106 protein-coding genes and 2 pseudogenes (2 of these 108 running past the window's edge) are annotated in these 114124 nt (G+C 59.9%); 49 read left to right on the top strand and 59 right to left on the bottom strand.

Annotated features, from left to right (window positions below):
- The 3 genes from clpB to rluD form a co-directional block, all read right to left on the bottom strand.
- On the bottom strand, nt 1–1958 hold the 5' portion of the coding sequence (gene clpB / locus AC07OG_RS15405) for an ATP-dependent chaperone ClpB (protein ID WP_060543356.1). It extends 607 nt beyond the left edge of the window; 1958 of the gene's 2565 nt are visible here — the first part of the coding sequence; it begins with the start codon at nt 1956–1958; its stop codon lies beyond the left edge, outside the window.
- 130 nt (nt 1959–2088) lie between these two features.
- Nucleotides 2089–2814: a peptidoglycan editing factor PgeF gene (pgeF, locus tag AC07OG_RS15400; protein WP_495067402.1), complete on the bottom strand. Its 726-nt coding sequence runs from the start codon at nt 2812–2814 to the stop codon at nt 2089–2091.
- Nucleotides 2811–3773 (bottom strand): 23S rRNA pseudouridine(1911/1915/1917) synthase RluD, encoded by a 963-nt coding sequence (rluD, locus tag AC07OG_RS15395; protein ID WP_007990414.1) that lies wholly within the window; start codon nt 3771–3773, stop codon nt 2811–2813. The genes pgeF and rluD overlap by 4 nt, the downstream gene beginning before the upstream one ends.
- A gap of 151 nt (nt 3774–3924) precedes the next feature.
- On the opposite strand from rluD, the gene AC07OG_RS15390 reads away from it, so the two are divergent.
- The 4 genes and pseudogenes from AC07OG_RS15390 to AC07OG_RS15375 all read left to right on the top strand — a co-directional run bounded on the left by AC07OG_RS15390 (nt 3925) and on the right by AC07OG_RS15375 (nt 7023).
- Nucleotides 3925–4947 carry an outer membrane protein assembly factor BamD gene (locus AC07OG_RS15390; RefSeq protein WP_060543354.1) on the top strand — a complete coding sequence of 341 codons (1023 nt, stop codon included), beginning with the start codon at nt 3925–3927 and terminating at the stop codon, nt 4945–4947.
- Between the two features lie 268 nt (nt 4948–5215).
- Nucleotides 5216–5449, top strand: a complete 234-nt coding sequence (locus AC07OG_RS15385; RefSeq protein WP_060543353.1) for a PP0621 family protein — start codon at nt 5216–5218, stop codon at nt 5447–5449.
- Nucleotides 5450–5454: 5 nt separating this feature from the next.
- Nucleotides 5455–5584 (top strand): annotated as a pseudogene (locus tag AC07OG_RS15380) (histidine kinase dimerization/phospho-acceptor domain-containing protein); the annotation flags it as partial.
- 107 nt (nt 5585–5691) lie between these two features.
- Nucleotides 5692–7023 (top strand): sigma-54-dependent transcriptional regulator, encoded by a 1332-nt coding sequence (locus tag AC07OG_RS15375; RefSeq protein ID WP_495067401.1) that lies wholly within the window; start codon nt 5692–5694, stop codon nt 7021–7023.
- An 83-nt stretch (nt 7024–7106) separates the two neighbouring features.
- On the opposite strand, the gene thiO is transcribed toward AC07OG_RS15375, so the two are convergent.
- From thiO to AC07OG_RS15340, 7 genes are read right to left on the bottom strand one after another with little or no spacing between them, the layout of a single operon-like run.
- Complete coding sequence (thiO, locus tag AC07OG_RS15370; protein ID WP_495067400.1) at nt 7107–8207, bottom strand: glycine oxidase ThiO; 1101 nt, start codon at nt 8205–8207, stop codon at nt 7107–7109.
- Between the two features lie 54 nt (nt 8208–8261).
- The gene (locus AC07OG_RS15365) at nt 8262–8663 is read right to left on the bottom strand and encodes a type IV pilin protein (RefSeq protein WP_060543351.1); all 402 of its coding nucleotides are present in this window, start codon (nt 8661–8663) and stop codon (nt 8262–8264) included.
- Nucleotides 8664–8677: 14 nt separating this feature from the next.
- A complete protein-coding gene (locus AC07OG_RS15360; RefSeq protein WP_256352824.1) occupies nt 8678–9049 on the bottom strand; it encodes a hypothetical protein in 372 nt (123 codons plus the stop codon).
- A gap of 34 nt (nt 9050–9083) precedes the next feature.
- Complete coding sequence (locus AC07OG_RS15355; protein ID WP_218425727.1) at nt 9084–9548, bottom strand: pilus assembly PilX family protein; 465 nt, start codon at nt 9546–9548, stop codon at nt 9084–9086.
- A gap of 10 nt (nt 9549–9558) precedes the next feature.
- Complete coding sequence (locus tag AC07OG_RS15350) at nt 9559–10266, bottom strand: prepilin-type N-terminal cleavage/methylation domain-containing protein (RefSeq protein WP_495067399.1); 708 nt, start codon at nt 10264–10266, stop codon at nt 9559–9561.
- Nucleotides 10263–10712, bottom strand: coding sequence for a type IV pilus modification protein PilV (gene pilV / locus AC07OG_RS15345; protein WP_060543347.1), 450 nt, complete (start codon nt 10710–10712; stop codon nt 10263–10265). Before pilV ends, AC07OG_RS15350 begins: the two co-directional genes overlap by 4 nt.
- Entirely contained in the window at nt 10709–11182 is a 474-nt protein-coding gene (locus tag AC07OG_RS15340) for a GspH/FimT family pseudopilin (RefSeq protein ID WP_495067398.1), read from the bottom strand. Before AC07OG_RS15340 ends, pilV begins: the two co-directional genes overlap by 4 nt.
- A 128-nt stretch (nt 11183–11310) precedes the next feature.
- Between AC07OG_RS15340 and AC07OG_RS15335 the strand changes: the two are divergent.
- Nucleotides 11311–11869, top strand: a pseudogene (locus AC07OG_RS15335) (GspH/FimT family pseudopilin).
- On the opposite strand, the gene ispH reads toward AC07OG_RS15335, so the two are convergent.
- The 6 genes from ispH to murJ all read right to left on the bottom strand — a co-directional run bounded on the left by ispH (nt 11838) and on the right by murJ (nt 19427).
- Nucleotides 11838–12785 carry a 4-hydroxy-3-methylbut-2-enyl diphosphate reductase gene (ispH, locus tag AC07OG_RS15330; RefSeq protein ID WP_060543344.1) on the bottom strand — a complete coding sequence of 316 codons (948 nt, stop codon included), beginning with the start codon at nt 12783–12785 and terminating at the stop codon, nt 11838–11840. The pseudogene AC07OG_RS15335 and the gene ispH overlap by 32 nt on opposite strands.
- A gap of 240 nt (nt 12786–13025) precedes the next feature.
- A complete protein-coding gene (gene fkpB / locus AC07OG_RS15325) occupies nt 13026–13463 on the bottom strand; it encodes an FKBP-type peptidyl-prolyl cis-trans isomerase (RefSeq protein WP_177336994.1) in 438 nt (145 codons plus the stop codon).
- 7 nt (nt 13464–13470) lie between these two features.
- Nucleotides 13471–13983: a signal peptidase II gene (lspA, locus tag AC07OG_RS15320; RefSeq protein WP_218425732.1), complete on the bottom strand. Its 513-nt coding sequence runs from the start codon at nt 13981–13983 to the stop codon at nt 13471–13473.
- Nucleotides 13976–16807, bottom strand: a complete 2832-nt coding sequence (gene ileS, locus AC07OG_RS15315) for an isoleucine--tRNA ligase (protein ID WP_060543341.1) — start codon at nt 16805–16807, stop codon at nt 13976–13978. Before ileS ends, lspA begins: the two co-directional genes overlap by 8 nt.
- A gap of 13 nt (nt 16808–16820) precedes the next feature.
- A complete protein-coding gene (gene ribF, locus AC07OG_RS15310; RefSeq protein WP_060543340.1) occupies nt 16821–17759 on the bottom strand; it encodes a bifunctional riboflavin kinase/FAD synthetase in 939 nt (312 codons plus the stop codon).
- A 129-nt stretch (nt 17760–17888) separates the two neighbouring features.
- Nucleotides 17889–19427 (bottom strand): murein biosynthesis integral membrane protein MurJ, encoded by a 1539-nt coding sequence (murJ, locus tag AC07OG_RS15305; protein ID WP_060543339.1) that lies wholly within the window; start codon nt 19425–19427, stop codon nt 17889–17891.
- A 388-nt stretch (nt 19428–19815) separates the two neighbouring features.
- Between murJ and rpsT the strand changes: the two genes are divergently transcribed.
- A complete protein-coding gene (rpsT, locus tag AC07OG_RS15300) occupies nt 19816–20094 on the top strand; it encodes a 30S ribosomal protein S20 (RefSeq protein ID WP_060543338.1) in 279 nt (92 codons plus the stop codon).
- A gap of 239 nt (nt 20095–20333) precedes the next feature.
- On the opposite strand, the gene AC07OG_RS15295 is transcribed toward rpsT, so the two are convergent.
- The 5 genes from AC07OG_RS15295 to rplU form a co-directional block, all read right to left on the bottom strand.
- Nucleotides 20334–20798: a CreA family protein gene (locus tag AC07OG_RS15295; protein ID WP_008022496.1), complete on the bottom strand. Its 465-nt coding sequence runs from the start codon at nt 20796–20798 to the stop codon at nt 20334–20336.
- A gap of 12 nt (nt 20799–20810) precedes the next feature.
- Nucleotides 20811–21929 carry a glutamate 5-kinase gene (proB, locus tag AC07OG_RS15290; RefSeq protein WP_060543337.1) on the bottom strand — a complete coding sequence of 373 codons (1119 nt, stop codon included), beginning with the start codon at nt 21927–21929 and terminating at the stop codon, nt 20811–20813.
- 137 nt (nt 21930–22066) lie between these two features.
- Nucleotides 22067–23290, bottom strand: coding sequence for an Obg family GTPase CgtA (gene cgtA, locus AC07OG_RS15285; protein WP_060543336.1), 1224 nt, complete (start codon nt 23288–23290; stop codon nt 22067–22069).
- A 195-nt stretch (nt 23291–23485) separates the two neighbouring features.
- A complete protein-coding gene (gene rpmA / locus AC07OG_RS15280) occupies nt 23486–23743 on the bottom strand; it encodes a 50S ribosomal protein L27 (RefSeq protein ID WP_003281574.1) in 258 nt (85 codons plus the stop codon).
- A gap of 35 nt (nt 23744–23778) precedes the next feature.
- Entirely contained in the window at nt 23779–24093 is a 315-nt protein-coding gene (gene rplU, locus AC07OG_RS15275; RefSeq protein ID WP_007950961.1) for a 50S ribosomal protein L21, read from the bottom strand.
- 239 nt (nt 24094–24332) lie between these two features.
- Between rplU and AC07OG_RS15270 the strand changes: the two genes are divergently transcribed.
- From AC07OG_RS15270 to AC07OG_RS15260, 3 genes are all read left to right on the top strand, one after another.
- Complete coding sequence (locus AC07OG_RS15270) at nt 24333–25301, top strand: polyprenyl synthetase family protein (RefSeq protein ID WP_060543335.1); 969 nt, start codon at nt 24333–24335, stop codon at nt 25299–25301.
- Nucleotides 25302–25482: 181 nt separating this feature from the next.
- On the top strand, nt 25483–25824 hold the full coding sequence (locus tag AC07OG_RS15265) for a zinc ribbon domain-containing protein YjdM (RefSeq protein ID WP_495067397.1): 342 nt from the start codon (nt 25483–25485) through the stop codon (nt 25822–25824).
- 204 nt (nt 25825–26028) lie between these two features.
- Nucleotides 26029–26286, top strand: coding sequence for a PA4570 family protein (locus tag AC07OG_RS15260; protein ID WP_060543333.1), 258 nt, complete (start codon nt 26029–26031; stop codon nt 26284–26286).
- 134 nt (nt 26287–26420) lie between these two features.
- Here the strand turns inward: AC07OG_RS15260 and bamJ are convergent, their stop codons facing one another.
- The 3 genes from bamJ to AC07OG_RS15245 form a co-directional block, all read right to left on the bottom strand.
- Nucleotides 26421–27038: a BamJ family beta-barrel-assembly machinery protein gene (bamJ, locus tag AC07OG_RS15255; RefSeq protein WP_060543332.1), complete on the bottom strand. Its 618-nt coding sequence runs from the start codon at nt 27036–27038 to the stop codon at nt 26421–26423.
- A gap of 120 nt (nt 27039–27158) precedes the next feature.
- Nucleotides 27159–27449, bottom strand: coding sequence for a DUF6482 family protein (locus AC07OG_RS15250; protein ID WP_060543331.1), 291 nt, complete (start codon nt 27447–27449; stop codon nt 27159–27161).
- A 133-nt stretch (nt 27450–27582) separates the two neighbouring features.
- Nucleotides 27583–28071: a TIGR00645 family protein gene (locus AC07OG_RS15245; RefSeq protein ID WP_060543330.1), complete on the bottom strand. Its 489-nt coding sequence runs from the start codon at nt 28069–28071 to the stop codon at nt 27583–27585.
- 159 nt (nt 28072–28230) lie between these two features.
- Between AC07OG_RS15245 and AC07OG_RS15240 the strand changes: the two genes are divergently transcribed.
- The gene (locus AC07OG_RS15240) at nt 28231–30060 is read left to right on the top strand and encodes a hypothetical protein (RefSeq protein ID WP_495067396.1); all 1830 of its coding nucleotides are present in this window, start codon (nt 28231–28233) and stop codon (nt 30058–30060) included.
- 6 nt (nt 30061–30066) lie between these two features.
- Here AC07OG_RS15240 and AC07OG_RS15235 read toward each other — a convergent pair whose 3' ends face one another.
- Together AC07OG_RS15235 and AC07OG_RS15230 are read right to left on the bottom strand one after the other, a co-directional pair.
- Nucleotides 30067–30408 carry a PA4575 family protein gene (locus AC07OG_RS15235; protein WP_060543328.1) on the bottom strand — a complete coding sequence of 114 codons (342 nt, stop codon included), beginning with the start codon at nt 30406–30408 and terminating at the stop codon, nt 30067–30069.
- A gap of 343 nt (nt 30409–30751) precedes the next feature.
- Nucleotides 30752–33190, bottom strand: coding sequence for a Lon protease family protein (locus tag AC07OG_RS15230; RefSeq protein ID WP_495067395.1), 2439 nt, complete (start codon nt 33188–33190; stop codon nt 30752–30754).
- Nucleotides 33191–33470: 280 nt separating this feature from the next.
- Here AC07OG_RS15230 and AC07OG_RS15225 point away from each other — a divergent pair, with 280 nt between their 5' ends.
- From AC07OG_RS15225 to AC07OG_RS15215, 3 genes are all read left to right on the top strand, one after another.
- A complete protein-coding gene (locus AC07OG_RS15225) occupies nt 33471–33959 on the top strand; it encodes a DUF3015 domain-containing protein (RefSeq protein ID WP_495067394.1) in 489 nt (162 codons plus the stop codon).
- A gap of 216 nt (nt 33960–34175) precedes the next feature.
- Nucleotides 34176–36029 (top strand): Lnb N-terminal periplasmic domain-containing protein, encoded by a 1854-nt coding sequence (locus tag AC07OG_RS15220; RefSeq protein WP_495067393.1) that lies wholly within the window; start codon nt 34176–34178, stop codon nt 36027–36029.
- Between the two features lie 107 nt (nt 36030–36136).
- Entirely contained in the window at nt 36137–36631 is a 495-nt protein-coding gene (locus AC07OG_RS15215) for a GreA/GreB family elongation factor (protein ID WP_060543324.1), read from the top strand.
- On the opposite strand, the gene gdhA is transcribed toward AC07OG_RS15215, so the two are convergent.
- Complete coding sequence (gdhA, locus tag AC07OG_RS15210; RefSeq protein ID WP_060543323.1) at nt 36628–37965, bottom strand: NADP-specific glutamate dehydrogenase; 1338 nt, start codon at nt 37963–37965, stop codon at nt 36628–36630. The two genes, AC07OG_RS15215 and gdhA, sit on opposite strands and share 4 nt — an antisense overlap.
- Before the next feature lie 373 nt (nt 37966–38338).
- Nucleotides 38339–40003, bottom strand: a complete 1665-nt coding sequence (gene ettA / locus AC07OG_RS15205) for an energy-dependent translational throttle protein EttA (protein WP_060543322.1) — start codon at nt 40001–40003, stop codon at nt 38339–38341.
- Nucleotides 40004–40292: 289 nt separating this feature from the next.
- On the opposite strand from ettA, the gene AC07OG_RS15200 reads away from it, so the two are divergent.
- Nucleotides 40293–44141 (top strand): bifunctional diguanylate cyclase/phosphodiesterase, encoded by a 3849-nt coding sequence (locus tag AC07OG_RS15200; RefSeq protein WP_495067392.1) that lies wholly within the window; start codon nt 40293–40295, stop codon nt 44139–44141.
- A gap of 332 nt (nt 44142–44473) precedes the next feature.
- Nucleotides 44474–45727 carry a serine hydroxymethyltransferase gene (gene glyA, locus AC07OG_RS15195; protein ID WP_060543320.1) on the top strand — a complete coding sequence of 418 codons (1254 nt, stop codon included), beginning with the start codon at nt 44474–44476 and terminating at the stop codon, nt 45725–45727.
- A 69-nt stretch (nt 45728–45796) separates the two neighbouring features.
- On the opposite strand, the gene yjiA is transcribed toward glyA, so the two are convergent.
- From yjiA to AC07OG_RS15180, 3 genes are all read right to left on the bottom strand, one after another.
- Complete coding sequence (gene yjiA, locus AC07OG_RS15190) at nt 45797–46768, bottom strand: GTPase (RefSeq protein ID WP_495067391.1); 972 nt, start codon at nt 46766–46768, stop codon at nt 45797–45799.
- A gap of 164 nt (nt 46769–46932) precedes the next feature.
- Nucleotides 46933–47130: a YbdD/YjiX family protein gene (locus tag AC07OG_RS15185; RefSeq protein ID WP_008052036.1), complete on the bottom strand. Its 198-nt coding sequence runs from the start codon at nt 47128–47130 to the stop codon at nt 46933–46935.
- Between the two features lie 14 nt (nt 47131–47144).
- Nucleotides 47145–49211: a carbon starvation CstA family protein gene (locus AC07OG_RS15180; RefSeq protein ID WP_495067390.1), complete on the bottom strand. Its 2067-nt coding sequence runs from the start codon at nt 49209–49211 to the stop codon at nt 47145–47147.
- A gap of 158 nt (nt 49212–49369) precedes the next feature.
- On the opposite strand from AC07OG_RS15180, the gene AC07OG_RS15175 reads away from it, so the two are divergent.
- Nucleotides 49370–49738: a PilZ domain-containing protein gene (locus AC07OG_RS15175; RefSeq protein WP_495067389.1), complete on the top strand. Its 369-nt coding sequence runs from the start codon at nt 49370–49372 to the stop codon at nt 49736–49738.
- Between the two features lie 39 nt (nt 49739–49777).
- Here AC07OG_RS15175 and radA read toward each other — a convergent pair whose 3' ends face one another.
- Nucleotides 49778–51145 carry a DNA repair protein RadA gene (gene radA, locus AC07OG_RS15170; protein ID WP_060543316.1) on the bottom strand — a complete coding sequence of 456 codons (1368 nt, stop codon included), beginning with the start codon at nt 51143–51145 and terminating at the stop codon, nt 49778–49780.
- Between the two features lie 622 nt (nt 51146–51767).
- On the opposite strand from radA, the gene mscL reads away from it, so the two are divergent.
- Nucleotides 51768–52181: a large-conductance mechanosensitive channel protein MscL gene (gene mscL, locus AC07OG_RS15165; protein WP_060543315.1), complete on the top strand. Its 414-nt coding sequence runs from the start codon at nt 51768–51770 to the stop codon at nt 52179–52181.
- 46 nt (nt 52182–52227) lie between these two features.
- Here mscL and AC07OG_RS15160 read toward each other — a convergent pair whose 3' ends face one another.
- Nucleotides 52228–53004, bottom strand: coding sequence for a ferredoxin--NADP reductase (locus AC07OG_RS15160; RefSeq protein ID WP_060543314.1), 777 nt, complete (start codon nt 53002–53004; stop codon nt 52228–52230).
- A gap of 300 nt (nt 53005–53304) precedes the next feature.
- On the opposite strand from AC07OG_RS15160, the gene AC07OG_RS15155 reads away from it, so the two are divergent.
- Nucleotides 53305–54009 carry a helix-turn-helix transcriptional regulator gene (locus AC07OG_RS15155; protein WP_218425734.1) on the top strand — a complete coding sequence of 235 codons (705 nt, stop codon included), beginning with the start codon at nt 53305–53307 and terminating at the stop codon, nt 54007–54009.
- Nucleotides 54010–54184: 175 nt separating this feature from the next.
- Entirely contained in the window at nt 54185–55309 is a 1125-nt protein-coding gene (locus tag AC07OG_RS15150) for a methyltransferase (protein ID WP_495067388.1), read from the top strand.
- Nucleotides 55310–55361: 52 nt separating this feature from the next.
- On the opposite strand, the gene AC07OG_RS15145 is transcribed toward AC07OG_RS15150, so the two are convergent.
- From AC07OG_RS15145 to AC07OG_RS15135, 3 genes are all read right to left on the bottom strand, one after another.
- Nucleotides 55362–55529, bottom strand: coding sequence for a DUF2474 domain-containing protein (locus AC07OG_RS15145; protein WP_218425736.1), 168 nt, complete (start codon nt 55527–55529; stop codon nt 55362–55364).
- A 62-nt stretch (nt 55530–55591) separates the two neighbouring features.
- Nucleotides 55592–56599 (bottom strand): cytochrome d ubiquinol oxidase subunit II, encoded by a 1008-nt coding sequence (gene cydB / locus AC07OG_RS15140; RefSeq protein WP_060543311.1) that lies wholly within the window; start codon nt 56597–56599, stop codon nt 55592–55594.
- Nucleotides 56600–56602: 3 nt separating this feature from the next.
- The gene (locus AC07OG_RS15135) at nt 56603–58039 is read right to left on the bottom strand and encodes a cytochrome ubiquinol oxidase subunit I (protein ID WP_495067387.1); all 1437 of its coding nucleotides are present in this window, start codon (nt 58037–58039) and stop codon (nt 56603–56605) included.
- 480 nt (nt 58040–58519) lie between these two features.
- On the opposite strand from AC07OG_RS15135, the gene AC07OG_RS15130 reads away from it, so the two are divergent.
- Nucleotides 58520–59758 (top strand): MFS transporter, encoded by a 1239-nt coding sequence (locus AC07OG_RS15130; protein ID WP_060543309.1) that lies wholly within the window; start codon nt 58520–58522, stop codon nt 59756–59758.
- A gap of 3 nt (nt 59759–59761) precedes the next feature.
- Here the strand turns inward: AC07OG_RS15130 and AC07OG_RS15125 are convergent, their stop codons facing one another.
- Nucleotides 59762–60316, bottom strand: coding sequence for a DJ-1 family glyoxalase III (locus AC07OG_RS15125; RefSeq protein ID WP_495067386.1), 555 nt, complete (start codon nt 60314–60316; stop codon nt 59762–59764).
- A gap of 68 nt (nt 60317–60384) precedes the next feature.
- A complete protein-coding gene (locus AC07OG_RS15120; RefSeq protein WP_495067385.1) occupies nt 60385–60831 on the bottom strand; it encodes a DUF4879 domain-containing protein in 447 nt (148 codons plus the stop codon).
- Nucleotides 60832–61054: 223 nt separating this feature from the next.
- Here AC07OG_RS15120 and AC07OG_RS15115 point away from each other — a divergent pair, with 223 nt between their 5' ends.
- The 3 genes from AC07OG_RS15115 (at nt 61055) to AC07OG_RS15105 (ending at nt 64447) form a co-directional block, all read left to right on the top strand.
- On the top strand, nt 61055–62350 hold the full coding sequence (locus tag AC07OG_RS15115; RefSeq protein ID WP_060543306.1) for an NCS2 family permease: 1296 nt from the start codon (nt 61055–61057) through the stop codon (nt 62348–62350).
- Complete coding sequence (gene trmA / locus AC07OG_RS15110; RefSeq protein WP_495067384.1) at nt 62347–63426, top strand: tRNA (uridine(54)-C5)-methyltransferase TrmA; 1080 nt, start codon at nt 62347–62349, stop codon at nt 63424–63426. The genes AC07OG_RS15115 and trmA overlap by 4 nt, the downstream gene beginning before the upstream one ends.
- Nucleotides 63427–63535: 109 nt before the next feature.
- Complete coding sequence (locus AC07OG_RS15105) at nt 63536–64447, top strand: LysR family transcriptional regulator (RefSeq protein ID WP_060543304.1); 912 nt, start codon at nt 63536–63538, stop codon at nt 64445–64447.
- A 167-nt stretch (nt 64448–64614) separates the two neighbouring features.
- Here the strand turns inward: AC07OG_RS15105 and AC07OG_RS15100 are convergent, their stop codons facing one another.
- The 3 genes from AC07OG_RS15100 to AC07OG_RS15090 all read right to left on the bottom strand — a co-directional run bounded on the left by AC07OG_RS15100 (nt 64615) and on the right by AC07OG_RS15090 (nt 67273).
- Nucleotides 64615–65289, bottom strand: coding sequence for a TetR/AcrR family transcriptional regulator (locus AC07OG_RS15100; RefSeq protein ID WP_495067383.1), 675 nt, complete (start codon nt 65287–65289; stop codon nt 64615–64617).
- A gap of 199 nt (nt 65290–65488) precedes the next feature.
- Nucleotides 65489–66316: a DMT family transporter gene (locus tag AC07OG_RS15095; RefSeq protein WP_060543403.1), complete on the bottom strand. Its 828-nt coding sequence runs from the start codon at nt 66314–66316 to the stop codon at nt 65489–65491.
- Nucleotides 66317–66496: 180 nt separating this feature from the next.
- Nucleotides 66497–67273, bottom strand: a complete 777-nt coding sequence (locus tag AC07OG_RS15090) for an IclR family transcriptional regulator (protein ID WP_495067382.1) — start codon at nt 67271–67273, stop codon at nt 66497–66499.
- 176 nt (nt 67274–67449) lie between these two features.
- Here AC07OG_RS15090 and ypfJ (AC07OG_RS15085) point away from each other — a divergent pair, with 176 nt between their 5' ends.
- From ypfJ (AC07OG_RS15085) to AC07OG_RS15075, 3 genes are all read left to right on the top strand, one after another.
- Nucleotides 67450–68289 (top strand): KPN_02809 family neutral zinc metallopeptidase, encoded by an 840-nt coding sequence (ypfJ, locus tag AC07OG_RS15085; protein WP_060543402.1) that lies wholly within the window; start codon nt 67450–67452, stop codon nt 68287–68289.
- Nucleotides 68290–68424: 135 nt separating this feature from the next.
- Nucleotides 68425–69318: a KPN_02809 family neutral zinc metallopeptidase gene (gene ypfJ / locus AC07OG_RS15080; RefSeq protein WP_495067381.1), complete on the top strand. Its 894-nt coding sequence runs from the start codon at nt 68425–68427 to the stop codon at nt 69316–69318.
- The gene (locus AC07OG_RS15075) at nt 69319–70278 is read left to right on the top strand and encodes an alpha/beta fold hydrolase (RefSeq protein WP_495067380.1); all 960 of its coding nucleotides are present in this window, start codon (nt 69319–69321) and stop codon (nt 70276–70278) included.
- A gap of 115 nt (nt 70279–70393) precedes the next feature.
- On the opposite strand, the gene AC07OG_RS15070 is transcribed toward AC07OG_RS15075, so the two are convergent.
- From AC07OG_RS15070 to AC07OG_RS15060, 3 genes are all read right to left on the bottom strand, one after another.
- On the bottom strand, nt 70394–70987 hold the full coding sequence (locus AC07OG_RS15070) for an HAD family hydrolase (RefSeq protein ID WP_060543299.1): 594 nt from the start codon (nt 70985–70987) through the stop codon (nt 70394–70396).
- Nucleotides 70984–71853, bottom strand: coding sequence for an acyl-CoA thioesterase II (gene tesB, locus AC07OG_RS15065; protein WP_060543298.1), 870 nt, complete (start codon nt 71851–71853; stop codon nt 70984–70986). Before tesB ends, AC07OG_RS15070 begins: the two co-directional genes overlap by 4 nt.
- Nucleotides 71854–71956: 103 nt before the next feature.
- Nucleotides 71957–72526 carry a GNAT family N-acetyltransferase gene (locus AC07OG_RS15060; RefSeq protein WP_060543297.1) on the bottom strand — a complete coding sequence of 190 codons (570 nt, stop codon included), beginning with the start codon at nt 72524–72526 and terminating at the stop codon, nt 71957–71959.
- 74 nt (nt 72527–72600) lie between these two features.
- On the opposite strand from AC07OG_RS15060, the gene AC07OG_RS15055 reads away from it, so the two are divergent.
- Nucleotides 72601–73521, top strand: coding sequence for a histone deacetylase family protein (locus AC07OG_RS15055; RefSeq protein WP_060543296.1), 921 nt, complete (start codon nt 72601–72603; stop codon nt 73519–73521).
- Nucleotides 73522–73753: 232 nt separating this feature from the next.
- Complete coding sequence (locus AC07OG_RS15050) at nt 73754–75031, top strand: TIGR03862 family flavoprotein (RefSeq protein WP_495067379.1); 1278 nt, start codon at nt 73754–73756, stop codon at nt 75029–75031.
- A gap of 187 nt (nt 75032–75218) precedes the next feature.
- Here the strand turns inward: AC07OG_RS15050 and rhlE1 are convergent, their stop codons facing one another.
- Both rhlE1 and yedA read right to left on the bottom strand, forming a co-directional pair.
- Nucleotides 75219–76556 carry an RNA helicase RhlE1 gene (rhlE1, locus tag AC07OG_RS15045; RefSeq protein WP_060543400.1) on the bottom strand — a complete coding sequence of 446 codons (1338 nt, stop codon included), beginning with the start codon at nt 76554–76556 and terminating at the stop codon, nt 75219–75221.
- A 65-nt stretch (nt 76557–76621) separates the two neighbouring features.
- The gene (gene yedA / locus AC07OG_RS15040; RefSeq protein WP_218425748.1) at nt 76622–77548 is read right to left on the bottom strand and encodes a drug/metabolite exporter YedA; all 927 of its coding nucleotides are present in this window, start codon (nt 77546–77548) and stop codon (nt 76622–76624) included.
- A 165-nt stretch (nt 77549–77713) separates the two neighbouring features.
- On the opposite strand from yedA, the gene AC07OG_RS15035 reads away from it, so the two are divergent.
- On the top strand, nt 77714–78166 hold the full coding sequence (locus tag AC07OG_RS15035; protein WP_060543294.1) for an Lrp/AsnC family transcriptional regulator: 453 nt from the start codon (nt 77714–77716) through the stop codon (nt 78164–78166).
- Nucleotides 78167–78296: 130 nt separating this feature from the next.
- Here the strand turns inward: AC07OG_RS15035 and AC07OG_RS15030 are convergent, their stop codons facing one another.
- From AC07OG_RS15030 to AC07OG_RS15020, 3 genes are all read right to left on the bottom strand, one after another.
- Nucleotides 78297–78908, bottom strand: coding sequence for a 3'-5' exonuclease (locus AC07OG_RS15030; RefSeq protein WP_060543293.1), 612 nt, complete (start codon nt 78906–78908; stop codon nt 78297–78299).
- Nucleotides 78909–78930: 22 nt separating this feature from the next.
- Nucleotides 78931–79410, bottom strand: coding sequence for a LabA-like NYN domain-containing protein (locus AC07OG_RS15025; protein WP_007946629.1), 480 nt, complete (start codon nt 79408–79410; stop codon nt 78931–78933).
- 120 nt (nt 79411–79530) lie between these two features.
- Entirely contained in the window at nt 79531–80304 is a 774-nt protein-coding gene (locus AC07OG_RS15020) for a DUF2076 domain-containing protein (RefSeq protein WP_495067378.1), read from the bottom strand.
- Between the two features lie 177 nt (nt 80305–80481).
- On the opposite strand from AC07OG_RS15020, the gene AC07OG_RS15015 reads away from it, so the two are divergent.
- Both AC07OG_RS15015 and AC07OG_RS15010 read left to right on the top strand, forming a co-directional pair.
- A complete protein-coding gene (locus tag AC07OG_RS15015; protein WP_060543398.1) occupies nt 80482–81156 on the top strand; it encodes a YciC family protein in 675 nt (224 codons plus the stop codon).
- Between the two features lie 75 nt (nt 81157–81231).
- On the top strand, nt 81232–82311 hold the full coding sequence (locus AC07OG_RS15010) for an endonuclease/exonuclease/phosphatase family protein (protein WP_495067377.1): 1080 nt from the start codon (nt 81232–81234) through the stop codon (nt 82309–82311).
- 115 nt (nt 82312–82426) lie between these two features.
- On the opposite strand, the gene hrpB is transcribed toward AC07OG_RS15010, so the two are convergent.
- Nucleotides 82427–84943, bottom strand: coding sequence for an ATP-dependent helicase HrpB (gene hrpB, locus AC07OG_RS15005; protein ID WP_495067376.1), 2517 nt, complete (start codon nt 84941–84943; stop codon nt 82427–82429).
- A 352-nt stretch (nt 84944–85295) separates the two neighbouring features.
- Between hrpB and pmcY the strand changes: the two genes are divergently transcribed.
- The gene (gene pmcY / locus AC07OG_RS15000) at nt 85296–85715 is read left to right on the top strand and encodes a periplasmic Zn2+ metallochaperone PmcY (protein ID WP_218425408.1); all 420 of its coding nucleotides are present in this window, start codon (nt 85296–85298) and stop codon (nt 85713–85715) included.
- Between the two features lie 28 nt (nt 85716–85743).
- Nucleotides 85744–86649: a cation diffusion facilitator family transporter gene (locus AC07OG_RS14995; RefSeq protein WP_218425409.1), complete on the top strand. Its 906-nt coding sequence runs from the start codon at nt 85744–85746 to the stop codon at nt 86647–86649.
- Here AC07OG_RS14995 and AC07OG_RS14990 read toward each other — a convergent pair.
- Nucleotides 86634–87713 carry a DUF6515 family protein gene (locus tag AC07OG_RS14990; RefSeq protein WP_495067375.1) on the bottom strand — a complete coding sequence of 360 codons (1080 nt, stop codon included), beginning with the start codon at nt 87711–87713 and terminating at the stop codon, nt 86634–86636. The genes AC07OG_RS14995 and AC07OG_RS14990 overlap by 16 nt on opposite strands.
- Nucleotides 87714–88137: 424 nt before the next feature.
- On the opposite strand from AC07OG_RS14990, the gene AC07OG_RS14985 reads away from it, so the two are divergent.
- Nucleotides 88138–88617, top strand: coding sequence for an Lrp/AsnC family transcriptional regulator (locus tag AC07OG_RS14985; RefSeq protein WP_007937367.1), 480 nt, complete (start codon nt 88138–88140; stop codon nt 88615–88617).
- Between the two features lie 210 nt (nt 88618–88827).
- Entirely contained in the window at nt 88828–89037 is a 210-nt protein-coding gene (locus tag AC07OG_RS14980; protein WP_039594082.1) for a DUF2788 domain-containing protein, read from the top strand.
- Here AC07OG_RS14980 and AC07OG_RS14975 read toward each other — a convergent pair.
- From AC07OG_RS14975 to AC07OG_RS14960, 4 genes are all read right to left on the bottom strand, one after another.
- The gene (locus AC07OG_RS14975) at nt 89032–89667 is read right to left on the bottom strand and encodes a pseudouridine synthase (protein WP_060543285.1); all 636 of its coding nucleotides are present in this window, start codon (nt 89665–89667) and stop codon (nt 89032–89034) included. The genes AC07OG_RS14980 and AC07OG_RS14975 overlap by 6 nt on opposite strands.
- A 72-nt stretch (nt 89668–89739) precedes the next feature.
- Entirely contained in the window at nt 89740–91239 is a 1500-nt protein-coding gene (gene amn / locus AC07OG_RS14970; protein WP_218425411.1) for an AMP nucleosidase, read from the bottom strand.
- Between the two features lie 176 nt (nt 91240–91415).
- Nucleotides 91416–93062 (bottom strand): acyl-CoA dehydrogenase family protein, encoded by a 1647-nt coding sequence (locus AC07OG_RS14965; RefSeq protein WP_495067374.1) that lies wholly within the window; start codon nt 93060–93062, stop codon nt 91416–91418.
- Between the two features lie 74 nt (nt 93063–93136).
- Nucleotides 93137–95521: a 7TM diverse intracellular signaling domain-containing protein gene (locus tag AC07OG_RS14960; protein ID WP_495067373.1), complete on the bottom strand. Its 2385-nt coding sequence runs from the start codon at nt 95519–95521 to the stop codon at nt 93137–93139.
- A gap of 280 nt (nt 95522–95801) precedes the next feature.
- Between AC07OG_RS14960 and AC07OG_RS14955 the strand changes: the two genes are divergently transcribed.
- From AC07OG_RS14955 to AC07OG_RS14940, 4 genes are all read left to right on the top strand, one after another.
- Nucleotides 95802–96599 carry a hydroxymethylpyrimidine/phosphomethylpyrimidine kinase gene (locus AC07OG_RS14955; protein ID WP_060543396.1) on the top strand — a complete coding sequence of 266 codons (798 nt, stop codon included), beginning with the start codon at nt 95802–95804 and terminating at the stop codon, nt 96597–96599.
- Between the two features lie 18 nt (nt 96600–96617).
- On the top strand, nt 96618–97241 hold the full coding sequence (thiE, locus tag AC07OG_RS14950) for a thiamine phosphate synthase (protein WP_060543282.1): 624 nt from the start codon (nt 96618–96620) through the stop codon (nt 97239–97241).
- Between the two features lie 31 nt (nt 97242–97272).
- Complete coding sequence (hemL, locus tag AC07OG_RS14945) at nt 97273–98556, top strand: glutamate-1-semialdehyde 2,1-aminomutase (RefSeq protein WP_495067372.1); 1284 nt, start codon at nt 97273–97275, stop codon at nt 98554–98556.
- A gap of 227 nt (nt 98557–98783) precedes the next feature.
- Nucleotides 98784–99338 (top strand): tetratricopeptide repeat protein, encoded by a 555-nt coding sequence (locus AC07OG_RS14940; RefSeq protein WP_218425415.1) that lies wholly within the window; start codon nt 98784–98786, stop codon nt 99336–99338.
- Between the two features lie 102 nt (nt 99339–99440).
- On the opposite strand, the gene AC07OG_RS14935 is transcribed toward AC07OG_RS14940, so the two are convergent.
- The gene (locus AC07OG_RS14935) at nt 99441–99770 is read right to left on the bottom strand and encodes a DUF1820 family protein (protein WP_007894425.1); all 330 of its coding nucleotides are present in this window, start codon (nt 99768–99770) and stop codon (nt 99441–99443) included.
- A 136-nt stretch (nt 99771–99906) separates the two neighbouring features.
- Between AC07OG_RS14935 and miaB the strand changes: the two genes are divergently transcribed.
- From miaB to lnt, 5 genes are all read left to right on the top strand, one after another.
- On the top strand, nt 99907–101235 hold the full coding sequence (gene miaB, locus AC07OG_RS14930) for a tRNA (N6-isopentenyl adenosine(37)-C2)-methylthiotransferase MiaB (RefSeq protein ID WP_495067371.1): 1329 nt from the start codon (nt 99907–99909) through the stop codon (nt 101233–101235).
- A gap of 218 nt (nt 101236–101453) precedes the next feature.
- Nucleotides 101454–102461: a PhoH family protein gene (locus AC07OG_RS14925; RefSeq protein ID WP_060543278.1), complete on the top strand. Its 1008-nt coding sequence runs from the start codon at nt 101454–101456 to the stop codon at nt 102459–102461.
- Nucleotides 102454–102948: an rRNA maturation RNase YbeY gene (ybeY, locus tag AC07OG_RS14920; RefSeq protein WP_060543277.1), complete on the top strand. Its 495-nt coding sequence runs from the start codon at nt 102454–102456 to the stop codon at nt 102946–102948. The genes AC07OG_RS14925 and ybeY overlap by 8 nt, the downstream gene beginning before the upstream one ends.
- Before the next feature lie 5 nt (nt 102949–102953).
- A complete protein-coding gene (locus AC07OG_RS14915) occupies nt 102954–103793 on the top strand; it encodes a CorC family transporter (RefSeq protein ID WP_060543276.1) in 840 nt (279 codons plus the stop codon).
- A gap of 8 nt (nt 103794–103801) precedes the next feature.
- Entirely contained in the window at nt 103802–105325 is a 1524-nt protein-coding gene (gene lnt, locus AC07OG_RS14910; RefSeq protein WP_060543275.1) for an apolipoprotein N-acyltransferase, read from the top strand.
- A 50-nt stretch (nt 105326–105375) separates the two neighbouring features.
- On the opposite strand, the gene AC07OG_RS14905 is transcribed toward lnt, so the two are convergent.
- Nucleotides 105376–106137 (bottom strand): YdcF family protein, encoded by a 762-nt coding sequence (locus AC07OG_RS14905; RefSeq protein ID WP_495067370.1) that lies wholly within the window; start codon nt 106135–106137, stop codon nt 105376–105378.
- 103 nt (nt 106138–106240) lie between these two features.
- Nucleotides 106241–106561, bottom strand: coding sequence for a hypothetical protein (locus AC07OG_RS14900; protein ID WP_060543273.1), 321 nt, complete (start codon nt 106559–106561; stop codon nt 106241–106243).
- A gap of 281 nt (nt 106562–106842) precedes the next feature.
- Here AC07OG_RS14900 and leuS point away from each other — a divergent pair, with 281 nt between their 5' ends.
- The 5 genes from leuS to AC07OG_RS14875 all read left to right on the top strand — a co-directional run bounded on the left by leuS (nt 106843) and on the right by AC07OG_RS14875 (nt 113045).
- Complete coding sequence (leuS, locus tag AC07OG_RS14895; RefSeq protein ID WP_060543272.1) at nt 106843–109449, top strand: leucine--tRNA ligase; 2607 nt, start codon at nt 106843–106845, stop codon at nt 109447–109449.
- Between the two features lie 87 nt (nt 109450–109536).
- A complete protein-coding gene (locus AC07OG_RS14890; RefSeq protein WP_495067369.1) occupies nt 109537–110142 on the top strand; it encodes an LPS-assembly lipoprotein LptE in 606 nt (201 codons plus the stop codon).
- Between the two features lie 39 nt (nt 110143–110181).
- On the top strand, nt 110182–111219 hold the full coding sequence (gene holA / locus AC07OG_RS14885; RefSeq protein WP_060543270.1) for a DNA polymerase III subunit delta: 1038 nt from the start codon (nt 110182–110184) through the stop codon (nt 111217–111219).
- A gap of 277 nt (nt 111220–111496) precedes the next feature.
- On the top strand, nt 111497–111661 hold the full coding sequence (gene arfA, locus AC07OG_RS14880) for an alternative ribosome rescue factor ArfA (RefSeq protein ID WP_060543269.1): 165 nt from the start codon (nt 111497–111499) through the stop codon (nt 111659–111661).
- Nucleotides 111662–111722: 61 nt separating this feature from the next.
- Nucleotides 111723–113045, top strand: a complete 1323-nt coding sequence (locus AC07OG_RS14875) for a lytic murein transglycosylase (RefSeq protein WP_495067368.1) — start codon at nt 111723–111725, stop codon at nt 113043–113045.
- Nucleotides 113046–113174: 129 nt separating this feature from the next.
- Here AC07OG_RS14875 and AC07OG_RS14870 read toward each other — a convergent pair whose 3' ends face one another.
- Nucleotides 113175–114124 carry the 3' portion of a S66 peptidase family protein gene (locus AC07OG_RS14870; RefSeq protein WP_495067367.1) on the bottom strand. 1 nt of this gene lie beyond the right edge of the window, so only the last 950 of its 951 coding nucleotides appear in the window; the start codon is cut by the window's right edge — 2 of its three bases fall inside, at nt 114123–114124; its stop codon occupies nt 113175–113177.

Below are 114124 nucleotides of genomic sequence, written 5' to 3'. Positions count from 1 at the left end.
TACCCCGGTGGCGCACCAATCAAGCGGGCCACGGAGTGTTTCTCCATGAACTCGGACATGTCGATGCGAACCATCGCCTCTTCAGTATCGAACAGGAACTCGGCCAACGCCTTGCACAGCTCGGTTTTACCCACACCGGTCGGGCCGAGGAACATGAACGAGCCGCTCGGGCGATTAGGGTCGGACAACCCGGCACGAGAGCGTCGCACCGCGTTGGAAACCGCAACCACCGCCTCTTCCTGGCCTATTACACGCTGGTGCAACAGGCTTTCCATCTTCATCAGTTTGTCGCGCTCGCCTTCGAGCATTTTCGACACCGGAATACCGGTCCACTTCGACACGACTTCGGCGATCTCTTCTTCAGTCACCTTGCTACGCAGCAGCTGGTTTTCGGGCTTGCCATGCTGGTCGACCATTTGCAGGCTGCGTTCCAGGTCCGGGATCACCCCGTACTGCAACTCCGCCATGCGATTCAGGTCGCCTTTGCGGCGGGCCGCTTCCAGCTCCTGACGGGACTGCTCGATTTTCTGCTGGATCTGCGCAGAACCCTGTACTTCGGCTTTTTCCGAGTTCCAGATTTCTTCGAGATCCGAGTACTCACGCTCTAGACGTGCGATTTCTTCCTGCAATTTTTCCAGGCGCTTCTTCGCCGCATCGTCACTTTCTTTCTTCAGCGCCTGGGATTCCACCTTCAGTTGAATCAGGCGGCGCTCCAGACGATCCAGCACTTCCGGCTTGGAATCGATTTCCATACGGATGCGGCTGGCGGCCTCGTCGATCAAGTCGATGGCCTTGTCCGGCAACTGCCGGTCAGTGATATAGCGATGACTGAGCTTGGCCGCCGCGATGATTGCGCCGTCGGTGATCGCCACCTTGTGGTGAACTTCGTAGCGCTCTTTGAGCCCACGCAGAATGGCGATGGTGTCTTCTTCGCTCGGCTCGTCCACCAGCACTTTCTGGAAGCGACGCTCAAGGGCGGCATCCTTCTCTATATATTGGCGGTACTCGTTGAGCGTAGTGGCACCGACGCAGTGCAGCTCACCGCGGGCCAATGCCGGCTTGAGCATGTTGCCCGCATCCATCGAGCCTTCACCTTTACCGGCGCCGACCATGGTGTGCAGTTCGTCGATGAACAGGATGATCTGCCCTTCCTGCTTCGACAGCTCATTGAGCAGGGATTTGAGGCGCTCCTCGAACTCACCGCGATACTTGGCACCGGCAATCAATGCCCCCATGTCCAGGGACAACAGGCGCTTGCCCTTGAGGCCGTCCGGCACTTCACCATTAATGATGCGCTGTGCCAGGCCTTCGGCAATGGCAGTTTTACCGACGCCCGGTTCCCCGATCAGCACCGGGTTGTTCTTGGTGCGGCGTTGCAGCACTTGGATGGTCCGGCGAATTTCGTCGTCGCGACCGATCACCGGATCGAGCTTGCCATCTTCGGCGCGCTTGGTCAGGTCGACGGTGTACTTATCCAGGGCCTGCCGGGACTCTTCGTGGTTGGGGTCATTGACGGCCTCGCCACCACGCAGGTTGTTGATCGCGTTTTCCAGGGCTTTCTTGCTCACGCCCTGGCCGAGCAACAGCTTGCCAAGCTTGCTGTTCTCGTCCATAGCGGCGAGCAGCACCAACTCACTGGAGATGAACTGGTCGCCCTTTTGCTGAGCCAGGCGATCGGCCTGGTTGAGCAGGCGCGCCAGATCCTGCGACATGTTGACGTCGCCGGTCGGATTCTGGATTTTCGGTAGCTGGTCGAGCTCTTTGGTCAGCTCTTTACGCAGGCTGTTGACGTCGAAGCCCACCTGCATCAGCAGGGGCTTGATCGAGCCGCCCTGTTGCTCGAGCAGGGCTTGCATCAAGTGCGCCGGCTCTATGGCCGGGTGATCGAGACCGACGGCCAGAGATTGGGCATCGGACAACGCTAACTGCAATTTGCTGGTTAAACGGTCTATACGCATGGGTCACCTTCCTTTTGAGCAGGCCGGACCTATAAAACGTCCTGAATGGAGAAACCTGCCAGATACCACAATAGATGCGGTCGATTCCGGGAGTTTCAAGCGTCGTGACGTTGATGTAGATCAACTGAGTCTAGCGTTCGAGCCAGATCAAGGAGGCGAATCGGCCAGTGCGAGGGGCGCGGCGATAGGAAAAGAAGCGAGGATCGGTCACGGTGCAGAAACCGCCACCGTAAACAGCGGTTACACCGCGAGCCGCCAGGCGCAGACGCGCGAGCATATAGATGTCAGCCATGAACTTGCCGGCGTTGGGACTGGGCACAAAAGCTTCAGCAGCCTGCGGTAACTGCTCGACGAAGGTCTCGCGCACCTCCGGGCCGACTTCAAAGGCTTGCGGTCCAATGGCCGGGCCGAGCCAGACCATTACTTCGGCAGGAGGCACGGCCAGGCTGTCGAGGGTGGCTTCCAGCACCCCTGCAGCCAGCCCGCGCCAACCGGCATGAGCTGCCGCGACGCGAGTACCGGCACGGTCGCAGAACAGCGCAGGCAGGCAATCGGCGGTCATGGCCGCACAGGCGATGCCTGGCGTTGCGGTCCAACTGGCGTCGGCCGCAACCACTCGGCCTGGATCGGCATGGGCCACGACAATGCCGTGGACCTGCTGCAGCCAGGCCGGTTGAATGGCGAAATGATCGGTCAGACGACGGCGATTCTCGGCCACAGCTTCAGGGCTGTCGTCGACATGATCGCCTAGATTGAGGCTGTCGAACGGCGCCAGACTGACGCCGCCCGCCCGGGTGGTGACACAGGCTTTTACCCCGGCCGGCGCGGGCCAGTCGGGAATCAGCCAGTCACTCATCCGATGAACGCCTCACGATCTTGCTTGAGCAGGGTCAGCAACCAGACGAAATCTTCCGGCAACGGTGATTCCCAGCTCATGCGCTTGCCGGTGGTCGGATGATCCAGTTCCAGGAAACGCGCATGCAGCGCCTGACGCGGGAAATTTTTCAGCGACTCGACCATGGTTGGGTTGGCTGCCGGCGGGATACGGAAACGACCGCCGTAGGCAGGATCTCCGACCAACGGGTAGTTGATGTGCGCCATGTGCACGCGAATCTGGTGGGTACGACCGGTTTCCAGCTTCACCCGCACGTGAGTGTGGGAGCGGAAACGTTCGAGCACGCGGTAGTGGCTGACGGCTTGCTTGCCGCCTTCCATGACTGCCATGCGCTGACGTTGCTGGCCGTGACGACCGATTGGCGCGTTGATCTTGCCGCCAGCGGTGACCACACCAATCACTATGCACTCGTAGATCCGGCTGACACTACGGCTCTGCAATTGAGTGACAAGCTGCGTCTGCGCCTGAATGGTCTTGGCCACCACCATCAGACCGGTGGTGTCCTTGTCCAGGCGATGCACGATACCGGCGCGGGGCACGTTGATGATGTCCGGCACGTGGTGCAGCAGGGCATTGAGCAAGGTGCCATCGGCGTGACCGGCAGCCGGATGCACCACCAGGCCCGCGGGCTTGTTGATCACCAGGATGTCGTCGTCTTCGTAGACGATGTCCAGGGCAATATCTTGAGCGACCCATTCGCCCTGAGCTTCCTGCTCGGCAGTCAACTCAAGGATGGCACCACCGTGAACGATGTCTCGCGGGCGGATAACCGCCCCATCCACAGTCAGGCGGCCGTCTTTGATCCAGGCGGAAAGGCGCGAGCGCGAGTGCTCAGCGAATAATTGTGCGGCGACTTGATCGAGGCGTTGGCCGCCCAATTCGGACGGCACCTCTGCGCGAAGTTCAATTTTATCGGACATGCTCAGACTAGGCGTCGGCACAGCCTTTGGTTTCGGCTGCGCGCTTGTGGTTAAATACGGCGTCTTTTGCCCCGAGGCTATTCAACGGGGCGCTCATCATAACAGGACGGCCTCGCCCAAGACAGCGGCCGTCATAGGGACGCAAGCCGCCATGCAAGTGAAACACCTGCTGCTGATCGCCATCCTCGCATTGACCGCTGCTTGCTCATCGAAGGAAGTCGTAGACGAAAACCTCAGTGAAGTCGAGCTGTACCAACAGGCTCAAGCCGACCTGGACAATAGTAGCTACACCAGTGCCATCACCAAGCTGAAGGCTCTGGAGTCGCGCTATCCGTTCGGTCGTTATGCTGACCAGGCTCAACTCGAACTGATCTACGCCAACTACAAGAACACTGAGCCAGAGGCTGCCAAGTCCGCTGCGGAGCGTTTCATTCGCCTGCACCCACAGCATCCGAACGTGGATTACGCGTACTACCTCAAGGGTCTGACGTCTTTCGACCAGGACGTCGGCCTGCTGGCGCGTTTCCTGCCGCTGGACATGACCAAGCGTGACCCGGGCGCCGCCCGCGACTCCTACAACGAGTTCGCCCAGCTGACCAGCCGCTTCCCGAACAGCCGCTACGCGCCGGACGCCAAGCAGCGCATGATCTACCTGCGCAACCTGCTGGCCGCCTACGAAATTCACGTTGCCGACTACTACCTGACCCGTCAGGCCTATGTCGCCGCGGCGAACCGTGGTCGTTATGTCGTGGAAAACTTCCAGGAAACCCCATCGGTCGGTGACGGCCTGGCGGTCATGACCGAGGCTTACCAGCGTCTGCACCTGGATGACCTGGCCGCGACCAGCCTGGAAACCCTGAAGCTCAACTACCCGGATCACCCAAGCCTGGAGGACGGCCAGTTCGTTCCGTCGGTGGCCGAAGCCGACAACCGTTCATGGATGAGCAAGGCGACCCTGGGCCTGATCGAATCCCGTCCGCCGCTGCCACCGGGAGAAACCCGCGCCAACCAGGACGTGCAGAGGCAGTACCAGGACGCCAAGGACGCGATCCCGAGCGAACTCAAGCCTAAAGACAGCAATGGCGAAGTGATCGAGGAAGAAAATCAGGAAGCCGAAGGCAACAACGAGGACCGTTCGTGGTTCAGCTACATGACCTTTGGCGTGTTCGACTGATATTTCGAAACGTATCCTGTAGGAGCGAGCCTTTGTGGTGAGGGGGCTTGCCCCCGCTGGACTTCGCAGCAGTCCTGTTTTTTCGGGCCGCTTCGCGACCCAGCAGGGGCAAGCCCCCTCGCCACAAAAGTTCACTCCCTCAAGTATTGCTCCTACCTGCTCGGCATTCCCCCCTGCCCCTCCCTTTTTATTTCAGCATCTTATTAGGCTGTGCGCCCGGCACGTCCTTGGCTAAACTGCCGCATCATCATTCAAAAAGCAGCTCACCATGCTTCGTTTATTGTTCTGGATCGCCCTGATTGCCGCTGCGGTATGGTTCTGGCGCAAGTTCAAGGGTCAGAATTCGGCCCCCAGGTCCCCAGCCGAGCGGGACGCGGCCCCCATGGTCCGTTGCGCCCATTGCGGAGTGCATCTGCCCCGGGATCGCGCATTGAGTCTCGAACAACAGTGGTACTGCAGCCAGGCGCATCTGGAACAGGGCCCAGGCTCCAGCAACCGCTGATCCCCACGACTATCAGTCACTGCGCACAGCTATTGCGCGAGGGGGAGGAACTGAAGGCGCAGATCGACGTCTGACGCAGATTATTCAAGACCACCTCAGCGCATGAATCGGGTAATCGAAGACATCCTGCAACTGCTCCATGAGCCTTGCGCAAGCAACCGGTCTCCCCCAGCCTTCGAACCGCGCCAGGATGGCGCCTGTTTTCTCATCACCTTTGCCCACGGATGGAACCAAAGTTGAACATGAGCGCCCGACAAAAGGTTCTGGTCGTCGACGACGAGCCGGACATTCGCGAACTCCTGGAAATAACCCTGGGACGGATGAAACTCGAGACATTCAGCGCCCGCAACCTGACCGAGGCGCTGAGTCTTCTGAGACGGGTGAATTTCGACCTGTGCCTGACCGACATGCACCTGCCGGATGGCACCGGCCTTGCGCTGGTGCAACATATTCAGCAACGCCACCCACAATTACCGGTGGCCATGATCACCGCTTACGGCAGCCTCGATACCGCAATCAACGCACTCAAGGCCGGTGCTTTCGATTTCCTGACCAAACCGGTAGACCTCACTCGCCTGCGAGAACTCATCAGCGCTACTCTCTTGCTTCCCAATCCTCCCACAGCCATCAATCGGCGCCTGCTGGGCGACTCGGCGCCCATGCGCACTCTGCGCAAGCACATCGCCAAGCTGGCTCGCAGCCAGGCACCGGTGTACATCAGCGGCGAATCCGGTAGCGGCAAGGAGTTGGTGGCGCGCCTGATTCATGATCAAGGCCTGCGCGCCAAACAACCGTTCATTGCGATCAATTGCGGGGCCATTCCGGCGGATTTGATGGAAAGCGAGTTTTTCGGCCATCGCAAAGGCAGTTTCAGCGGCGCCATCGAGGACAAGCCCGGCCTGTTCCAGGCGGCTCATGGCGGCACCCTGCTTCTCGACGAGGTGGCCGACTTGCCGCTGGCGATGCAGGTCAAACTGCTGCGCGCCATTGCGGAAAAATCGGTGCGCAGCGTCGGCGGGCAACAGGAAACCGTGGTCGATGTACGCATCCTTTGCGCCACCCATAAAGACCTCGACGCCGAGGTCGCCGCCGGCCGCTTTCGACAAGATCTCTACTACCGCCTGAACGTGATTGAGCTACGGGTCCCGCCTTTGCGCGAGCGCCGCGATGACATTGAAGCGCTGGCAAGCTGCATGCTCAAACGCCTGGCCACCACGACCGCGCAGCCCGCCGCCAAACTCCACCCGCAAGCCCTCGCCGCGCTGAAAAGCTATCGCTTTCCGGGCAATGTGCGGGAACTGGAAAACATGCTCGAACGGGCCCATACGCTGTGCGAGAACCAGCTGATAGAAGCCGGCGACTTGCGTCTCGCCGAAGGTAACTGCACAGCCGAGGGTGGCATCCCGGACCTGACGCAGATCGACAATCTGCAGACCTATCTGGAAAACGTCGAACGCCAACTCCTCCTCCAGGCACTGGAGGAGACCCGCTGGAACCGTACGGCGGCTGCGCAGCGATTGAGTGTGTCGTTTCGGTCGATGCGTTACAGGTTGAAGAAACTGGGACTGGATTGACCCCAAAAAAGATCACAGCCTGCGCCCCCTTTCAGGAACTGCCGCAGGCTCGGGCCGCGCTCGGACAATCTTTTGATCCGGCTTCAGATCCGCCCGGCCGGCGCATACGCCGCCGGATCAATGATCGGCGCCCTGCCCAGCATCACGTCGGCAAACAATTGGCACGAGGCCGGTGCCAGCACCAGACCGTTGCGATAATGCCCGCAATTGAGCCAGAGCCCGTCAAACCCTGGCACCCTGCCGATGTAAGGAATGCCTTCTGGTGATCCTGGCCGCAACCCGGCCCAATGCCCGACCACTTCGGCGTCGGCCAGTGCCGGTATCAACTCCACCGCAGAAGCCTTGAGGCTTTCCAGGGCGGACTCGGTCGGCGTCTTGTCGAAGCCTTCATGCTCCAGGGTACTGCCGATCAGGATGTGTCCGTCGCGACGAGGGATCGCATAACGGCCCTTTGCCAGGACCATGCTGGGCAGGAAGTCCGCCGCACACTTGTAGAGAATCATCTGCCCCTTGACCGGCTCGACCGGCAATGAGAGATCGAGAGTTTTGAGCAAATCGCCGCTCCAGGCACCCGCGGTCAACACGACTTGATCACCGCGGATAACGCCTGCCGTTGTCTGCACGCCAACGACGGTATCGCCATCACGAATGAACCCGCTGACTTCGCACTGCTCATGAATCGTCACGTTGGGCAACGCGAGCAATGCCGCCTTGAGGGATTTCACCAGGCGCGGATTGCGCACGTTGGCCACATCGGCCATATGGATCGCCCGGGAAAAACCACTGCCCAGCACCGGCACGGCGTCATGCACCGCCGACAGATCCACGGTCCGCAATGGACGGTTTTCCCGAAGCGCCCAGGCCAGCGCCTCGGCCTCGTCGTCCAGATCCAGCCAGTACAGACCCGTGGTATGCACTTCGGGATCAACCCCGGTCGCGGCGAACAGCCGCTCACCCAGCTGTGGATAAAAGTCCTGGGACCAGTGCGCCAGTGCGGTGACCGCCGGGCTGTAGCGCCACGGGTAAAGCGGCGAGACGATGCCGCCACCGGCCCATGAAGACTCCTGACCGACGTTCGAACGATCCAGCAGCACAACGCTCTTCACTTCGGACGCGAGATTGTATGCCGTGAGCAAACCGATCACCCCGCCGCCGACAATCACCACTTGCTGTTGCCTGGTCATATTCTGATCCAACCGTTAAGTAGACAGAGGGCGCAAATGGCGCCCGAAAAAAATTCAGCGCCCCCAGCAGTCCTTGGTGGTCAGGCCATCCTTTGCGTTGACCATGCCACGGACTCCCGTGTTGGCCAGGGTGAAATCACCGCACTTGTCTTCGGCCATGCCAGTGCCCGGCTTGCGCACGGCTGTGAGCAGGAACGTCTGGTCGGTCAACGTCTGGGTAATCGTGTAATAGTCGTTGCCGGCGCTGAGACCTGGGGTATCGGTGTAGACATTCTTGCTCGAGTAGTTGCGCTCGAGGATCTGCGCCTGTTCCGAAAGCAGGCCGGCTACTTCTGTCCGGCGGCCCTTGTTCAGGTACTCGGTGAAGCTCGGGGCGGCTATGGTCATGACAATCCCGATGATCGCAATCACGATCATGATTTCGATCAGGGTAAAACCGCGGTTGAATCTATGCATGCCTCAACTCTCACTTACTGTATTTGTCGCCACATGATGCGACGGCTGCCGCCGGAATCATCCCCCGATGGCGGAATATCGCCATCAGCCTCGTGTCCGACTGCTGGCATACCATCGTCGGTGTCGCTGCGGGGCGGATTATCGCCGATGTAGACCACCCCGCTGGAAATCGCGTCGATGTTATCGACAACCCCATCTCCATTGCTGTCGAGTATCTTACCGCTGATAGCAGCAGGCAGCTTCAGGCAGATGGGCGTCAGCAATGATTTGTCCCGATAGAAGCCGTACCAGTAACCACCCGCCAGGCAGCGATTGCGGTCCAGGGCGGGCTCTTCTGGCGGCGCAAGCGCATAGGCCGCAGGCGACAGGCATAGCCCCAGAACCATTGCGCACAATCCTGACAAGCCCCCGGCCCGGCGTTCAATACTTCGCATATATACTCTCTACCACGCTGCGCGAATTGCCCGCGATGCCCACCGCCGTGACGCGGTACAAGGTTGCCGGGGTGTTGATCGGCACATTCACCGCAGTCCGGGTGGCACCCAGGTTTTGCACTGCGTAAAAGCCTGTTCCGGTAGCGACCCAGGTCACCCCCGAGCCAGGATTGTGGCCGCCAGCGGTGATAGTCGCCGACTCCGCGGGCGGCGCGCAGTGACTGGCGCCACTGCAAACAGGTAACGAATAGCTGTCCCGTTGCACCGTACTTTCGCCTACCCGCAATGCCGCTTCAGCGCCCTGAAATGAATGGTTGCGCAGAGCCACGCTGCCGGCCATTTTTTCCTGCAGGGTAGCGTTCTGCATGGATGAGATACCGATAAGCGTCAACATCAGCAGAAATACCAGGCTGACCAGAAGGGCCATGCCCCGCTGGGGATTCCTTGTCATGCATCTCCCCTCATGGCAACCGGTTGCGCAACGCGGCAACCACGTTGAAGGTTTGGCTGCTCACCCGTTGGTTCGGATCGAAAAGCGTCAGCGCAAGGCGAACGCTGCGTATTCGCGCGGGATCCGACGGATTTTCGCTGTAACTGGATGCGGCCAGGTCAGTATTGGAACTGGCGACACCGAAGCTCACGCTCAAAGCACTGACGTTGTTCACCAATACCTGCGGCGATTCCGTCCCGATACCCATCATCAATTGATTGTTGCTGAAACTGTAAACCAGCCGCCGGACCGGAAACGCCAGCTGTCCCGATCCAGGTGCCCGCGCGTTACTGTAGGCCGTCGCACTGTTCAAACAGTCGGATATAACGGTCCAGGTCGGCTTCCCGCCCTGGTTGCCAACATCCGCGGTCACCAGGGTCAGCGTCTGGCTGGCGTTATCCCACCTGATCGGCGTCGCCTGGCTGGCATTGAAGTTACCTTCCTCGCTAGCATCGGTAATCGCCCCCAGGCAGCCGAACATGCCGACCATGCGGATCTCCTGAATCATTTTGCTCAGCACAAAACGCGCGTCTTCCTGCATCTCGGCGGCAGCGTTCTGGCTGAGATAAGTGTTTTTGGCCGCAATAAACACCTGCACAACGCCCAGCACCACGACCAGGCTCAGTGCCAGGGCAATCAGCAACTCGATGAGGCCGAAGCCTTGGTTGTGACGGTTCATGGCGCCGCCACCGGGTCAACGGCAGTGCGGCTGGACAAGACATAACTGCGTCGCGAATCGGCCGCATTGGCTGCCCGCGAGTCGTCCCACTCAATGGTGATGGTGTACACCCGCTGGCTGAGGGTGATGCTGCCCGTGGCACTGGGGCCGCCGAAATTCACGATATTGGAATTGAAGTCGTACAGATCCTGGTCCCGGGCCACACCCGGATTGCCCGAGCTGGGTGGATTAACCGTGTAGTCAGCGGTGGAGTTGGCACGAATGCGGTCCAGCATGTCGTAGGCGATAAAACTGGCCTGGCTGGTCATGCGCGAGCTGTCGGTGTATTTCAACGCATTGAGCTGAAACGCCGCCGCACCCAGCAACCCGACTCCCAGGATCACCAACGCAACCAGTACTTCAATCAGCGTCATTCCTTCCTGTGTACGCTTGCTCCATGCTTTCATCCGCAACTTCCAGCCAATTCGATTCGTCCGTTCAAACACACACTCAACGTCCTGCTTTGTGTCCCCAATACATAGCTGATCACCACCGCCCTGGACGATGAAGACAGCCCGCCCAGATTGTTGAAATCGATCTCGGTCACTCCTGAGGTTAGCGTCAGCGTTGCACCGCTGCTCATCACCGGAACAACCCGCAACACATTGACCAAGGTGCCGCTAGCTTCATAAATCGTCAGCTCGCCGCTCCAGACGCCGCGACTGAACGTCGGACGAACCCGCGTCGTGGTGCCGCGATTGATCGCCTCGATACGGGCGAAATTCAGGCCTCGTTGCAGATCGCCGATTTCGGTATCCGCTCGGGCGATCTGCGCTGATCGACTGAACGCCGGGGCTGCCAGGGTGATCATGATCGACAGGATCGCGAGCGCGATCAGCAACTCGATCAGTGTGAAACCCTTTGTACGAAGATCCATCGTTGCCCTCGGTTACCTTCGGCTATACCTGCAGTTGCTCGCCAAAATAATGGGCGGGTGGAAGTCGGGTTTTCTCATTGCTTGCGCAAGGATCGCGCAGGCCAAGGCACGCCAGGGAGGCAGATGTCATGCATCAACGAGGATTCAGCCTGATCGAACTGCTCATGGGACTGACAATTGTCGGAATTGTTCTGCTTCTGGTCAGCCCGGCATACGCCACCCTCACGGCGTCGAGCTACCGGGAACAGGCTGCGCAGTCCCTGTTCAGTGGCATACGCACCGCCAGAACCGAAGCGGTTGTGCGCAACCAGGCAGTTGTGATTCACGCTATCAACGACGACTGGGGCCAAGGTTGGCGGATGATTCTGGATATTAGCGGCAAGGGGCATACGGACCGCGACAATCCGCTGCTGAGCGAACGCCAGAGTGCGGCACAAGTCCCCATTGCCGGCAACAGGCCGGTCAAAAGTTACGTACGGTTCAACGGGGCGGGCGTGCCGCGGTTTACCGGCGGCGGTTTTCAAGCGGGGACTTTGCACATTTGCGCTGCACGCGAACCGCTGAGTCAGTATCAGGTAGTACTGGCCCCAAGCGGCCGCGTCAGCCTGCGCAACGACAAGGCAGAACAGCCGTTATGCGCGGGAGGGACAAAGCCTTAGAGCAGCGTACGAACGCGTAACTCTTTAGGCATGGAAAAGGTGATGTTCTCCTCGCGCCCAGCCAGTTCGTCGGCACCGGTAGCGCCCCAGGCCTGCAACTGCTGGATCACCCCGCGCACCAGAACCTCCGGCGCTGATGCGCCAGCGGTGATGCCGATGCGCTCGACTCCGTCGAACCAGCTCTGCTGCAGGTCCTCCGCACCGTCGATCAGGTAGGCAGGCGTAGCCATGCGTTCGGCCAGTTCGCGCAGGCGATTGGAGTTGGAACTGTTCGGGCTGCCGACCACCAACACCACATCACACTCGTCCGCCAGTTGCTTGACCGCGTCCTGACGGTTCTGCGTGGCGTAGCAAATGTCGTCCTTGCGCGGACCACCAATGGCCGGGAAACGCGTACGCAGTGCGTCAATGACGCGGCTGGTATCGTCCATGGACAAGGTGGTCTGGGTCACGAATGCAAGTTTCTCCGGGTTGTTTACCTGCAGGTTGGCGACATCCTTCTCGTCTTCGACCAGATAGATTGCACCACCATTGCTGGCGTCATACTGCCCCATGGTGCCTTCGACTTCCGGGTGACCGGCGTGGCCGATCAGAATGCATTCACGGCCGTCACGGCTGTAGCGCGCAACCTCGATATGCACCTTGGTCACCAGCGGACACGTTGCGTCGAACACCTTCAGGCCACGGCCGGCTGCTTCGCTGCGCACCGCCTGGGAAACACCGTGGGCACTGAAGATCACGATGACGTCGTCCGGCACCTGATCCAGCTCCTCGACGAAGATCGCGCCACGGGAGCGCAGGTCTTCTACGACGAACTTGTTATGGACCACTTCGTGACGCACATAGATCGGCGGTCCGAAGACCTCCAGGGCGCGGTTGACGATTTCGATCGCACGGTCCACACCGGCGCAGAAGCCACGGGGGTTGGCGAGTTTGATTTGCATGCTGTGCCTCGTGTCTTGCGCGCGAAAAAAATAAAAACCACTGTGGGAGCGAGCTTGTTGTGGCGAGGGGGCTTGTCGGAATGCCGCACCACCTCGCTCGATTGCGCAGCAATCGTAAACCGAGTACTAAATTTTCACTCGATACTGTGGCACCCGGTATTTAGGGGCGCTTCGCACCCCAGCGGGGGCAAGCCCCCTCGCCACACAAGCCCGCTCCCACATTTGACCGTATTCGATCAGTTACAGCGCTTTGACGGAGATGATTTCCACGTCAAAGGTCAGTGTTTTGCCCGAAAGCGGATGGTTGAAGTCGACAGTCACTTGCGCGTCATCGAACTCTTTTACCACGCCCGGCAATTCAGTATTGGCCGCATCGTTGAAGATCACCAGCAGGCCTGGCGACAATTCCATGTCCTGGAACTGCGAACGTGGAATGATCTGTACGTTTTGCGGGTTAGGCTGGCCGAAGGCATTCTCCGGCTCGATGTTCAGCGTGCGCTTGTCACCGGCCTTGAAACCGAACAGCGCCACTTCGAAACCTGGCAACAGGCTGCCATCGCCGACCTTGAAGGTCGCCGGGGCTTTGTCGAAGGTGCTGTCCACCGTGTCGCCGTTTTCCAGGCGCAATGCGAAATGCAAGGTGACTTCCGTGTTCTGGCCAATACGTTGTTCAGCCAATACCTGTTCAGTCATGAACGGTTTCTCCGGTCTTTTTACTTTTGAACATATCCAGTGCCAGCATGACGGCACCTACAGTGATTGCACTGTCGGCAAAGTTGAACGCGGGGAAATACCAGCGATTCTGCCAATGCACCAGAATGAAATCGATCACATGGCCCAAGGCAATGCGGTCATACAGATTGCCCAGCGCGCCACCCAGCACCAGTGCCAGCGCTACCGCCAGCCAGGTCTCGTTGCGCCCCAGACGCTTGAGCCATACCACCAGCACTGCGCTCACGCCTATGGCGATCAGTGCAAACAGCCAGCGCTGCCAGCCGGAGCTGTCGGCCAGGAAGCTGAATGCTGCGCCGGTGTTGTAGGCCAGGGTCCAGCTGAAGTAATCAGGGATGATCACGATCTGCTGGAACATTTCGAGCCTGTCTTCGAAGTAGAACTTGCTGGCCTGGTCGATGACCAGTACCAGCAAACTCAACCAGAGCCAGCTCAGCCGTCCAAAACGGCCAACGGCATTAGGCATAGTGACGAACCTCGCCGGCGCCGCTGATGTTGTCGACGCAACGGCCGCAGATTTCCGGATGCTCCGGATTCACGCCGACGTCTTCACGGCAGTGCCAGCAACGGGCGCACTTGGCGAAGGCCGATTTGACGATCTGCAGCTTGAGGCCACTGACTTCGGTGGCCACCGCTTCGGCCGGCGCTTGCACCAATGGTGCAACGCTGGCGGTCGAGGTGATCAGAACGAAGCGCAACTCGTTGCTCAGCTTGGCCAGGTCGGCGCTCAGATCGTCTTCGGCGAACAGCGTCACTTCGGCTTGCAGGTTGCCACCGACGGCCTTGGCCGCGCGCTGGATTTCCATTTCTTTGTTGACTGCAACCTTCACTTCCATGATCCGGTCCCAGTAGGCGCGACCCAGCTCGAAGCCTTCCGGCAGCTCGGTCAGGCCTTCGTACCAGGTGTTGAGCATGACCGACTCGTTACGCTCGCCCGGCAGGTACTGCCACAGCTCGTCGGCGGTGAACGCCAGGATCGGCGCGATCCAGCGCACCAGCGCTTCGCTGATGTGGAACAGCGCGGTCTGGCACGAACGACGGGCCTTGCTGTCGGCGCCGGTGGTGTACTGGCGATCCTTGATGATGTCCAGGTAGAAACCACCCAGCTCCTGCACGCAGAAGTTGTGGATCTTCGAGTAGACGTTCCAGAAACGGTATTCGCCGTAGTGCTCCTGCAACTCGCGTTGCAGCAACAGGGTGCGATCCACCGCCCAACGGTCCAGCGCGAGCATTTCTTCAGCTGGCAGCAGGTCGGTGGCCGGGTTGAAACCGGTCAGGTTGGAGAGCAGGAAACGCGCGGTGTTACGGATACGCCGGTAGGCGTCCGCACTGCGTTGCAGGATCTGCTCGGAAACCGCAATCTCACCCGAATAGTCGGTGGAAGCGACCCACAGGCGCATGATGTCGGCGCCCAGGGTGTCGTTGACTTTCTGCGGTGCGATCACGTTGCCCAGGGATTTGGACATCTTGCGGCCGGACTCGTCGACGGTAAAACCGTGGGTCAGCAGCTCGCGATACGGCGCGTGGTTGTCGATGGCGCAACCGGTCAGCAGGGACGAATGGAACCAGCCACGGTGCTGGTCCGAACCTTCCAGGTACAGGTCGGCGCGTGGACCGCTTTCGTGGCCCATCGGGTGCGAACCGCGCAGGACGTGCCAGTGGGTGGTACCCGAGTCGAACCAGACGTCGAGGGTATCGCTGATCTTGTCGTACTGTGGCGCTTCATCGCCCAGCAGCTCGGTGGCGTCCAGCTTGAACCAGGCCTCGATGCCTTCGACTTCGACACGCTTGGCAACTTCTTCCATCAACTCGACGGTACGTGGGTGCAGCTCGCCGCTTTCCTTGTTCAGGAAGAACGGGATCGGCACACCCCAGTTGCGCTGACGGGAGATACACCAGTCAGGACGGTTGGCGATCATCGAGTGCAAGCGCGCCTGGCCCCAGGCCGGAACGAACTGGGTTTCTTCGATAGCCTTGAGCGAGCGTTGACGCAGGGTATCGCCCGTGGTTGGCTGCTTGTCCATGCCGATGAACCACTGCGCGGTGGCGCGGTAGATCAGCGGGGTCTTGTGGCGCCAGCAGTGCATGTAGCTGTGTTCGATGATGGTGGTGTGCAGCAGCGCACCCACTTCAGTCAGCTTGTCGACGATGGCCGGGTTGGCCTTCCAGATGAACTGGCCGCCGAAGAACTCCAGCGAGGTCGCGTACACGCCGTTGCTTTGTACCGGATTGAGGATGTCATCGTTGACCATGCCGTATTTCTTGCAGGTCACGAAGTCGTCCACGCCGTAGGCCGGAGCGGAGTGAACCACGCCAGTGCCTGCGCCCAGTTCAACGTAATCGGCCAGGTAAACTGGCGACAGACGGTCGTAGAACGGGTGACGGAAATTGATCAGTTCCAGGTCCGAACCGGTAGCGGTAGCGATCACCGAGCCTTCCAGCGAATAACGCGCCAGGCACGACTCGACCAGCTCTTCGGCCAGCACCAGCAGTTTGTCGCCAACGTCGACCAGGGCGTAGTTGAACTCCGGGTGAACGTTCAGCGCCTGGTTGGCCGGGATGGTCCACGGGGTGGTGGTCCAGATCACGATCGAAGCAGGCTTGCCCAGGGTCGGCAGACCAAAGGCGGCAGCCAGTTTGGCTTCGTCGGCAATCGGGAACGCCACGTCGATGGTCGAGGACTTCTTGTTCTCGTACTCGACTTCCGCTTCAGCCAGGGCCGAACCGCAGTCAAAGCACCAGTTCACCGGCTTGAGGCCCTTGAACACGAAACCGCCCTTGACGATCTCGGCCAGGGCACGGATTTCACCGGCCTCGTTCTTGAAGTCCATGGTCTTGTACGGGTTGGCGAAGTCACCCAGCACGCCCAGACGGATGAATTCGGATTTCTGCCCTTCGATCTGCTCGGTGGCGTACGCCCGGCACAGCTCGCGGGTCTTGTCCGCGCCCAGGTTCTTGCCGTGGGTCACTTCGACTTTGTGCTCGATCGGCAGACCGTGGCAGTCCCAGCCCGGAACATACGGCGCGTCGAAGCCCGACAGGGTCTTCGAGCGGATGATCATGTCCTTGAGAATCTTGTTCAGTGCGTGACCGATGTGGATCGTGCCGTTGGCGTACGGAGGGCCGTCGTGCAGGACGAACTTCGGACGATCCTTGCCAATCTCGCGCAACTTTCCGTACAGGCCAATACTGTCCCAGCGCTGCAGAATCTGCGGTTCGCGCTGTGGCAGGCCGGCCTTCATTGGGAAGGCGGTGTCCGGAAGGTTTAGCGTGGCTTTATAGTCGGTCATTTAAGGCTCTTCATTAGCGATGGGCGCTAGGTGCGGCTAGTGCACGGGCGGCGGCGACATCCGCGTTGATCGCCGTTTTCAGCGCCTCCAGAGAGGCGAAACGCTGCTCTTCACGCAGCTTGTGGTGGAAAACCACCGTTAAACGCCGGTCGTACAGATCGCCGGCAAAATCTAAAAGATGCACTTCGAGGTGGGCTTTGCCATCACCTTGGACCGTGGGCCGCACGCCAATATTGGCGACGCCGGGCCAGGTCCTACCGTCGATCTCGACGTCGACCAGGTACACCCCGGTGAACGGCACGCGACGGCGCTTGAGTTGTATGTTGGCGGTGGGCGTACCCAACTGCCGTGCGAGCTTCTGCCCATGCAACACCCGCCCGGCGATCCGGTACGGCCGCCCCAGCAGGCGTTCGGCCAGGGCGAAATCAGCGGCGGCCAGGGCATTGCGGACCTGGGTGCTGCTGACGCGAATACCGTCGAGCTCGACGGTTTGCGCCGCTTCGACGGTAAACCCCTGAAGTACGCCGGCCTGTTGCAGGAAATCGAAATCCCCCACGCGATCACAGCCGAAACGGAAGTCGTCACCGACCTCCAGGTGCTGCACACCGAGGCCATCAACCAGGATGGTGTCGACGAATTCGCTGGCGCTGAGTTTGCTCAGGCGCTGGTTGAACGCCAGGCACAGCACACGGTCGACACCTTCGCCAGCCAACAGCTGCAGCTTGTCCCGCAAGCGGGCCAGACGGGCAGGCGCGGTATCCGGGGCAAAAAACTCGCGCGGTTGCGGTTCGAAAATCACCACGCAACTGGGCACGCCCAACTCGAGCGCACGCTCACGCAGCCGCGCCAGGATAGCCTGGTGGCCACGGTGTACACCGTCAAAGTTGCCAATAGTGGCGACACAGCCCCGATGCTGGGGGCGCAGATTGTGGAGGCCTCGAACCAGCTGCATAACGCGCTTCTTGCTCATAAAGTGGTCGATTATAACCACACCCGGCGGCCGACGACAGGCAACACCGTAACCCAAAGTGATCGAGCCGACAAAACCGCCGGCCCGCCCATGTTTATCGAGGCCTGAACCTCAGCTCAGCGCCTTGCGATTGAAGTCGCGCAGACGGAAGCCCATCAACACTAACATGCCGAAATAACTCACCACACCCGCAGCCACCAACGCTCCCAGACGCAGGAACCGCTCAAGCATATGCCCTTGGTCCCAAGCCGGCATGAAATGCATCGCGCCGAGCAGGACCGCTGACATTACCGCCACCGCAACCAGCAGCTTGAGGCCGAACTTCGCCCAGCCCGGTTGCGGCTGGTACATCTGCTGCTTGCGCAGCTGGTAGAACAGCAGCCCCGCGTTAAGGCAGGCACCGGCACTGATCGCGAGCGCAAGGCCAGCATGGGCCAGCGGGCCGATCAGCATCAGGTTGAACAGCTGGGTGACGACCAGGGTAAAGATCGCAATTTTTACCGGCGTACGGATGTTTTGTTGCGCATAAAAGCCTGGGGCCAGCACCTTGATCACAATAATCCCGAGCAAACCGACGGAATAAGCGATCAACGCACGCTGGGTCATGGAGGCATCAAAGGCATTGAACTGGCCGTACTGGAACAGCGAAACGGTCAGCGGCTCCGCGAGAATCCCCAGGGCCAGCGAGCATGGCAGTACCAATACAAAGCACAGGCGCAAGCCCCAGTCGAGGATGCGCGAGTACTCATGGCGGTCCTTGCTGGCGTAGGTCTTGGCCAGGGTTGGCAGCAGAATCGTACCCAACGCCACGCCCAACACACCGGATGGCAATTCCATCAAGCGGTCGGCGTAATACATCCAGGACACGGAGCCGGCGACCAGAAACGAAGCAAAAATCGTGTTGATGATCAGTGAGATCTGGCTCACCGATACCCCGAGAATCGCCGGCAACATCTGTTTCATTACCCGCCAGACCCCGGTATCGCGCAGGTTCAGGCGCGGCAATACCAGCATGCCGATCTTTTTCAGGTGCGGCAGCTGATAAAGCAATTGCGCCAGACCACCCACCAACACCGCCCAGCCGAGCGCCATTACCGGTGGATCGAAGTAAGGCGTCAGGAACAGTGCAAAGATGATCATGCTGACGTTGAGCAAGGTTGGCACGAACGCCGGCACAGAAAAGCGGTTCCAGGTGTTGAGGATCGCGCCGGCCAGCGAAGACAGGGAAATCAGCAAGATATAGGGGAAGGTCACCCGCAGCAGACTGGTAGTCAGTTCGAATTTTTCCGGTGTGTCGGTGAATCCCGGCGCTGTGACCCAGATGACCCAGGGTGCGGCGATCATGCCCAGCGCCGTGACCAGCGCCAGCACCAGTGTCAGCAGGCCCGAGACGTAGGCAATGAAGGTTCGCGTGGCCTCATCGCCCTGCTGGCTTTTGTATTCGGCCAGAATCGGCACAAATGCCTGGGAAAATGCCCCTTCAGCGAAGATTCGCCTCAGCAGATTGGGCAATTTGAAGGCGATAAAGAAGGCGTCGGTCGCCATTCCCGCGCCAAATGTGCGCGCAATGAGGGTGTCACGAACAAACCCCAAAATCCGGGAAAGCATCGTGATAGAGCTGACGGCGGCCAACGATTTGAGCAGATTCATTGAAAGAGTTTGTGCCTGTCGATAAACAGCAGGCGAACTGGGCGCCTACTTATGCGATACTCCGCGCCGCAACAGCACAGAGCCAAAGCTCGCGAGTTTACAGGTCGCACGCCGGAAAGAAATATCCATGGCCACCGACCCCATGAAAACGTCACGAGCGAAGGCAAGACAAGGCGAAAACAGGCGAGAAAGCGGAGTTGACCGCGGTCAATGAGCATTCCGAGCCTGTTTTCAACGCAGTATTGTCGAGCGCAGTAGTTTTCATGGGGTCGGGACCTACCACTTAGCGGAACGTCTCCTCCGCCCTTGACAAGACCTCAACTCATCGGCATGATTCGCGGCCTATTTTGTTTGCTATTTCCTAAAAAGTCTTTCGAGGAGCTCGACGGTGGCCAACTCACCTTCCGCCAAAAAACGTGCAAAACAGGCTGAGAAGCGTCGCAGCCACAACGCCAGCCTGCGTTCCATGGTTCGTACCTACATCAAGAATGTAGTTAAGGCCATCGACGCAAAAGACGCTGAAAAAGCTCAAGCTGCTTACGTTCTGGCTGTGCCAGTTATCGACCGTATGGCCGATAAAGGCATCATCCACAAGAACAAGGCTGCTCGTCATAAGAGCCGTCTGAATGGCCACGTTAAGGCCTTGAGCGTTGCCGCTGCTGCCTAAGCGACGCGTTCATTAAAAAACCGACCTCAGGGTCGGTTTTTTATTGCCTGCGATTAAGGAGCCAGCCACAAAAACTCTGCATGCAGGCTTTTGTGGCTAGGGGGCTTGCCCCCGCTGGACTACGGAGCAGGCCTACTTTGGGGCTGTCTTGGGGCTGCTTCGCAACCCAACGGGGGGAAGCCCCCTCGCCACACAAGCCCCCTCATAACACAGCAGCTCACAATTCAACTTTCGCGAATCTATTGAGCGTGCGCCCACGGCAAAATCGGAATCGCCGTCACCGCATTCTGCGGACTGCCCTCGATCAAACGATCGCTGTACACCAGATACACCAGTGTATTGCGCTTCTTGTCGAGGAATCGCACCACCTGCATGGTCTTGAAGACCAGCGACGTGCGCTCCTTGAACACCTCGTCACCATCCTTCAATTCCCCCTTGAAGCTGATAGGCCCGACCTGGCGACACGCAATGGACGCCTCGGCACGATCCTCGGCCAGCCCAAGCCCACCCTTCACGCCACCGGTCTTGGCGCGCGACAGGTAGCAAGTCACACCGTCCACCTTGGGGTCATCAAACGCCTCGACGACGATCCGGTCATTCGGCCCGACGAACTTGAACACCGTCGACACCTGACCAATCTCCTCAGCGGAGGCCAGCAGAGGCATCGCCAACAGCAAGCCCAACAATCCTTTTGCCACGCGCATTCAATATTCCTTTCAGACCAGAATCAGGTTATCGCGATGAATCAGCTCGGGCTCCGCCATATAGCCCAGCAGGCCGACTATCGCCTCAGACGACTGACCGATGATTTTTTGCGCTTCCAGCGCACTGTAGTTCGCCAGCCCACGGGCAATTTCCCGACCGTCCGGCGCAACACACACCACCATTTCACCTCGGCGGAAACTGCCCTGGACCAGCTTGACCCCGACCGGCAACAAACTCTTGTTACCTTGGGACAATGCCGTCACCGCACCCGCATCCAGCACCAGGGTGCCACGGGTCTGCAGATGCCCGGCCAGCCATTGCTTGCGCGCAGCCAGCATGCCGCGCTCCGGCGACAGCAGGGTGCCGATGCGCTCGCCCGCCTTGAGGCGATCCAGCACGCGCTCAAGGCGCCCACCCACAATGATCGTATGCGCACCGGAACGGGCTGCCAGACGCGCAGCACGCAACTTGGTCTGCATACCGCCACGCCCCAGCGCACCACCCGTACCACCCGCCACCGCATCAAGCGCCGGATCATCGGCACGCGCTTCGTAAATCAGCTGGGCATCCGGGTTATTGCGCGGATCAGCATCGAACATGCCATCACGATCCGTGAGGATCACCAGCAAGTCAGCCTCGACCAGGTTGGCAACCAGCGCCGCAAGCGTATCGTTGTCGCCGAAACGGATTTCATCGGTGACCACAGTGTCATTCTCGTTGATCACCGGAATCACTTTCAGCTCAACCAGCGCGCGCAAGGTGCTGCGAGCGTTCAGGTAGCGCTTGCGGTCGGACAGGTCATCGTGGGTCAGGAGAATCTGCGCAGTGTGCCGACCATGCTCGGCAAAGCTCGATTCCCAGGCCTGCACCAAGCCCATCTGACCAATAGCTGCAGCGGCCTGAAGCTCGTGCATCGCACTGGGTCGAGCGGTCCAGCCCAGACGGCTCATGCCGGCCGCCACCGCCCCGGAGGACACAAGCACCAGCTCGACACCCGCCTCATGCAAGGCCACCATTTGTTCAACCCAGACACCCATTGCCGCGCGATCCAGGCCCTTGCCGTCCGCCGTCAGCAAAGCGCTGCCGATCTTCACGACCCAACGCTGCGCACCTGTCACCTTGCTCCGCATCATCTTCAACCTTAGCTTGAGGGCAGCGCGACGTGGCACCGCCCGTGACGTTATTCGTGGTTATTCGTGACCAACAATCGATTTCCAGATACTAAAACGCCGCTCGATTGAGCGGCGCTTCAGTTTATCGCAACGAATCAGTCACGCACGTAAATGATTTCCGGACCGTCTTCGTCATCCACATCTTCTTCGTCCCAATCATCGTCACCGATGTCATGGACCGACTTCACGCCACTGCGACGCAGGGCACGCTTGTCATCCAGCGCCTGCAGTTGCGCGCGAGCTTCGTCTTCGATGCGCTGATCGAGATCGGCCAGCTCTTCCTTGTAAGCCGGGTCAGCGGCCAGGCGATCAGCACGATCTTCCATGTAACGCATGATGTCGTGACACAGACGCTCGGTACCGAGCTTGGAGATGGCCGAAATCACATAGACCGGACCTGTCCACTCCAGGCGATCAACGATCTCCTTGACGCGAGCTTCGTGCTCTTCTTCAAGGATCTGATCGCACTTGTTCAGGACCAGCCAGCGATCACGCTCCGCCAGGGACGGGCTGAACTTGATCAGCTCATTGACGATCACTTCAGCGGCATCCGGTGCGCTGGCATCATCCAGCGGCGCCATGTCCACGAGGTGTAGCAGCAGACGGGTACGCGCCAAGTGCTTGAGGAAGCGAATGCCCAGACCAGCGCCATCGGAGGCACCCTCGATCAGACCTGGAATGTCCGCAACCACGAAGCTTTTCCAGCGATCGACACTGACCACACCCAGGTTTGGCACCAGAGTAGTGAACGGATAGTCGGCAACTTTCGGCTTGGCGGCCGATACGGAGCGGATAAAGGTACTTTTGCCAGCGTTCGGCAAACCCAGCAGGCCCACATCCGCCAGCACCTTCATTTCCAGCTTGAGGTCACGCTGCTCGCCCGGCTTGCCCGGCGTGGTCTGGCGTGGCGCACGGTTGGTACTGGATTTGAAACGGGTGTTGCCCAGACCGTGCCAGCCGCCCTGCACTACCATCAACTTCTGACCGGCCTTGGTCAGGTCGCCGATAACTTCCTGAGTCGCGGAGTCGATCACCGTGGTGCCGACCGGAACGCGCAGGATCAGGTCTTCACCCTTCTTGCCGGTGCAGTCAGTGCTGCCGCCGTTGGAGCCACGCTCGGCATCGAAGTGCCGGGTGTAACGGTAGTCCACCAGGGTGTTGAGGTTTTCGTCGGCCATCATGTAGATGGAACCGCCGTCACCGCCATCACCGCCGTTCGGGCCACCGTTCTCGATAAATTTTTCCCGACGGAAACTCATGGCGCCATTGCCACCGTCGCCAGCCTTTACTCGAATCGATACTTCATCAACAAACTTCATAACAAACGCCTCTCGCCATACGGACGAGCCGAAAAACAATCAAGACATAAGACTCTTGCAAAAATGAGCGCAGCGACCCCAAACCACGATACCTACATCGTACGCCAACAGCCCATACAAACAGCTTTGCAAGAGACTCACCCCACAAACGAAAAAGCCCCGTCGCGAGACAGGGCTTTTCCAGCGATCGCGCGATTAAGCCGCGACTACGCTCACGTAACGACGACCGAAGGCGCCCTTTACTTCGAACTTGATCACGCCTTCGACTTTAGCGAAGAGGGTGTGATCTTTACCCATGCCAACGCCGTAGCCAGCGTGGAATTGGGTGCCGCGCTGACGCACGATGATGTTGCCTGCTTTGATAGCCTGGCCGCCATACATCTTCACGCCAAGGCGTTTGGCTTCTGAGTCGCGACCGTTACGGGTACTACCACCAGCTTTTTTGTGTGCCATGAGTTCAATTCTCCTAGTGAGGAATTAGGCTGTAATTAAGCCTGAATACCGGTGATTTTGATCTCGGTGTACCACTGGCGGTGGCCCATACGCTTCATGTGGTGCTTACGACGACGGAACTTGATGATGCGGACTTTATCGTGACGACCTTGGGAGATCACTTCAGCCACAACGGTAGCGCCAGCAACAACTGGAGCGCCGATATTCACGTCGTCGCCATTGGCAACCAACAGAACGCGATCAAAGGTAACGGATTCGCCGGTAGCGACTTCCAGTTTTTCGATCTTCAGGTATTCACCCGGGGCGACTTTGTACTGCTTGCCGCCAGTAACGATTACTGCATAAGACATGGTATTTCTCCGATAATCCTGCTCACCCAGCTCTTTATAAGAAGAGGTATTGGCTGGCATGGCTGCATGGGCTGGAAGGCCCGATTGCAATTGCGTAAGGCAGGTGCTGCCCAGGAAGTTCAGGGTGCGCGATTGTACGCAAGGCACGAGCGCCTTGCAAGTGGCCGTCCATCGCGCCTTGACACCTGCAGGCGTGGGTCCTAGCATGCCGCGCAACCCTTCTGGAGCAACTGTCTCTGATGCAACCCCAAGCTTTCTACCGCGCGGTGTCGGACGATTTTATCGCCGTCGACGGCATCATCAAGAAGCAGCTGACTTCCCGAGTGCCGCTGGTATCGAAAATCGGCGACTACATTACTTCGGCCGGCGGTAAACGCCTGCGTCCTTTATTGGTGCTGCTGTGCGGCAAAGCCCTGGGTCGCGAAGGCGATGAGCTGCGTCTGCTGGCCGCGACCATCGAGTTCCTGCACACCGCGACCCTGTTGCATGACGACGTGGTCGACATGTCCGGCATGCGCCGTGGCCGCTCGACCGCCAATGCCATGTGGGGCAACGCCCCCAGCGTGCTGGTGGGCGACTTCCTGTATTCGCGCTCCTTTGAAATGATGGTCGAACTGGGTTCCATGCCCGTCATGAAGATCCTTTCGCAAGCGACGCGCATCATCGCCGAGGGCGAAGTGTTGCAGCTGTCGAAGGTCCGTGACGCCAGCACCACCGAAGAAACCTACATGGAAGTCATCCGCGGCAAAACCGCGATGCTCTTCGAAGCCTCGACCCACAGTGCTGCCGCCCTGTGCGAAGCCACACCGGAACAGGCTGAAGCCCTGCGCACCTTTGGCGACCACCTTGGCGTGGCGTTCCAGCTGGTCGACGACCTGCTCGATTACAAAGGCGACGCGCAAACCCTGGGCAAGAACGTCGGTGACGACCTGGCCGAAGGCAAGCCTACCCTGCCGCTGATCTACACCATGCGTGAAGGTACGCCGGAGCAGGCCGCCCTGGTGCGCAAGGCGATCCAGAAAGGCGGCATCGAAGACCTGGAAAGCATCCGCGAAGCCGTGGAAGCTTCGGGCTCGCTGGAGTACACCGCGCAACTGGCCCGCGATTACGTCGCCCGTGCGATCAAATGCCTCGATGCGCTGCCAGCCAGTGAATATCGCGATGCGCTGGTCGAGTTGAGCGAGTTTGCGGTCGCCCGTACGCACTAAAGCGCTTTTCTGTAGGAGCGAGCACGCTCGCGATGGACGTTAACGAAAACGCGGGCATTCAGATTTCCCGCGTCGTCGTTGGCGCCCATCGCGAGCGTGCTCGCTCCTACAGGGTTAGCCACCCCCTGAAAAAACCCTATATAATGTGCGCTTTTAGCGATCCTGAATCCAAGGAGCCTTAGTGAGCACGTTGCCACCCTGCCCGAAATGCAATTCCGAATACACCTATGAAGACGGCGCCCAGCTGATCTGCCCGGAGTGCGCCCACGAGTGGTCCGCTGGCGGTGAAGCCGAAGCAGTGTCCGCCGAGGCGGTGAAAAAGGATTCGGTGGGCAATGTCCTGCAGGACGGTGACACCATCACCGTGATCAAGGACCTCAAGGTCAAGGGTACGTCCCTGGTGGTCAAGGTCGGCACCAAGGTCAAGAACATCCGCCTGTGCGATGGCGATCATGACATCGACTGCAAGATCGACGGCATCGGCCCGATGAAGCTCAAATCAGAGTTCGTCAGGAAGGTCTGAGCCTGCCCATTCCATCCCGTGCCAGGCGCGGGATGCGTATCACCTTCCTCGCACTCTCCTCTGGCAACCCCGCTTGGTAGCCAAACGCCAGTCGTTTTGACCTCGCGCAATCTTCACCCGGAAAAAAGCTCAAACCGCCAATAGGCTCTTGCTATTTTACGAATAAGAATTATTCTCATTGGGACCTTCAATGGAGATGAGACCATGACTTATTTGATCGACGCCTGGCTGGATCGCCCACACCCTTACCTCAGAATCCTGCATCGGGAAACCGGGGAAGTCTGTGCAGTGCTGGAAGAGGAAGCCTTGAACGAACTGCAGGATCAGGGTGATCTGGACCTCAACGGCTTGAGTTCCTGTGAGCCGGTGGTACTCAAGGAACTGGTGCGCAATCTGTTTCTGTTCTGCTATGCCCGGGCATTGCGCCCGACGCATGATTTACACCACAAGATCGAAATATGATGCAGCGCAAAAAACTGTGGGAGCCAGCCCTGCTGGCGATTGCGGTCTGACAGTCGACATTGCTGCTGACTGAAACACCGCCATCGCGAGCAGGCTCGCTCCCACATTAGCCCGAGGTCATATCGGGCCAGGCATTACAGAACGTCGAGCAGCTCGACGTCGAACACCAGAACGCTGTGCGGCGGGATGCCGCCAACGCCTTGAGCGCCGTAAGCCAGTTCGCTTGGCACGTACAGGCGCCACTTGCTACCGGCATTCATCAGTTGCAGTGCTTCGGTCCAGCCGGCGATCACGCCGCCAACCGGGAATTCTGCAGGCTCGCCGCGCTCGTAGGAGCTATCGAAAACAGTGCCGTCGATCAGGGTGCCGTGGTAGTGGGTACGCACGGTGTCTTCACGGGATGGCTTGGTGCCTTCGCCAGCAGTCAGAACTTCGAACTGCAGGCCGGATTCCAGAGTGGTAATACCGTCACGCTTGGCGTTTTCAGCCAGGAAAGCCAGACCGGCACCAGCGGCCGCTTCAGCCTTGGCTGCAGCTTCGGCCTGCATGATTTCGCGGATCACCTTGAAGCTTGCAGACATTTCTTCCTGGCCGACACGGCTTGGCTTGCCGGCGAAAGCGTCGGTCAGACCCGCCAGGATCGCGTCCAGGCTGACGCCCGGTGGCGGGTTGTCGCGCAGCTGGTCGCCCAGCTGACGGCCGATACCGTAGCTGACGCGGGTTTCGTCGGTGGACAGATTTACTTCGGACATGACACTGCTCCGCTGTGCGGACGGCCCGGAACTAGCCGTGCGTGCACAGCGCGTCCCGGAGCGCCCGGAACCAAAAGGGCCAGCAGACTAGCACAGTTGTCATGGCATTGATGAGAGGCGTCAGGTGATCGGCACCTTCAGGTTTCCCTGGATATCGGCGACCAGCCCACACATTTCGTCGTGGACCACCGTGTGTACCAGGTTGAAGTGCAGCTTGGGAAAGGAGCGCAACACATCACGGGCATGCTCCACCGAACGCAGGCTCATCATCTGGCCATGTGCATCGCTCAAGGGATACGGCGCGCCGTGCATCCGAGCCTCCAGCAGGTAGATCCCCCCCTCCATCGAGATCAGGTTCAGCTCATCGACCTTCCCGGCGATGGCATAAGCATTCAACTCTTGCAGGTTCATGGACGCACCTCTCGCGGTGGTGAATCAATACTCCTACAGGGATATGCCTCGGCGCCTTAAATCACAAGCCACTAACGAACCGCCCGTCTGTTTTGCAACAAACGGGCGGTGCGATAAAGCAATCAACGGCAGATCAGTGCTTGGTCACTTTATCCAGGTAACCCATGGCGAATGCCGACACCACAAAGGTCATGTGGATGATCACATACCACTGCAAATGCTGAGGATCGACGTTCTTGGCGTCCATGAAAATACGCAACAAGTGAATAGAGGAAATCGCCACGATCGACGCAGCCACCTTCATCTTCAGCGACGAAGAATCCATGGTGCCCAGCCAGTTAAGCTTTTCCTTGCTGTCATCGATGTCCAGTTGCGAGACGAAGTTCTCATAACCGGAGATCATCACCATCACCAGCAAACCGCCCACCAACGCCATGTCGATCAGCGACAGCAGCACCAGAATCAAGTCTGATTCAAGCATCGAAAAGACGTTCGGGATGAGGTGCAAGACTTCCTGGAAGAATTTCAGCGCCAGCGCCAACAGTCCCAGGGACAGGCCGAAATAGATCGGCGCCAGCAGCCAGCGCGAGGCGTACATTGCGTTTTCGATAAAGCGTTCCATTGAATCTCACATGAGGATTTGAAATCGCCGCGAGTATATCAGCCGCTCGTCACACCCAGAAACAGTCGAAAAGTCCGTTACCGGCGCCTGTGCTTCAAAGTTTTTCTGCTAGTGTCGAAATTAATGACCGCCCAGCAACATCGGACAGGAAGACTGGAAATGGATGTGCGATTGCCTTTAACAAGCGCCGGTATTTGCCTGGTGCTGCTGATAAGCGGCTGCTCACCCGAGGATGAAAAGCGCCAGGTCGACCTTGAGGAAAAAACCGCGCAGTTCGAAAAGTCCCTGGACTCCATCCCGGATCCGAAGCTCAAGGACGCCGTAGCCGAGCTCGGTGGATCACTGTTGCTGCTTGAACGGGCGCAACTCAAGCTCGACAGCAAACCGGTGGAAACCGAGTACAGCGAAGACGCCCTCGCCATGCTCAAGCATTACCCATCGCCGCAAGCGCTGGTCGATACTTACATCAATGGGTTGTTCGTACTGAAAAAAGACTCCAGTTCCGACTACCTGACCGATCTGCAACCGGTGTTCCCATTCGCATTCAATGGTCCCGTCGCATTTGTGTTTCCCAATGGTCTGCAATGGCAGTCGGTCACGCTGAGCGACAAACGGGTTATCCCGTTCCAGCCTGAATGGTCGGAAACCGATCCCGGCATTCAGTTGAGTCCATCGAGCTCCAACCTGACCAACCCCGACGACCTGACCGTGGCGTACCCATTCATCGAAGGCCTCGACGTCGACCGAAAACAGCAGCCACAACCAGTGAGTCTGCAAGGCAAGGTGGAGGTCATTGCGCCACGTCGGCTCTACAGCTTCGATTTGACCCGGCAAGACCTTGGCAAGACCCGCAGCAATGACAACCTCAGCGTCACCTTGCTCAAGCTGGCGGACAATTACGCAGAAATCGAATACAGCAACAGCGCGCCGCCGGCCCCCGAGGTCAGCGAAACACCTTTGAACCCGCTGATTGTCCAGGCCAGGGACGGTACCGGGCAATTCATCTCACGCTCCGGCTCAATCAACCAGACAACTGCTCAAATCGCTTTTTATCAGAAGCAGTTAGCGAAATTACAGCAGCAGAAAACCTGGAGCGAGGCGCTGGAAAAACAGCTCGAGGAAGAACAACGCACCTTTGAGAAACAGCAAACCCGCCATTATTCGAAGGTGTACTTCAACGGGACGATTGAAACCCTGGAAGTCAGCCTGCTGGATTTCTCCGCCGCCACCGTGACCCGCAAGGATCTGAGCCTGCCGGTACGCCACTTCGAAGCCAATACCACATCGAAAACCATCCAGCCCCTGGACCTGTCCGTGGTCGTGTACGACGACCAGGCCATCAGCTGGCTCAAAGGGGCAGACTTGAGCGCGGAACAACTGAAGAAAGGTGTCAGCATCAGTCAGTCGGTGGACGACCCCAGCGCTGCGCGAATCGAGTTCAATCACTTGCGCAGCTTCAATGATGAAATGCTCGGCAGCTCGTTCAGCCCCGGCGAAAGTCCGGTCAGTTTCTTTACCGAAGACGGTGGCGGCAAACGCGACGAGCCTATCGAACTGCCCCCACAAGCGTTTCAGATCGATCCCCTGCGAGGCACCATCACTTACGACCTGAATCTGTTTCCAGAGACGCCGGCCTATGCGGTGGGCTCCATGCCGCTGTTCCTGGCCACAGTTGAGAAAAAAACCGTCGATGCCAATCAGTTGCCTGCAGGCCTGGAGCTCAAAGGCAACACACTGGTGGTTGATCTGAAACGGTTCCCGGCTGAGGACTGGCGTTTTTTTGCCAGGGACGACACCGGCAACTACTTGAAAGAAATACTCTCGGTCAGCCACGACGCGCACGCACAAGGCCCTGCGCTGTTTGCCGTGCATTATTTCTACGGACAGCCTGCGCGACTTGAAACCTATCAACGCACTGACCTCACCACCGTGCAATATGGTTTCGAGGTCAAACTCGACAAAGCCGATACATCGCACCTCGATCAATAGTGCGACTCAGTGCTCCGGCCGAAATTCAAAGCCGCCCACGGTGCTGCAGCGACCACCATTGATTTCGCGAAGCTGGGCTTGCAGGTGCAGGCACCAGATTTGCGGATCGTCGGCCAATTCGTAACCGTGAAGCGTCAGGCTTTCCACAATGGTGTCGAGGATGGATTCAGCCGCGAACGGGCCATGAAATGGCCCTTGGGCCTTGATGGCCGATGGTTGTTCACCGGCCATTCCAGCGGCGAACAGCAATGTCCACATACCGTTATCACCCGCCAGGGGGCGCACGGCGCATTCGATTCGGGTCACAAGGCCCAGGCATTGACGGGTGAGGCAGAGGTTGCGCGACATGGCGGCTACCCTCGTTAAATCCGGTATTCAGCCCCCAAGGGAAGGCTGTCTCGATCCAGTGATGACTGTAGGTATCCCTGAGCAGAGAATAGAAGAAAAGTCCGAACTGAATGCCGGACGAGACCAGAATACGCCGAGCGGTCATTGTGTGAATATTGACGCCATTTCGACGGCGCTTTATGAGTGCCAATATAAAACATTGTGGCGAGGGGGCTTGTCGGAACGCCGCATCGCCCCGTTGGGCTGCGAAGCGGCCCTGCTTCTGGGACCACTGCGTAGTCCAACGGGGCGATGCGGCGTTCCGACAAGCCCCCTCGCCACACAGGCTCAAGTGAAACGGATATCAAGCAGGCTTGGTTTCTGCCAACGCCTCCTGCGCCATCTCTTTCTCGGCTTCCTTCAGATCCTCTTCACTGATCATTTCCGCGATAACGCGCAAGCGCTCCACTACCCGCGCGTTCACGCTTCCTTCCGGAAATTCGCCGTTCTCATCGGGCGCACCGGCCGGCTCGCCGACCAGCAGGCTCAAGGCTTCGTCGGCCTGACGTACGGCGTAGACATGGAACTGCCCCGCGCGCACCGCCGCCAGCACCTTTTCGTCGAGCATCAAGGTGGCCACGTTGGCCTGTGGAATGATCGCACCCTGCTCGCCGGTCAGCCCCCGAGCCTCACAGAGACGGAAGAAACCTTCGATCTTCTCGTTAACCCCGCCGACGGCCTGCACTTCACCAAACTGGTTGATTGAGCCTGTGATCGCAAAGCATTGCTTGAGCGGGGTTTTCGACAAGGCCGAAATCAGGGTGCACGCCTCGCCCAGTGAGGCGCTGTCGCCGTCGACGTAACCATAGGATTGCTCCAGGGCGATACTCGCGGAAATCGCCAACGGGAATTCCTGGGCGTACCGGCTGCCCAGATACCCGGTGAGGATCATCACGCCTTTGGAGTGGATCGGCTGCCCGAGGTTGACCTCACGCTCGATGTCGACGATGCCGCTGCCGCCTGGATAGACCGTGGCGGAGATCCGCGCCGGTACACCGAAGGCCGAGTCACCGACTTCCAGCACGGTCAGACCGTTGCACTTGCCGACCGCAGCGCCGTCGGTGTCGATCAGGATGATCCCGGCGAGCATGTCATCTAGAATCCGCGCCGAAACCCGACCGGTCCGCGTGGCCTTGGCCTTGAGCGCCCGTTCTATGTGCCCGGCGTCGGTCATGTCATCGCCGGCCAGGTGACGGATGAAATCCGCTTCGCTTACCAGCTGGAACAGGTCACCGATACGCGCTGACAAACGCCCCTGGTGCTCGGCCAGACGCGCGCTGTAGGTCGCCAGGCGCGCCACCGCATCAGCGGTCAGGGGTGCCATGCCTTCTTCGGACGTGCGGGTTTTGAGCAACTGGGCGAACTGCTCCAGGCTCTCGTCGACCATGGGAATGTCTTCGTCGAAATCCACCAGGACACGGAACATTTCCTGGAAGTCCGGATCGAGGTCCTGCAGCGTGTAATAGAGTTGACGGGCGCCGATGATCACGACTTTGACCTGCAACGGAATATGTTGCGGGGTCAGGGTCACGGTGGCCAGACGCCCCAGTTCCCCGAGCGGCGATTCCATTTTCAGCTTGCGCGATTGCAGGGCGCGCTTCAGCGCATCCCATACGAACGGTTCGCTGAGCATTTTTTCCGCTTCAAGAATCAGAAAACCGCCGTTGGCCCGGTGCAAGGCACCCGGCCGCAGTTGCCGGTAGGTGGTAAAGAGCGCGCCCTGGTCAGTACTGTATTCGATACGGCCGAAAAGGTTTTCGTAGGTCGGGTGTGGTTCAAACACCACCGGCGCACCGCCACTGGCCGAATGACCGACCACCAGGCTCGGTGCGTACTGCTCTTCCAGGAGCTTGCGGGCGACTGCATCGGTCTTGCTGTCATCGACCAGTTGCTCGACCACAGTCTTGAGCAAATACACCTGCATCGCTTGCAGATAACCGCATACAGCCGCGTTCTCGGCGTACTTCTCCGACAGCGGTGACAGCAGGGGCTGCAGAGCCAGGGTGATGGTTTCTTCGTTGAGGTGGCGCAGCTGATTGCTCGACTCGCGCTTCCATTGCGGCAGGCTGGCCAGCTCTTCGTTCAGACGCTCCTCCAGCGCGGAGATATCCTCGTGAAAACGCTCGCGCTCAGCTTCCGGCAACTGCGCGAACTCAGCCTCATCCAGGGCCTTGCCATCGCTCATCGGGGTGAAGGCGATGTTGCTGGCGTCACGGTAAAGCGCGACCTCCTTCTCCAACGCCAGGCGCTCGATCACATCCAGCGCCTTGTCATAACGCTGGTTGAAAGCACGATCGATGGCGCTTTTCTTCTGCTGGTAGGACGGGTGCTCGAATACCGCAGGGAACGTCGCCAGCAGATTGTCGATCAATCCGTTGATGTCGCCGATGAAAGCGCCGGCGGTACCCGAGGGCAATTCCAGGGCGCGAGGTTCGCGAGGCTCATCGAAATTGTTGACGTAGACCCAGTCAGCCGGGGTCTGCAGGCGCTTGCCTTCGGCCTTCAGGTAGCGTTTGACGAAGGAAAACCGGCCAGTGCCGGGTTCGCCCATGACAAATACGTTGTAGCCGGGGCGTGGCATGGCCACACCGAACTGCAAGGCTTCGACCGCACGTTCCTGGCCAAGCACACCGCGAAAGGGCTCCAGATCATTGGTGGTAGAGAAGCTGAACTGTTCAGCGGAAAACGGACGAGTCAGCGCTTCGGGCGCTAGACGCAAGCTGGCAGCAACAGGATCAGGCATCGGGCTTCCTTAACAATCAGGCGGGGCAGATGCCAGCATTCTGGCGCTGCCTGTGCCCGACTGGCAAGGAGCGCCGCGGCCCTGCGCATCGACAATTGGCAATCCCTAACCAGGACGGGCTTAAATCGCGGCTCTGCAACGAAGTTTTTGCAAAAAATAACGGAACCCCGTGATCGTGCCTAAACTCCAAACTGCGCGGCTGGACTAATGCCCAGCCCACTGGCACCGGAACGGGCCAGATTCCCTCGTCTATTGGTATGCACACAAAGAGAATAAAGCTATGAAACGGATTCTTCTCGGTACTCTCTTCACCGCTGTATCCATCAACGCTATGGCACAGGCGCCAGGCGGCCCGGATTGCGGTTGGGGCAACATGCTGTTCGAAGGTCAGCGTGGTACTCCGGCTCACTTCCTGGCATCCACCACCAACGGCACTTCCGGCAACGCAACCTTCGGTATGACCTCCGGCACCAACGGTTGCTCGACCAACGCGTCGCTGACCTATGGCGGCAAATCCTGGATTGCCATGAATGGCATGATGAACGAGCTGTCCGAAGACATGGCTAAAGGTCAGGGCGAAGCGCTGACCACTTATGCCGTAGTACTGGGCGTTGCGCCGCAAGACCGTGCGCATTTCGCCGCTGTCACTCACGAGCACTTCCAGCAGATCTTCAGCAAGGCTGATGTGACCGCGGAAGATGTGCATACCAACACCCTGGCCGTTCTGAAAAGCGACCCTCGTCTGGCCAAGTACGCCACCCAGGCTTAAGCTCGAACGCACCCCGCTTTCTTCGGGAAGCGGGTTTTATTTTTTGGACCTGCTCTTTTCGGCCAAATCGTCAGCCGTAGGAGCCGGCTTGCTGGCGATGGCATCACTGCGGTTGCCCAAATAAACCGCGGTGATGCCATCGCCAGCAAGCCGGCTCCTGCAAACGACGTATCTTCCGTACTGGGTCTTTGTTTTTTTCGACTTAAGTTGCCGACTATGCTCAAACGCCTTGCCTGGCTGGCGCTCTGTGTCTGCGCCCCGCTGTCCGCCGCGCCTCATCTCGATCCACAACGTCTGCAGCAACTGGCCAATGACCCTTTCTGGCTTTCCCTCGGTCATTACGAAACCGCCAAGCTCGGCGGCTGGCGCAGTTATGTCAGCGATGAAAAGTTCTTCCTCGCCGCCGACGGCAACGAACATCCCGACCATGAGCTCGCCGCCACCTTACAGGCGCTGTATGCCCCGGCCAGCACTGGCGAACAGCATGCCCAATGCGTCTATCCGGCCCGTACCCGCTGGCTGAAATCACAGCTCAACCTGACCGACTTGCCAGCGCCTGCCTGCGCAGAATTCAAGCAATGGTTCAAGGACGTATCTCCCCACAGTGCGGTGATGATTTTTCCGGCGGCTTACCTCAACAGCCCTTCGTCGATGTTCGGCCACACCCTGTTGCGCATTGATCAGGCCGATGTACAAAGCGACAAGACTTCGCTGCTCAGTTACGCAATCAACTTCGGCGCCTACGTCGAGGGCTCGGACAACAGCATCCTTTACGCCTGGAAAGGTTTGATGGGCGGTTATCCGGGGTTGTTCGCGCTGGTGCCCTATCAGGAAAAACTCTCGGAATACCGCAGCCTCGAAAACCGTGACCTGTGGGAATACCGCCTGAACCTGACCCAGCAAGAAACCGCGCGCATGGTCGAACACGTCTGGGAGTTGAAACAGATCCAGTTCGACTATTTTTTCTTCGATGAAAACTGCTCCTATCGCCTGCTCGAACTGCTGCAAGTGGCGCGTCCGAGTCTGCGCCTGACCGAGCAATTCCCGATCACCGCGATCCCCACCGACACCGTCAAAGCGGTGAAAGAGGCCGGGCTGGTTGAATCGATCCAGTACCGCCCCTCCCGCGAGCGCGAACTGCTGAGCCGAGCCGAGCCGTTGAGCGATGAGGAGCAGCAATGGGTCTTGAAAGTCAGTGCCGACCAGCAACAACTGCAAGATGCGGCGTTCACGGCACTACCCCGCAACCGCCAGGCGCTGATCATTGATGCCGCCTATCGCCTGGAACGCTACCGCGCCAACGGCCAGGAACGCGATCCGCAGCGAGCCCAGCGCAGTTTCGAACTGTTGCGGGCGATCAACCGCAATCCGCCTCCGGAACTGGATATCCCGCAACCCGGCCTGCCCGAGGATGGCCACGAGTCCCGCACCTGGCAGGCCGGCCTGGGTACGCGCGGCGACCGGGCCTTTGGCGAATATGGCCTGCGCATGGCCTATCACGACCTCAACGACAACGCCGAAAGCTTCCCCCTGGGCGCACAGATCGAAATCCTGCAACTCAAGTTGCGCCAGTACGAAGGCAACGACTGGCAGGTGCAACAACTGGACCTGGCGACCATCCGCTCCCTGACACCACGCAATGAGCTGCTGCAACCGCTGTCGTGGCAAGTCACCGGCGGCCTGGAGCGGGTACCGGGCAAGCATGACGACGAAACCCTGGTCAGCCACGTCAATGGCGGCGCAGGTGGCACCTGGCAACTGACTGACGACATGCTCGGATTCGCTCTGGGCACTGTACGTGTCGAGCACAACAACGACTTCGCTGAATTCATCGCCCCGGCCGCTGGGTTCAACAGCGGCGTACTGTGGAAAAATCCGTTGGGTAATTTCAGTCTGGAGGCCAGAGGCGACTTCTTCACCAACGGCGAAGTGCGCCGTAGCCTGAGTCTGAACCAGCAGTGGGAATTGTCGCGCAACCTCGGGCTGCGCCTGAGCGCCCAGCGCGAATTCAGCCATCTGGCCACACCCGAGAACGAAGTGATGCTTGAGGTGAAGTGGTATCACTACTGACCGGGCAACGCCTATCCGCGCCTGTCGCTCACAGTGAGTCGTATCCAGACATCCAGTGAAACCAAATGCCTGCGACCATGGCCCAAACCCTATCACGGGAGAAAACCATGAGCCGGGCATTCGTCAACGAAGATAACGCCGCCGCGCAAGCCGACCAGCCCGTCGAACGACAGGTCAGCGCGCAGCCTAACTACGTCACACCGCAAGGCCTGCGCCTGTTGCAGGGCAAATTCAGCGAACTGCAAACCCTGCATGCCGAACAATCGGCCCGGGGCGATCAGGCCGACAAACAGCGCCTGGCCGATCTCGAGCGCGATCTGCGCTACTTCAAGCAACGCCTGGGCAGTGCCCAGGTGGTGCCGGACGCGACCTCCACCGACAAAGTGCAGATCGGCAGTTGGGTAACCTATGCCGACGAGCACGCCACCGAACACCGGGTGCAACTGGTGGGCGAAGATCAGGCCGATGCCGCCCATGGCCTGATCAACTGGGGCTCACCACTGGGTCGGGCACTGCTCGGCGCACGACTCAACGATGAAGTGCTGTGGCAGCGCCCCGCCGGGGATCAACTGATCGAAGTGATCCGTATAGAACCGGCTTAAACCACGCCTTGGGCCAGCATGGCATCGGCAACTTTGACGAAGCCGGCGATGTTGGCGCCTTTGACATAGTTGATCCGGCCGTTCTCTTCGCCGTAATGCACGCAAGCGTGGTGGATCGACTGCATGATCGCGTGGAGCTTGCTGTCGACCTCGCCACCAGTCCATAGCAGGCGCATGGCGTTCTGCGACATTTCCAGTCCGCTCACTGCCACGCCGCCCGCGTTGGACGCCTTGCCCGGCGCAAACATAATATTCGCCTCGATGAACAGGTCTACCGCCTCAAGGGTCGTAGGCATGTTCGCGCCTTCTGCCACGCAGATGCAGCCGTTACGCAACAAGGCGCGGGCGGCATCGGCATCCAGTTCGTTTTGCGTCGCACACGGCAAGGCAATGTCGCAGCTCAGGGTCCACGGCAACTGGCCGGCGCGGAACTCCAGGCCAAATCGGCCAGCCAGTTCACGGATGCGCCCACGCTGGACGTTTTTCAGTTCCAGCACCGCCAGCCACTGTTCTTCGGTCAGCCCGCTCTCGCAGTACAGCGTGCCTTCGGAGTCAGACAGCGAAATCACTTTGCCGCCCAGGTCCATGACCTTGCGTGCAGCGTATTGCGCGACGTTGCCGGAGCCGGAAATCGCCACACGCTTGCCCTCGACCGCCAGGCCGCGACGCTTGAGCATCTCCTCGGCGAAATACACGCAACCGAAACCGGTGGCCTCTGGACGGATCAGGCTGCCGCCATAGCTGGGGCCCTTGCCGGTCAACACGCTGGTGAACTGGTTGCTCAGGCGCTTGTACTGGCCGAACAGGAATCCGATTTCGCGGGCACCGACGCCGATGTCACCGGCCGGTACATCAACGTCCGCGCCGATGTGACGGTACAACTCACTCATGAAGGCCTGGCAGAAGCGCATGACTTCCGCATCGCTTTTGCCTTTCGGATCGAAGTCCGAACCGCCCTTGCCACCGCCCATCGGCAACGAGGTCAGGGAATTCTTGAAGGTCTGCTCGAACGCGAGGAACTTCAGGACGCCCATGTTCACCGACGGATGGAAGCGCAAACCGCCCTTGTAAGGCCCGATTGCGCTGTTCATCTGGATGCGGAAACCGCGATTGACCTGCACCTTGCCCTGATCGTCGACCCAGGAAACCCGGAACACGACTGCACGCTCCGGCTCACAGATGCGCTCCAGAATGCCTGAAGTCAGATAGTGCGGATTGGTTTCGAGAAACGGCCACAGGCTGCGCAGGACCTCTTCCACTGCCTGATGGAACTCAGGCTGGTCCGGGTCGCGTTTTTTCAGGCGGGCAAGGAAGGATTCAACGGATTCGATCATGAAAAAGTCTCGGCAAATTTATTGTCATTGGGAGCGATTGGGCCGGACTTTAACAAAGGGATCGCGCACAAGAACAGAGCGATATGTCGCATTTGTGAAATTAAATGGTGCACAGGATATAAATTATCCGAGTTTTGAGCTCAAATTGCACCGCAACAGGGATTCACAAGTCGTGTTTTGCACCATCAGGTACAACGCTATCGCTGGCAGACCAGCTCCCACAGGGGATTGGGGGCGAATCAGTATTTGCTGTCTGCACAAAACTCCGTGGGAGCTGGCCTGCCGGCGATGAATTCAATTCGGTATACCTGAAAAAAACCGGGCAAAAAAAACGGAGCCCGAAGGCTCCGTTTTTTCATGCGACCAACCCGAATCAGGCCAGTTTTTTGTGGCGTACCCGGTGTGGCTGGGCAGCCGCTTCGCCGAGACGCTTTTTGCGGTCGGCTTCGTACTCGGTGTAGTTGCCTTCGAAGAACACCGCTTGCGAGTCGTCTTCGTACGCCAGGATGTGCGTCGCGACGCGGTCCAGGAACCACCGATCGTGAGAGATCACAATGGCCGCGCCGGGGAAGTCCAGCAGTGCTTCTTCCAGGGAACGCAGGGTTTCAACGTCGAGGTCGTTGGACGGTTCGTCGAGCAGCAGGACGTTGCCGCCCTCTTTCAGGGTCAGGGCCAGGTGCAAGCGACCGCGCTCACCACCGGACAGGTCCTTGACGAACTTCTGCTGATCGCCGCCCTTGAAGTTGAAGCGACCGACGTAGGTACGCGACGGGATCTCGTAGTTGCCGATGCGGATCTGGTCGGAACCGTCAGAGATCTGCTGGAACACAGTCTTGCTGCCGTCCAGGTCTTCGCGGCTCTGGTCCACACAGGCAAGCTGCACGGTTTCGCCGACTTCGATGCTGCCCGAGTCCGGCTGTTCCTTGCCCATCAGCATGCGGAACAGGGTCGATTTACCGGCACCGTTACCACCGATCACGCCAACAATGGCGCCTTTCGGCATGGAGAACGACAGGTTGTCGATCAGCACGCGATCGCCGTAGCCCTTGGAGACGTTCTTGAATTCGATGACCTTGTCGCCCAGGCGTGGACCGGCCGGGATGTAGATCTCGTTGGTTTCGCTGCGCTTCTGGAATTCCTGCGACTGCATTTCTTCGAAGCGTTGCAGACGAGCCTTGGATTTCGACTGGCGGGCCTTGGCGCCTTTGCGCACCCACTCCAGTTCTTCCTTCATGGCTTTTTCATGGGCCGACTGCTGCTTGGATTCGGCAGCCAGACGATCGGACTTGGCTTCGAGCCAACCCGAATAGTTGCCTTCGTACGGAATGCCCGCGCCGCGGTCGAGTTCCAGAATCCAGCCAGCAACGTTGTCGAGGAAGTAACGGTCGTGCGTGATCGCTACCACAGTGCCCGGGAAGTCGTGCAGGAAGTGCTCCAGCCAGGCCACCGAATCGGCGTCCAGGTGGTTGGTCGGTTCGTCGAGCAGCAGCATGTCCGGCGCGGACAGCAGCAGGCGGCACAGGGCCACACGACGCTTTTCACCACCGGACAGGAATTCGACCTTGGCGTCCCATGCCGGCAGACGCAGCGCATCGGCGGCGACTTCCAGTTGGCGATCAAGGTTGTGACCGTCGCTGGCTTGCAGGATGGCTTCGAGCTTGGCCTGTTCTGCCGCCAGCTTGTCGAAGTCAGCATCTTCATCGGCATAAGCCGCGTAGACCTCGTCCAGGCGTGCCTGGGCGTTCTTGATCACGCTGACCGCCTCCTCGACCACTTCACGCACGGTCTTGGTCGGATCCAGTTGTGGTTCCTGCGGCAGGTAGCCGATGTTCAGCTCCGGCATCGGACGGGCTTCGCCCTCGAATTCGGTGTCGACGCCGGCCATGATTTTCAGCAGCGTGGACTTACCCGAACCGTTGAGGCCGAGCACGCCGATCTTGGCGCCGGGGAAGAAGGACAGAGAAATGTTTTTCAGGATTTCCCGCTTCGGCGGAACAACTTTTCCCAGCCGATGCATGGTGAATACGTATTGAGCCATGGAGAACCTAGGGTCAGTGACTGATGAATGATTGGAGCGCGGGCGATGCCCGGCCAGACCGTGCGCGTCATCCGTTTGATGGATTTCAATACGGGTGCGCTGAAAAAGCCTGATTTTAGGAGCTGGAACGCTCCCGCGTAACCGGTAAAGCTACCTTAATGACAGATGGCAGTCCAGCCGACGGCCCAGGACTGGCACTTCGCCACAACTCAAGGCATGCTAGCCGCCCTTCGGGCGTCCGGCTTATAGTGCACGTCGCGCCAGTCCAGCCAAACCGCAGGATTACAGCTTGTCCAACATCCCTTCGCCTCTGACCTCCAGCGCGCCGACTGCAGCGCCTGGCTCACCCCTGCGCGGGCCTCTGAAAGGCACCCTGGCGGCCCTGGTTTTGTTGCTGCTGGCCCTGTTGTTTTGGCAGTTGCTCGATCAACTGCACGAAACCCGGAAAACCCAGCGTCAGTACACCATCGACTACACCGCCGACCTGGCCGCGCAAGTCAGCCTGAACATGACACTCAATGCGCAAATTGCCCTCAACCTGCTACCGATTGTCGAACAGCCACAGGACGCCGAAGAACTGCAGGCCCTGCTGCGCAAGCTGCAACAGTCCCTGCCAGACCTGCGCAGCCTGGCCTTGCTCAGCCCGTCCGGACAGATCATCAGTGACAGCGCTGCGGTCAGCGATGACGGCGATTATCTGAGCGAACTGGTCCGGCGCAGTCGCTCCCAGGTGCACTACTTCAGCAATGCCAGCGATGGCTCGGTGGTGCACTTGCTCCTGCATCAAGCCAGCGGAAGCTCCCGGGGCTACTGGGCGTTGCGTCTGGCGCCGACGTTCTTCTCCAGCCTGACCAGGCAGACCGAAGCGGTAAATCGTCCGTTGTGGCTGGTAGAAAACCGCCTCAATCACCAGATCATCAGCCGTGACGAAACGTTACCCCAGGTCAACCCGGGCACATTGACCGCAGACGATATTGCCAACAGCGTACTGACGGTCGCGCTGAGCAGCAGCGACTGGCAACTGCGCGGCCTGTTTGATCGTCAGCGCGTGCTGGAAGAACTGTTGCCGGCGTTCATCGGCAAGTGCCTGCTGGGCCTGGCTTTTTCCATGCTGCCATTTATCGCCTTGCTGAATATGCGCCGTCGCCAACGCCAGCTCAATGAAGGCCGCAGGCGTTATCAGGATATTTTCGAAGGCACAGGCGTCGCCTTGTGCGTGCTCGACATGTCCGGTCTCAAGAGTTTCTTCGACAAGGCGCAGCTGCATGACAGCGAACAGTTGCAGACCTGGCTGCAGATCCCGGAGCAACGCCGGCGCGCGCTGCAGGAACTGCGTATCACCGAGGTCAACCAGCTTGCGCTGCAACTGCTCAATGTCGATACCGGCGACAAGGCCTGGAAACTGCTGATCGAAGGTAACCCGCTGGATGGTATCGCTATCGGCAACCAGGTTCTGGAAACCGTACTCAACCAGATCAATCAGTTTGAACTGGAGATCAAGCTGCAGGCCGCCAATGGTCGCGACCAGCACCTGTGGCTGGTGCTGCGCCTGCCCGAAGACCCCGCCGATTACAATGCAGTGATCCTCAGCATCGCTGACATCACCAGCCGCAAGCTCGTCGAACTGTCGCTACTGGAGCGAGAAGGCTTCTGGTCGGACGTGGTGCGTACCGTACCCGACCACCTTTATGTGCAGGACGTGATCAGCCAACGCATGATCTTCAGCAACCACCATCTGGGCCAGACACTCGCCTACAACCGCACCGAACTGCACCAGATGGGCGAGTACTTCTGGGAAATCCTCCTGCACCCCGAAGACGCCGACTTCTACCATCGCTCCCGTCAGGCCCAGCGCCAGGCCGGCTATCGCCAGTTGATGCAGTGCCAGCTGCGCTTCCGCCATCGCGACGGCCAATGGCGACGCTTCGAAATCCGCGAACAGGCCTTGGCACGGGACAAACACGACCAGGTCACGCGGATCATTGGTGTGGCCAAGGACATCACCGACCAGATTGAAGCCAGCGAGTCCTTGCGCGACAGCGAGCAGCGTTACCGAATGCTCGCCGAAAGCATCAGCGACGTGATCTTCTCCACCGACAGCCGCCTGGCTCTCAACTACGTCAGCCCCTCGGTGCAAGCGGTGCTGGGCTACGATGCCGAGTGGATTTTCCAGAACGGCTGGCAGTCGACCATCGCCAACCCGCAACAATTGACCGGCATTTCCAGCCTGATGGCGCGGGTCAATAAAGCACTGGATCAACCCGAACAACTGGCGTTGCTGCGCAATCAGGTGCAAACGCAGATGTTCCTGTTTGACTGTCTGCGCGCCGACGGACGCAAGATCCCTATCGAACTGCGACTGGTACTGGTGTGGGACGAGCATGACGCCTTTGAAGGCGTGCTCGGGGTCGGCCGCGACATCAGCCAGCAGCGCAGGGCCGAGAAAGACCTGCGCATGGCCGCCACCGTATTTGAACACTCGACCTCGGCGATCCTGATCACCGACCCGGCCGGCTATATCGTCCAGGCCAACGAAGCCTTCAGTCGCGTCAGCGGGTATGCGGTGGAGCAAGTGCTCGACCAGTTGCCGAACATGCTGACGGTCGACGAGCAGCAGGATGCCCATCTGCGTTATGTGCTCAAGCAACTGCACCAGCACAGCACCTGGGAAGGCGAAGTCTGGCTCAAGCGGCGCAATGGCGAGCACTATCCGGCCTGGGTCGGGATTACCGCGGTACTCGACGATGAAGGCGATCTGGCCAGCTATGTATGCTTTTTCAGCGACATCAGCGAGCGCAAGGCCAGCGAGCAACGCATTCACCGCCTTGCCTACTACGATGCCCTGACCCATCTGCCCAACCGCTCGCTGTTCCAGGATCGTCTGCACACAGCCTTGCAGGTAGCCGAACGACAGAAGTCGTGGGTGGTGTTGATGTTTCTCGACCTCGACCGTTTCAAACCGATCAACGACTCTCTGGGCCATGCCGCCGGCGATCGCATGCTCAAGGATATGGCCACGCGCCTGCTCGGTTGCGTCGACGATGACGACACCGTGGCACGCATGGGTGGCGACGAATTCACCTTGCTCCTGCAACCACGGGCCAACCGCGAAGTCGCCTTGACCAGGGCCATTCACGTGGCCGAGCAGATTCTCGCCAGCCTGGTAAAACCGTTCGTGCTCGAAGGTCGCGAGTTCTTCGTCACCGCCAGCGTCGGCATCGCCCTGAGCCCTCAGGATGGCAATGAACTCAGTCAACTGATGAAGAACGCCGACACGGCGATGTACCACGCCAAGGAACGCGGCAAGAACAACTTCCAGTTCTATCAGGCGGACATGAACGCCAGTGCTCTGGAGCGCCTGGAGCTGGAAAGCGACTTGCGCCATGCGCTGGAACAGAACGAGTTCGTGTTGTATTACCAGCCGCAGTTCAGCGGTGACGGCAAACGCCTGACCGGTGCCGAAGCGCTGCTGCGCTGGCGCCATCCGCGGCGCGGGCTGGTGCCGCCTGGGGACTTCATTCCGGTGCTCGAGGAGCTGGGGCTGGTGGTGGATGTCGGCGACTGGGTGATCGGCGAGGCCTGTCGCCAGCTCAAGACCTGGCATCTGGCCCAGGTGCGCGTGCCGAAGGTTTCGGTGAACATCTCGGCGCGACAGTTCTCCGACGGCCAACTCGGTATGCGGATCGCCACCATTCTCAAGGAAACCGGCCTGCCACCCGCCTGCCTGGAGCTGGAACTGACCGAAAGTATCCTGATGCGTGAAGTCAGCGAAGCGATGCAGATCCTCGCCGGGCTGAAAAACCTCGGCCTGAGCATCGCGGTCGACGACTTCGGTACCGGCTATTCATCGCTCAACTACCTCAAGCAATTCCCGATCGACGTGCTGAAAATCGACCGTACCTTCGTCGACGGCCTGCCGTCGGGTGAACAGGATGCGCAGATTGCCAGGGCGATTATCGCCATGGCCCATAGCCTCAACCTGGCGGTGATCGCCGAGGGCGTGGAAACCCAGGAGCAACTGGACTTCCTGCGTGAGCATGGTTGCGATGAGGTTCAGGGGTATCTGTTCGGCCGCCCAATGCCGGCTGGCAAATTCGAAACGCGGTTCAGCAACGATGCCATCTTCATATTCGGCTGATTGACCGGCCCTGTGGCGACCGACCCTGTGGCGAGGGGCTTGCCTTGTGGCCAGGGGGCTTGCCTTGTGGCGAGGGGGCTTGCCCCCGTTGGGGCGCGAAGCGGCCCCTGATCTGCGATCACATGTCTTCAGACAGCATGGGCCCGTGCAATTTGCGACGACTGCGCAGCCGAACGAGGCGATGCGGCATTCCGACAAGCCCCCTTGCCACAGTCACCGCTGATCCCGTCATGAAGCCCACTTGTCTGCGACATGATGCCGTTTCATATGCCATCTAAAACCCATTGAGTTAGAATGCCCCCCTTTTCTGCCCCCGATCCTTGAGGACCGCCATGTTCAGCCGTGATTTGACTATTGCCAAGTACGACGCCGATCTCTTTGCCGCCATGGAGCAAGAAGCTCAGCGCCAGGAAGAGCACATTGAGCTGATCGCTTCGGAAAACTACACCAGCCCTGCGGTGATGGAAGCTCAAGGCTCGGTACTGACCAACAAGTACGCCGAAGGCTACCCGGGCAAGCGCTACTACGGTGGTTGCGAGTACGTAGACATCGTCGAGCAGCTGGCTATCGATCGCGCCAAAGAGCTGTTCGGCGCCGACTACGCCAACGTTCAGCCGCACGCTGGCTCGCAAGCCAACAGCGCCGTTTACCTGGCCCTGCTGTCGGCCGGCGACACCATCCTGGGCATGAGCCTGGCCCACGGCGGTCACCTGACCCACGGTGCCAGCGTTTCGTCTTCGGGCAAGCTGTACAACGCCATCCAGTACGGCATCGACACCAACGGTCTGATCGACTACGACGAAGTCGAGCGCCTGGCGGTTGAGCACAAGCCGAAAATGATCGTGGCCGGTTTCTCTGCCTATTCTCAGATTCTGGACTTCCCGCGTTTCCGCGAAATCGCTGACAAGGTTGGCGCTTACCTGTTCGTCGACATGGCCCACGTGGCCGGTCTGGTCGCCGCTGGCGTCTACCCGAACCCGGTGCCATTCGCTGACGTGGTAACCACCACCACCCACAAGACCCTGCGCGGTCCACGTGGCGGCCTGATCCTGGCTCGCGCCAACGCCGACATCGAGAAGAAGCTGAACTCCGCGGTATTCCCGGGCGCCCAGGGTGGCCCGCTGGAGCACGTGATCGCTGCCAAGGCGATCTGCTTCAAGGAAGCGCTGCAGCCTGAGTTCAAGGCTTACCAGCAACAAGTGGTGAAGAACGCCAAGGCCATGGCCGGCGTGTTCATCGAGCGCGGTTTCGACGTGGTTTCCGGCGGTACTGAAAACCACCTGTTCCTGCTGTCGCTGATCAAGCAGGAAATCTCCGGTAAAGACGCCGACGCCGCTCTGGGCAAAGCGTTCATCACCGTGAACAAGAACTCCGTACCAAACGATCCACGCTCCCCGTTCGTCACCTCCGGCCTGCGCTTCGGCACTCCGGCTGTGACCACTCGCGGCTTCAAGGAAGCAGAGTGCAAGGAACTGGCCGGCTGGATCTGCGACATCCTGGCAGACCTGAACAATGAAGCGGTGATCGACGCCGTTCGCGAGAAGGTCAAGGCTATCTGCAAGAAGCTGCCGGTGTACGGCGCTTAATCAGCCCGCTAAACCGCTGCAATAAAAAACCGGCCAGAGATGGCCGGTTTTTTTTCAACTGAAAAATGCTCAACCCGCCGCCACACGCGCAAAACCCTCGCGGATTTTCTCTTCCGGCAAATCATCGGCGATGAACACGATCACGCTTTCACGGGCTTCATCATCGGCCCATTCGGTGTCCCAGTCGAAACCGTAAAGCTTCAATACCCCTTGAAACACCATGCGCCGCGGCTCGCCAAGGATGTTCAAGACCCCTTTGTAGCGCAGCAATTGCTTTCCATGGTCTTCCAACAGTTCGTTCATGAACTCGCTGAGCTTGTCGATATCCAGCGGTTTGTCAGTGCGCAGCACCAGGCTGGAGATTCGGTCGATGGACGGCGCCGTGCTCACCGGACGCAATGTCACGCCACCGCCGAGGTCGGCATTCAGGTTGAAACCGCGCACATCAAGCAATTCGGCCAGGTCGATCTTGCCATGGTCAACGACACGAATCGGCGCGCGGCGATTGATACGGGCCAGGCGTTCGCTCAATGCGGTGAATGTCGGCTCGTCCACCAGATCGCGCTTGCTCACCAGCAAGCGGTCGGCAAAACCGATCTGCGCCTGGGCAATGGTCTGGGTCAGGTGCAGCTCGGCGTGCGCCGCATCCACCAGGGTGATGATGCCGTCGAGGATGTAGCGCTCGCGCAGTTCTTCGTCGATGAAAAAGGTTTGCGCCACGGGAGCAGGGTCGGCAAGTCCGGTGCATTCAATCACCAGACGGTCGAAGGCGATGTCACCCTTGTCGAGGCGTTCGAGCAGCAGATAAAGCGCTTTGGTCAGATCGGTGTGGATGGTGCAGCAGACGCAGCCGTTAGACAGTGTCATCACTTGCACAGGTTCGTCGCCCAATAGCAGGGTGTCGATACCGGCATCGCTGAATTCGTTCTCGATCACGGCGATTTTCAGGCCGTGCTCGGCTTTGAGCAGGTGGCGCAGCAAGGTGGTCTTGCCGGCACCGAGGAAGCCACTGAGGATTGTGACCGGGATGGGAGAGGACAAATGGAGTCTCCTGTTTCACAAAGTTAAAAAACAACACAAAACAAATGTGGGAGCGGGCTTGCTCGCGAATGCGGTGTGTCAGTCAAAGAATTGGTCGACTGACACACCGCATTCGCGAGCAAGCCCGCTCCCACAGGGGATAACTACGGCCTCAGGCTGTCAGATCAACAACACTTCGGCCCACCCTTGCCACCGTAACGGGCTTCCTGACGTTCGCGAAAGAACATCTCGTAGCTCATCACCGGTTTGTCCGGGTGTTTGCTCTGCATATGCTCGACGTAGTTGTCGTAATCGGGCATGCCGACCATCAGGCGCGCGGCCTGACCGAGGTATTTACCCAGGCGACTCAGGTCATTGAACATGCTGCAATCCTCGTTTACGCATCCGGCAGGGCCTGGAATGGCGCTTCTTTATCCGTACGCTCTTTGCTGCCCCAGGCGGAAATACCGACCTTGAGCGCATAGAACAGGATGCTGAACACCACAAACAGGAACAATGCAGTCAGCGTTGCGTTGGTATAGGCGTTGAAGATCACATGTTGCATCTGGGTGATGTCCTTGGCCGGGGCGAGGATCTGACCATTGGCCAGGGCATCGCTGTATTTGCGGGCCAGCGCCAGGAAGCCGATCGCCGGGTTGGCGTCGAACAGCTTGATGAAGCCGGCAGTGGTGGTGCAGATAAGCAACCAAACCGCTGGCACCATGGTGACCCACACATAGCGCTGGCGCTTCATCTTGATCAGTACGACAGTGCCGAGCATCAGCGCGATCCCGGCCAGCATCTGGTTGGAGATGCCGAACAGCGGCCACAAGGTGTTGATACCACCCAATGGATCGATCACGCCCTGGTACAGCAACCAGCCCCACATCGCCACACAACCGGCGGTGGCGATCAGGTTGGCCGTCCAGGATTCGGTACGTTTGAGTGCCGGAACGAAAGAGCCGAGCAGGTCCTGGAGCATGAAACGCCCGGCACGGGTACCGGCGTCGACAGCGGTCAGGATGAACAGCGCCTCGAACAGGATCGCGAAGTGGTACCAGAACGCCATGGTGTTTTCACCTGGCAGTACACTGTGCAGGATCTGTGCGATGCCCACCGCCAGGGTCGGCGCACCGCCGGCGCGGGCCAGGATAGTGGTTTCACCAATGTCATGAGCTACCGCTTGCAGGGCTTCCGGGGTGATGGCAAAGCCCCAGTTGCTGACTGCTTGCGCCACTGCCACCACATCACCGCCGACCACGGCGGCCGGGCTGTTCATGGCGAAGTACACACCAGGCTCGATCACCGAAGCGGCGACCATGGCCATGATCGCCACGAAGGACTCCATCAGCATGCCGCCATAACCGATGTAACGGGCGTTTACCTCGTTATCAAGCAGCTTCGGCGTGGTGCCGGAGGAGATCAGCGCGTGGAAACCCGACACGGCGCCACAGGCGATGGTGATGAACAGGAACGGGAACAGACCGCCCTTCCACACCGGACCGGTGCCGTCGATGAACTGGGTCAACGCTGGCATTTTCAGCTCGGGCATGGTCACCAGGATGCCGATGGCCAGGGCCACGATGGTGCCGATCTTGAGGAAGGTCGACAGATAGTCACGGGGCGCGAGGATCAGCCACACCGGCAATACCGCCGCCACAAAACCGTAACCGATCAGCATCCAGGTGATCTGGATGCCGGTAAAGGTAAAGGCCTTGGCCCACACCGGATCGGCAGCAATCTGCCCGCCCAGCCAGATCGAACCGAGCAGCAACAGCACGCCGATCACCGAGATCTCACCAATGCGGCCCGGGCGGATGTAACGCATGTAAATGCCCATGAACATCGCGATCGGGATGGTCGCCATCACCGTGAAAATACCCCACGGGCTTTCGGCCAGGGCCTTGACCACGATCAGCGCCAGCACCGCAAGGATGATGATCATGATCAGGAAGCAGCCGAAGAGCGCGATGGTGCCGGGGATGCGGCCCATTTCCTCGCGGACCATGTCGCCCAGGGAGCGACCGTTGCGCCGGGTCGACATGAACAGGACCATGAAGTCCTGCACCGCGCCGGCCAGCACCACCCCGGCGATCAGCCACAGGGTGCCGGGCAGGTAGCCCATCTGCGCGGCCAGTACCGGACCGACCAGCGGCCCCGCACCGGCAATGGCGGCGAAGTGGTGGCCGAAGAGAATGTGTTTGTTGGTCGGCACGTAGTCCAGACCATCGTTGTTGAGCACGGCGGGAGTAGCCCGACGCGCATCAAGTTGCATCACGTTGTTGGCGATGAACAGACTGTAATAACGATATGCAACCAGATAGATGGCCACTGCAGCGACCACAATCCACAAGGCGTTGATCGCCTCGCCTCGGCGCAACGCCACGACACCCAAGGCACACGCACCTACGATTGCCAGCACCAGCCAGGGTAAATGGCGCAGCGGGCTATTATTATTTTTCATTTTATTATTCCGGCCAGAGTGGACAAGAAAGACAGCCACTCCGAGTTTAGCTCTCCTGACGGTAAAGGCCATACCCCAACATTGGTCTAGAAACGTGCGCGCTGGCCGCCTTTGAGAATGCCGGTCTATAGTTTGCGTACATTTCAGAGGATCGCACCATGAGCGAGCACCCTGCCGAACGTCGCCGCTTCAAACGTATTGCGTTCGATGCCCGAGCCGAACTGAGCCAGGGCGACTTCATATGGCCGGTGAAGCTGATCGACTTGTCGCTCAAGGGATTGCTGATCGAGCAGCCCGAGCCATGGCTTGGCGACAAGGCGCATGACTTCCGGATCGATATCCACTTGAGCGATGACAGCGAAATCTCCATGGATGTGCATCTGACCCACGAAGATCATGGTCAGCTCGGCTTCGTATGCCGATACATCAGCCTGGAATCCATTGAACGCTTGCGGCGGTTGATCGAACTCAACCTGGGTGACCCGCAAGAGCTTGAGCGCGAACTGGGTGCCCTGATCGCTCTGTAGGAGCTGCCGCAGGCTGCGACAACTCCTACAGGGGCGTGGTTATTCGAACAGTGCGTCGAGGGCCTGTTCCAGACGGGTCACGGCAATAATCTGCAAGCCCGCCGGTGCTTCCTTCGGCGCATTGCCCTTAGGCACGATGGCCCGCTTGAAGCCATGCTTGGCGGCTTCCTTCAGGCGCTCCTGACCGCTTGGCACGGGACGTACTTCACCGGACAGCCCGACCTCGCCGAACACCAACAGATCATGGGGCAGCGGCCGATTGCGCAAACTGGACATCACCGCCGCCATCAGTGCCAGGTCGGAAGCCGTTTCCAGAACCTTGACCCCACCGACCACGTTGAGAAACACGTCCTGATCATGGGTCGGAATGCCACCATGGCGGTGCAGCACCGCCAGCAACATCGCCAGGCGATTCTGATCCAGCCCCAGCGTTACCCGTCGCGGATTCGCCAGGTGACTGTCGTCCACCAGCGCCTGAACCTCCACCAGCATCGGCCGGGTGCCTTCCCAGGTGGCCATGACCACACTACCCGGGACTTCTTCCTGAGCGCGAGTAAGAAAAATCGCTGACGGGTTGGAGACTTCTTTCAAGCCCTTGTCGGTCATACCGAACACGCCCAACTCGTTGACCGCCCCAAAACGGTTTTTCACCGCCCGTAACAGACGCAAACGCCCATCGGACTCCCCTTCGAAATACAGCACGGTATCGACCATGTGCTCGAGCACGCGAGGACCCGCCAGCGCGCCCTCCTTGGTGACGTGTCCAACCAGGAAGATCGCGGTACCGCTCTGCTTGGCGTATCGCACCAACAAAGCCGCGCTTTCGCGCACCTGGGAGACGCCGCCGGGCGCTGATTGCAGTTGTTCGGTGAAAATGGTCTGGATCGAGTCGATCACCATGACTTTCGGTTTCTCGATCCGGGCCGTGGCGATGATGGTTTCTATGCAGGTTTCGGTCATCACCCGTAGTTGGTCCTGGGGCAAGCCCAGCCGCCGTGCACGCATGGCCACCTGTTGCTGGGACTCCTCGCCTGTGACGTACAGCGCGGGCATGCGCGTGGCGAGGTTGCACAGGGTTTGCAGGAGAATGGTCGACTTGCCGATGCCCGGATCGCCGCCGATCAGCACCACAGAGCCATCGACCAGACCACCACCCAATACACGATCCAGCTCGCTGGAGGCCGTGGAGAATCGCGGAATCTCCTCGACACTGACTTCTGCCAGGGTCTTGATCTGCGCCTGCTGCCCGGCCCAACCGGTACGACCCGTCGGAGCTGCGGCGCCACCGCTTTCCACCATGGTTTCAGTGAGCGTGTTCCACGCCCCGCACTCACCGCACTGGCCGGCCCACTTGGGGAAGGTTGAGCCGCACTCGGTGCAGCCGTACATGCGTTTGGCCTTGGCCATCGGAACCCCCGGCAAAAAAACGCGATGATAGCTCAGCTGGCGTCGATCAGCGTGGCCGGATGCCTGAAGGCAGACACAATACTTTTGTATGACCAGGAGTATTAAATCCCTGCACTTCAGGCAATGTCCTGTACATATTTTCGTTTATAACTGAACAAACAGACACAAAACATTCAGCACAGCCACCATAAAACTTATACATACCTTGCACATTATCAACTCCGACGTACAACCTGATATTCAAGAATAAACCCGATTTACAGATTCAAAAGCAACAACCAATCAGACCTCATTACCGTGATACTTGAGGGCCACGGCTGGAATAACCAACTAGTTAGTCAGCCGGATGACATGACATTACTGCTGCGTTATCAGATTACAACCAGCCTTAAGCAAACGGACTTTAATCCGTTCGCCACGAAGCGATTAAACTGATGGCCAAATCGCCTGCTACGCCATTGCGGATGTCCAGATCCCTGGCCCATCGCGGTCACCTTGCAAACTTTTCCCCCTGCCCCGGGTCGATTGCAGGCAGACGCAGGTAAGCAGTTGTTTCGAGCAGGAAGCGACTGGCTGATTTACACTGCGCTCATCAACCTCATCTGTAACAAGGAAATAACCTATGGGCGTGCTAAACGAGTTCAAGGCCTTCGCGGTCAAAGGCAATGTGATCGACATGGCTGTCGGTATCATCATCGGTGCCGCCTTCGGCAAGATCGTTACGTCGTTTGTCGGCGATGTGATCATGCCCCCCATCGGTCTGCTGATCGGTGGTGTGGACTTCAGCGACCTGGTCGTTACACTCAAGGCCGCCCAGGGTGATGCACCGGCAGTGGTGCTGGCCTACGGTAAATTCATCCAGGCCATCATTGATTTCGTCATAGTCGCTTTTGCAATCTTCCTGGGCGTCAAGGCGGTCAACCGCATGAAGCGCGAAGAAGCAGCGGCCCCAACCCTGCCACCGGTTCCCACCAAGGAAGAAGTGTTGCTGGGGGAGATCCGCGACCTGCTCAAGGCCCGGAACGACGCGCCCTGACCCAAACGCGGGACAAAAAACGGCGCCATCGAGGCGCCGTTTTTTTCTACCAGAAGTTCTCTACCGCCACCTGACCGGGTCGCCGGCTGAGGCTCAGATGCATGTCCCGCTGCTTGAGCAGTTTGCGCGTGTCATCGATCATCTGTGGGTTGCCGCACAACATGACGCGCGAGTGTTCGGGCGTCAGCGCCACACCGGCAGCACGCTCCAGTTCGCCATTTTCAATCAGCGTGGTAATTCGCCCGTTAAGGGCGCCGACATGCCGCTCGCGAGTGACCGTGGCAATGAATTTCAGCTTGTGTGCGTACTCGGCCAGATAATCACGGCTCGCCAGTCCCGCGATCAGTTCCTGATACGCCAGCTCACGGGCTTCACGCACGCTGTAGACCAGAATGATGCGTTCGAATTTTTCCCAGACTTCGAAGTCCTGCAGGATCGACAGGAAGGGGGCCACGCCCGTGCCTGTGGATAACAGCCACAAATCACGCCCATCCACAAAGCGGTCAAGTGTCAGGTAGCCGAAGGCCTGACGGTCGACCAGCAACGTATCGCCGACACCCAATCGGCTGAGTTCACTGGTGAACTCGCCACCGGGCACGACAATGGAAAAAAACTCAAGGAATTCATCGAAGGGCGACGAAACCATGGAGTAGGCGCGCCATACCGTGCTGCCATCGGCCCTGACCACGCCCAGCCGGGCAAACTGCCCCGCACGAAAACGGTACCCCGCATCGCGGGTGGCACGCAGGGTGAACAGGTTCGGGGTCACCGGCTGTACATCGAGCAACGTCTGGCGGGTAAATTTTTCTTCACTGACGGTCATGGCGCACTCCCTTCAACAGATAACCCAGTGTCCCGCAAAATGGCAGGCAATAACACCGACAGTGTGTAGTGGCATAATGGACTTAAACAGCCAAACGCAACTTTGTTTAAAACAGTTTCGCATCAAATGCCGCGCGACATATTAATACTTTTTCACAAATCAGGACTGCAACTGAATATTCCGCATTTGTTTAAGAGCAAAAAGTTTCAACTCAGAATATAGGAATTATCCTACACTCGAAGCGTGCCAGATATTGGATCCATAGTGGCACCCCAGAGGACACTTAAGGGAGGATTAGGAATGGAGCATTGGAAAGAGTCACAACTCAAGAAACTCTCACACACTGAAGACATCAATATCGCTTTTCGAATGTCGCTCGATTTCGTCAAAAACCTGGGTTACAAATTTTGCGCCTTCTCAACCTGCTCAACCACTGCCAGCTCCGATTGTAACGTTCTGAGGCTTAACAATTTCCCCTCTGGCTGGAACGCCCGGTACGCGCAAAACAATGCCAATCAGCCCGACCCCATTGCCGACCACTGCGAGCACTCCATGCTGCCCGTTCTCTGGAGCGAACAGCTCTTCTGCAAAACCCCATGGCTTTGGCAGATGTTGCAGCAGCAAGGCTTGCCGCATGGTTGGTCGCAGGCGATCCATGATGAGGAATCCGGTCTGCGCAGCATCCTCAGTCTGGCCAGGAGCCATTGTCCGATTTCGCCCTATGAACTGTATGAAAACCTGGGATTTACGGTGTTCATCAGCCGTCATTTGCATGCCCTTGCAAGCCGGGCATATCCGAAAAAACCTTCGCACCCGCCCCTATCAATACGAGAAGTCGAAGTCCTGAAACTGTCAGCCACCGGCAAGACCGCTTTCGAGATCGCCAGAATCCTCAGTTTGAGTGAGCGCACCATCAATTTTCATGTGCACAGGGCCATCGAGAAGCTCGGGGTCAATAACAAGATTGCTGCGGTGATCGCTGCAACCAGGTCCAGAGCCATCTGAACCACCGGGTGCCAGGAAAACCTGCGGGTAATCCAGCGTAAAAAAACGTACCATTTGCGGCTGCTGCCTGAGTGTTGCCGTGTGAACCTGCACGACGAAGTACACTCGGCGAGTCCCGCCCGCTTCAGCGCCCCCGGGCAGCGGCAATCCCGTTGATTACCCAGAGCCTCGCCCCATGCCTTTGCTCGAAACACCCTTCGCCAGCCTCGACCTGATCCGCCAGCCCGAACAGCAGAACGAACCACTGCAAGCTTTCGATGCGGCCGACGAATATTTGCTGAACCACCTGGCCGAGCAGAATCCGACGGCGGACACCCGGGTGCTGGTGCTCAACGACAGTTTTGGTGCTTTGGCAGCCAGCCTGGCAGGCAAAGTCCGGGTGGTCAGCAGCGGCGACTCCTTCCTGGCCCTTCAGGGGCTGGAAAAAAACCTTGTACGCAACGGCCTGCCATTCGACGCGGTACCCGCCGTGCCAGCCAGCGAGCCGCTGAACGGGCCATTCGACTGCGTGCTGGTGCGGGTGCCGAAAACCCTGGCGCTGCTGGAAGAACAATTGATCCGCCTGCAGGGCCAATTGCAACCGGGTACCCAGGTGATCGCCGCAGCGATGATCAAACACCTGCCACGGGCGGCAGGCGATCTGCTTGAGCGCTACATAGGCCCGGTGCAAGCGTCGCTGGCGGTGAAAAAAGCCCGCCTGTTGATTGCCACTGCGCAAGCCAAAGCACCCGCCTCATCGCCCTACCCCACCCGTTACCGGATCGACGAGCCGGCGATCGAATTGCTAAACCATGCGAACGTGTTCTGCCGCGAGGGCCTGGACATCGGCACCCGCGCATTTTTGCCACATCTGCCGAAAAGTCTCGGCACGGCGCGGGTTGCCGATCTGGGCTGCGGCAACGGTGTGCTGGCGATCGCCAGTGCCCTGCAGAACCCCGAGGCAAATTACACATTGGTGGACGAATCCTACATGGCCGTGCAATCGGCCGCCGAAAACTGGCGTGCGGCGCTGGGTGAGCGGGAAGTGATTGTGCGTGCTGGTGATGGCCTGGCAGGCCAGGAGGCGCAATCGCTGGACGTGGTGTTGTGCAACCCACCGTTTCACCAGCAACAGGTCGTCGGGGACTACCTCGCCTGGCGGATGTTCCAGCAAGCCCGGGAAGCGTTGGTCGTGGGCGGCGCGCTGTACATTGTCGGCAACCGACACCTGGGTTATCACAGCAAGTTGGCGCGGCTGTTCCGTGGCGTCGAACAGGTGGCGGCCAACCCGAAATTCGTGATTCTCAAAGCACGCAAATAAGCGGCCGCCCCAGGGTTGTGAATCCGCGCCAGGAGGCAGCGGGAGGGAATGCTCAGTGGGTAGTCAGGCCTGCGGCATTCATGAACATGCGCATCAGGCTGGCGACGATGAACAGTGCACCGACACTGCCAGCCCAGATCATGGCCAGCCAGCCGAGCCGCTGCCACAGCGGCTTTTTTTCGCCTTCTTCAATCTCGCGCAGGGAAGGTTTGCTGCTCATTGCTTCGATCTCCTTCAGATCGATGGCGCCGTTATCGACGCCATCAAAGGCAAGTCGTGGAGCTAGTGATACCCGTCTTCGTGCGTGACCTTGCCGCGGAATACGTAGTAGCTCCAGAAGGTGTAACCCAGAATGAACGGAATGATAAATAGCGTGCCGACCAGCATGAACCCCTGGCTTTGCGGCGGCGCGGCGGCGTCCCAGATCGAGATCGACGGCGGCACGATATTCGGCCACAGGCTGATACCCAATCCACTGTAGCCGAGGAAGATCAGCACCAGCGTTAGCAGGAACGGCGTGTAGTGCGCATTGCGGGCCACGGCGCGAATCAGACCGTACATCGTCACCAGTACCAGAATCGGCACCGGCAGGAACCAGAAGAGGTTTGGCAAGGTGAACCAGCGCGCGGCGATCTCTGCGTGGGTCAGCGGGGTCCAGATGCTGACAACGCCGATCACTGCCAGCAACACGAAGGCCAGTGGCCGCGCCAGGTCATGCATCTGTTCCTGCAGCTTGCCCTCGGTCTTCATGATCAGCCAGGTGCAACCGAGCAACGCATATGCCACCACCAGCGCCGCACCGCAAAACATCGTGAAGGGTGTCAGCCAGTCCAGCGAACCGCCGGCAAACTGCCGGTTGACCACGGGCAATCCGTCGATGAACGCCCCCAATGCCACGCCCTGGAAGAACGTTGCGGTGACCGAACCGCCGATGAACGCCTTGTCCCAGAGATGTCGTTTGTCATCCTTGGCCTTGAAGCGAAACTCGAAAGCCACGCCGCGAAAGATCAGCCCGATCAACATCAGGATCAGCGGCAGGTACAAAGCCGAAAGCACCACCGAGTAGGCCAGCGGGAAAGCCCCGAACAGTGCTGCACCGCCCAGCACCAGCCAGGTTTCGTTGCCGTCCCAGACCGGCGCGACGGTGTTCATCATCACATCACGGTCGCCCTTGCCGGGAATGAACGGGAAAAGAATCCCGATGCCCAGATCGAAGCCGTCCATGACCACGTACATCATGATGCCGAAGATGATGATCACGGCCCAGATCAGCGGAAGATCAATACCCATGAGTCAATTCTCCCTGGTCAGGCTGACATCGCCATCAGTGTGCTCGTCATCCGCTGCGGAGAGCGGACGCGCCGGTGTACGTTTCTTGCCTGGACCACCGTCGTTGGTTTCCTTGCCTTCGTCGATCTTCGGCCCTTTGCGCACCAGGCGCATCATGTAACCCAGACCGGCACCGAACAGCGCGAAATACACCACGACGAACAGAATCAGGGTAATGCTCATCTGCATGAAGCTGTGGTTGGAAGATGCATCTGCCGTGCGCATCAGGCCATACACCACCCACGGCTGACGGCCGATTTCAGTGGTGAACCAACCGGCAAGGATCGCGATCAGGCCGGACGGCCCCATCCACAACGCCAGGTACAGGAAAGGGCGCGAGGTATAGAGGGTGTCGCGCTTGCGCAGCCACAGGCTCCACAGTCCGGTGAAGATCATCAGAAAACCCAGGCCGACCATGATCCGGAACGACCAGAACACGATGGTCGAGTTTGGCCGGTCTTCGGGCGGGAACTCCTTGAGCGCCGGCACTTGTTTGTCCAGCGAGTGGGTCAGGATCAGGCTGCCCAGGTACGGGATCTCGACAGCAAATCTGGTTTTCTCCTCCTTCATGTCCGGCCAGCCGAACAGGATCAGCGGCGTCGCCTCATCACCCTTGTTTTCCCAGTGCCCTTCGATGGCGGCGATTTTTGCCGGTTGATGCTCAAGCGTGTTGAGGCCGTGGAAGTCCCCGATCACCGCCTGGATCGGCGCAACGATCAACGCCATCCACATGGCCATCGAAAGCATCTTGCGGATCGCCGGATTGTCCTTGCCACGCAACAGATGCCAGGCCGCCGAGGAGCCGACGAAGAATGCCGTCGCCACGAATGCCGCCGTGGCCATATGCATCAGGCGATAGGGGAACGACGGGTTGAAAATGATCGCCAGCCAGTCGGTGGGAATGACCTGACCATTGACGATTTCGAAACCCTGCGGGGTTTGCATCCAGCTGTTGGAGGCGAGGATCCAGAACGTCGAGATCAGCGTACCGATGGCCACCATCACCGTGGCGAAAAAGTGCAGCCCCCGGCCAACTTTGTTCCAGCCAAACAGCATGACGCCGAGGAAACCCGCTTCGAGGAAGAATGCAGTGAGCACTTCATAGGTGAGCAGTGGCCCGGTCACGGAGCCGGCGAAGTCCGAGAAGCGACTCCAATTGGTGCCGAACTGATAGGCCATCACCAGGCCGGAGACCACGCCCATACCGAAATTGACGGCAAAGATCTTCGACCAGAAATGGTAGAGGTCACGATAGGTATCGTTATGGGTTTTCAGCCACAGACCTTCGAGTACCGCCAGGTAACTCGCCAGGCCGATAGTGATGGCTGGAAACAGGATGTGGAACGAGATGGTGAACGCGAACTGGATTCGGGCGAGATCAAGTGCCTCTAAACCGAACATAAGTCTTCCTCTGTCAGGTAGTACGGCTGCTGGCTGGGAGCCTGCATCCCCGGCCCCACGGATATCGAGTGCGGCGAATTCCAATTCGTTCTTTTTTTTACCGGCATCACACCGCAGGGGTCTGGCCTTGCGGCCGCCGGATCAATTCCTTTTGGGGTATTGACCTGGATCAATCAACGTTGAAAGCGTAGTCCCATTTGTGGGGAAGAACCGCGTGGTCTATTGCCGCGTGACAAGTTGCCTCATGGAGTTGATGAGGCCTGCACACCATTTCCCTGTGGGGGCGGGCTTGCTCGCGAATGCGCTGTGTCAGTCGAAATCAATGCAGGATGTACCACCCTCTTGGCGAGCAAGCCCGCACACAGGGGCTATTGGGTGCCTGGAATAGATGTCTGGCTAACTAAATTTTCCGCCGCCGCAACTTCCTGTTACAGGTTGGTGATAACCTCACCCTTCCCCTCCCCCAAGATTTGCCCGCAGATGCCCAGCCAAGAGCCCTTGCTGTTACGTCACCACCGTCCCTTCATTGCGTTCTGGCTGGCGCGGGTTTTTACCGCCAGCGGCTTTCAAATGCTCACCGTGGCGATTGGCTGGAACCTGTATCAACTGACCGGAAACGTCCTCGACCTCGGTCTGGTCGGCCTGGTGGAATTCGCGCCACGCGTGCTGTTCATGCTCCACACCGGACACGTCGCGGATCGCTACGACCGGCGCAAGGTCGCCGCGATTTGCCAGTCACTGCAAGCGCTGATCGCCTTGGCCCTGGCCATCGGCAGCGCTACCGATCACGTTACCCGGGAAATGATCTTCATCCTGGCCTTCCTGCTCGGTGCCGCGCGCTCCTTCGAAATGCCGACCACCCAGGCCTTGCTGCCGAGCATCGTGCCCAGTGCCCTGTTTCCCCGAGCCGTTGCTGCTGCGCAATCGGCCCAGCAATCGGCAACCATCGTTGCCCCGGCCCTCGGTGGCTTGTTGTATGCCTTTGGCAGTGTCTGGGTATATGGCCCGACGGTGCTCCTGTATGTCATCGCCTGTTCGCTGATGCTCAACCTGCCGGCGCGACAGACGCCACTGAACAAGGGCAAGGCCACCCTCGACTCACTGCTTGCGGGCATCCGTTTCATCCGCAGTCGTCCGGACATTCTCGGTGCAATCTCCCTCGACCTGTTTGCCGTCCTGCTCGGTGGCGCGACGGCATTGCTACCGGTGTTTGCCAAGGACATTCTGCTGACCGGTCCATGGGGGCTGGGCCTGTTGCGCTCGGCACCGGCGGTGGGGGCGCTGCTGATGTCGCTGTTCCTAGCGCGATTTGCCGTGGAGCGCAACGTCGGACGAGTCATGTTCACAGCGGTAGGTATCTTCGGTGTGGCCACCATCGCCTTCGGCCTGTCGACTTCGTTCTGGTTTTCCCTGGCAGTGCTGGTGGTACTGGGCGCTGCCGACATGATCAGCATGGTGATCCGCGCGTCCTTCGTACAACTGGAAACCCCGGACGAAATGCGCGGCCGGGTCAGCGCCGTGAACGGCCTGTTCATCGGCGCTTCCAATCAATTGGGTGAGTTCGAGTCTGGCCTGACCGCCCACTGGTTCGGCACCGTGCCCGCAGTGGTCATGGGCGGGATCGGCACGCTGGTGGTGACCGGAGTCTGGGTCAAACTCTTCCCGACCCTGGCCAGCCGTGACCGCATGCATGAGCCTAAGGAAGAGGCGAAGGTCTGACGTTTATTTGACCAATAACTCTGCTGCCACCGTCGCACGCGCGGCCTTGCCGCAGAGCTGCTCCACCAGTGCCAGGGCAAATGCCAGCGCTGCGCCGGAACCCTGGGCGGTGATGCAGTTGCCGTCGACCACTACCGGTTGATCGACGAAGTTACAGCCTGACAATTGATGGCTGGCCGAAGGCAGGCAAGTCATGCGTCGTTGTCGCAACACACCAAATGTTTGCAGCGTCACCGCAGGCGCTTCGGCAATGCCCGCGAACAAACGTCCGGCCGCCGCCTGTTCCTTGATCAATTGTTGCAGGGGTTGATGGGCCGCCAAGTGTTGTGCGCTGACGGCACCGCCCGGCAGGGCGATCAGGTCGAATGGCTGCGCCAGCAAATCCACCAGCATTGCATCGCAGGTCAGGCGCGTGCCGCGAGCGCAGGTGAGCATGCGCCGCCCCTCGGTACTGGCCACCACCACTTCGACGTTGGCGCGGCGCAGCACATCGATCAGGGTGACTGTCTGCAGGTCATCAGTGCCCTCGGCAAGGGAAATCAAGGCTCGAAAGGTCATTGGCTACGATCCACGGAATGATCCTTAAAGCGTAGTCAGCTTTCCTGCCCCCTGTTAGAGCCGTGCCGTTACTTGATGTAAAGCTGCGTCGACATCGTGATGCCCGGGGCATTGAGCGAGATATTACTGAAGGTGAACGTGCCTTCCTGTTTGCCCGCCAGATCGAAGGCGTACAAATAGCCCACGGTTTTCCCCCCCGGGGTGCAAGTGGTCAGGTTGCCGTTTTTAAAGGCGCAGACCGGTGTGCGGGTGCCATTGACGTCGAATCCATCCAGCCCGACATGGGGTTCGCGCCCGTAACCGACCTCCAGCACGTAAATCATGATGTCCGGGCCACTGTGATCGCAGCGGGTCTGAGCCTGCCCCTCGGCAATGTCTTCAACGCCACAGGACGGCGATGACACCTTTAGCACTTTCAACTGACTCAACGGCGGGGCCGAAGCTGCCGCAGCGCTTTGAACCCCGAGAAACAGCGCTAACATCGCCGCAAACACGCTAACCAGACGCTTTTTCATGCAGGACCTGAATACCCCGAAAAACCAGCGCGCAGTATGGCGCAGTTGGCTTCGTCGCAAAACATTGCTAACCATCGCAGGCTTAAGCAGCCATAGCCCCACGCTGCTGGTATGATGCGCGGCTTTTTCCGGCCCACAGTAAATTCCAGGCGCGTTCTGCTGTCTGTGCTTTGCTGTTGAGGTCGATACATTCACGGCGCCCGGCGCGCCACGGGGAGCAGACATGCTGGAAAGGCTGTTTCAACTCAAGGCACACAACACCAACGTGCGGACCGAGATTCTGGCGGGCGTCACGACCTTTTTGGCCATGGCCTACATTCTGTTCGTCAACCCGAGCATCCTCGGCGAGACCGGCATGGACAAGGGTGCCGTGTTCGTCGCCACCTGTCTGGCGGCGGCCATCGGCTCCACAACCATGGGCCTGATCGCCAACTACCCGATCGCACTCGCACCGGGCATGGGCTTGAACGCCTTCTTCACCTATACCGTGGTCCTGCACATGGGTCACACCTGGCAGGTGGCACTGGGAGCGGTGTTCATCTCGGCAGTGTGCTTCTTTCTGCTGTCGATCTTCCGCATCCGTGAATGGATCATCAACAGCATCCCGTTGCCGCTGCGCTCGGCGATTGCCGCCGGTATCGGCCTGTTCCTGGCGCTGATCGCCCTGCACAACGCCGGAATCGTGGTCAGCAACCCGGCAACTATGGTCGGTCTCGGTGACCTGAAACAACCGGCGCCTATTCTCGCGACCCTCGGCTTTGCCCTGATCGTCGGCCTCGAAGCCCTCGCCGTGCGCGGTGCGGTGCTGATCGGCATCCTGGCAGTGACCATCGCGTCGATCGTGCTGGGCTTCACCCCGTTCGGCGGCGTGATGTCGATGCCGCCGTCCCTGGCCCCGACCTTCCTGCAACTGGACATCAAAGGTGCCCTGGACATCGGTCTGGTCAGCGTGATCTTCGCCTTCCTGTTCGTCGACCTGTTCGACAACTCCGGCACCCTGATCGGCGTCGCCAAGCGCGCCGGGTTGATGGGCAAGGACGGCCACATGCCGAAAATGGGGCGCGCCCTGATCGCCGACAGCACCGCGGCCATGGCCGGTTCCCTGCTCGGCACCTCGACCACCACCAGCTACATCGAATCCGCCGCTGGCGTGAGTGCCGGTGGCCGCACCGGCCTGACCGCCATCGTGGTGGCAATCCTGTTCCTGCTGGCGCTATTCTTCTCGCCACTGGCCGCCAGCGTTCCGGCGTTCGCCACTGCACCTGCGCTGTTGTTCGTGGCCGTGCTGATGACTTCCGGCCTGGCCGAGGTAGACTGGGAAGACATCACCGTTGCCGCACCGGTCGTGGTCACCGCCCTGGCCATGCCATTCACTTATTCCATCGCGAACGGCATCGCCTTCGGCTTCATCTCCTGGACCGTGATCAAAGTGCTGTCGGGCCGCGCCCGTGAACTGAACCCGGCGCTGGTGATCCTGTCAATTCTGTTCGTGATCAAGCTGGGTTGGTTCAACGCATGACTTTTGATTCCCAGGCCTACGCCGCTCAACTCGAAGACAAGGTCACGCGCCTGCGTGACCTGCTGGCCCCGTTCGATGCACCCGAGCCGGCTGTCTTCGATTCGCCACTGAAGAACTTCCGCCTGCGCGCCGAGTTCCGCCTGTGGCGCGAAGCCGGCGAGCGGCACTACGCAATGTTTTCCCAGGAAGACAAACGTACGCCGATCCTGATCGAAGAGTTCCCGATTGCCAGCCTGCGCATCAACCAGTTGATGCCGCAGCTCAAAGCCGCGTGGCAAGCCAGTGCGGCCCTGAGCCACAAGCTGTTTCAGGTGGAGTTCCTGACCACCCTGGCGGGCGATGCGATGATCACCCTGTGCTATCACCGCCCGCTGGACGAGCACTGGCACACGGCGGCTGCGAAACTGGCGAGCGACTTGAACGTCAGCATCATTGGCCGTTCCAAAGGCAAACGCGAAGTCATCGGTCATGATTATGTGGTCGAGAAACTGGAAGTTGGCGGCCGCACCTTCAGCTACCGCCAGCCCGAAGGCGCGTTCACCCAGCCCAACGGCACGGTGAACCAGAAGATGCTCAACTGGGCCTACGACGCCCTGGGCGATCGCACCGACGATTTGCTGGAGCTGTATTGCGGCAACGGCAATTTCACCCTGCCGCTCGCTACCCGCGTGCGCAAGGTGCTGGCCACCGAAATCAGCAAGACCTCGGTCAATGCGGCGCTGAGCAACCTCAGCGAAAACGCCGTGGATAACGTCACCCTGGTGCGCTTGTCCGCCGAGGAACTGACCGAAGCCCTGAACGAAGTGCGCCCGTTCCGCCGTCTGCACGGCATTGACCTCAAGAGCTACGAGTTTGGCAGCGTGTTCGTCGACCCACCGCGCGCCGGCATGGACCCGGACACCTGCGAGCTGACCCGGCGCTTCGACAACATCCTGTACATCTCCTGCAACCCGGAGACCCTGGCGGCCAACATCGCCCAGTTGCACGACACCCACCGCATCACCCGCTGTGCGATGTTCGACCAGTTCCCATGGACTCATCACATGGAATCCGGCGTGTTGTTGACCCGGCGTTGATCACCTTGCCAGATGCAATCAAGCCGTCTCAGTGACGGCTTTTTTGTATTCGTATTGCGCCCCCTGATTAATACTTGTCGCGCCTCTTCATCCAAATCCCGGTGCCATCATGCAGCGACAATTCGACGATCTACAGTTGGGCAGCATCGAGCTGTTTTGCCTGGCCGCCGAAGCCGGCAGCTTTACCGCTGCTGCGTCAGTGGCAGGGGTAACGCCCGCCGCAGTGAGCCGTTCGGTGTCGCGCATGGAGGAACGCCTGGGTGTACGCCTGTTCGCACGTACCACCCGCAGCGTCAAACTGACCGACAGTGGCCGGCGCTACTACGAGGAATGTCGCCAGGCACTGGTGCAACTGGTTGAAGCCCAGCGCGAGGTCATGGGTCAGCAGCAAGTGCCCTCCGGAACATTGCGCATCAGTATTCCGACCACCTATGCGCACCATCGAATCCTGCCATTGCTGCCCGGATTTCGCGCGCGCTATCCGGCAGTGAAGGTCGAGTCGCACATCAGCAACCGCAACATCGATTTTGTCGGCGAAGGCTATGACATGGCCATTCGCGTGCGCGCCATACCGGATTCCGGCCTGATCGCCCGGCAGCTTGAAGACGCCCCATTGGTGATGATCGCCAGCCCCGACTACCTCAAACGCGCCGGAACCCCGCAAACCCTCGACGACCTGGCACAACACGAATGCATACAGTACGAATTGCCCAGCAGTGGGCGGCGCATCGCCTGGCTGTTCAATGACGAGGGTAAACCCCGGGAAATACTGGCCGAAGGCAATCTCAGTTGTTCAGACGATGTGCTTGGCGCAGTGACCCTGGCCAAACATGGGGCGGGGTTGTTTCAAACCTATCGTTTTATCGTCGAAAACGAGCTGGCCGCAGGCTCGCTGGTGGAAGTGCTCCAACCCTATGGCGGACGCTCACGGCCCTTCACGCTGCTTTATCCACAAAGTCGCCACGTGCCATTGCGACTGCGGGCGTTCATCGACTTCCTGGTAGAACACCTGCCGCGCTGAACGACGAAAGCGTTCGATCACCGCATGGAATACGCCGGAAACCTTTGCTTCAACGGACCGAATTAACCATTAGGTACATTTCATCTCCGCAGGCTGAAAAAAAGCATCGCGCCAAGCCCCTTCCCAAAGGAACAGTGCTCTGTGGGGCAGGCTTGCCCGCAAAGGCATCAGGCCTGCAGGTAGCGCAACACCGACTCGCAAATCATCTCGCGATGACGCTGCTTGATGCTTTCGTCCGGCAAGTCGATCTGGAAAATCTCACCGATGGTATGTCTGTTCGAAACACGATGAAAACAGAACGCACTGATCAGCAGATGTACATCCAGCGGCGCTAGCCCCTGCCGAAATACACCCGCCTCAACACCCCTACGCAGAATCTCACTCAGGGAATCGAGAATGGTGTTGTTCATGGCCCTGATCGCTTCGGAGCGTTTCACGAACTCGGCATTGTGGATGTTTTCGATGCTGACGATGCGCACGAAATCGACGTTGTGGTCGTGGTGATCGAAGGTGAATTCCACCAGCCGTCGAATCGCATCCACCGGCGCCAGTTCAGCCAGATGCAAGCGACTTTCGGTGTTGCGAATATCACCGTAGAGTTTTTCCAGCACCTCGACATAGAGCTGCTCCTTACTGCCGAAGTAGTAATAGATCATGCGCTTGGAGGTATGAATGCGCTCGGCGATGGCATCGACGCGAGCACCGGAAAGACCCTGCTGGACGAACTCGACAATAGCCTCTTGCAGGATATTCTCGCGGGTCTTTTCCGGGTTGTTCTTGCGACTCTTGCGCGGCTCGGCAACCGCCGCCGGCGCAAGAGGAAGTTCTGAAGTTGTTGTCATTGCGGGCTCACGGCCATCACTGCACAAGCAGCCGATTATGGGCCGCGCCACACAGAGAAAGGAAGCTGCGGGGTGGCGCTTTCGTTGCCGTGCTTACGATTTTGCTACAACTTCGCCTGACGAAGGGCACCTCTTCTGGATCTGGCCTTGGCTGCCAGCCTCACTGCGACATTGGCAGCACCATAACCGACATAACTACTCAGCGCCGGCTTTGCTGCCAGGCGGCTGCCAGACCACTGCAACAGATCACGGCGATACCGACCACTGTGGTCAGGGTCGGCGTGTGGGAAAACAACAGCCAGCCCAGCAGCCCGGCAAACACGATCTGGCAATAGCCGAAGGGTGCCAGCAAGGCCGGCGCGGCGTGGCGGAACGCCTGGGTCAGGAACAAATGCGCAGTCATCCCGCATGCCCCCAACGCCAGCATCATGATTGCGTGCATCAAACTCGGGAACTGCCAGAAGAACGGCACCAGCGCACTCATCACCAGGGTGTTGCACAGCCCGGCGAAGAAGTTACTGGTGGTCGGGCTGTCGACTTCGCTGAGCTTGCGGGTGAGCAGTTGGTAGAAACAGAAAAACAGCGCCGAACAGAGCGGCAGCAAGACGGCCGGGGTGAACAACTCACCGCCGGGATGCACGATGATCAAAACACCGATGAACCCGCAAATCACTGCGACCCACTGTCCGCGGGTCACCCGTTCACCCAGCAACGGCACCGATAAGGCCGTCACCAGTACCGGAGCCAGAAAGTTGACCGCCGTCGCTTCAGCCAGCGGTATGTACTGCAGGCCGGTGGTAAAAAACAGACTGGTTCCCAACAGGCACAACGCCCTGATCAGCTGCAACATCGGCCGCTTGGTGCGCAGGACCCGCAGCCCCGATTGCGGCAGAAAAATCCCTGCCATCAGCAGGGTATGCACCACATATCGCGCCCACACCACCATGACGATCGGGTAGAACCCGGACAGGTATTTCGACAAGGCATCGTGAGTGGAGAACAGGAAGGTCGCGAAAAGGATCAGCATGATCCCCTTGAAGGGCTGATTGACGCCGGAAAGCGGGGTGCTGATGGGCGACGTCAAGACGAGGTCCTTTTTTAAGAATGAGGCGAGGCTCTAATAATTTAGAACCCGGTTCCACTTTATGACACGAACAACAGAAGAAAGTGGGCGAACAGCGAACATTACTTGTAGTCGACAGAACGTTCAGCTGAACAGTTCCGAAGCCTGGCTTGCCGCCGAAAGCTCCTGGGCATACTCCAGTAAGGTCGGTGCCAACTCGTGCAACCGTGCACCGGGCATGCGTGCGCTCGGGCCAGCGATGCTCAGCACACCAATTACCTGCCCATTCAATGGATGGCGCACCACCGCGGCGATCGCCGATGTACCCACCGCAGAGCTTTCCTCGACCCAGGCATATCCCTGTTCCCGCGCCATTCGCAGGCGCTCCAGCAGTTCAATGTTAGATCGTGGCGCATTCGGCCCCACGTCTGCAGGCAATTGAGCCGCTTGCCGCTCGACCAGCGACAACGCCTGGGCATCACTCATGCAAGCCAGCCAGGCATGCCCGGAAGCCGTGTAGAACAGGGGCGCGTCACGCCCCATGTCAGGATCGTAACGCAAGCCCGAGCGGGCGCCCTGGGATTTGGCGATCCAGACTTGCCGCTCGCCCTGGGTCACGCCAAGGCGCACCAGTTCACCGGTTTCCCGAGCCAGACGGTCGAGCACCGGCTGAACGATATCGGCGCCGCTACCGGCCAGATAGCGAAAACCCAGGGCGACCAGTCTGGTCGACAAGTGATAACGCAGGTTTTCCGGATTCTGGCGCACGTAACCCAAACGAATCAGCTCGGCGAGCAAGCGATGAGTCGCGCTTTTGGGGATCTCCAGTTGTTCGGCCAGGGTCTGCATCGGCACCCCCTGCGGGTCCCCGGCAAGACTCTCCAGCAAGCTGAAAACACGCTCTATTTGACTGCCAGCCATGGGACGTTCCTGAAGACTTTGGTCGATTCTAAAATATAGCTGCGCAAATGCGAAATCCGGAACCAGGTTAGCGCCGGGATTAATCTGACCTTACATATTTGCCCGGCATAAATTTGCCAACGGCGTTATTCATGGACGCAGGCGTGACCGCCTTCATCTATGGAGAAACCGCAGACATGTTATGGAACAGAGCAAGACGCAGCGACAACGTGAACGACACTCGCGAGGGCAAGGAAGCCCGCAAAATCACAGGGAAACAGACCTTCATCGCATTGGCTATTACCGCCACGCTGGGAGGCGCGGGTGTTTACTCGACACTGGACACAACGTCGAACAACCTATCAATTACCCCTTCTTCACAGACGCTTGATGATCCGCAGTTGCAATTCGTCCAGTCGATATTGGGCGATACCGAAGACACCTGGGCACAACTATTTTCCCAAAGCGCGCAACGCTACCCGCTGCCTACCCTCACCCTCTATAGCAACAGTGTGAATTCGGCCTGTGGTTTTGCCGGTTCCAGTGCCGGGCCGTTTTATTGCCCGCAAGATCAGCGGATTTATCTGGACCTGGAATTCTTTCGAATCATGGGCGAACAGCACGCCGTGATCGGTGAATTCGCCCAGGCCTACGTGCTCGCTCACGAGGTGGGCCATCACGTGCAACTGGAACTCGGTATGTCCGACCCGTTCGAGCAGGCGCTGAACCATGGCCAGCGAGTCACCGGTGATGGTGGTCTGGAGGTCCGGGCGGAACTGCAGGCCGACTGCCTGGCAGGGGTCTGGGCGCATCATGCGCAACGACGCCTCGACTGGCTGGAGCCAGGAGACATCGACGCGGCATTGAACGCCGCGGCTACGTTTGGCGATGACTCCTTGCAGCGTTCCGCCAACAGGACTGTGCGCCCGGAAACGTTCAACCATGGAACGTCGCAGCAACGGACAAACTGGTTCAAGGCAGGTTTTACCAGCGGGAAAATCGATACCTGCGACACTTTTAACGCCGAGGAACTGTAATAGCGCACCGAGAACTTCGCCCCCGTACAGAACCTGTGCCCCTCAACAATGTCTGACGACCGGACTGGCGCCGCTTACGCTGAGCAGCAACACTCAGCGCATGGTTCTTTACCCGGTTCAAAAGAGGATTCGCACATGCTATGGAAAAAAGGCCGGCGCAGCGACAACGTGGTTGACGCCCGTGGCGATGATGGCGGCGGTGGCGGTGGCGGCATGCGCTTTGGCGGCGGCAAGGGTCTGAGCCTGACGGCTATCGTGCTGATCGTCGGCATCGGCTGGATCACCGGACAGGACCCGATGCAAATCCTCGGACAACTGACCGGGCAGATGGAACAGCAATCTGCGCCCGCCACCCACCAGCCCGGCAAGGCGCCACCGGCCAATGACGAGGGCGCGGAATTCGTGCGCTCGATCCTGGGCGATACCGAAGACACCTGGGGCCAGATATTCCAGCAGGCTGGTCGCCAATACAAGGACCCGACCCTGGTGCTGTTCAGCAATCGCGTCAACTCGGCCTGTGGCCTGGCCACTTCGGCAACCGGTCCGTTTTATTGCCCGGCAGACCAGAAGGTCTATCTGGACATGAGTTTCTTCCAGGAGATGTCCCAACGCTTTTCCGCTGCGGGTGACTTCGCTCAGGCCTACGTGATCGCTCACGAAGTCGGGCACCATGTGCAGACCTTGCTTGGCGTTTCGGCAAAAATTCAGGCAGCGCGCCAACAGGGACGGCAGATGGAAGGAGACGGCGGTTTGCTGGTCCGCCAGGAACTGCAAGCTGATTGCCTGGCCGGAGTCTGGGCCAACAATGCGCAGAAACGCCTGAACTGGCTGGAACCGGGCGACATCGAAGAAGCCCTCAACGCGGCCAACGCCATCGGCGATGACCGCTTGCAACAACGGGGTCAGGGCCGCGTAGTGCCAGACTCATTCACCCACGGTACATCGGCGCAACGGGTGCGCTGGTTCAAAACCGGTTTCGCCCAGGGCCAGGTAAGCCAGTGCGATACCTTTGCGGCGAAAAATCTGTAGATGAAAAATTGGTTGTTGGTGTTGTTGATCACTTGCACAAGTACCCAGGCGGCCGAGCATGGGGTCGAAGAACTCAGTCCCGGACGCCTGCTGTTGAAAGAAGGTGAAATGGTCGTTGGCATCAGCCCGGCCCCGGCCAGAATCGAGCGGGTGCTTGTCATCCTTCACGGCCGTTTGCGCAATGCCCAAACCTATTTGCACAGCGCCGAGCGGGCCGCTGAGCTGGGTGGGCAAAGCGCGACGACCCTGGTGATCGCTCCGCAGTTTGTCAACGAACTCGACGTTGCAGCACACCCGGTGGCTGATACAGTACTGCGCTGGCAGGGAAACGAGTGGATGGCCGGCGGCTTATCCACAGGTCCATTCCCCCTCAGTTCCTACGCAGCACTCGATGAAATCATCGCGCGCATTGGGGATCGCCAGCAGTTTCCCGATGTGAAACAGATCGTCATCGCCGGTCACTCTGGTGGCGCTCAGGTGGTTCAGCGATACGCGCTGCTCGGCCACGATCAGCCGGCCCTGCAAGCGGCCGGCGTGCAGCTGCGTTACGTGATTGCCAACCCGTCCTCTTACGCCTGGTTCGATGAACGCCGCCCTGTAGCGTTCAGCCATGCCGGTTGCCCGCAGTTCAATCGCTGGAAGTACGGATTGGCGGATTTGCCTGCCTACGCCGAAGGACAAACTGCCGCGCAGCTGCAGGAAAAGTACCTCACGCGAGACGTCGTTTACCTGTTGGGTGAGCAGGACAACGACCCAAACCATCCAGCGTTGGACAAGGGGTGCGAGGCCCTGGCCCAGGGTCCGAATCGACTGGCCCGCGGGCGCAATTATTTCGACTATCTGAAGCGCCTTTCCCCCACTGGGTTGAATCAGCAACTGATCGAAGTGCCCGGGGTCGGGCATGACGGGGATGGGATGTTCAGTTCGCCGCAGGGGCAGATGGCGTTGTTTGGGCAGTGAATTTTGTGTTGTCTGATCGGGCGCCTTCGCGAGCAAGCCCGCTCCCACAGGGAGAATGCGATCAACTGTGGGAGCGGGCTTGCTCGCGAAGGCATCAGATCAGACAAAAATACCCTCAAGCCAAGAGCATCTGCCGTAACTCGACACAATCCGCCGCATGCCAGTCAGTCAATTCCGGCCATGGATTATCCGGCAGATTCACCAGCACTGTTCGCGCCCCCGCCGCTCGCCCGCAATCGAGATCAAAGCGATAGTCACCGACCATCACCATCTCGCTGGCCGGCACCTTCCAGGCTTCAGCCAGTTTCAGCAAGCCACCGGGATGTGGTTTGGGCGGTGCTTCATCGCGGCCCAGCACATCCTCCACCGCAAAGCAGTCGGCCAGGCCGATGGCCTCAAGCGTGACGTGCGCCAGCTCACGGGCATTGCGCGTAAGGATGCCCAGGCGATAACCGCGCCCGGCCAGTTCACGCACCAACTCTACCGCCCCCGGCGCCGGCTTCGAACCCAGCGCCAGATCCCGTTCATGCTCGAGCAACCAGGCGTGCTTGGCGGCGGCTTCCTCGGCCGGCAGCGCGGCGAGGTGGGTCAGGATGTCGTCCTCGGCAGGAATCGCCAACGCCACGCGAATCGCCGCGAAATCATGCACCGCCACGGTCAGGGTGCCGTCCATGTCGAACACCCAGTGACGCACCTCGGCCAGGCTCACGCCCAGTCCTTGCGGTGACGGATCAGCCCTTCCTGGGTGACCGATGCCACCAGTTGCCCGGCGCGGTTGTACACGCTGCCGCGGGAGAACCCACGCGAGTTGCCGGCCCACGGGCTGTCCATGGCGTACAGCAGCCAGTCGTCAGCACGCAGATCGGCGTGGAACCACAGGGCGTGATCGAGGCTGGCGACCTGCATGTCCTTGTTCCACACTGTTTTGCCATGGGGCTGCATCGATGTGACCAACAGACCGAAGTCCGACGCATAGGCCAGAAGATACTTGTGCAGCGCCGGCGAGTCGGCCAGGGCGCCATCGGCGCGAAACCAGACGTACTTGATCGGGTCGCACGGCAGCGGGTTGTAGGGATCGTTCTCGGTCACAGGTCGGAATTCGATCGGTTTTGGGCACAGCAGCTTTTCGCGCATTTTTTCGGGGATCAGGTGCGCACGTTGCTGGGTGATCTCCAACTCCGACGGCAGGTTTTCCGGACCGACCACTTGCGGCATATCGGTCTGGTGCTGGAAGCCTTCTTCGTCATACTGGAACGAGGCGCTGCAGGTGAAGATCGGATGGCCTTTCTGGATCGCAGTCACCCGGCGCGTACTGAAGCTGCCACCGTCGCGCACCCGGTCAACCTGGTAAACCACCGGCAAACCAGCGTCGCCAGGACGCAAAAAGTAACCATGCATCGAATGCACATGACGCGCCTCTTCAACCGTCTGACTGGCTGCCGACAGCGATTGGCCGAGCACCTGTCCGCCGAACAATTGGCGAAAACCCAAGTCCTGGCTGCGACCACGAAACAGGTTCTCTTCGATCGGTTCCAGAGTCAGCAGGTCAACCAGATCTTCCAACACTTGGCTCATTCAGACTCTCCTCACGCAACACATTGCCGCGCAGTCTTGGCTGCGACGGTCGATTCAGTTTCGGGACAGGGCCCATGGGGGCATTGTAAACGTCCGGGCCAGCTTATCCATGCAAGGTTTGCAGCCATTGTTCACGGCTGATGCGATACAGCACATGCCGGCGCAAGGGATGATCGGGGTCGAGTCGCGGATGGTCGAAGTCGTCCGCCGGGGCATGGTGCATGCCGATGGCTTGCATGACCTTCTCCGACGGCAAATTGGTTTGCGTGGTGAAGGCTACGATTTCCTTCAGCGGCAGGCGATCAAACCCGCAACGCAGAGCGGTCCACGCGGCTTCACTGGCATACCCCAGGCCCCAGTGCTCGCGAGCCAGGCGCCAGCCGATTTCAGTGGCCGGGACAAAGGGCGCATCAAAACCCACCACGGCCAGCCCGGTCAACCCGATGAACTGGCCGGTGTCCTTGCGCTCCAGCGCCCAGAAGCCAAAACCATGCTCTGCAAAATGCCCACGAATACGCCCGATCAACGCAGCACTTTCCAGTCGGCTCAAAGGCGCTGGAAAATAACGCATCACCTGCGGATCGGCGCACATCGCCGCAAACTCGGGCAAATCTTCATCGCGCCATTGCCGCATCAGCAGCCTCGCGCTCTCGAGTTCCAGTATCGGCTCCATCGTGCCCCCTTCTTTCCATGCCGCGAGTCTACATCGCTGGTAGGATCATTCGATCATTCATACACGAAATCATGATGCCGCTACCGCTGATCTATCACGAAGACTACAGCCCCGAGTTCCCGGCTGATCACCGCTTCCCCATGGACAAGTTTCGCCTGTTGCGCGATCACCTGGTGGACAGCGGCCTGACCCGGGACGCCGATCTGTTGCGTCCACAACTCTGCCCTGCCGAGATACTAGCTCTGGCCCATGACCCTTCGTATATCGAACGCTACATGAGTGGCGACCTGTCCCGCGAAGACCAGCGACGCCTCGGTTTACCCTGGAGCGAAGCCCTGGCCCGGCGCACCGTGCGTGCAGTCGGCGGCTCATTGCTGGCGGCCGAACAAGCGCTTGAGCATGGCCTGGCCTGTCATCTGGCCGGCGGTACCCACCACGCGCATTACGACTATCCGGCCGGGTTCTGCATCTTCAATGACCTGGCGGTGATCAGCCATTACCTGCTGCAAAGCGGCCGGGTCAACCGCGTGCTGATCTTCGATTGCGACGTGCATCAGGGCGACGGGACTGCACGAATACTGCACAACACCCCGGAGGCCGTAACCGTTTCCCTGCACTGCGAAAAGAATTTTCCCGCACGCAAAGCCGAAAGCGACTGGGACATCCCGCTGCCCAATGGCATGGGTGACGCCGACTACCTGAAAGTGGTGGACGATGCGCTCAACTATCTGCTGCCGCTCTACCAACCCGACCTGGTGTTGTATGACGCCGGGGTCGATGTGCACAAGGACGATGCCCTCGGTTATCTGAAGCTGACCGACGAAGGTGTTGCCGCCCGCGATGAAAGCGTGATGCGCCATTGCCTGGGGCGCGATATCCCGGTGGTCGGCGTGATCGGCGGTGGTTACAGCAAGGACCGCCATGCCCTGGCGCGCCGCCATGGCATCCTGCATCACAGTGCGCAACGGGTCTGGCAGTCATCAGGCTGTCATTGATCTGTGGATGCTTTACCCACAATGCCTGTGGAACGGCCTGTGGATAACCTGAGTGAAAGGGACTACAGACCACGCCATCAGCAGGCTACAGGGCGCTGGCTGTTTTTTAACCAGTCTCGAATTCATCAACTTGCTCCGGGCTCCGCTATGACGTAAGTGTGTAAGCCAACGCTAACGTGACGGGTACATCTTCTCGAGCAGGCTCGCTCCTACAAGGATCCGGGCTGCTAGAATGTCCGGCTTATCTCGCCAGACCGCAGTGCAAGCCATGACTCAAGCCCCGACCTCCTCTCCTGCCCATGTCGCCATCATCGGCGGCGGCCCCGCCGGCCTGATGGCCGCCGAGGTGTTGAGCCAGGCCGGGGTCAAGGTCGATCTGTATGACGGCATGCCCTCGGTCGGACGCAAGTTCCTGCTGGCCGGCGTCGGGGGCATGAACATCACTCATTCCGAAGCCTACCCGGCCTTTCTCTCGCGTTACGCCGAACGCGCGCCGCACATTGCCCCACTGCTGCGTGGCTTCGGTGCCGATGCCCTGTGCCAGTGGATTCACGACCTGGGCATCGACACTTTTATCGGTAGCTCCGGCCGGGTGTTTCCCACCGACATGAAAGCAGCGCCTCTGCTGCGCGCCTGGCTCAAACGCCTGCGCGACAGCGGCGTAGTTATCCACACCCGTCACCGCTGGCTCGGCTGGGATGCCCACGGCGCACTGCGTATCGACAGCCCCGAGGGCGAAAAGACCTTACATCCCGATGCCACCCTGCTCGCCCTCGGCGGCGGCAGTTGGTCACGCCTGGGCTCGGACGGCGCGTGGATGCTGCCCCTGGAGCACCACGGTGTAGGACTAGCGCCCTTGCAACCGAGCAATTGCGGCTTCGAGGTGCAATCCTGGAGCGAATTGATGGTCAGCAAATTCGCCGGTGCCCCACTGAAAAACATCGCCATCGGCCTCAATGACGACGTGCCACGGCTCGGCGAATGCGTGATTACCGCAACGGGTATCGAAGGCAGTTTGATCTACGCCCTGTCGGCGCCGATCCGCGAAGCCATCAACCAACATGGCTCGGCGACCATTCATCTGGACCTGCTACCGGGCCGGCCTGTGGATAAGATCCAGACTGCGTTGAGCAAGCCTCGGGGTTCACGCTCGATGGCCAAGCATCTGCACAGTCAGTTGGGTATTGATGGGGTGAAGGCGGCGCTTTTGCGCGAGCTGACAGCGGCCGAAGCCTTTGCCGATCCAGGCCTGCTGGCCAAAGCGATCAAGGCCTTGCCGGTAACACTGATGAAAACCCGTCCGCTGGACGAAGCCATCAGCAGCGCCGGTGGTGTGTTGTTTGAGTCGATGGATGAGCGTTTGATGCTCAAGCAGATGCCTGGGGTGTTTTGCGCGGGGGAGATGCTGGATTGGGAAGCGCCGACCGGGGGGTATTTGCTGACTGCGTGCTTTGCCAGTGGGCGAGCTGCGGGGTTGGGGATTTTGGAGTGGTTGAATTCAGGTTCTTGATCGCTCGTCAAAACCGCCCCTCACCCCAGCCCTCTCCCGAGGGAGAGGGAGCCGATTGGGGACTCATCAAAATTTGAGTTCGACTCGGTATCACAGGTCGCAATAGTTCGTAAGCAATCCCGGATCAGTCCCCTCTCCCTCCGGGAGAGGGTTAGGGTGAGGGCGGCTCTAAAGCCAGGCAGTCAAATCAAGGCTTACGCTTACGCGGCCCCGTATTAAACACCGGCACCTTGCGCACAGGCTTGATCGAAGGCTCCGCCGGCGCCACTTCCCCGCTATCCACCCACTTGCCCAGGTTGCGCTTGCCGCCACCACCGGAAGCCTTGGGCTTCTTCGGTTTCTTCGGCTTCTTGATCACCTGGCCACTGGCATCGGTATCCGGCACCCGGTGCTCAGGTTCGAAATCCGGCTCGTTCTGACGCTTCAACGTCTGACGGGTCAAGGTCTCGATCGCCGACAGCAAATTCACTTCATCAGCGCACACCAGGGAAATCGCCTCCCCGGTTGCACCCGCACGCCCGGTACGACCAATGCGGTGGATGTAGTCTTCAGCGACGATCGGCAAGTCGAAGTTGACCACCAGCGGCAGGTCTTCGATGTCCAGACCGCGGGCGGCAACGTCGGTGGCGACCAGAATCTGCACTTCACTGAGTTTGAAACGATCCAGCGCGCGCTGACGAGTCGCCTGGGGTTTGTCGCCGTGGATACCGTCGGCATTGACGCCCAGGCCCTGGAGTTTTTCCACCAGCGCGTCCACGCCGTTGCGGGTTTTGGCGAACACCAGCACCTGCTTCCACTTGTTCTTGCGCATCAGGTGCACGAACAGTTCCGGCTTGCGCTTCTTGTCCACCGTCACCACCCATTGCTTGACGGTATTGGCCGCGACATTACGCGGGCTGACTTCAATGCTCAGCGGGTCGTTGAGCATTTGCCCGGCCAGTAGGCGGATGTCGTCGGAGAAGGTCGCAGAGAACAGCAGCGTCTGGCGTTTTTTCGGCAGCGCTTTATAGATATTCGCCAATTCCTCGGAAAAACCCAGGTCGAGCATGCGATCGGCTTCATCCAGCACCAGGGTTTGCAACTGATTGAACTTCAGCGCGTTCTGGCGGAACAGGTCGAGCAGGCGCCCCGGCGTCGCCACCAGCAGATCCACACCGCTGCGCAGCTTCATCATTTGTGGGTTGATGCTGACACCGCCGTACACCGCGTAGGTACGCAGCGGCAGATTCTCGGCGTACTGGCGCACCGCTTCGTGAACCTGCTCGGCCAGTTCACGGGTTGGCACCAGGATCAGCGCGCGTACCGAATTGGCGGTGACTTTCGGCCCTTCCATGGCCAGCAACTGCAGCAGTGGCAAGGCAAAACCGGCAGTCTTGCCGGTGCCGGTCTGGGCGGCAGCCATCAGGTCACGACCGGCCAGCACCGCCGGAATGGCTTGCGCCTGGACCGGCGTCGGGGTCTGGTAGCCGAGCGTCTCAAGGGAGCGCAGCAAAGGTTCGATCAGGCCAAGGGTGGCGAAAGTCATGGGAGTACCGTAGGAAAATTCAGCGCGATTGTGCATAACAAATGTGCAATGCCGCGCAGTTTACCCTAATTCACACGGGATTCTGTCGGCACTGCTGCGGCACGCTGAACCGGCGCCTTGCGCCACTGTGGCAATCCGATCAGCACCACGGCGCTGATGATCACCGCCATCGCCAGGGCTTCTTCGATACCAATGGTCTCGCCGACGAACACGATCCCCAACAGCACCGCCACCGCCGGGTTGACGTAGGCGTAACTGGTAGCCGCTGCCGGGCGCACATGTTTCAACAGATACATGTAGGCGTTGAAGGCGATGATCGAGCCGAACACGGTCAGATACGCCAACGCGGCCCAACCTTCGATCGGCGGCACCTTTTCCAGGTGCTCACCGCTGACTGCGCTGGCAATCAGCAACACGACACCGCCCACCAGCATTTCCACAGCGCTGGCCATCGCACCCTGGGGCAGCGGCAAATGCTTGCTCCAGACCGAGCCAAACGCCCAGGTCGCCGCTGCAAAAATCAGCAAGGCCGCCCCCAACGGGCTAGATTGCAGGTTGGAACCCAAGTTGAGCATGCCGATGCCGACCAGCCCGAGCACGATTCCGGCCCATTCGAGACGGGTATTTCGCGCGCCCCAGAAATAGCCGCAGAGCAAGGTAAACAGCGGCACGGTCGCCACCGCCAATGCGGCTACACCGGAGGCCACACCCGTATGCTCGGCCACGCTGACCGCGCCGTTACCGCACGCCAGCAACAAGACTCCGATGATCCCGGCGGCTTTCCATTGCGCCCAGGTCGGCGCCGGTGCCCCGCGCCAGCGCAGGAAGGCATACATCAACGACCCGGCGATGACAAAGCGGACCCCGGCGAGCAGCAGTGGCGGCCAATATTCCACGCCGATGCGAATCACCAGGTAAGTCGAACCCCAGATCACATACAAGGCGAAGAAGGCAGCGATCAAGGGTAAGGGAAAGCGACGAAGGCCGGACATGGAGGCAGCTCACAGGCAAGTACAAGTGAACGGCTATTCTAGAAAGGCCAGCGCCGGAAAATAAGTTACAAAACCTGTTTAAAGCGCCAGTACACTTTTCAAAACACGGACTTCAGCGCTATAAACCGTGTTTTCGAAAGTCGGCTATTTTCAGGAGTCACCCCGATGGATAAGTACGACCGCATGCTGCTCAGCGCTCTGCTGGAAAACGGTCGCGCGTCCTACGCGGACCTGGCGCGCAAGGTCAACCTGTCCGCCCCGGCCGTGGCCGAGCGAGTGGCCAAGCTCGAAACCAGCGGCGTGATCACCGGCTATCAGGCGAAAGTCGACATGTCCAAGCTCGGCCTGCCGATCCAGTGCGTGATCGAACTGCGCCTGAACCAGCACGGCAACCAGAAGGCCTACGATGACCTGATCAAGATTCCGCAATTGACCGAGTGCCACCGGGTGACCGGCGACCCGTGCGTGATCATGCAAGCGGCGGTGGGCTCGATGCCTGAGCTGGAGGAGCTGATCAACCGGATCGCCACGTTTGGCTTCAGCAAGACGTCGATTGTGCTATCGAGCGCCATCGAGAAGCGGGTGCCGTTGGGGCATATCGAGGGGAATGGCAAATAAACCCAAGACCACAATAGGTCTAATGTGGGAGCGGGCTTGCTCGCGAAAGCGGTGTGTCATTCAACAATGATATTGACTGAACTGGCGCTTTCGCGAGCAAGCCCGCTCCCACAGGGGTTATGCGGTGTATTCAGAACCCGCGATAGCGCTTGAGGTGCTCGGTTACTTTCGCCGCTGGCACTTTCTGCAACTTGCACAACAAATCATGGGACAACTCGCGCAGGCCGTGTTTCTGGCGCAGTTCCTCGGCCAGGTGCGCCGTCAGGTTGGCCGCCATTTCCGCATCAGCCATGGCCCGGTGAGCCTTGCCGGTATGGGGCAGGTTGGCGAAGGTGGTGAGGGTGCCGAGTTTGTGGTTCGGCGCCGCAGGCATCAGGCGCCGGGCCAGCAGCAGCGAACAGGCAAAGTTCTGCAGGCGGGTGCGTTTGATCCGCCCCAGTTCAAAGTCCCAGAACTTCTGGTCGAAGGCCGCGTTATGCGCCAGCAACGGCGTGCAGCCGACGAACTCGTTGACCTCGTTCATCACCTGCTCGGCCGACGGCGCGGTGCGCAGCATGGCGTTGCTGATGCCGGTGAGTTGCTCGATGAAGGCCGGCACGCGCACGCCGGCGTTCATCAGGCTCTGGTAACGCTCGACGATGCGCCCCTGTTCAAGGATCACCACGGCAATTTCCGTGGCCCGGCAGCTGCTGCTCGGGGCGATCCCGGTGGTTTCAAAGTCGATGACTGCTATGCGTTCCAAATCTGGTTCAACTCCGTAAAAATCAATTCTTGAGCAGCAAAGCGCCTTCGATCGGCACATAGCGACTGGCGGCGCGGATCAGCGAGTTGGCGGTCAGGCCCGGCACGCCGTAGGCCACCGCTTGCACCCCGTGCTTGCTGATGATGCGTTCAAGCAGCATGTCGAAATCACCGTCGCCGGAAGCCAGTACCACTTCATCGACATGGTCGGCGGCGTCCATGATGTCGAGGGTTATGCCCACGTCCCAGTCGCCCTTGGCCGAGCCGTCGCTGCGCTGGATGTAGGGCTTGAGCTTTACGGTGAAACCGAGGTTGCGCAAGATCTGCTGGAACTGCTGCTGCTTGCTGTCGCCACGGTCGATGGCGTAGGCATAGGCTTCAACTATCTCGCCCTGTTTGCTGATGTCAGCCCACAGCGCGGCGTAGTTGAAGTGGCAACCATAAGCCTGACGCACTGTGTAATAGAGGTTCTGGACATCGGCGAACACTGCGATTTTTTTCACCGGTTTTCCTCGAGGCTGAATCAGGCACCAGGGCCGAAAAGTCGCCCAGTATGCCAGCCCCAAGGATTGTTCCGCGAATAATCGGTCTGGAGCGCCGCAGCGCTCCGGACGAATGGCGCGTCAGACGTAGGAATCGTCGTCGCCGCCGAAGAACGATGAGTCGTCATTGCTGTAGTCGGCGTCGCTGAAACCGCCTTGATCGTTGCTGTAGGAGTCGTTACCGGCCATGCGCTGGTCATCACCCCAGCCGTTGTTGCCCTGATCATTGACCTGGGCCGGCTCTTCCTTGATGACCTCGACAACCTCCGGCTGCTGATTTTGATGGAACAGGCTGCTGATGCCTTGCGCCAGCATCACGCCACCCGCTACACCCGCCGCGGTTTTCAGCGCACCGCCGAGAAAGCTGCTGCCGGCCGCCGCCGGAGCCTGTTGCTGCGGCGCATAGCCCTGCTGTGGATAGTTTTGCGGCGCAGCGCCAAAGTTCTGTTGTGACGGTTGCCCGCCAAACGACGACCGCCCAGCCTCGCGCCAACCACCGCTGGAGGGTGGCACACTCTGGGTCGGCGCGGGCTGCGACGCGCGGGGGCCGCCACCGAAGATACTCGATAAAAAGCCGCCGCTCGGTGCCTGGGCTTCCTGGCTCTTGGTCTGTTGCAACTGGGCCTGCAACTGCTGGACTTGCTCGGTCAGCTGTTTGTTCTGCTCGTCGAGGCTCTTGATCGCCGCCTCTTGCACCAGAATCGCCTGGGTCATGAAATAACCTGCCGCCGGTTGGCGCGTCAGGTGTTCCTTGATCCGCGCCTCGGCCTGCGCGTCGCGCGGGGCTGAGTCTGTTTCGGCCTGTTGCAGCCGGGAAAACAGTCCATCGATCAGGGTTTGTTCTTCGCTGTTCATGGCGACCTCGCACATTGCCGGGAAAATCGTTGCCTTTATCACAGAGGATAAGGTGCCCGACCTTAATGGAGGCTGAAACAAGTTGTTTCAATGAGCTTTACCGAACGTTTACGTTTGCGTGCCGCAGCACTTCATCGGTTAAAGTGGGCCACTGCTTCCAATCTGCGATACCGACTGATGAATCCGTTAGATGTACTGCGAGACTCCCTGTATTTCTTCCAGCGCAATCTGAGACAGATCGTGCAACTGTGCCTGCCTCTGGTGATTGTGGAGGCGCTGCTGCAGCAAGTGGTCGACCACTCCACCGAGCCGGACAGTTTCCCCGGTATCAGTGTGATCGTCGGCTTGCTGGTGTATCCGCTGTACACCGCTGCGCTGATTCTCTTCCTGGACGCGCGCAGCCGTGGCGAATCACCCCGCAACCGCGACCTGCTGGCGATGTCTGCAAGCCTGTGGCCGCGCTTCGCCCTGCTGACGGCGCTCAACACCTTGCTGATCCTGCTTGGCCTGTCGCTGTATTTCCTGCCGGGCATCTACCTGATGGTGACCCTGGCGTTCGGCGAATACCTGCTGGTGCTGCGTGGCCTGGCGCCACTGGCGGCGATGAAGGAAAGCCTGCGCATGACCCGCGGTAATTTCCTGCGGATCCTGCTGTGCATCCTCTGTGTCATGGGGCCGTTGTGGCTGCTCAAGGGTGCCACCCTGGCGGTCTATCCGGAACCGCAAAACCCTGTGATCTCCCTGTTGATCGACAGCGCCCACAGTTTTCTGCAGTTGTTTACCAGCGTGGTGCTGTTTCGTTTGTTCATGCTGATCAGCCCGGTCGCCGACGCAAATGACAGACCGCTCTGACCACCCTGCCCTTGGGTGCCGCCTGCGCTCTCAGGTATGCTCGGGAACAATCCTGTAACGCTTATAAGCCGAGCCATGACCCGTCTACTGCGCTACACCCTGCTGGGCCTGCTGTTTGTTATCGGACCAATCGGCATGCTGATCTACAGCGTGACCTGGCGTCCCGAAGCCAGGGAAGTGCTGCCCGTCAGTTGCAGTACGCAGGCACCGACCCTGGTTCCCGGCCAAGCGCTGAAGGTAATGACGTGGAACGTTCAGTATCTGGCAGGCAAGCGGTACGTGTTCTGGAATGACCTGGCCGCTGGCGCCGACGAAAGACCCACACCGGAAGACATGGCCTTCAGCCTCGACGAAGTGGCGCGGGTGATTCGCGACGAGCAGCCGGACATCGTGCTGTTGCAGGAACTCGACGACGACGCCAAGACCAGCGCTTACCAGCACCAGCTCAAACTGCTCAATGAACGGCTCGCCGACCTCTATCCATGCAGCACCAGCGCCTTCGACTGGAAAGCCGATTTCGTCCCTGAGCCACACATTTTCGGCAGTGTCGGCCGGCAACTGGCAACCCTGAGCCGCTACCAGATCAACCATGCCGAACGCCTGCAACTGCCGAATGCGCCGGGCAACCCGATCAGCCGTCAGTTCAAACCCAGGGATGCCTTGCTGGTGGCCTATCTGCCCTTGAGTGACGGCGGACAATTGGCGGTGCTCAATACCCATCTGGAGCGCGCGACACAGGCAGACAAAACCCTGCAAAACCAGGTGAACGCCGTAGCCAAAGTCCTCGACAAGTACGAAGGCGGCGGCACCCCCTGGCTGATCGGTGGCGATTTCAACCTGTTGCCGCTGGGCCAGTACCGACGCCTGCCCGATGAGCAACGCACGCCCTACTCCGCCGACAGCGCGTTGCACCTGCTGTGGGACAAGTACCCGATGATCCCGACCAACAACGAAGCCGGTGGCGTCGACCGCGAACGGTGGCTGACCCACTACCCGAACGATCCCGGGTTGAACGGTCCGGACCGGACCGTTGACTACCTGTTCTACAGTCCGCGTATCAAGCGAGTGCAGGCGCAGGTGCGGCAGGACGATACGTTGCGCATCTCCGATCACCTGCCGGTGATTGCCCGGTTTCTGTTGCCGGCAGCCCCTTAGCCTCAACCCACGCCTCTGTGCAATTGAATGGACTCGCCCATTCGGCCGCCATCGCCGGCAAGCCGGCTCCTACGGGGAAATGCGTAAATCGTAGAGCCGCGTCGGGCCCGGTTGATCACTTGCGAGGTTTGATCCGCGCGGTGGCCTCGGCCACCAGCGGGTCATCCGGCCAGTAGTGTTTGGGGTAGCGCCCCTTCAGATCCTTCTTCACCTCGGCGTAAGTGCTGCGCCAGAAGTTCGCCAGATCCTGGGTCACCTGCACCGGACGTCGTGCCGGCGACAATAGATGCAGTTTCACCACCTGCCGGCCTCCGGCGATGCGCGGGGTTTCGGCCAGGCCGAACAGTTCCTGCAAACGCACTGCGAGGATCGGTGGCTGCTCGCTGTAATCCAGGCGAATCGACGAGCCCGAGGGCACACTCAGGTGATGCGGCGCCTGCTCATCCAGCCGTTGTGGCAGCGGCCATGGCAGCAGATTGTGGACGATGTTCGACAGGTCCAGGTTAGCGAAATGGCTGAGCCGCGAGACCTTGCCCAGATAGGGCATCAGCCACTGTTCCAGGTTCTTTAGCAGCGCCGCGTCGCTGACGTCTGGCCATTGGCTTTCACCCTTGCCGGCAAGATCCAGATGCCGCAACAACGCCACCCGCGCCTGCCACTGGCGCAGCTGCGGGGTCCACGGCAGCAGTTCCAGGCCTTTGCGTCGCACCAGGTTCACCAACGCCTGGCTGCGGGCGTTTTCGTCGAGGCCGGTCAAAGGTTCGCGACTGAGGATCAGTTCACCGACCTTGCGCTGGCGCTCGGCACGCAATACGCCCTCACGCTCGTCCCAGTCCAGTTGGTCGACGCTGCGTACCTGCTCGGCCAACACTGAATCGAACAGCGCCGGATCGAAATCCGCCGCCAGATAAATCCGTTCTTCACGCTGCCCCTGACGACTGCCGAGATCAGCAATCACCAGCCAGGGCTGCTTCATCAAACTGTCAGCCTCGGCGAACAGCGCCGCACGACCATTGGCCAAGCGATATTCCGCACCACCGGCACGGCGTTGCTGGGCAACCCGGTCGGGATAGGCCAGCGCCAGTAAGGCTCCAAGCCAGCGCGGGTGGTCAGGGTCGCCAACCGGCTCCGCCGCCTTGCCACGCAGGTACCCGCGATATTGGCGCGCCAGTTGCCGCGCGCGCTGGACTCCGCCCTGCGCGCCGCGAGCCGCCTTTTCCTCCCCGGACAACAGCACCAGCCGGCTGTGCAGATCGGCGCCGGCACCGCGCAAGATATCGCGCTCGCCTAACAGCGCCGCGACATCGCAGGCCATGTCCGCCAAACCCAGTGCCTGGCCGCGCAGGAGCAGATGGGCGATACGCGGGTGCGCCGGCAGTTCAGCCATGGCCTGGCCGTGACGGGTCAGCGCTTCGCCATCCAGGGCGCCCAGCCGCACGAGCAGATCCTGAGCCTGGGCGCAAGCGGCAGCAGGCGGCACGTCGAGCCACACCAACTGCCCGGGTGTCACGCCCCAACGACCCAGTTGCAAGGCCAGGCCCGCGAGGTCCGCCGAGAGAATTTCCGCACTGCCGTAAGCCGCCAATTGTTCGTGCTGGTCCTGGGACCACAAGCGATAACAAACGCCCGGTTCCAGACGCCCGGCACGGCCCGTGCGCTGGGTAGCACTGGCCCTGGAAATGCGCTGGGTATCGAGCCGGGTCATGCCGCTGCCGGGATCGAAGCGCGGCACCCGTGCCAACCCGGCATCGATCACCACCCGCACACCGTCGATGGTCAGGCTGGTTTCGGCGATGTTGGTGGCCAGCACCACTTTGCGCTTGCCCGTCGGCGCCGGATCAATCGCGGCGCGCTGCGCGGCGAGGTCCAGTTCACCGTGCAAGGGGCAGAGCAGAATCTGTGGATTGTCACCGAGGGCATCGGCCAGTTGCTGATGCACTCGACGGATTTCCGCCTGCCCCGGCAGAAACACCAGCACGCTGCCGGTTTCGTCATTCAAGGCTTCGAGAACGGTTTGCACCAGGCGCGGCTCGATGAATTCTCCGGCCTGGAACGGTCGCCCCCAGCGCATCGCCACCGGGTACATGCGCCCTTCACTGCGCAGGATCGGCGCGTCATCGAGCAACCCGGCCAGGCGCTCGCCTTCCAGGGTCGCCGACATCAACAGGATTTTCAGCGGCTGATCATCACGGAACAGCTCCCGGCCGTTCAGGCTCAGGGCCAGCGCCAGATCGGCGTCGAGGCTGCGCTCGTGAAACTCGTCGAAGATCAACAGACCCACGCCTTCCAGCGCCGGATCATCCTGCAAACGCCGGGTGAGAATACCTTCGGTGACCACTTCGATGCGGGTCCTGGGCCCGACCTTGCTGTCGAGGCGAATCCGATAGCCCACGGTTTCGCCGACCTTTTCGCCGAGCTCACTGGCCAGGCGCTCCGCCGCCGCCCGCGCCGCCAAACGGCGCGGTTCGAGCATCAGGATGGTCTGCCCGGCCAGCCATGGCTCGTTGAGCAAGGCCAATGGCACGCGGGTGGTTTTACCGGCGCCGGGTGGTGCTTCGAGCACGGCTTCGTGGCGTGACGCCAGGGCTTCACGCAGGGCGGGTAAAACTTCATCAATTGGCAAAGAAATCATGCTGGCTCCCCAAGGCGTGCCCACAGTAAATTGCGAGTCGCGTTGAAGCTGTGGGCGTGCCAGGCAAGGCGCGGGACGCAGGCAAGGGTCGTTTCCTTACCAAGCTGCGCAACGCAGCATGGCGCGTCCACAGCTTCAGCCCGGAGGGCCAAACCCCGATTACAACTGCCAGCCGTTACGCGTTGTTGAACTGAAAAAAACAACGTTCATCCTCAACTATCTCTGTAGGGGTGAGACGCGGCCGCAATTTACTGTGGGCACGCCCTGCCGGCACGAGTATAACGGCGAACTGTTTGGCGTACTCTGGGCTCAAACCAGTGACGCTCTAAACGTTCTACTCAGGAGATTTGCCATGCGTGTTCCCTTTCGCCTGATTGGCGGTGTATTGGTTGCCACCCTGCTGACCCAGGTCACCGCCTGCGGTTCGATCTTCTACCCCGATCGCCGTGGCCAGATCGACGGCAAGATCGACCCGGCCGTGGTCGTGCTCGACGCTGTGGGCCTGCTGTTCTACATCATCCCCGGGCTGATTGCCTTTGCCGTCGACTTCGCCACCGGCGCCATCTACTTCGAGCCAGGCAAGACCGCCCAGGTGGCCCCGGAAAAACTCCAGGAAGCCATCGGCGCCGACGGCAAGGTCGATAACCTCAAGTTGCAGTCTATTCTGCAGCGTGAGTTGGGGCGTAGCTTGCCGCTGGATGATCCACGCCTGATCCAGCACAAGGGCAGTACTCAGCAACTGGCGATGTTCGGCCTGCAACCTGCGGCGTAATCGCCGCATCAGAGGAAAAGCCGCACTTATGATTTCCAGCTCCGAACACGCCCGCCTGCTGCGGCTGGCGACCCGTGCCTCGGTAGCCGTGGCGTGCACGCTGATCGTCGCCAAAGCCATCGCCTGGTGGTTGAGCGGCTCGGTGAGCATGCTCGCCGGGCTTACTGACTCGGCCCTCGACGGTGTCACCTCGTTGCTCAACTTGCTGGCGGTGCATTACGCCTTGCGCCCGGCCGACGACGATCATCGCTATGGGCACGGCAAGGCAGAGTCGCTGGCGGGCATGGCCCAGGCATTGTTCATTGGCGGCAGTGCGGTGCTGATCGCCCTACAGGCATTCGAGCGGCTGAAGCATCCTGAGCCGGTCGGCGCGCCGTGGATCAGCATCGGGGTGATTGTGTTCTCGCTGGTGCTGACCCTGGCCTTGCTGATGCTGCAACATCGGGTGGTCAAGGCCACCGGTTCCAATGCCGTGCGCGCCGACTCCCTGCATTACCGTTCGGACTTGCTGCTCAACGGCAGCATTCTGGTGGCGCTGGTGCTCGCCGGGTTCGGCTGGCACCAGATCGACCCCTGGTTCGGCCTGGGTATTGCCGCGTACATTTTCTGGAGCGCGGTGCAGATCGCCCGTGAGAGCTTTACCGTGTTGATGGATGAAGAGCTGCCGCCGGATATCAGCCAGCACATGCTGGAGCTGGCCTGCAGCGTGCCCGGGGTGTTGGGTGCACATGATCTGCGCACACGGATCTCCGGCAACCAATGGTTCGTGCAGTTGCATCTGGAGCTGCCGGGGGAACTGACGCTGTCAGTCGCCCACGGCATCAGCGATCAGGCAGCCGCGGCAATTCACGACGCCTACCCCCGGGCCGAAGTGCTGGTGCACGCCGATCCGCAGGAAGTGGTGAACGCTGCCAGGGCTCATTCAGTCACCTGATATCCGCGACTTCCCAGGCAGTTGCCCTGGGCCTGACGGTAGCTTTGCACCACCGACGGGGCCGGTTGATAGGTGGCGGTTCGCGGGTCGAAACCACTCTGTTGCACTGCGTACTGATAGCACTCGTAGCCATCCCGGCTGACCTGCTCCGGTGACTGGCCGTTGACCGGGTACGCCACTACGTCATAACCATTGCCGGCCGATTGTGGGGGCGATTGCGCGCTGCCAACCGGCGGCTCCACCACGACGTAATCCTGGGTATTGGCCTGATAGGCGTAATACGAGCCGGCCGCGAGAAACAGCAGCGCCCCACCCACCCAGACCTGCTGGGCATAGTCCGGCAAATAGCTGACCCGAATACCACGCGGCGGCTCCACCACCACATATTGCGGACCCAATGGGCGATACCAGTAACCGCCGGAGTAGAAGTAATCCATGCCACGGTAAGGTACGCGGTAATCACGGTCCGGGAAGCGATCGATGACTTGGCCGGGGCGATACTTCGGCCCCGGGCCCCAACCGTTGCCGTGCCCGTCCGGTCGCCCCTGCCAATGATTGTCGCTGGAAGGTGCGCCGATATAGCCATTCCACCGCTGGTTGTAGTCATTGCGTCGCGGCACATCCTGATAGTAACCGCGCTGCGGTTGCTGGGTCTGGCGCACGGTGTCTGGCCGGCCCGAAATCGGCAGGTCGTTGGCGGGAAGTTGCGGTGAGGGTGGCGGTGATCGAACCGGGCTGTTCAAATCCGGTTGCGGACGGTTCTGCCACTGACCATTGTTCGGGTTCTTGCCGTTATGCTGATCCTGGCCGTTGTGCTCGAACTGACGGCTATTGTCGCCACGAATGACGTCGTTGCCCTGCGCAGGTGGCTGATAGTGAGGCTGACCGTTTTGCGGTTGCCCTTGATAGTTGCCACCACCGCCCTGGTTGTTGCCCTGATGACCGTCAGATCCGTGCTGGCCGCCATCGGGACCCCGGTTCTGCGGTTGATCGGCCAGCGATTGCGCAGTGACACTGACACACAGCAAACCAACACCGGCCAAACGCCAGATGCGCGACTTCATGCTCTTCCTCACTGCGGGTTAGGGCCTGTAGATAAGACTGGCAAAGCCAGGGCCGGTTCTGCGACAGGTTATCCGCCGCGCAGTTTATTTATTGAGGGCCGCGCACAAGAAAAAGGGGAGACCCGTCGGCCTCCCCTTGAGAACTTCGTCCTGGCTCGACGCTTTTGACGTCGGCTCACCTCACGCCGTCTTCTGGACAGTGTGTAGCTCGGGGGCCGGCACATCCCCTGTGGGGGTGGCGACCGCGGCGGGCCTGATTGGGCGGGCCGCACTGGACTGTTTGTCCGAGCAGTGATTCTGGTGATAAGAATAGGCTTTCGGTGGCGACAGAGGATTGCGAAGATTGCTCAAATAAACATCACTTGCGCAATTTTTAACCCAGGATACATAATCTGTCGCAATAGTTACGACAAAGGACTGATTGATGAGCAAACTCGACCGTTACGACCTGAGCATTTTGGCGGAATTGCAACGCGACGCGCGCATCTCCAACCAGGAACTGGCCGAGCGCATCGGCCTGTCTCCTTCGCCATGTTCGCGCCGGGTCAAGCAACTGGAAGATGACGGCTACATTTCCCGCCAGGTCGCCCTGCTCGACCGCAAAATGCTTGGCCTGAGCCTCACTGCCTATGTGCTGATCGGCATGGACCGCCATACTCCGGAGCGCTTCGAGAACTTCGAAGCGGCGATTCGCACCCTGCCGCAAGTGCTGGAGTGCAGCCTGGTGACCGGGATGGACGCTGACTACCAGCTCAAGGTCGTGGTACCGGATATGGACCACTACCAGAAGCTGCTGCTCGGGCATTTGACCCGGATTGAAGGCGTTACCAGCGTGCGTTCGAGTTTTGTGCTGAATCAGGTTTTGAACAGTACCGAACTGCCTTTGACTCATCTGCGTAGCTGAGTCCCTCATCGCTGGCAAGCCAGCTACAGGTTTTGTGTCGTTCGCAATGTTGTGATCGGCGTTAAACCTTGCGGGAGCTGGCTTGCCAGCGATGGGGCCGGCACAGGCGACGAATGACTGCGACACACCGCCGCAGGCCCATGCTGCACCAACCCAGCGTGCCGTATACTCCCCGCGCCCTTTTAGCCGCCCCCGCGCTGGAGATGTCCGATGGATCCTGCAGTTTTCGAAGAGTGGATGATGACCGGACTGGTCAGCATCCTGATCATTTTCATGGGTTTCATCGTCTGGGATCTGGCGAAGAAGTCCAAGGCCGGGCGGTTCGGCTCGTTCATTCTGTTCTTTGTGCTGGGTCTTGGCGTAGCCGCCTTCATCATCAAGAGCGTGGTGATCGGCCTGATCGAGAGCGGCACCCTATAAGCGCGCCGGCACCTCTTTCCACTGGCCCTGATCGAGCCCTTCGATCGTCCAGTCGCCGATCCTGACCCGCACCAGCCGCAACGTCGGCAACCCCACCGCTGCCGTCATGCGCCGGACCTGCCGGTTGCGCCCTTCGCGAATCACCAATTCCAGCCAGCTGGTCGGCACACTTTTGCGAAAGCGCACCGGTGGATTGCGCGGCCACAGTTGCGGCTCTTGCAGTTGCCGCGCCTCGGCGGGCAAGGTCATGCCGTCATTCAACTCGACACCGTCGCGCAAGCGCTGCAACTGCTCGGCGCTCGGCTCGCCCTCCACCTGCACCCAATAGGTCTTGGCCAGTTTGTGTTTCGGGTCGGCGATCCGTGCCTGAAGCTGGCCGTCATTGGTCAGCAGCAGCAAGCCTTCGCTATCTCGGTCCAGACGTCCTGCCGGGTAAATGCCCGGAATCTCGATGAAGTCCTTGAGGGTCGCGCGCCCTTCGCCGTCGCTGAATTGCGTCAGCACATCGAACGGCTTGTTGAACAGGATCAGCTTCGGCTCGGTCGGGGGCGCCTTGGCGACGCGACGCGGGGCGGGTTTCGCAGGATTTGCGCCGGGACGGCGAGAGGCAGGACGTGGCGGACGAGGCATGGGAAGTAAGAACATCTAACGGTCTGGGCTGACAATGCTAGTGCCCAGACCGCCAAATGACCATGACAACCGTCAGCGGAACGGCGGTTCGTCGAAGCTGCGCAGCTTGCGCGAGTGCAACGAGTTGAGCTCGGTGCGTAACAGATCCACCGCTTCGATGCCGATCTTCAGGTGCTGGCTGACCGCGCGTTCATAGAAGGCGTTGGCCGACCCCGGCAACTTGATTTCGCTGTGCAGCGGCTTGTCCGATACACACAGCAACGTGCCGTAAGGCACCCGCAAGCGATAACCTTGCGCCGCGATGGTGCCGCTTTCCATGTCCACGGCTACGGCGCGGGACAGGTTGATCAACGGGCGCTCCTGGGCCCAGCGCAGTTCCCAGTTACGATCGTCGTAGGTCAGCACGGTACCGGTGCGCAGGCGTTTTTTCAGTTCATCACCTTTCTCCCCGGTGATATTGGCCGCCGCCTGCTGAAGGGCGAGCTGCACTTCGGCCAGGGCCGGAATGGGAATGTTCGGCGGCACGACCCGGTCGAGGATCCCGTCGCGGCGCATGTAGGCGTGCGCCAGCACGTAGTCGCCAATGGTTTGCGACTGCCGCAAGCCACCGCAGTGGCCGATCATCAGCCAGCAATGCGGACGCAGCACCGCCAGATGGTCGGTGATGTTCTTGGCGTTGGACGGGCCGACGCCGATGTTCACCAGGGTCACGCCATGGCCATCGCTGGCGATCAGGTGATACGCCGGCATCTGGTAGCGGTGCCAGACCACGCCGGCGGCAATTGCCGAGGCTTCCCCGTGATCCATGGTCTTTTCGATGATCACGTTGCCCGGCAGCACCATGCGCACGAAACGCGGGTCGTTGCGCAGCTGCTCCAGGCCATGGACGATGAACTGGTCGACGTAACGGTGATAGTTGGTCAGCAGAATCCACGGCTGCACATGCCGCCAGTCACTGCCGGTGTAATGCACCAGTCGACGCAGGGAGAAATCCACCCGTGCGGCATCGAACAGTGCCAGGGGCAGTGGGTCGGTGTTTTCCCAATCGTAGAGTCCGTCGGCAATGCCATCGGTTGCCGCCGACAGGTCGGTACTGGGGAACACCCGCGCCAGCACCGCAGCGGTGACGCCGGAACCGGCCAGCTCATCGCCCTGCTCGACGACGTATGGGTAAGGAATATTCTGCTGACTGACACCCACCTCGACCGTCACGGTGAAGTCATGCATCAACGGAACCAGTTGCTCCAGCAGGTATTTACGGAAAGCCGCCGGATGGGTGACGGTGACGCTGTAGGTGCCCGGCAATTGCACCTTGGCGTAGGCCCGGGTGGTCTGCGGGACTTCGCCCTGGCAATGGTAAGTCAGGCGCAACTCGGGATACCGGAACATCGCACGCTGTTCGGCATCAGGCTCGACACGATCCTTGAGGTAACGCTTGAGCGCCTGATTCAGCGCAGTAGTCGCACGACTGTGCAAGAGTGCGAGCCGGTCCACGGCTTGCTCGGCGGTTTGAACGACAATAAAAGCTTCGGTCACGATCAGCATCCTGTGTTCTGACTTGCAGAGCTTCATCTTGCCTGCATCGTCGCTTCACGGGAACAGTTGCGTGCTGCTACAAAAATACTGCAAACACCAAAGTTCACTGTGGGAGCGGGCTTGCTCGCGAAGGCGTCGTGCCAGCCAATGAAGATGCCGGCTGAAATACTGCCTTCGCGAGCGAGCCCGCTCCCACAGAGGATCAGGGTCGATCACACATTAGGTGTCGAGCGGGCGACAATGGCTTCTACGTCCAGCCCGCGTGGCAATGCGCCGTACACTCGGCCACCGCCATCCAGACGACTGGCAATAAACGCATCACTGACCGCCGCATTCCCGGCTTCCAGCAACAGCTTGGCCTGCAACCCCAGGGCAATATCTTCAGTCAGCTGCCGGGCACGGTACTGAATGTCGCTGGTATCCTTGAAGGCCTCCTGTAACTGGCGGATGTGTGCGGCCAGACGCTTGTCGCCATGACCGTCACCCAGCTCGCTGAACAATGCATCGAGCACACCCGGCTCTTTCGACAGCGCCCGCAACACATCAAGGCATTGCACGTTGCCGGAACCTTCCCATGTCGAGTTCACCGGTGCCTCGCGATACAGGCGCGGCAGAATGCTGTCCTCGACATAGCCCGCACCACCCATGCATTCGGCGGCTTCGTTGATCATCCCCGGCGCACGCTTGCATATCCAGTACTTGCCCACCGCCGTCACCAGGCGGGCGAATTTCGCTTCCTGCGAGTCATCCAGATGATCCAGCGCCCGGCCCATGCGCAGGCTCAAGGCCAGGGCCGCTTCGCTTTCCAGGGCCAGATCCGCCAGCACGTTCTGCATCAAGGGCTGTTCGCTGAGCAACTTGCCGCCGACCGAGCGATGGGCGCAGTGATGGCTGGCCTGGGTCAGCGCCTGGCGCATCAACGAACTGGAACCGACCATGCAATCGAAACGGGTCATGGCGACCATTTCTATGATTGTCGGAACCCCGCGGCCCTCCTCGCCGACCATCCAGGCCAGTGCCCCACGGAACTCCACTTCACTGGAAGCATTCGAGCAGTTGCCCAGCTTGTTCTTCAGACGCTGGATGTAGAACTGATTGCGCGTATCGTCCGGGCGATGGCGCGGCAACAGGAAGCAGGTCAGGCCCTTGTCCGTCTGCGCCAGGGTCAGGAAGGCATCGCACATGGGGGCCGAACAAAACCACTTGTGCCCCACCAGTTCATAAGCCTGACCAGGACCTCGGGGCCCCACCGGGTAAGCCTTGGTGGTGTTGGCCCGCACATCGGTGCCGCCCTGCTTCTCGGTCATGGCCATGCCAATGGTGACCCCGGCCTTGTGGGCCATGCCGACGTTGCGCGGGTCATATTCGGTAGCGAGGATTTTCGGCAACCACTGCTGCGCCAGCTCCGCTTGCAGGCGCAGTGCCGGTACGCTGGCAAATGTCATGGTCAACGGGCAGCCACTGCCGGCTTCGGCCTGACTGTGCAAGTAAGTCATGGACGCGCGCGCGACATGGGCGCCATCCTGTGGGTGCGCCCAGGGCAACGAAGTCAGGCCATGCTCGACTGCCGTGCGCATCAGTTCATGATAGGCGGGATGAAACTCCACCAGGTCAATACGATGACCGTAACGGTCATGGCTGCTGAACTCCGGCTTATTCTGGTTGGCCAGGAACCCGGCCTCCATCAACGGCCCGCCGGCCAATGCACCATAGGCGTCGATTCGCGACTCGGCCCAACCGGCACCGAACCGCCGCGACCACTCCTGCAACGGCAGGTCGATGCGGTACAGGTTGGCGCCATCCAGCGACGGTGGCTGGTTGGTGACTTCGTGGGTTTCGGCGAACTGATGCAGGTTCATGACAGGGCTCCTTTGGTCAGCCAAGGGACTTCAGTTAAGCACTGCCCCATGGCCGAACAAAGTGTCATATCTGCCTAACTGCCGGCGCTTTCGCCATGCTGCGGGCAGAGCACCCGACGATAAAGCGCCGCCTGCAAGTCTTCGAATTTCACCGGTTTACTCAAGTGATCGATCAATGCACCGGTCGGACAGCGTTCCCGATCGACACCGAGGGCGACCAGGAACAACGGCAATTGTGCGCAACCCGGCAAGGCGCGGATCTGACAACAGACCGACATTCCTTGCGTTTTCGGCAACTGGCAGTCCACCAGCACGGCATCAAAGGCTTCTTGCTGCAGCAGTTCGAGGGCGACGGTATCGCTGTCGGCGGTGCGCACGCGAAAGCCGAGCTTGAGCAGCATGCCGCGCATCACCAGTTGGCTGATGCTGTTGTCATCCACCAGCAGTACGGCGCATTCCTGCGGCAAGCGCAGGAGTGGAAAATCCGGGGGCATCAGGGGTGCCACAGAACGCCCGGCTGCTTCCAGTTCAACTTCGACGTCGAGCTGGAAGCGGCTGCCGCGCCCGGGCTCGGAACGGTGAGTCAGACGCCCACCAAGCAATTCAACCAACTGCCGGCAGATCGCCAGCCCGACCCCAAGTCCGCCATATTCGCGAGTCATCGAACCGTCGAGCTGGAAGAAGCGCTGATACATGGTGGCCTCCCCAAGATCGGTAAAACCGATGCCGGTGTCGATCACCGCAAAGGTCAATGCCAATCGGTCAGGCTGGTTCGCCTTCGCGGTCACCCGCAAGGCCAGGCCTCCAATGCGGGTGAATTTGATTGCGTTATCCAGCAGGCACTCCAGGCATTGCGAGATCTTCGCCTTGTCACCGTGCAGGCGGTCCGGCACACCCGAGGCGATATCGACCTTGAAATCCAGGGATTTGGCTGTTGCATTACCTTCGAACTGCCCTCGCAACGACTCGACCATACCACGCAAACTGAAGGCATCCGCCGAGGCCTTGAGCTTGCCGGCCTGCAATTCGGTGAGGGTGAGAATGCCATTGACCATGCGCATCATGTCCCGCGCCGACCCCGAGGCCGTCTGCTGGTATTGCTCCAGCTCCGGGTCCATTTCCACGGTCTGCATCAGCTCCAGAGAACCGATTACGCCGTTCATCGGCGTACGCAGTTCATGGGTCAGGGTGGCGAGAAATTCGTCCTTGAGCTGGTTGCTTCGCTCCAGTTGCTGGTTGAGCACTTCAAGTTTCTGGCTGGCATCGAGCAGGGTCTGTGCTTGCTGCTCGCGCATTGCGTTGATGCGATCGGCCAGGGCCAGGGACAGCAAAGCCACCTCGATCGCCGAACCGATCTGGCTGGAATACATGGTCAGGAACACGTTGGGCAGGTAACCCAGCACCATCAGCGTATTGACGACGCCACCGAGCAGAAACGCCGACCAGGCGATGATGAAGTACCGCGCTACGCGCAAACCGCGCAGCCAGGCAAAGATGCCGGCGGCAAAAATCACTACGGTGAACGTTAGCGCCAGCGCCGTGGCCAGCCGTAACGCCAGGGCATAACTGGCCATCAATGACAGGCCGACCACCAGCGCACTGAAGACGACCAGCGCCAGCAATAAGCGATCGGCCCAGCGGCTGTGGGTAGCCATCTGCAAAAAACTGCGGGCGAACTGACTGCCGAACAGACCCGCGCAGCCAATGAAAAATGGCGTCGCGGCATTGGCCCACCAAGGGTTGTCGGGCCAGAAATACTGCACCGCCGCACCGTTCACCGACAGCTGATACAGACCGAACGAGGCGATGTAGAAGATGTAGTAGAGGTAACTGGTGTCGCGCACACTGAGGTAGATGAACAGGTTGTAGACCAGCATTCCCAGCAACACGCCGTATATCAACCCAAGTACATAGAGGCGCACGGGTTGTTCTTCGAGGTAGGCGGTGCTCGACCACAACGTCACGGGCGCCTGGATCGAGCCTTCACTTTGCAGACGCAGATAGAGGGTTTCGCGCTGATCTGGCTTGAACGCCAGGTCGAACAGATAATTGTTCTGGCGAATCTCACGACTGGCAAATGGCAAGGCATCGCCGGTCTGCCGGACCAGATGATAGTCGCCGGCCGAATCGGGTAAATAAAGATCGAGGCGGTCCAGAGGCGGATAGGCCAGTTCCAGCAGCCAGGTCCGTTGCGCTGCCGGGTTGCCCGGACGGTAGTGCAGGTCAATTTTCAGCCAGAACACAGAACGTGAATACCCGGCGTTGAGCGTGTCTTTGTGGTGAGGCTTGAAGTTGCCGGCTGCCGCTTGCGCAAGTACATCCGCGATGGTCGCCTGACCACCCGCGTCCTCCAGCACTTGCAGGGTTCGGCCCAAGGGAAGGCTGCGAGTAAACTCATCGAACTCGACGGCGTTCGCCAAAAGGGGCAAACACAACAGCAACATCAGCAGATAGCGCATTTAAGCCCCAGCGTGGACTGTCCGGTTTTGTCAGGAAGCCCCCCATTCCCTTTGAGTAGACGTAAAACCGGTATCACCTGTTATTGGTTTGGATCCACTTTAGCATAGCCGTTGATGGCCTTTAAGCACCATCGAAAATTATATTGAAAAGGCTCTAGAACGGGCGCCTCAGCACTAATCAGCGATCCAAAACCACTGCCTTGATGGCAATGATCAAAAGATCGCTGTGCCAATGCGTGCACACACCCGAAAAACATGTTTGGTGGTAAGCTCGCGCACCATGAATATCTACAGCTCTCGCCCCGTTGTCCTCTGTCTCTCCGGCCACGACCCAAGTGGTGGCGCCGGCTTGCAGGCAGATATCGAAGCCCTGCTTGCGCAGGGATGCCATGCGGCTCCGGCCGTGACCGCCCTGACCGTGCAAGACACCGTCAATGTCACTGACTTCCGCGTCCTCGACCGTGAGTGGGTGCTGGCCCAGGCCAATGCCGTGCTCAACGACTCCGAAGTCGCTGCGGTCAAACTGGGCATGCTCGGTTCCCTGGAAATGGTCGACACCGTTGTCGAACTGCTTTCGGCTCACCCGCATTTGCCAGTGGTCTGTGACCCGGTACTGCGCGCCGGCGGCGGCGGGCGACTGGGCAAGGACGAAGTGGGCTACGCCATGCGTGAACGCCTGCTGCCCCTGTCGATCATTGCCACCCCCAACCTCCCTGAAGCCCGCATCCTCGCCGAACTGCCTGAGGGCACTGCGGACGAGTGCGCAGAAAAACTCCTGCCATACGTCAAACACCTGCTGATCACCGGCGGTCACGGCGACGAAACCGAAATCCACAATCGCCTGTACAGCCGCGATGGCCTGCGCGAAACCTTTACCTGCCAGCGCCTGCCCGGCAGCTATCATGGCTCCGGTTGCACCCTGGCCAGCGCCCTGGCCGGTCGTCTGGCCCAGGGTGAAAACCTCGCCAGCGCCGTACAGACTGCACTTAACTACACGTGGCGTACCCTGCGCGATGCCGAGCAGCTGGGCAAAGGCCAATTCGTGCCACGCCGCCTGCCACTGGACTTCTGTTCGTAATGCCATGAGGCTAGTCCGATGAAACTACGTGGCCTGTACGCCATTACCGACAGCCAGTTGCTGGCCGGTAAACTTCTTTCGTACGTGGAGGCGGCGCTGGAAGGTGGCGTCACCTTGCTGCAGTACCGCGACAAGAGCAGCGATGAGGCCCGCCGCCTGCGCGAGGCCGAAGCCTTGCGCGATCTGTGCGATCGATACAAGACCCAGTTGATCATCAATGACGACGCGGAGTTGGCCGCGCGCCTGAACGTCGGCGTGCATCTTGGCCAGACCGATGGCCCACTGTCGCCGACCCGCGCACTGCTCGGTTCCAAAGCGATCATCGGCTCGACCTGTCATGCGCAAATCGAACTGGCTGAGCAAGCCATAAAAGAAGGCGCCAGTTACGTCGCCTTTGGCCGCTTCTTCAACTCCAGCACCAAGCCCGGCGCACCCACTTGCAGCCTCGAACTACTCGACCAGGCCCGCAAGCAATTGCACCTGCCGATCTGCGCGATCGGCGGTATCACCCTTGATAACGCCGCGCCGCTGGTGGCCCATGGCGTTGATCTGCTGGCGGTGGTGCATGGCCTGTTTGGTGCACAGAGCACGGCTGAAGTGACCCGCCGCGCCCGCGCCTTCAACGAACTGTTTTCTATTTAAGTAGCTTAAAATCCGATTTGAGAGCCCGATCATGTCTCGTTCCGAAACCCTGTTTGCCAATGCCCAGAAACACATCCCCGGTGGCGTGAACTCGCCGGTGCGCGCGTTCAAGAGCGTTGGCGGCACGCCGTTGTTCTTCAAGCACGCCGAGGGCGCCTACGTCACCGACGAAGACAACAAACGCTATGTGGACTACGTTGGTTCCTGGGGGCCGATGATCCTCGGTCACAGCCATCCGGACGTGCTGGACGCGGTGCGCAAGCAACTGGAGCACGGGCTGTCATACGGCGCACCGACCGAGATGGAAACCCAGATGGCCGATCTGGTCTGCTCGCTCGTGCCGTCGATGGAAATGGTGCGCATGGTCAGCTCCGGTACCGAAGCAACCATGAGCGCCATCCGCCTGGCCCGCGGCTTCACCGGTCGCGACAGCATCATCAAGTTCGAAGGCTGCTACCACGGTCACTCCGACAGCCTGCTGGTCAAGGCCGGTTCCGGCGCCCTGACCCAAGGCGTGCCGAGCTCGGCCGGTGTGCCGGCAGCGTTCGCCAAACACACCCTGACCCTGCCGTTCAACGACATCGACGCAGTTGAAGCCATGCTCGCCGAAGTTGGCCAGGACGTGGCCTGCATCATCGTTGAACCCGTGGCCGGCAACATGAACTGCGTACCACCGGCTCCGGGCTTCCTCGAAGGCCTGCGGACGCTGTGCGACAAACACGGCGTGGTGCTGATTTTCGACGAAGTCATGACCGGTTTCCGTGTCGCCCTCGGCGGCGCCCAGGCGCACTACGGATTGAAGCCGGACCTGACCACCTTCGGCAAAATCATCGGCGGCGGCATGCCGGTCGGCTGCTTCGGCGGCAAGCGCGAAATCATGTCGCGCATCGCACCGCTGGGCCCGGTCTACCAGGCCGGTACACTGTCGGGTAACCCGCTGGCGATGGCCGCCGGCCTGACCACCCTGCGCCTGATCAGCCGTCCGGGCTTCCACGCCGAGCTGACCGACTACACCACTCGCCTGCTGGACGGCCTGCAACAACGCGCCGATGCAGCCGGCATTCCGTTCGTGACCACCCAGGCCGGCGGCATGTTCGGTCTGTATTTCAGCGGTGCCGACGACATCGTGACGTTCGATGACGTCATGGCCAGCGACGCCGCCCTGTTCGGCCGTTTCTTCCACCTGATGCTGGAAGGTGGCGTTTACCTGGCACCGAGCGCGTTCGAAGCCGGCTTCACCTCGATCGCCCATGGCGAAGCCGAGTTGAAACTGACCCTGGATGCCGCCGAGCGCGCCTTCGCTGCATTGAAGTAAGGGTGCTGCGCTGACGCTGGTCACTGCCAGCGTCAGCTTTTCACCTGCATTCCTGCGCTTTATCTGACTCCCCCCGCCCATAATTCCCCGCAAAGTGGGCGATATATTTCCCACGCAGCAGAAAAACGAGTAAAGACTTTGTAAGGTTGCCCCTGCTTATTTCATAATGCGCGCTTATTGGATCCCCTCGATGGGTCCGCGCGCCCTTCAGAGGTAAGTCGATTCCCATGAACCGCACCGGCCGCGCCCTTTCACTGGGCTGCCTGTTGCTCCTTCAGCCCCTGCTCGCGCACGCACAAGCAGGCGGCAACTCGTTGTTAATCCCAGCGATGGGTCGCTGCACCCTCAATACCCAGCCGCAAGACCTGGCCCAGGCACTCGCCGCCTGCCAGAAAGCGTCGGATGAAGGGGATGCCCAGGCGCAATACGAGTTGGGCGAGTTCTACTACGACGGCAAAAACGCGCCGCGCGACCTCAATCAAGCCCTGAGCTATTTCGAAAAGGCCTCGCTGCAGGGCCACGCCCAGGCGCAATTCAAACTTGGCACCATGTTCTTCCACGGCGAAGGCGTACCGGCCAACAACGTTCAAGCCTATATCTTGCTGAAAATGGCGGCGGTCAATGGCGCTGAAGATGCGCTGGACACCGCCGACGAAGTCACGGAAAAGATGCCGCGCGAAGAACTGGAAATCGCTACCCAGGTGCTGGGGCAAATATTCCGTAAATATTTGATGGAATTGCAGAGTGCCGATGGGCGCACGCCGTTTGCGCCGCTGCCTTAATTGTCACAAATGATTTTGTGGTGAGGGGGCTGCACTGTGGCGAGGGGGCTTGTCGGACCGCCGCACCCCACTCACCACAAAAGCCCCCTTACCACAAATGCCCTACTTCTCAGGCATCGGCATCGGAAACGGCATCACATTGCCGACCGCGCCGCGGGCTTCACTGATCTTAGGCGTACCCAGGCGCTCGACTTCGTCGATGCGCACGATCGAATGCATCGGCACGAAACTGCGCACAACGCCCTCGAACTGAGCCTTGAGCTTTTCTTCGCTCGGATCGACGACCACTTGCGTGCGCTCGCCAAAGACGAATTCTTCCACTTCCAGGAAGCCCCACAGATCACTTTGATAGATCTGCTTGGCATACATTTCGTACACCTGGCCCTGGTTAAGAAAAATCACCTTGTAGATTGGAGCTTCACGTTTGGTCATGGTGGGCGAGCAACACATCGGGGGATAAAAATGAGGGCGCGAACTATAGCATAGCCGCCGGACGCACAGCGGTAGGAACCTTGGAACATGTTCCCTATAATGCGCGGTTCTTTGAATCACGTGATGACTCTATTCCATGGCCAAGAAGCTTTACATCGAAACCCACGGTTGCCAGATGAACGAGTACGACAGCTCGCGCATGGTCGATCTGCTGGGCGAACATCAGGCCCTGGAAGTCACCGCTCGCGCTGAAGACGCCGACGTGATCCTGCTCAACACCTGCTCGATCCGCGAACGCGCCCAGGACCGGGTGTACTCCCAGCTCGGCCGCTGGCGCGAGCTGAAATTGGCTAACCCTGAAATGGTGATCGCCGTCGGCGGGTGCGTGGCCAGTCAGGAAGGCGCCGCCATCCGCGACCGCGCCCCGTACGTCGACGTGGTGTTCGGCCCGCAGACTTTGCACCGCCTGCCGGAAATGATCGACGCTGCGCGCAGCACCCGGCTGCCGCAGGTCGACGTCTCGTTCCCGGAAATCGAAAAATTCGACCATTTGCCCGAGCCGCGTATCGACGGCCCAAGCGCGTATGTGTCGGTGATGGAAGGCTGCAGCAAGTACTGCACGTTCTGCGTGGTGCCCTACACCCGCGGCGAAGAAGTCAGCCGGCCGTTCGACGACGTGATCGCCGAGATCATTCACCTCGCCGAGAACGGTGTGCGCGAAGTGACCTTGCTGGGGCAGAACGTCAACGGCTATCGCGGCCTTACCCATGACGGGCGCCTGGCTGATCTGGCCGAACTGATCCGCGTGGTGGCCGCTGTCGACGGCATCGATCGCATCCGCTACACCACTTCGCACCCGCTGGAGTTCTCCGACAGCCTGATCCAGGCCCACGCCGAGGTACCGGAGTTGGTCAAACACCTGCACCTGCCGGTGCAATCGGGCTCGGACCGCATCCTGGCAGCGATGAAGCGCAACCACACAGCGCTGGAGTACAAATCCAAGCTGCGCAAGTTACGGGCCGCCGTGCCGGGCATCTGCATCAGCTCGGACTTCATCGTCGGTTTCCCGGGCGAGACCGAGAAAGACTTCGAACAGACCATGAAGCTGATCGAGGACGTCGGTTTCGACTTCTCCTACTCGTTCGTCTACAGCCAGCGCCCGGGTACTCCGGCAGCCGATCTGGCCGATGACACGCCGGAAGAACTGAAAAAAGAACGGCTGAACGCCCTGCAACATCGCCTGAACCAGCAAGGTTTCGAGATCAGCCGACAAATGGTCGGCTCGATCCAGCGCATCCTGGTGACCGATTACTCGAAAAAAGACCCCGGTGAGTTGCAGGGTCGCACCGAGAATAACCGGATCGTCAACTTCCGCTGCGACAATCCGACCTTGATCGGCCAGTTCGCCGATGTGCACATCGATGCCGCGCAACCGCACTCGCTGCGGGGTTCTCTGATCCAGTAACACTGTGGGAGCCGGGCTTTTGTGGCGAGGGGGCTTGCCCCCGCTGGATTGCGCAGCGCTCCCTATACTTTGCGACTGCATCGCAGCCGAACGGGGGCAAGCCCCCCCGCCACAGTCAAGTAGCGAATTCGTGCATCTTATTTAAGAGCTTTCGCACCCACGCCGCTGGCGTTATCCTTGATTTCATCTCAATTGCCCCAGGGCGGCTAAATACGACCTTGAACGCACCCATAGAACCACATCGTTTCATCCTCGAGCCCTTTGAGGCTCGCCGCTTTGCCAATCTGTGCGGGCAATTCGACGAGCACCTGCGCTTGATCGAACAGCGCCTGAGCATCGAGATCCGCAATCGCGGAAACCAGTTCGAACTGATCGGCGAGCCCAAACACACCTCCTCCGCGGAAAACCTCCTGCGCCGCCTGTACCGGGAAACCAAGGGTACCGAGCTGTCGCCGGACATGGTCCACCTGTTCCTGCAGGAATCGGCCATCGAGGAGCTGGACAACCACTCCCCCGCCGAACCCTCCGTAGCCCTGCGCACCAAGAAAGGCATGATTCGCCCCCGCGGCTTGAATCAACTGCGCTACGTCAAGGAAATCCTCGGTAACGACATCAACTTCGGCATTGGTCCGGCCGGTACCGGCAAGACCTACCTGGCTGTCGCCTGTGCGGTCGATGCGCTGGAACGCGAGCAGATCCGCCGCATCCTGCTGGTTCGTCCAGCGGTCGAAGCCGGTGAAAAACTCGGCTTCCTGCCCGGCGACCTGTCGCAGAAGATCGACCCGTACCTGCGTCCGCTCTACGACGCACTCTACGAAATGCTCGGTTTCGAATACGTCGCCAAGCTGATCGAGCGCCAGGTGATCGAAGTCGCGCCGCTGGCCTACATGCGCGGGCGCACCCTGAACAACAGCTTCATCATCCTCGACGAAAGCCAGAACACCACGGTCGAACAGATGAAAATGTTCCTGACCCGGATCGGCTTCGGCTCCACGGCAGTCATTACCGGCGACATCACCCAGGTCGACCTGCCTCGCGGCACCAAGTCCGGCCTGCATCACGTGATAGAAGTGCTCAAGGATGTGCCGGGCATCAGCTTCACCCATTTCCAGCCCAAGGACGTCGTGCGCCACCCATTGGTGCAGCGCATCGTCGAAGCCTACGAGCGCTTCGAAACCAAAGCGGCCGATGATGCAGCCGCCAAGGATAGCCGCCGCGATGCTTGAGCTAGACCTGCAAATCGCCACCGAAGCGCGCGCGCCCAGCGAAGCCGAGTTCCGCCAATGGTGTGAACTGGCCCTGCGCCAGCGTAGCGCCGACTCGGAAATGACCATTCGTTTGGTCGACGAAGCCGAAGGCCGCGAGCTGAACCACACTTGGCGGCAGAAAGATTACGCCACCAACGTCTTGTCGTTCCCGGCGGATGTTCCCGACGAGTTTCTCGACATCCCGTTGCTGGGCGATCTGGTGATCTGCGTGGCGGTGGTCGAGCGCGAAGCCGCCGAGCAAGGCAAGGAACTCAAGGCCCATTGGGCACACCTGGTGATTCACGGCTGCTTGCATCTGCTTGGTTACGACCATATAGACGACGAAGAAGCCGAAGAAATGGAAGCACTGGAACGAACGTTGCTTGCAGAACTGGGCTATCCCGATCCGTACGCGGACGACGAAACTGATATTTCCCCTACCGAAACAACAAAGGATTCAGAGTAATCGCTATGAGCGAAGATCGATCGAGCAACGGGCAGAAGTCATGGCTGGGTAAGCTCACCCAGGCTTTTGCCCACGAGCCGAAGAACCGCCAGGAGCTGCTGGAGCTGCTGCGCGACGCACACCAGAACAAACTGCTGGACAGCGAAGCGCTGGCCATCGTCGAAGGCGCCATCCAGGTAGCCGACCTGCAGGTACGCGACATCATGGTGCCGCGTTCGCAAATGGTCAGCATCAAGGCGACCCAGACACCCCGCGAATTCCTCCCAGCCGTGGTCGACTCGGCCCACTCCCGCTACCCGGTGATCGGCGAAAGCCACGATGACGTGATGGGCGTGCTGCTGGCCAAGGACTTGCTGCCATTGATCCTCAAGGAAAATGGCGACAGCTTCAACATCAAGGACCTGCTGCGTCCGGCCACGTTCGTGCCGGAGTCCAAGCGCCTGAACGTGCTGCTGCGCGAGTTCCGCGCCAACCACAATCACATGGCCATCGTCATCGACGAATACGGCGGTGTGGCGGGTCTGGTGACGATTGAAGACGTCCTGGAACAGATCGTCGGTGATATCGAAGACGAACACGACGTCGAGGAAGACAGCTACATCAAGCCGCTGCCAAGCGGAGACTTCCTGATCAAGGCACTGACGCCGATCGAGAACTTCAACGAGTTTTTCGACAGCGAATTTTCCGACGACGAGTTCGACACCGTCGGCGGCCTGGTGATGAGTGCGTTCGGGCACCTGCCAAAACGCAACGAAATCACCGAAATCGGCCAGTACCGCTTCCGCATCCTGAATGCCGACAGCCGAAGGATTCACCTGCTGCGTCTGACACCCATTGCTCGCTAAGGATTGAAATGCGCTGGACAACCCGCCCCGGCTGGCCCGGTAACCTGCTGGCCGTGGCGGCCGGTGCAATCACCACCCTGGCGCTTGCGCCGTTCGATATCTGGCCGCTGGCATTGCTGGCGGTCGGATTGTTCTACGCCGGCCTGCGTGAGCTCAGTCCACGCCAGGCCCTTGGTCGAGGCTGGTGCTTCGGCTTCGGACTTTTTGGTGCCGGTACCAGCTGGATCTACTACAGCATCCACCACTTCGGTGGCGCGTCAATGCTGCTGGCCGGCTTCCTCATGCTGCTCTTCACGGCGGCGATTGCCTGGTTCTTCGCCCTGCCCGCCTGGTTGTGGGCGCGCTGGTTGCGTCGCAACGAGGCTCCACTGGCCGATGCCCTGGCGTTTGCTGCATTGTGGGTTGGACAGGAAGCCTTTCGCGGCTGGTTTCTCACCGGCTTTCCCTGGCTCTACTCGGGTTACAGTCAGCTCGACGGCCCGCTGACCGGCCTCGCGCCGGTGGGCGGGATGTGGCTGATTTCCTTCACCTTGGCCCTGACCGCAGCATTGCTCTACAACGCCCTGCGCCTGGTTCGCACTGGCCGCAAAGGCTTCATTGCAGCGGGCGCTTTGCTGTTGGTCGGCCCCTGGGTGGCGGGTTTCGCCCTAAAGCATCATGCCTGGACCAGCCCGGCCGGGGCACCACTGAGTGTCGCGGCGATCCAGGGCAATGTCGAACAGAGCCTGAAGTGGGACCCGGCGCAGCTCAACGCGCAGTTGGCGCTTTATCGCGACATGAGTTTCAGCTCCAAACCCGTCGACCTGCTGATCTGGCCGGAAACGGCGGTGCCGGTGCTCAAGGAGTCCGCCGAGGGCTACCTGAACATGATGGGCAATTTTGCAGCCGAGCGTAATTCGGCGCTGATTACCGGCGTGCCGATCCGCCAAATGGTCCACCAGGAAAAGCGTTTTTACAACGGCATTACCGTCACGGGTGAAGGCGATGGTACTTACCTCAAGCAGAAATTGGTGCCGTTTGGCGAATACGTGCCACTGCAGGATGTGCTGCGAGGCCTGATCGCATTCTTCGATTTGCCGATGTCGGACTTCGCCCGAGGCCCGGCCGACCAGCCTTTGCTGCAAGCCAAGGGTTATCAGATCGCGCCGTACATTTGCTACGAAGTGGTCTATCCGGAGTTTGCCGCCAGCCTGGCCGCCCGTAGCGATCTGCTGCTGACGATCAGCAACGACACCTGGTTCGGCACCTCCATAGGCCCGCTGCAACACTTGCAAATGGCGCAGATGCGCGCGCTGGAAGCCGGTCGCTGGATGATCCGCGCGACCAACAACGGTGTAACCGGGCTGATCAATCCATTCGGCCAGATCACCGCCCAGATCCCGCAGTTCGAGCGAGGCATCCTGTACGGTGAAGTGGTGCCGATGCACAACCTGACGCCTTATCTGCAGTGGCGTTCATGGCCGTTGATCATCCTTTGTGTGCTGTTGTTTGGCTGGGCGCTGGTGGCGAACCGGATGGCGAAAACCGTCTGAGACTGGCGGCCTTTTGTGGCGAGAGGGCTTGCCCCCCCTCGCCACAGGGTTCAGCGATAAAAAATCGAATACCCGACTTGCCCCACCGCCTCATTCATCAACTGTCCGCTCTGCCAGATCGATTTGTACTCCGGCATCCAGCCGCCCAACGGCAGGGCGTTGTCGCCGCCAAGGAAACCGACCGGGGCGGGCACCACCTCAAATCCTGCCTTGTGGAAACTCCAGACCGCGCGAGGCATGTGCGCTGCGTGAGTGACGACCACCACACGCTTGATGCCTTCGGGTAACAATACCTGCGCCGTGAGCTGCGCATTCTCCCAGGTGGTCCGGCTGCCCCCTTCCTGCCAACGCACCATCACACCGAAATCATCGCGCAAGGAATCGGCCATCAACTGCGCCTCGCTGGGCGGCGTGCCGAAATGCAACCCGCCACTGGTCAGCACTGGCAAACCTGACGCCTTGGCCAGGCGCGCCGCATAGCGCTGGCGCTCCAGGCCGTTACCCGTTGGCTGGTCGCTGCCCCAGGCCACATCGCCCCGTTCGCGCCCGGAGCCGAGCACCACGATGGCGTCGGCGCGCTGTCCCAGGGTTGCCCATTCGTCGCGAGCCAGAGGGGGCTCACGTTCAAGCTGGCTGGCACTCCATTGCACTACGACCGGCAGGCTCATCAGCCAGAGCCCGCCCAAGCCGAGGGCAAAGCACGCACCCGCAAGCCGCGGCCTTGAGCGGCGCAGCCACCAGGCGAGCAAAAGCAGCAGCAAGAGAATGCCGGGTGGCAGAAGAAGTTGTTTAACGAAATAACGAAACGGCATCGAGCATCTCCCTGAGATGCCCGAAGCCTAAGTGGGTTGACGCAATACAACAATCGATACGCAAAGACTATGCTTGGAAAAATCATGGTGCATGGCTCTTTGCCTATTTGAACTGCAAAGACCGGACCTTTACCGCGTCTCTGCCGGGGACTTTGTCCTTGAGCCAGATGATCTTGGCCGAACGTGGTGTATCGAGTTGCTTTATCGCTTCTGACAGGTATCCGTGTGTCTCACGTTCACTGCGATCCAGATACGCCTTGACCAGTGCAAACTCTGCGGGGCTCAGGCCACGCAGTTCCAGTTCCAGAGGGCGTACGTCACGCAGCCGTCCAGCAGTTTTCGCCGCTTCCAGGGCCATGCCCAGACGATCAATCAGTCTTTCGTACAGCTCCGGCTTAGTAGCTTTTCGTTGTGACTCAACCATCCCTCACCTCATTGGAAGATAAGACCTACTCCCCAGTTAGAGCTTAGCTTCCACGAACAAACCGGCTGAACGCCGCGACCAACGGACCTTGCAGTCATTTTTGCCGGATGCGCGGCAACAATCAGGGTTTCCCTCGGTAGAGCGCGGTCATGTATGCTACGGCGCTTCCTGTAACTCCACTTCCAGCTCGGCTGGACATCGAAAACGCCAATCCGGCGCCTTCAACGTCCAGCGTTGCATTGAAGAGGATTAGGCCACCCCTATTCAGTTCAAAAGTAGCCATGCACGAACAATATCAGCCCCGTGAAATCGAAGCCGCCGCCCAGTCGTTCTGGGACGAGCAAAAGTCCTTTGAAGTCAGTGAACAGCCAGGCAAGGAGACCTACTACTGCCTGTCCATGTTCCCTTACCCCAGCGGCAAGCTACACATGGGGCACGTGCGCAACTACACCATCGGCGACGTGATCTCCCGCTATCAGCGCATGCAGGGCAAGAACGTTCTGCAACCCATGGGTTGGGACGCCTTCGGCATGCCGGCGGAAAACGCCGCGATGAAGAACAACGTAGCGCCCGCCAAGTGGACCTACGAAAACATCGCCTACATGAAATCCCAGCTGCGCAGCCTGGGCCTGGCGGTGGACTGGTCCCGTGAGGTGACCACCTGCAAGCCCGATTACTACCGCTGGGAACAATGGCTGTTCACTCGCCTGTTCGAAAAAGGCGTGATTTACAAGAAAAGCGGCACCGTGAACTGGGACCCGGTCGATCAGACCGTTCTGGCCAACGAACAGGTGATCGACGGTCGCGGCTGGCGTTCCGGCGCGCTGATCGAAAAGCGCGAAATCCCGATGTACTACTTCAAGATCACCGCCTATGCGGATGAGCTGCTCGATAGCCTCGACGAACTGACTGGCTGGCCTGAACAGGTCAAGACCATGCAGCGCAACTGGATCGGCAAATCCCGCGGCATGGAAGTGCAGTTCCCGTACAACGTCGACTCCATCGGCGAAGCCGGCGCACTGAAAGTCTTCACCACCCGTCCGGACACCCTCATGGGAGCGACTTATGTCGCCGTGGCCGCCGAGCACCCATTGGCCACTCTGGCCGCACAGAACAACCCCGAGCTGCAAGCGTTCATCGCTGAATGCAAGGGCGGCAGCGTCGCCGAAGCCGACGTCGCCACTCAAGAGAAAAAAGGCTTGCCGACTTCGTTGTTCGTCGAGCACCCGCTGACCGGTGAAAAACTGCCGGTGTGGGTCGCCAACTACGTGTTGATGCATTACGGCGACGGCGCGGTCATGGCTGTTCCGGCCCACGACGAGCGTGACTTCGAATTCGCCACCAAGTACAACCTGCCGATCAAGTCCGTGGTGCGCACAAGCTCTGGCGACACCAACCCGGCACCTTGGCAGGACGCCTACGGTGAGCACGGCACCCTGATCAACTCCGGTGAATTCGACGGTCTCGACTTCGCTGGCGCCTTCGATGCCATCGAAGTCGCGCTGATCAAGAAAAACCTCGGTGCCTCGCGCACCCAGTTCCGCCTGCGCGACTGGGGCATCAGCCGTCAGCGTTACTGGGGCTGCCCGATCCCGATCATCCACTGCACTGCGTGCGGTGACGTGCCGGTACCGGAAGATCAACTGCCGGTCGTACTGCCGGAAGACGTCGTACCCGATGGCGCCGGTTCACCGCTGGCACGCATGCCCGAGTTCTACGAGTGCAGCTGCCCGAAATGCGGCCAGCCTGCCAAGCGTGAAACCGACACCATGGACACTTTCGTCGAGTCCTCGTGGTACTACGCCCGTTACGCCTCACCGCACTTTGAAGGTGGCCTGGTAGAAAAATCCGCTGCCGACCACTGGCTGCCGGTGGATCAGTACATCGGCGGTATCGAACACGCGATTCTCCACCTGCTCTACGCGCGCTTCTTCCACAAGCTGATGCGTGACGAAGGCCTGGTGAGCTCCAACGAGCCGTTCAAGAACCTGCTGACCCAAGGCATGGTGATCGCCGAGACTTACTATCGTCGCGAAGCCAACGGTGCCTACACCTGGTTCAACCCGGCGGACGTTGAACTCGAACGCGACAGCAAGGCCAAGGTCATCAGCGCCAAGCTGATCGCAGACGGCCTGCCGGTGGAAATCGGTGGCACCGAGAAGATGGCCAAGTCGAAGAACAACGGCGTCGACCCACAGTCGATGATCGACCAGTTCGGCGCAGACACCTGCCGCCTGTTCATGATGTTCGCCTCGCCGCCAGATATGAGCGCGGAATGGTCCGACTCCGGCGTAGAGGGTTCGCACCGCTTCCTCAAGCGCGTCTGGCGTCTGGCTCAAGCCCACGTCATTCAGGGCCTGCCGGGCAAACTGGACATCGCCAGCCTGAACGACGAGCAGAAAGTCATTCGCCGTTCGATCCACCAGGCCATCAAGCAAGCCAGCCATGATGTCGGCCAGAACCACAAATTCAACACCGCCATCGCCCAGGTGATGACGCTGATGAACGTGCTGGAAAAAGCCCCGCAAGGCACCGAACAGGATCGCGCACTGGTTCATGAAGGTCTGCAAACCGTGACGCTGCTGCTGGCCCCGATCACCCCGCACATCAGCCACGAGTTGTGGAATCAACTGGGTCATGCCGACCCGGTGATCGATGCTGGTTGGCCGGTGCTGGACGAAAGCGCTCTGGTGCAGGACAGCCTGCAGTTGGTCATCCAGGTCAACGGCAAGCTGCGCGGCCACATCGAAATGCCGGCCAGCGCCAGCCGCGAAGAAGTCGAAGCGGCCGCCCGCGCCAATGAGAACGTGCTGCGTTTCGTTGACGGTCTGACCATTCGTAAAGTGATCGTAGTGCCCGGGAAACTGGTCAATATCGTCGCCAGCTAATTGGAACAGGCGCCAGGTACGCCTGGCGCCGAGTAAAACCTTTCGGGCCGCCTGGTCGGCCCACATGGTTTCAAGGGGAGCAACAAGATGATCAAACGCAATCTGCTGGTGATGGGCCTTGCGGTCCTGTTGAGCGCCTGTGGTTTTCAGCTGCGCGGCACCGGCACCAACGAGCTGGCGATCAAGGAACTCGACGTGAGCGCCCGTGACGCCTACGGCCAAACCGTTACCCAACTGCGTCAGGTTCTGCAAAGCAGCGGGGTCAAGGTTTACACCGGCGCACCTTACAAGTTGGTGCTGACCAATGAACAGGAAAGCCAGCGCATCCTCAGCTACGCCGGTGCCGGCCGCGCTGGTGAGTATCAAGTGACTACGGTGCTGAGCTACGACATCCGTGGCCAGGGCAACCAGCCACTGCTGAGCGACAAGCTTGAAGTGCAGAAAATCTTCATGCACGACGGCAACAACCTCGTGGGCTCCGACCAGGAAGCAAATACAGCGCGAGTAGAAACCCGTCGCGAGCTGGTTCAGCGCATGATGCTGCGTCTGCAACAACTGACCCCGGCCCAGCTCGATCAGTTGCAGCAGACCGCCGACGCCAAGGCCAAGGCTGACGCCGCGGCACTGGAAGCGGCACAGAAGGCTGAAGCGAACACCCCGCGTCAGTCGCCTGTCGAACTGCCGCAGCAGTAAGACTTACGGGGCGCTCAGGCGCCCCGTTCGCCCTCTCTTATGAAGCTCGCTCCCGCCCAACTCGCCAAACACCTGCAAGGTACCCTTGCGCCTGTCTACATTATCAGCGGCGATGACCCGTTGTTGTGCCAGGAGGCCGCCGATGCTGTTCGCACAGCCGCGCGCCAACAGGGTTTCGATGAGCGCCAGGTATTTGCCGCCGACGCCAGTTTCGACTGGGGTACGCTGCTGCAAGCCGGCGCCAGCATGTCGCTGTTTGCCGAAAAGCGCCTGTTGGAACTGCGTCTGCCTTCCGGCAAACCCGGTGACAAAGGTGCTGCCGCGCTCATCGAGTACTGCTCGCGCCCGGCCGAAGACACGCTGCTGTTGATCAGCCTGCCGAAACTCGATGGCAGTGCGCAGAAGACCAAGTGGGGCAAAGCGCTGGTCGAGGGTCAGCAGACCCAGTTCGTGCAAATCTGGCCGGTGGATGTCAGCCAGCTGCCGAGCTGGATTCGTCAACGCCTGTCCCAGGCAGGGCTTAGCGCCAGCCAGGACGCCGTTGAACTGATCGCGGCTCGAGTCGAGGGCAACCTGCTGGCAGCCGCCCAGGAAATCGAAAAGCTCAAGCTGATGGCCGAAGGCGGACAGATCACTGTTGAAACCGTGCAGGCTGCAGTGGCCGACAGTGCACGCTTCGATGTCTTTGGCCTGACCGATGCGGTGCTCAACGGCGAAGCGGCCCATGCCTTGCGCATGCTCGAAGGATTACGCGGTGAAGGCGTTGAACCGCCGGTGATTCTCTGGGCCCTGGCCCGTGAACTGCGTCTGCTGGCCAATATTTCCCTGCAATACAGCCAGGGCACGCCGTTGGACAAGGCATTCAGCCAGGCCAAACCGCCTGTCTGGGACAAGCGCAAACCGTTGATGAGCAAGGCCCTGCAACGCTACTCGGCACAACGCTGGGCGCAGTTGCTGCTGGAAGCTCAGCGCATCGACGCGCAAATCAAGGGTCAGGCTGCCGGGTCGCCGTGGATGAGCCTCAGTCGGTTGTCGTTGTTGATGGCCGGCCAGAGATTGTCGCTGCCCGCCGAGTGAGTTTTTTGTGGCGAGGGGGCTTGTCGGAATGCCGCATCACCCCGTTGGGGCGCGAAGCGGCCCTGAAATCTGCAACAGCGTTTGTCCAGAAATCCCGCGGGCGCCGGTTTTACGACTGCTTCGCAGCCGAACGGGGCGGTGCGGCGGTCCGACAAGCCCCCTCGCCACAAAAGCCCCAGAAGACGGAAAGGTCCTACACAATGTGGGGACTAGACAGAACCCCAACTTCAGCAGATTATTTCCCCGCGCAAAAATCACTCAATCGAGAGATCCGATCATGAGCAAAAAGCCGTCCAGACACGGCCCCAACAAGGCCAAATCCATCATCGCCCAGCCCCTGTTCCGCAGCCGTCAGGAACGAACCGCCAAGGGCAAAGGCAGCTACCGCCGCGAAGCCTTCCAGTCTGATAGCTGGGAGGCTTCTTACTTTCTGGCTGCTTGAAGCGCAGCACCCCTTCTACATGTTAAGGTCTGTACCTGATCCGTTTTCCCTGGACCCGTGCATGCCCTTTTGTCTTCCCCGTCGTTGGCACCTGCGCCAATTGATTGCAGCCTCCAGCCTCATTTTGCTTGTCGCCTGCGCGGAAAAACCGACCGCAGCCGACGCTCAGCCGCTTCAGACACTTCCCGTCGCTACCGCACCGGCGGTTGTTCCACCTGTGGTTCCAACAGGTGAGAACCTCGACATACAGCCAACCCAGACCTTTGCCGAATGGCAGGCGGGTTTTCGCAAAGATGCCTTGGCCGCGGGTATCCGCGCCGATCTGTTTGATCGCGCTTTCGCCAATGTCAGCTTCGACCCCAGTGTGATCCGTGCCGATCGCAGCCAACCGGAATTCGCAAAACCGGTATGGGAATACCTCGACGGCGCCCTGTCGCCATTGCGGGTTCGCAAAGGCCAGGCGTTGGTCGACCAATATGCCGCGGTCCTGCAAAGCATCGAGCAGCGCTACGGCGTCGATCGGCAGGCCTTGGTCGCGGTGTGGGGAATGGAAAGCAACTTTGGTCAGTTCCAGGGCAGCCAGTCGGTGATCAACTCCCTGGCGACCCTGGCCTACGAGGGCCGCCGTCCCGATTTCGCTCACGCGCAATTGATCGCTGCCCTGCAAATCCTGCAGCAAGGTGATATCCAACCGGAGAAAATGCTCGGTTCGTGGGCGGGCGCCATGGGCCAGACCCAGTTTATCCCGACCACCTACAACACCCACGCCGTTGACTTCGATGGCGACGGTCGCCGCGACATCTGGGGCAGTTCCGCCGACGCACTGGCTTCGACCGCGCATTATCTGCAAAGCTCGGGCTGGCAGCGAGGCCAGCCATGGGGCTTCGAAGTGCAATTGCCGGGTGGCTTCAACTACATGCTGGCCGATGGCACGATTCGCAAGAGCGTCGCCGAATGGCGTCAGCTGGGCGTGACCCTGCCCAATGGAGCCCAGCCACCGACAGGCTCGGAACAGCTGTCCGCAGCGCTGCTGCTGCCAGCCGGTTATCGTGGCCCGGCGTTCCTGGTGCTCGACAACTTCCGGGCGATTCTCAAGTACAACAACTCGTCATCCTACGCTTTGGGCGTAAGCCTGCTGTCCGAGCGCTTCAACGGCGCAGGCCAGATCCAGGGCAACTGGCCCAAAGATGACCTGCCGCTGAGCCGTACCGAGCGGATCGAACTGCAAAACCTGCTGAGCGCGCAAAACTACGACGCCGGCACTGCCGACGGCATCATCGGCGCCAACACCCGCAAGGCCATCCGCAGCGCCCAGCAGTCGTTTGGCTGGCCAGCGGATGGGTATCCGACGCACAAGTTGCTGGAAGGGTTGCGTAACCGTTAACTAGCCGAATGGCCGGAACTGCCTTCGCGAGCAAGCCCGCTCCCACATTGAACCGCGTTCTTGCATACGAAAAGAGTGGAATGTGGGAGCGGGCTTGCTCGCGAAGACTGACTGACAGGCGATGAAAGTCTAGCGCCTGACCACCACATCCTGCTCCAGTACCAGTTCCTTGCTCCCGGCATCCAGCCTGACCAACGCCCCCATTGGCAACGTCAGGTTCGGATCGCAGTGCCCACTGCGCCACCCGGACAGCACCGGAATCTTAAATGGCTCGAAGGTCTGCTTGAGCAACCTGTCCAGCGCTGCCATCTCCACTCCCGCTACATCCCCGACCAGCACACCGCGCAACTTGTGCAACGTGCCAGCCAGCCGCAGTTGAGTGAGTAACCGGTCGATGCGATACAGCGGCTCGTTGATGTCCTCGATCAACAGAATGACACCCTCGGCGTCCATCTCGTAAGGTGTGCCCATGGTCGCGGCGATCATGGCCAGATTGCCGCCGAGCAAGCGCCCGTGAGCGATGCCTGGCTCGATCGTGGTCAATGGGTAGGCCACCGGGTGCGCCAGTACGCTGCCCGCCTTCATTTGACCGCGCAGCATGTTGAAAAACGAGGACTCGGTGGGTTTTTGCTTACCTCCCAACAAGTCCGCATTGAGCAGCGGACCATGGAAGGTTACAAAACCGGAATAGCGGCTGATCGCCAGATGCAGTGCGGTGATATCGCTGTAGCCGACGAATGGCTTGGCATTATCGCGCAGCAGCTGAAAATCAATGCGATCAAGCAAACGAGGCGTCCCGTATCCGCCGCGCAGGCAGATGATCGCATCCACCTCACGGTCGGCGAAGGCGGCGTGCAGATCATTGAGCCGCACCTCGTCGCTTCCGGCCAGGTAGCCATCCTTCTCGTATACGCCGGGAAACACTTTCAGTGAATAGCCACGAGCACGCATCCATTGCACGGCTTTGTCGGTGTCCAGCGCTGCGGGTCCTGCAGGCGCAATAACGCCGATCAGCCCTTCTGACGGCAAGGCGGGGACTGGAACATGGGGCCAAAGGGTGTGGTTCGGTCGAGCGGTCA

The organism is Pseudomonas sp. GW821-FHT09H03 (assembly GCF_059415945.1).
This window is presented reverse-complemented; position numbering and strand designations above follow the sequence as displayed.

Bases quoted from the DNA above. Each gene is read 5' to 3' on its own strand.
- thiO (WP_495067400.1), bottom strand. From the start codon at position 8,207: ATGACCAGGCAACAGCAAGTGGTGATTGTCGGCGGCGGGGTGATCGGT.
- pgeF (WP_495067402.1), bottom strand. From the start codon at position 2,814: ATGAGTGACTGGCTGATTCCCGACTGGCCCGCGCCGGCCGGGGTAAAA.
- cgtA (WP_060543336.1), bottom strand. From the start codon at position 23,290: ATGAAGTTTGTTGATGAAGTATCGATTCGAGTAAAGGCTGGCGACGGT.
- amn (WP_218425411.1), bottom strand. From the start codon at position 91,239: ATGAAGCTCTGCAAGTCAGAACACAGGATGCTGATCGTGACCGAAGCT.
- rpmA (WP_003281574.1), bottom strand. From the start codon at position 23,743: ATGGCACACAAAAAAGCTGGTGGTAGTACCCGTAACGGTCGCGACTCA.
- AC07OG_RS15135 (WP_495067387.1), bottom strand. From the start codon at position 58,039: ATGTTCGGTTTAGAGGCACTTGATCTCGCCCGAATCCAGTTCGCGTTC.
- AC07OG_RS15180 (WP_495067390.1), bottom strand. From the start codon at position 49,211: ATGAAAAATAATAATAGCCCGCTGCGCCATTTACCCTGGCTGGTGCTG.
- AC07OG_RS15100 (WP_495067383.1), bottom strand. From the start codon at position 65,289: ATGACAACAACTTCAGAACTTCCTCTTGCGCCGGCGGCGGTTGCCGAG.
- AC07OG_RS15360 (WP_256352824.1), bottom strand. From the start codon at position 9,049: ATGGTTCTGGGGCTATGCCTGTCGCCTGCGGCCTATGCGCTTGCGCCG.
- murJ (WP_060543339.1), bottom strand. From the start codon at position 19,427: ATGAATCTGCTCAAATCGTTGGCCGCCGTCAGCTCTATCACGATGCTT.
- AC07OG_RS15355 (WP_218425727.1), bottom strand. From the start codon at position 9,548: ATGACAAGGAATCCCCAGCGGGGCATGGCCCTTCTGGTCAGCCTGGTA.
- ypfJ (WP_060543402.1), top strand. From the start codon at position 67,450: ATGTTATGGAACAGAGCAAGACGCAGCGACAACGTGAACGACACTCGC.
- glyA (WP_060543320.1), top strand. From the start codon at position 44,474: ATGTTCAGCCGTGATTTGACTATTGCCAAGTACGACGCCGATCTCTTT.
- AC07OG_RS15115 (WP_060543306.1), top strand. From the start codon at position 61,055: ATGCTGGAAAGGCTGTTTCAACTCAAGGCACACAACACCAACGTGCGG.
- AC07OG_RS14875 (WP_495067368.1), top strand. From the start codon at position 111,723: ATGCCCTTTTGTCTTCCCCGTCGTTGGCACCTGCGCCAATTGATTGCA.
- AC07OG_RS15075 (WP_495067380.1), top strand. From the start codon at position 69,319: ATGAAAAATTGGTTGTTGGTGTTGTTGATCACTTGCACAAGTACCCAG.
- AC07OG_RS14940 (WP_218425415.1), top strand. From the start codon at position 98,784: ATGAACCGCACCGGCCGCGCCCTTTCACTGGGCTGCCTGTTGCTCCTT.
- AC07OG_RS14985 (WP_007937367.1), top strand. From the start codon at position 88,138: ATGAGCAAACTCGACCGTTACGACCTGAGCATTTTGGCGGAATTGCAA.
- AC07OG_RS15120 (WP_495067385.1), bottom strand. From the start codon at position 60,831: ATGAAAAAGCGTCTGGTTAGCGTGTTTGCGGCGATGTTAGCGCTGTTT.
- arfA (WP_060543269.1), top strand. From the start codon at position 111,497: ATGAGCAAAAAGCCGTCCAGACACGGCCCCAACAAGGCCAAATCCATC.
- AC07OG_RS15010 (WP_495067377.1), top strand. From the start codon at position 81,232: ATGACCCGTCTACTGCGCTACACCCTGCTGGGCCTGCTGTTTGTTATC.
- lnt (WP_060543275.1), top strand. From the start codon at position 103,802: ATGCGCTGGACAACCCGCCCCGGCTGGCCCGGTAACCTGCTGGCCGTG.
- trmA (WP_495067384.1), top strand. From the start codon at position 62,347: ATGACTTTTGATTCCCAGGCCTACGCCGCTCAACTCGAAGACAAGGTC.
- leuS (WP_060543272.1), top strand. From the start codon at position 106,843: ATGCACGAACAATATCAGCCCCGTGAAATCGAAGCCGCCGCCCAGTCG.
- AC07OG_RS15225 (WP_495067394.1), top strand. From the start codon at position 33,471: ATGAAACGGATTCTTCTCGGTACTCTCTTCACCGCTGTATCCATCAAC.
- AC07OG_RS15385 (WP_060543353.1), top strand. From the start codon at position 5,216: ATGCTTCGTTTATTGTTCTGGATCGCCCTGATTGCCGCTGCGGTATGG.
- rluD (WP_007990414.1), bottom strand. From the start codon at position 3,773: ATGTCCGATAAAATTGAACTTCGCGCAGAGGTGCCGTCCGAATTGGGC.
- AC07OG_RS14905 (WP_495067370.1), bottom strand. From the start codon at position 106,137: ATGCCGTTTCGTTATTTCGTTAAACAACTTCTTCTGCCACCCGGCATT.
- ypfJ (WP_495067381.1), top strand. From the start codon at position 68,425: ATGCTATGGAAAAAAGGCCGGCGCAGCGACAACGTGGTTGACGCCCGT.
- AC07OG_RS15295 (WP_008022496.1), bottom strand. From the start codon at position 20,798: ATGCGCGTGGCAAAAGGATTGTTGGGCTTGCTGTTGGCGATGCCTCTG.
- AC07OG_RS15215 (WP_060543324.1), top strand. From the start codon at position 36,137: ATGAGCCGGGCATTCGTCAACGAAGATAACGCCGCCGCGCAAGCCGAC.
- AC07OG_RS15095 (WP_060543403.1), bottom strand. From the start codon at position 66,316: ATGCTGATCCTTTTCGCGACCTTCCTGTTCTCCACTCACGATGCCTTG.
- AC07OG_RS15270 (WP_060543335.1), top strand. From the start codon at position 24,333: ATGCAACCCCAAGCTTTCTACCGCGCGGTGTCGGACGATTTTATCGCC.
- rhlE1 (WP_060543400.1), bottom strand. From the start codon at position 76,556: ATGACTTTCGCCACCCTTGGCCTGATCGAACCTTTGCTGCGCTCCCTT.
- AC07OG_RS15245 (WP_060543330.1), bottom strand. From the start codon at position 28,071: ATGGAACGCTTTATCGAAAACGCAATGTACGCCTCGCGCTGGCTGCTG.
- AC07OG_RS14975 (WP_060543285.1), bottom strand. From the start codon at position 89,667: ATGCCTCGTCCGCCACGTCCTGCCTCTCGCCGTCCCGGCGCAAATCCT.
- ribF (WP_060543340.1), bottom strand. From the start codon at position 17,759: ATGCAGCTGGTTCGAGGCCTCCACAATCTGCGCCCCCAGCATCGGGGC.
- AC07OG_RS15150 (WP_495067388.1), top strand. From the start codon at position 54,185: ATGCCTTTGCTCGAAACACCCTTCGCCAGCCTCGACCTGATCCGCCAG.
- AC07OG_RS15250 (WP_060543331.1), bottom strand. From the start codon at position 27,449: ATGAACCTGCAAGAGTTGAATGCTTATGCCATCGCCGGGAAGGTCGAT.
- AC07OG_RS14990 (WP_495067375.1), bottom strand. From the start codon at position 87,713: ATGAAGTCGCGCATCTGGCGTTTGGCCGGTGTTGGTTTGCTGTGTGTC.
- hrpB (WP_495067376.1), bottom strand. From the start codon at position 84,943: ATGATTTCTTTGCCAATTGATGAAGTTTTACCCGCCCTGCGTGAAGCC.
- AC07OG_RS15185 (WP_008052036.1), bottom strand. From the start codon at position 47,130: ATGTTCAATGACCTGAGTCGCCTGGGTAAATACCTCGGTCAGGCCGCG.
- AC07OG_RS14935 (WP_007894425.1), bottom strand. From the start codon at position 99,770: ATGACCAAACGTGAAGCTCCAATCTACAAGGTGATTTTTCTTAACCAG.
- AC07OG_RS15350 (WP_495067399.1), bottom strand. From the start codon at position 10,266: ATGAACCGTCACAACCAAGGCTTCGGCCTCATCGAGTTGCTGATTGCC.
- lspA (WP_218425732.1), bottom strand. From the start codon at position 13,983: ATGCCTAATGCCGTTGGCCGTTTTGGACGGCTGAGCTGGCTCTGGTTG.
- thiE (WP_060543282.1), top strand. From the start codon at position 96,618: ATGAAACTACGTGGCCTGTACGCCATTACCGACAGCCAGTTGCTGGCC.
- yedA (WP_218425748.1), bottom strand. From the start codon at position 77,548: ATGTCCGGCCTTCGTCGCTTTCCCTTACCCTTGATCGCTGCCTTCTTC.
- AC07OG_RS15340 (WP_495067398.1), bottom strand. From the start codon at position 11,182: ATGGATCTTCGTACAAAGGGTTTCACACTGATCGAGTTGCTGATCGCG.
- AC07OG_RS15090 (WP_495067382.1), bottom strand. From the start codon at position 67,273: ATGGCTGGCAGTCAAATAGAGCGTGTTTTCAGCTTGCTGGAGAGTCTT.
- AC07OG_RS14890 (WP_495067369.1), top strand. From the start codon at position 109,537: ATGATCAAACGCAATCTGCTGGTGATGGGCCTTGCGGTCCTGTTGAGC.
- mscL (WP_060543315.1), top strand. From the start codon at position 51,768: ATGGGCGTGCTAAACGAGTTCAAGGCCTTCGCGGTCAAAGGCAATGTG.
- gdhA (WP_060543323.1), bottom strand. From the start codon at position 37,965: ATGATCGAATCCGTTGAATCCTTCCTTGCCCGCCTGAAAAAACGCGAC.
- radA (WP_060543316.1), bottom strand. From the start codon at position 51,145: ATGGCCAAGGCCAAACGCATGTACGGCTGCACCGAGTGCGGCTCAACC.
- ispH (WP_060543344.1), bottom strand. From the start codon at position 12,785: ATGCAAATCAAACTCGCCAACCCCCGTGGCTTCTGCGCCGGTGTGGAC.
- AC07OG_RS15015 (WP_060543398.1), top strand. From the start codon at position 80,482: ATGAATCCGTTAGATGTACTGCGAGACTCCCTGTATTTCTTCCAGCGC.
- pmcY (WP_218425408.1), top strand. From the start codon at position 85,296: ATGCGTGTTCCCTTTCGCCTGATTGGCGGTGTATTGGTTGCCACCCTG.
- AC07OG_RS15240 (WP_495067396.1), top strand. From the start codon at position 28,231: ATGGATGTGCGATTGCCTTTAACAAGCGCCGGTATTTGCCTGGTGCTG.
- AC07OG_RS15055 (WP_060543296.1), top strand. From the start codon at position 72,601: ATGCCGCTACCGCTGATCTATCACGAAGACTACAGCCCCGAGTTCCCG.
- AC07OG_RS15060 (WP_060543297.1), bottom strand. From the start codon at position 72,526: ATGGAGCCGATACTGGAACTCGAGAGCGCGAGGCTGCTGATGCGGCAA.
- AC07OG_RS15175 (WP_495067389.1), top strand. From the start codon at position 49,370: ATGAGCGAGCACCCTGCCGAACGTCGCCGCTTCAAACGTATTGCGTTC.
- AC07OG_RS15235 (WP_060543328.1), bottom strand. From the start codon at position 30,408: ATGTCGCGCAACCTCTGCCTCACCCGTCAATGCCTGGGCCTTGTGACC.
- AC07OG_RS15160 (WP_060543314.1), bottom strand. From the start codon at position 53,004: ATGACCGTCAGTGAAGAAAAATTTACCCGCCAGACGTTGCTCGATGTA.
- AC07OG_RS15035 (WP_060543294.1), top strand. From the start codon at position 77,714: ATGGATAAGTACGACCGCATGCTGCTCAGCGCTCTGCTGGAAAACGGT.
- miaB (WP_495067371.1), top strand. From the start codon at position 99,907: ATGGCCAAGAAGCTTTACATCGAAACCCACGGTTGCCAGATGAACGAG.
- AC07OG_RS15155 (WP_218425734.1), top strand. From the start codon at position 53,305: ATGGAGCATTGGAAAGAGTCACAACTCAAGAAACTCTCACACACTGAA.
- rplU (WP_007950961.1), bottom strand. From the start codon at position 24,093: ATGTCTTATGCAGTAATCGTTACTGGCGGCAAGCAGTACAAAGTCGCC.
- holA (WP_060543270.1), top strand. From the start codon at position 110,182: ATGAAGCTCGCTCCCGCCCAACTCGCCAAACACCTGCAAGGTACCCTT.
- AC07OG_RS14915 (WP_060543276.1), top strand. From the start codon at position 102,954: ATGAGCGAAGATCGATCGAGCAACGGGCAGAAGTCATGGCTGGGTAAG.
- AC07OG_RS14900 (WP_060543273.1), bottom strand. From the start codon at position 106,561: ATGGTTGAGTCACAACGAAAAGCTACTAAGCCGGAGCTGTACGAAAGA.
- AC07OG_RS15105 (WP_060543304.1), top strand. From the start codon at position 63,536: ATGCAGCGACAATTCGACGATCTACAGTTGGGCAGCATCGAGCTGTTT.
- proB (WP_060543337.1), bottom strand. From the start codon at position 21,929: ATGCGGAGCAAGGTGACAGGTGCGCAGCGTTGGGTCGTGAAGATCGGC.
- ybeY (WP_060543277.1), top strand. From the start codon at position 102,454: ATGCTTGAGCTAGACCTGCAAATCGCCACCGAAGCGCGCGCGCCCAGC.
- AC07OG_RS15125 (WP_495067386.1), bottom strand. From the start codon at position 60,316: ATGACCTTTCGAGCCTTGATTTCCCTTGCCGAGGGCACTGATGACCTG.
- AC07OG_RS15365 (WP_060543351.1), bottom strand. From the start codon at position 8,663: ATGCATAGATTCAACCGCGGTTTTACCCTGATCGAAATCATGATCGTG.
- AC07OG_RS15375 (WP_495067401.1), top strand. From the start codon at position 5,692: ATGAGCGCCCGACAAAAGGTTCTGGTCGTCGACGACGAGCCGGACATT.
- AC07OG_RS14980 (WP_039594082.1), top strand. From the start codon at position 88,828: ATGGATCCTGCAGTTTTCGAAGAGTGGATGATGACCGGACTGGTCAGC.
- AC07OG_RS14955 (WP_060543396.1), top strand. From the start codon at position 95,802: ATGAATATCTACAGCTCTCGCCCCGTTGTCCTCTGTCTCTCCGGCCAC.
- AC07OG_RS14960 (WP_495067373.1), bottom strand. From the start codon at position 95,521: ATGCGCTATCTGCTGATGTTGCTGTTGTGTTTGCCCCTTTTGGCGAAC.
- AC07OG_RS14965 (WP_495067374.1), bottom strand. From the start codon at position 93,062: ATGAACCTGCATCAGTTCGCCGAAACCCACGAAGTCACCAACCAGCCA.
- AC07OG_RS15260 (WP_060543333.1), top strand. From the start codon at position 26,029: ATGACTTATTTGATCGACGCCTGGCTGGATCGCCCACACCCTTACCTC.
- bamJ (WP_060543332.1), bottom strand. From the start codon at position 27,038: ATGTCCGAAGTAAATCTGTCCACCGACGAAACCCGCGTCAGCTACGGT.
- cydB (WP_060543311.1), bottom strand. From the start codon at position 56,599: ATGGGTATTGATCTTCCGCTGATCTGGGCCGTGATCATCATCTTCGGC.
- AC07OG_RS15230 (WP_495067395.1), bottom strand. From the start codon at position 33,190: ATGCCTGATCCTGTTGCTGCCAGCTTGCGTCTAGCGCCCGAAGCGCTG.
- tesB (WP_060543298.1), bottom strand. From the start codon at position 71,853: ATGAGCCAAGTGTTGGAAGATCTGGTTGACCTGCTGACTCTGGAACCG.
- pilV (WP_060543347.1), bottom strand. From the start codon at position 10,712: ATGAAAGCATGGAGCAAGCGTACACAGGAAGGAATGACGCTGATTGAA.
- hemL (WP_495067372.1), top strand. From the start codon at position 97,273: ATGTCTCGTTCCGAAACCCTGTTTGCCAATGCCCAGAAACACATCCCC.
- ileS (WP_060543341.1), bottom strand. From the start codon at position 16,807: ATGACCGACTATAAAGCCACGCTAAACCTTCCGGACACCGCCTTCCCA.
- AC07OG_RS15390 (WP_060543354.1), top strand. From the start codon at position 3,925: ATGCAAGTGAAACACCTGCTGCTGATCGCCATCCTCGCATTGACCGCT.
- AC07OG_RS15220 (WP_495067393.1), top strand. From the start codon at position 34,176: ATGCTCAAACGCCTTGCCTGGCTGGCGCTCTGTGTCTGCGCCCCGCTG.
- AC07OG_RS15145 (WP_218425736.1), bottom strand. From the start codon at position 55,529: ATGAGCAGCAAACCTTCCCTGCGCGAGATTGAAGAAGGCGAAAAAAAG.
- AC07OG_RS15130 (WP_060543309.1), top strand. From the start codon at position 58,520: ATGCCCAGCCAAGAGCCCTTGCTGTTACGTCACCACCGTCCCTTCATT.
- ettA (WP_060543322.1), bottom strand. From the start codon at position 40,003: ATGGCTCAATACGTATTCACCATGCATCGGCTGGGAAAAGTTGTTCCG.
- AC07OG_RS14995 (WP_218425409.1), top strand. From the start codon at position 85,744: ATGATTTCCAGCTCCGAACACGCCCGCCTGCTGCGGCTGGCGACCCGT.
- AC07OG_RS15020 (WP_495067378.1), bottom strand. From the start codon at position 80,304: ATGAACAGCGAAGAACAAACCCTGATCGATGGACTGTTTTCCCGGCTG.
- AC07OG_RS15050 (WP_495067379.1), top strand. From the start codon at position 73,754: ATGTCCGGCTTATCTCGCCAGACCGCAGTGCAAGCCATGACTCAAGCC.